Annotated in this window: 116 protein-coding genes and 6 tRNA genes (2 of these 122 cut by a window edge); 45 read left to right on the top strand and 77 right to left on the bottom strand. The window is 60.4% G+C overall.

Translation table 11 applies throughout. From position 1 onward, the window contains the following. Positions 1-1,130, bottom strand: the 5' portion of a protein-coding gene (locus OLZ32_RS13765; RefSeq protein WP_003539305.1) for a ComEC/Rec2 family competence protein. 1,303 nt of this gene lie to the left of the window's left edge; 1,130 of the gene's 2,433 nt are visible here — the first part of the coding sequence; it begins with the start codon at positions 1,128-1,130; its stop codon lies beyond the left edge, outside the window. 290 nt (positions 1,131-1,420) lie between these two features. On the opposite strand from OLZ32_RS13765, the gene gltA reads away from it, so the two are divergent. Beyond that, positions 1,421-2,710, top strand: a complete 1,290-nt coding sequence (gene gltA / locus OLZ32_RS13760) for a citrate synthase (RefSeq protein WP_003539304.1) — start codon at positions 1,421-1,423, stop codon at positions 2,708-2,710. Positions 2,711-2,741: 31 nt separating this feature from the next. Here the strand turns inward: gltA and lpxB are convergent, their stop codons facing one another. The 14 genes from lpxB to OLZ32_RS13690 all read right to left on the bottom strand — a co-directional run bounded on the left by lpxB (position 2,742) and on the right by OLZ32_RS13690 (position 17,139). Then, positions 2,742-3,920, bottom strand: a complete 1,179-nt coding sequence (gene lpxB / locus OLZ32_RS13755; protein WP_017988228.1) for a lipid-A-disaccharide synthase — start codon at positions 3,918-3,920, stop codon at positions 2,742-2,744. Further along, the gene (locus OLZ32_RS13750; RefSeq protein ID WP_017988227.1) at positions 3,917-4,798 is read right to left on the bottom strand and encodes an LpxI family protein; all 882 of its coding nucleotides are present in this window, start codon (positions 4,796-4,798) and stop codon (positions 3,917-3,919) included. The genes lpxB and OLZ32_RS13750 overlap by 4 nt, the downstream gene beginning before the upstream one ends. Positions 4,799-4,801: 3 nt before the next feature. Beyond that, a complete protein-coding gene (gene lpxA / locus OLZ32_RS13745; protein WP_003539297.1) occupies positions 4,802-5,620 on the bottom strand; it encodes an acyl-ACP--UDP-N-acetylglucosamine O-acyltransferase in 819 nt (272 codons plus the stop codon). Continuing rightward, the gene (fabZ, locus tag OLZ32_RS13740; RefSeq protein WP_003539296.1) at positions 5,617-6,084 is read right to left on the bottom strand and encodes a 3-hydroxyacyl-ACP dehydratase FabZ; all 468 of its coding nucleotides are present in this window, start codon (positions 6,082-6,084) and stop codon (positions 5,617-5,619) included. The genes lpxA and fabZ overlap by 4 nt, the downstream gene beginning before the upstream one ends. Continuing rightward, the gene (lpxD, locus tag OLZ32_RS13735) at positions 6,077-7,141 is read right to left on the bottom strand and encodes a UDP-3-O-(3-hydroxymyristoyl)glucosamine N-acyltransferase (RefSeq protein WP_003539295.1); all 1,065 of its coding nucleotides are present in this window, start codon (positions 7,139-7,141) and stop codon (positions 6,077-6,079) included. The genes fabZ and lpxD overlap by 8 nt, the downstream gene beginning before the upstream one ends. A 50-nt stretch (positions 7,142-7,191) precedes the next feature. Continuing rightward, the gene (bamA, locus tag OLZ32_RS13730) at positions 7,192-9,525 is read right to left on the bottom strand and encodes an outer membrane protein assembly factor BamA (protein WP_003539294.1); all 2,334 of its coding nucleotides are present in this window, start codon (positions 9,523-9,525) and stop codon (positions 7,192-7,194) included. Between the two features lie 199 nt (positions 9,526-9,724). After that, a complete protein-coding gene (gene rseP, locus OLZ32_RS13725; protein WP_003539293.1) occupies positions 9,725-10,858 on the bottom strand; it encodes an RIP metalloprotease RseP in 1,134 nt (377 codons plus the stop codon). Positions 10,859-10,886: 28 nt separating this feature from the next. After that, positions 10,887-11,717 (bottom strand): phosphatidate cytidylyltransferase, encoded by an 831-nt coding sequence (locus OLZ32_RS13720; protein ID WP_003539292.1) that lies wholly within the window; start codon positions 11,715-11,717, stop codon positions 10,887-10,889. Then, positions 11,717-12,460, bottom strand: a complete 744-nt coding sequence (locus tag OLZ32_RS13715) for an isoprenyl transferase (protein ID WP_264421327.1) — start codon at positions 12,458-12,460, stop codon at positions 11,717-11,719. Before OLZ32_RS13715 ends, OLZ32_RS13720 begins: the two co-directional genes overlap by 1 nt. Before the next feature lie 37 nt (positions 12,461-12,497). Continuing rightward, positions 12,498-13,058, bottom strand: a complete 561-nt coding sequence (gene frr, locus OLZ32_RS13710) for a ribosome recycling factor (protein ID WP_003539290.1) — start codon at positions 13,056-13,058, stop codon at positions 12,498-12,500. Positions 13,059-13,222: 164 nt separating this feature from the next. Then, positions 13,223-13,945 carry a UMP kinase gene (gene pyrH, locus OLZ32_RS13705; protein ID WP_003539289.1) on the bottom strand — a complete coding sequence of 241 codons (723 nt, stop codon included), beginning with the start codon at positions 13,943-13,945 and terminating at the stop codon, positions 13,223-13,225. A gap of 96 nt (positions 13,946-14,041) precedes the next feature. Next, positions 14,042-14,968: a translation elongation factor Ts gene (tsf, locus tag OLZ32_RS13700; protein ID WP_264421326.1), complete on the bottom strand. Its 927-nt coding sequence runs from the start codon at positions 14,966-14,968 to the stop codon at positions 14,042-14,044. 241 nt (positions 14,969-15,209) lie between these two features. Continuing rightward, complete coding sequence (gene rpsB, locus OLZ32_RS13695; protein ID WP_003539287.1) at positions 15,210-15,977, bottom strand: 30S ribosomal protein S2; 768 nt, start codon at positions 15,975-15,977, stop codon at positions 15,210-15,212. A 325-nt stretch (positions 15,978-16,302) separates the two neighbouring features. After that, entirely contained in the window at positions 16,303-17,139 is an 837-nt protein-coding gene (locus OLZ32_RS13690) for a cell envelope integrity EipB family protein (protein ID WP_164052114.1), read from the bottom strand. A 136-nt stretch (positions 17,140-17,275) separates the two neighbouring features. Here OLZ32_RS13690 and OLZ32_RS13685 point away from each other — a divergent pair, with 136 nt between their 5' ends. From OLZ32_RS13685 to OLZ32_RS13665, 5 genes are all read left to right on the top strand, one after another. Beyond that, positions 17,276-17,746, top strand: coding sequence for a RidA family protein (locus OLZ32_RS13685; protein WP_017988223.1), 471 nt, complete (start codon positions 17,276-17,278; stop codon positions 17,744-17,746). Next, a complete protein-coding gene (locus tag OLZ32_RS13680; RefSeq protein ID WP_264421322.1) occupies positions 17,743-18,462 on the top strand; it encodes a glycerophosphodiester phosphodiesterase in 720 nt (239 codons plus the stop codon). The genes OLZ32_RS13685 and OLZ32_RS13680 overlap by 4 nt, the downstream gene beginning before the upstream one ends. 180 nt (positions 18,463-18,642) lie before the next feature. Next, positions 18,643-19,833 carry a GNAT family N-acetyltransferase gene (locus OLZ32_RS13675; protein ID WP_264421320.1) on the top strand — a complete coding sequence of 397 codons (1,191 nt, stop codon included), beginning with the start codon at positions 18,643-18,645 and terminating at the stop codon, positions 19,831-19,833. Between the two features lie 55 nt (positions 19,834-19,888). Then, on the top strand, positions 19,889-20,320 hold the full coding sequence (locus OLZ32_RS13670; RefSeq protein ID WP_026159872.1) for an HIT family protein: 432 nt from the start codon (positions 19,889-19,891) through the stop codon (positions 20,318-20,320). Positions 20,321-20,377: 57 nt separating this feature from the next. Continuing rightward, positions 20,378-20,668 (top strand): Dabb family protein, encoded by a 291-nt coding sequence (locus tag OLZ32_RS13665; protein WP_264421318.1) that lies wholly within the window; start codon positions 20,378-20,380, stop codon positions 20,666-20,668. Positions 20,669-20,741: 73 nt separating this feature from the next. Here OLZ32_RS13665 and clpA read toward each other — a convergent pair whose 3' ends face one another. The 6 genes from clpA to OLZ32_RS13635 all read right to left on the bottom strand — a co-directional run bounded on the left by clpA (position 20,742) and on the right by OLZ32_RS13635 (position 26,606). Beyond that, entirely contained in the window at positions 20,742-23,234 is a 2,493-nt protein-coding gene (clpA, locus tag OLZ32_RS13660) for an ATP-dependent Clp protease ATP-binding subunit ClpA (RefSeq protein ID WP_003539280.1), read from the bottom strand. A gap of 10 nt (positions 23,235-23,244) precedes the next feature. Further along, complete coding sequence (gene clpS / locus OLZ32_RS13655) at positions 23,245-23,595, bottom strand: ATP-dependent Clp protease adapter ClpS (RefSeq protein ID WP_017988219.1); 351 nt, start codon at positions 23,593-23,595, stop codon at positions 23,245-23,247. A 276-nt stretch (positions 23,596-23,871) separates the two neighbouring features. Next, positions 23,872-24,243 (bottom strand): phasin family protein, encoded by a 372-nt coding sequence (locus OLZ32_RS13650; protein WP_264421316.1) that lies wholly within the window; start codon positions 24,241-24,243, stop codon positions 23,872-23,874. A 271-nt stretch (positions 24,244-24,514) separates the two neighbouring features. Beyond that, the gene (locus OLZ32_RS13645; RefSeq protein ID WP_003539277.1) at positions 24,515-24,718 is read right to left on the bottom strand and encodes a DUF3126 family protein; all 204 of its coding nucleotides are present in this window, start codon (positions 24,716-24,718) and stop codon (positions 24,515-24,517) included. 140 nt (positions 24,719-24,858) lie between these two features. Then, the gene (cysE, locus tag OLZ32_RS13640; RefSeq protein WP_003539276.1) at positions 24,859-25,692 is read right to left on the bottom strand and encodes a serine O-acetyltransferase; all 834 of its coding nucleotides are present in this window, start codon (positions 25,690-25,692) and stop codon (positions 24,859-24,861) included. A 128-nt stretch (positions 25,693-25,820) separates the two neighbouring features. Beyond that, on the bottom strand, positions 25,821-26,606 hold the full coding sequence (locus OLZ32_RS13635) for an alpha/beta fold hydrolase (RefSeq protein ID WP_264421314.1): 786 nt from the start codon (positions 26,604-26,606) through the stop codon (positions 25,821-25,823). Positions 26,607-26,764: 158 nt separating this feature from the next. Here OLZ32_RS13635 and OLZ32_RS13630 point away from each other — a divergent pair, with 158 nt between their 5' ends. Then, positions 26,765-27,010, top strand: coding sequence for a zinc-finger domain-containing protein (locus tag OLZ32_RS13630; RefSeq protein ID WP_003539274.1), 246 nt, complete (start codon positions 26,765-26,767; stop codon positions 27,008-27,010). Positions 27,011-27,037: 27 nt separating this feature from the next. Then, the gene (locus tag OLZ32_RS13625) at positions 27,038-28,192 is read left to right on the top strand and encodes an FAD-dependent monooxygenase (protein WP_264421312.1); all 1,155 of its coding nucleotides are present in this window, start codon (positions 27,038-27,040) and stop codon (positions 28,190-28,192) included. 24 nt (positions 28,193-28,216) lie between these two features. Here the strand turns inward: OLZ32_RS13625 and OLZ32_RS13620 are convergent, their stop codons facing one another. Beyond that, a complete protein-coding gene (locus OLZ32_RS13620; protein ID WP_264395644.1) occupies positions 28,217-29,407 on the bottom strand; it encodes a cystathionine beta-lyase in 1,191 nt (396 codons plus the stop codon). Positions 29,408-29,765: 358 nt separating this feature from the next. Between OLZ32_RS13620 and OLZ32_RS13615 the strand changes: the two genes are divergently transcribed. The 4 genes from OLZ32_RS13615 (at position 29,766) to OLZ32_RS13600 (ending at position 34,062) form a co-directional block, all read left to right on the top strand. Then, a complete protein-coding gene (locus OLZ32_RS13615) occupies positions 29,766-30,791 on the top strand; it encodes an amino acid ABC transporter substrate-binding protein (RefSeq protein WP_003559026.1) in 1,026 nt (341 codons plus the stop codon). A gap of 103 nt (positions 30,792-30,894) precedes the next feature. Further along, entirely contained in the window at positions 30,895-32,097 is a 1,203-nt protein-coding gene (locus OLZ32_RS13610) for an amino acid ABC transporter permease (RefSeq protein ID WP_003539256.1), read from the top strand. Between the two features lies 1 nt (position 32,098). Then, positions 32,099-33,253: an amino acid ABC transporter permease gene (locus OLZ32_RS13605; RefSeq protein ID WP_003539254.1), complete on the top strand. Its 1,155-nt coding sequence runs from the start codon at positions 32,099-32,101 to the stop codon at positions 33,251-33,253. A 35-nt stretch (positions 33,254-33,288) separates the two neighbouring features. Continuing rightward, a complete protein-coding gene (locus tag OLZ32_RS13600) occupies positions 33,289-34,062 on the top strand; it encodes an amino acid ABC transporter ATP-binding protein (RefSeq protein WP_264421307.1) in 774 nt (257 codons plus the stop codon). Positions 34,063-34,223: 161 nt separating this feature from the next. Here OLZ32_RS13600 and OLZ32_RS13595 read toward each other — a convergent pair whose 3' ends face one another. Continuing rightward, complete coding sequence (locus OLZ32_RS13595) at positions 34,224-34,823, bottom strand: hypothetical protein (protein WP_017988214.1); 600 nt, start codon at positions 34,821-34,823, stop codon at positions 34,224-34,226. 467 nt (positions 34,824-35,290) lie between these two features. Here OLZ32_RS13595 and OLZ32_RS13590 point away from each other — a divergent pair, with 467 nt between their 5' ends. Together OLZ32_RS13590 and OLZ32_RS13585 are read left to right on the top strand one after the other, a co-directional pair. Further along, positions 35,291-35,740: a DUF3597 domain-containing protein gene (locus OLZ32_RS13590; RefSeq protein ID WP_264421305.1), complete on the top strand. Its 450-nt coding sequence runs from the start codon at positions 35,291-35,293 to the stop codon at positions 35,738-35,740. Positions 35,741-35,886: 146 nt separating this feature from the next. Then, complete coding sequence (locus OLZ32_RS13585) at positions 35,887-36,198, top strand: hypothetical protein (RefSeq protein WP_264421303.1); 312 nt, start codon at positions 35,887-35,889, stop codon at positions 36,196-36,198. 188 nt (positions 36,199-36,386) lie between these two features. Here the strand turns inward: OLZ32_RS13585 and OLZ32_RS13580 are convergent, their stop codons facing one another. Both OLZ32_RS13580 and OLZ32_RS13575 read right to left on the bottom strand, forming a co-directional pair. Further along, positions 36,387-36,566 (bottom strand): hypothetical protein, encoded by a 180-nt coding sequence (locus OLZ32_RS13580; RefSeq protein ID WP_003539245.1) that lies wholly within the window; start codon positions 36,564-36,566, stop codon positions 36,387-36,389. Positions 36,567-36,732: 166 nt separating this feature from the next. Beyond that, a complete protein-coding gene (locus OLZ32_RS13575) occupies positions 36,733-36,933 on the bottom strand; it encodes a hypothetical protein (RefSeq protein WP_155248937.1) in 201 nt (66 codons plus the stop codon). Positions 36,934-36,974: 41 nt separating this feature from the next. Here OLZ32_RS13575 and OLZ32_RS13570 point away from each other — a divergent pair, with 41 nt between their 5' ends. The 3 genes from OLZ32_RS13570 (at position 36,975) to OLZ32_RS13560 (ending at position 39,304) form a co-directional block, all read left to right on the top strand. Then, positions 36,975-37,265, top strand: a complete 291-nt coding sequence (locus tag OLZ32_RS13570) for a DUF982 domain-containing protein (protein ID WP_011651794.1) — start codon at positions 36,975-36,977, stop codon at positions 37,263-37,265. A 291-nt stretch (positions 37,266-37,556) separates the two neighbouring features. Further along, the gene (locus OLZ32_RS13565) at positions 37,557-37,889 is read left to right on the top strand and encodes a hypothetical protein (RefSeq protein ID WP_029873137.1); all 333 of its coding nucleotides are present in this window, start codon (positions 37,557-37,559) and stop codon (positions 37,887-37,889) included. Between the two features lie 185 nt (positions 37,890-38,074). After that, positions 38,075-39,304, top strand: a complete 1,230-nt coding sequence (locus OLZ32_RS13560) for an RDD family protein (RefSeq protein WP_264421299.1) — start codon at positions 38,075-38,077, stop codon at positions 39,302-39,304. Between the two features lie 280 nt (positions 39,305-39,584). Here the strand turns inward: OLZ32_RS13560 and OLZ32_RS13555 are convergent. Further along, positions 39,585-39,661: transfer RNA gene (locus OLZ32_RS13555), tRNA-Arg, on the bottom strand. 57 nt (positions 39,662-39,718) lie between these two features. Further along, the gene (locus OLZ32_RS13550) at positions 39,719-40,024 is read right to left on the bottom strand and encodes an ETC complex I subunit (RefSeq protein WP_003539138.1); all 306 of its coding nucleotides are present in this window, start codon (positions 40,022-40,024) and stop codon (positions 39,719-39,721) included. Positions 40,025-40,666: 642 nt separating this feature from the next. Between OLZ32_RS13550 and OLZ32_RS13545 the strand changes: the two genes are divergently transcribed. Next, positions 40,667-40,743 (top strand) — tRNA-Pro (locus OLZ32_RS13545). Positions 40,744-40,856: 113 nt separating this feature from the next. On the opposite strand, the gene OLZ32_RS13540 is transcribed toward OLZ32_RS13545, so the two are convergent. The 3 genes from OLZ32_RS13540 to OLZ32_RS13530 form a co-directional block, all read right to left on the bottom strand. Next, positions 40,857-41,165 (bottom strand): hypothetical protein, encoded by a 309-nt coding sequence (locus OLZ32_RS13540; RefSeq protein ID WP_264421297.1) that lies wholly within the window; start codon positions 41,163-41,165, stop codon positions 40,857-40,859. A 294-nt stretch (positions 41,166-41,459) separates the two neighbouring features. Continuing rightward, on the bottom strand, positions 41,460-41,948 hold the full coding sequence (locus OLZ32_RS13535; protein ID WP_264395650.1) for a DUF192 domain-containing protein: 489 nt from the start codon (positions 41,946-41,948) through the stop codon (positions 41,460-41,462). Between the two features lie 2 nt (positions 41,949-41,950). Then, positions 41,951-42,529 (bottom strand): cold-shock protein, encoded by a 579-nt coding sequence (locus OLZ32_RS13530; protein ID WP_003539135.1) that lies wholly within the window; start codon positions 42,527-42,529, stop codon positions 41,951-41,953. 195 nt (positions 42,530-42,724) lie between these two features. On the opposite strand from OLZ32_RS13530, the gene gloA reads away from it, so the two are divergent. The 4 genes from gloA to OLZ32_RS13510 all read left to right on the top strand — a co-directional run bounded on the left by gloA (position 42,725) and on the right by OLZ32_RS13510 (position 44,820). Next, the gene (gloA, locus tag OLZ32_RS13525) at positions 42,725-43,165 is read left to right on the top strand and encodes a lactoylglutathione lyase (protein ID WP_017988206.1); all 441 of its coding nucleotides are present in this window, start codon (positions 42,725-42,727) and stop codon (positions 43,163-43,165) included. A gap of 175 nt (positions 43,166-43,340) precedes the next feature. Further along, the gene (locus OLZ32_RS13520; RefSeq protein WP_406648215.1) at positions 43,341-44,399 is read left to right on the top strand and encodes a YcbK family protein; all 1,059 of its coding nucleotides are present in this window, start codon (positions 43,341-43,343) and stop codon (positions 44,397-44,399) included. Between the two features lie 197 nt (positions 44,400-44,596). Continuing rightward, positions 44,597-44,671: transfer RNA gene (locus OLZ32_RS13515), tRNA-Glu, on the top strand. 74 nt (positions 44,672-44,745) lie between these two features. Continuing rightward, positions 44,746-44,820: transfer RNA gene (locus OLZ32_RS13510), tRNA-Glu, on the top strand. A gap of 69 nt (positions 44,821-44,889) precedes the next feature. Here the strand turns inward: OLZ32_RS13510 and OLZ32_RS13505 are convergent. From OLZ32_RS13505 to OLZ32_RS13480, 6 genes are all read right to left on the bottom strand, one after another. Next, positions 44,890-46,041 (bottom strand): major royal jelly family protein, encoded by a 1,152-nt coding sequence (locus OLZ32_RS13505; RefSeq protein ID WP_264421293.1) that lies wholly within the window; start codon positions 46,039-46,041, stop codon positions 44,890-44,892. A gap of 218 nt (positions 46,042-46,259) precedes the next feature. Further along, complete coding sequence (locus tag OLZ32_RS13500; RefSeq protein WP_264421291.1) at positions 46,260-47,948, bottom strand: carboxylesterase family protein; 1,689 nt, start codon at positions 47,946-47,948, stop codon at positions 46,260-46,262. A 58-nt stretch (positions 47,949-48,006) separates the two neighbouring features. Continuing rightward, on the bottom strand, positions 48,007-48,738 hold the full coding sequence (locus tag OLZ32_RS13495) for a transporter substrate-binding domain-containing protein (RefSeq protein ID WP_264421289.1): 732 nt from the start codon (positions 48,736-48,738) through the stop codon (positions 48,007-48,009). 22 nt (positions 48,739-48,760) lie between these two features. Beyond that, a complete protein-coding gene (locus OLZ32_RS13490; RefSeq protein ID WP_264395655.1) occupies positions 48,761-49,501 on the bottom strand; it encodes a hypothetical protein in 741 nt (246 codons plus the stop codon). 52 nt (positions 49,502-49,553) lie between these two features. Further along, positions 49,554-50,765: an NAD(P)/FAD-dependent oxidoreductase gene (locus tag OLZ32_RS13485; protein WP_264421287.1), complete on the bottom strand. Its 1,212-nt coding sequence runs from the start codon at positions 50,763-50,765 to the stop codon at positions 49,554-49,556. Between the two features lie 25 nt (positions 50,766-50,790). After that, positions 50,791-50,994, bottom strand: coding sequence for a rubredoxin (locus tag OLZ32_RS13480; protein WP_264421284.1), 204 nt, complete (start codon positions 50,992-50,994; stop codon positions 50,791-50,793). Positions 50,995-51,113: 119 nt separating this feature from the next. Between OLZ32_RS13480 and OLZ32_RS13475 the strand changes: the two genes are divergently transcribed. After that, entirely contained in the window at positions 51,114-52,025 is a 912-nt protein-coding gene (locus tag OLZ32_RS13475) for a LysR family transcriptional regulator (protein ID WP_003539110.1), read from the top strand. Between the two features lie 68 nt (positions 52,026-52,093). Here OLZ32_RS13475 and OLZ32_RS13470 read toward each other — a convergent pair whose 3' ends face one another. The 7 genes from OLZ32_RS13470 to OLZ32_RS13440 form a co-directional block, all read right to left on the bottom strand. Next, positions 52,094-53,077, bottom strand: coding sequence for a D-2-hydroxyacid dehydrogenase family protein (locus OLZ32_RS13470; protein WP_264421282.1), 984 nt, complete (start codon positions 53,075-53,077; stop codon positions 52,094-52,096). Positions 53,078-53,128: 51 nt separating this feature from the next. After that, positions 53,129-54,817 (bottom strand): peptide ABC transporter substrate-binding protein, encoded by a 1,689-nt coding sequence (locus OLZ32_RS13465; RefSeq protein ID WP_264421280.1) that lies wholly within the window; start codon positions 54,815-54,817, stop codon positions 53,129-53,131. 33 nt (positions 54,818-54,850) lie between these two features. Beyond that, on the bottom strand, positions 54,851-55,801 hold the full coding sequence (locus tag OLZ32_RS13460) for an ABC transporter permease (protein ID WP_264421278.1): 951 nt from the start codon (positions 55,799-55,801) through the stop codon (positions 54,851-54,853). Beyond that, positions 55,798-56,751, bottom strand: a complete 954-nt coding sequence (locus OLZ32_RS13455; RefSeq protein ID WP_003539103.1) for an ABC transporter permease — start codon at positions 56,749-56,751, stop codon at positions 55,798-55,800. Before OLZ32_RS13455 ends, OLZ32_RS13460 begins: the two co-directional genes overlap by 4 nt. Positions 56,752-56,755: 4 nt before the next feature. Further along, complete coding sequence (locus tag OLZ32_RS13450) at positions 56,756-57,700, bottom strand: ABC transporter ATP-binding protein (RefSeq protein ID WP_264421276.1); 945 nt, start codon at positions 57,698-57,700, stop codon at positions 56,756-56,758. Continuing rightward, positions 57,697-58,710, bottom strand: coding sequence for an ABC transporter ATP-binding protein (locus OLZ32_RS13445; RefSeq protein WP_264421274.1), 1,014 nt, complete (start codon positions 58,708-58,710; stop codon positions 57,697-57,699). Before OLZ32_RS13445 ends, OLZ32_RS13450 begins: the two co-directional genes overlap by 4 nt. Positions 58,711-58,809: 99 nt before the next feature. Further along, positions 58,810-60,171, bottom strand: a complete 1,362-nt coding sequence (locus OLZ32_RS13440) for a CapA family protein (RefSeq protein WP_264395663.1) — start codon at positions 60,169-60,171, stop codon at positions 58,810-58,812. 357 nt (positions 60,172-60,528) lie between these two features. Between OLZ32_RS13440 and OLZ32_RS13435 the strand changes: the two genes are divergently transcribed. Then, positions 60,529-60,603: transfer RNA gene (locus OLZ32_RS13435), tRNA-Glu, on the top strand. 49 nt (positions 60,604-60,652) lie between these two features. Here the strand turns inward: OLZ32_RS13435 and recJ are convergent. From recJ to OLZ32_RS13410, 5 genes are all read right to left on the bottom strand, one after another. Beyond that, positions 60,653-62,455: a single-stranded-DNA-specific exonuclease RecJ gene (gene recJ, locus OLZ32_RS13430; RefSeq protein ID WP_264395664.1), complete on the bottom strand. Its 1,803-nt coding sequence runs from the start codon at positions 62,453-62,455 to the stop codon at positions 60,653-60,655. A gap of 80 nt (positions 62,456-62,535) precedes the next feature. Then, positions 62,536-62,781, bottom strand: coding sequence for a hypothetical protein (locus tag OLZ32_RS13425; RefSeq protein WP_003539098.1), 246 nt, complete (start codon positions 62,779-62,781; stop codon positions 62,536-62,538). A gap of 159 nt (positions 62,782-62,940) precedes the next feature. Then, on the bottom strand, positions 62,941-64,266 hold the full coding sequence (locus tag OLZ32_RS13420) for a homoserine dehydrogenase (RefSeq protein WP_168253111.1): 1,326 nt from the start codon (positions 64,264-64,266) through the stop codon (positions 62,941-62,943). 66 nt (positions 64,267-64,332) lie between these two features. Next, on the bottom strand, positions 64,333-65,550 hold the full coding sequence (locus OLZ32_RS13415; RefSeq protein ID WP_026160221.1) for an LL-diaminopimelate aminotransferase: 1,218 nt from the start codon (positions 65,548-65,550) through the stop codon (positions 64,333-64,335). A 222-nt stretch (positions 65,551-65,772) separates the two neighbouring features. After that, entirely contained in the window at positions 65,773-66,186 is a 414-nt protein-coding gene (locus OLZ32_RS13410) for a hypothetical protein (protein WP_003539095.1), read from the bottom strand. A gap of 150 nt (positions 66,187-66,336) precedes the next feature. On the opposite strand from OLZ32_RS13410, the gene OLZ32_RS13405 reads away from it, so the two are divergent. Next, positions 66,337-68,190, top strand: a complete 1,854-nt coding sequence (locus OLZ32_RS13405) for a PHA/PHB synthase family protein (protein WP_264395803.1) — start codon at positions 66,337-66,339, stop codon at positions 68,188-68,190. 207 nt (positions 68,191-68,397) lie between these two features. Further along, entirely contained in the window at positions 68,398-69,738 is a 1,341-nt protein-coding gene (locus OLZ32_RS13400) for a DUF2778 domain-containing protein (protein WP_264395665.1), read from the top strand. Positions 69,739-69,777: 39 nt separating this feature from the next. On the opposite strand, the gene OLZ32_RS13395 is transcribed toward OLZ32_RS13400, so the two are convergent. Continuing rightward, positions 69,778-70,935 (bottom strand): pyridoxal phosphate-dependent aminotransferase, encoded by a 1,158-nt coding sequence (locus OLZ32_RS13395; RefSeq protein ID WP_264421272.1) that lies wholly within the window; start codon positions 70,933-70,935, stop codon positions 69,778-69,780. A gap of 211 nt (positions 70,936-71,146) precedes the next feature. On the opposite strand from OLZ32_RS13395, the gene OLZ32_RS13390 reads away from it, so the two are divergent. The 5 genes from OLZ32_RS13390 (at position 71,147) to aat (ending at position 74,977) form a co-directional block, all read left to right on the top strand. Next, positions 71,147-71,905, top strand: coding sequence for a DsbA family protein (locus OLZ32_RS13390; RefSeq protein WP_003539091.1), 759 nt, complete (start codon positions 71,147-71,149; stop codon positions 71,903-71,905). A gap of 161 nt (positions 71,906-72,066) precedes the next feature. Beyond that, on the top strand, positions 72,067-72,504 hold the full coding sequence (aroQ, locus tag OLZ32_RS13385) for a type II 3-dehydroquinate dehydratase (protein ID WP_017991231.1): 438 nt from the start codon (positions 72,067-72,069) through the stop codon (positions 72,502-72,504). A 20-nt stretch (positions 72,505-72,524) separates the two neighbouring features. Further along, positions 72,525-72,995, top strand: a complete 471-nt coding sequence (gene accB, locus OLZ32_RS13380) for an acetyl-CoA carboxylase biotin carboxyl carrier protein (protein WP_003539089.1) — start codon at positions 72,525-72,527, stop codon at positions 72,993-72,995. Positions 72,996-72,999: 4 nt separating this feature from the next. After that, positions 73,000-74,355, top strand: coding sequence for an acetyl-CoA carboxylase biotin carboxylase subunit (accC, locus tag OLZ32_RS13375; protein ID WP_017991230.1), 1,356 nt, complete (start codon positions 73,000-73,002; stop codon positions 74,353-74,355). A gap of 7 nt (positions 74,356-74,362) precedes the next feature. Then, a complete protein-coding gene (gene aat, locus OLZ32_RS13370) occupies positions 74,363-74,977 on the top strand; it encodes a leucyl/phenylalanyl-tRNA--protein transferase (protein WP_017991229.1) in 615 nt (204 codons plus the stop codon). 112 nt (positions 74,978-75,089) lie between these two features. On the opposite strand, the gene OLZ32_RS13365 is transcribed toward aat, so the two are convergent. From OLZ32_RS13365 to OLZ32_RS13355, 3 genes are all read right to left on the bottom strand, one after another. Further along, the gene (locus OLZ32_RS13365; RefSeq protein WP_003539072.1) at positions 75,090-75,524 is read right to left on the bottom strand and encodes a DUF2155 domain-containing protein; all 435 of its coding nucleotides are present in this window, start codon (positions 75,522-75,524) and stop codon (positions 75,090-75,092) included. Positions 75,525-75,639: 115 nt separating this feature from the next. After that, positions 75,640-76,038: an NADH:ubiquinone oxidoreductase subunit NDUFA12 gene (locus tag OLZ32_RS13360; RefSeq protein WP_003539071.1), complete on the bottom strand. Its 399-nt coding sequence runs from the start codon at positions 76,036-76,038 to the stop codon at positions 75,640-75,642. Between the two features lie 103 nt (positions 76,039-76,141). Next, positions 76,142-76,606: a GNAT family N-acetyltransferase gene (locus OLZ32_RS13355; protein ID WP_017991228.1), complete on the bottom strand. Its 465-nt coding sequence runs from the start codon at positions 76,604-76,606 to the stop codon at positions 76,142-76,144. Positions 76,607-76,664: 58 nt separating this feature from the next. On the opposite strand from OLZ32_RS13355, the gene OLZ32_RS13350 reads away from it, so the two are divergent. After that, on the top strand, positions 76,665-77,264 hold the full coding sequence (locus OLZ32_RS13350) for a hypothetical protein (protein WP_264395666.1): 600 nt from the start codon (positions 76,665-76,667) through the stop codon (positions 77,262-77,264). Here OLZ32_RS13350 and OLZ32_RS13345 read toward each other — a convergent pair. Then, entirely contained in the window at positions 77,261-77,761 is a 501-nt protein-coding gene (locus OLZ32_RS13345) for a GNAT family N-acetyltransferase (RefSeq protein ID WP_264395667.1), read from the bottom strand. The genes OLZ32_RS13350 and OLZ32_RS13345 overlap by 4 nt on opposite strands. A 3-nt stretch (positions 77,762-77,764) precedes the next feature. After that, positions 77,765-79,267, bottom strand: a complete 1,503-nt coding sequence (gene gatB, locus OLZ32_RS13340; RefSeq protein ID WP_168302890.1) for an Asp-tRNA(Asn)/Glu-tRNA(Gln) amidotransferase subunit GatB — start codon at positions 79,265-79,267, stop codon at positions 77,765-77,767. Between the two features lie 129 nt (positions 79,268-79,396). Here gatB and OLZ32_RS13335 point away from each other — a divergent pair, with 129 nt between their 5' ends. Beyond that, entirely contained in the window at positions 79,397-79,708 is a 312-nt protein-coding gene (locus OLZ32_RS13335; RefSeq protein ID WP_264395668.1) for a DUF1294 domain-containing protein, read from the top strand. Between the two features lie 4 nt (positions 79,709-79,712). Here the strand turns inward: OLZ32_RS13335 and OLZ32_RS13330 are convergent, their stop codons facing one another. Then, complete coding sequence (locus OLZ32_RS13330; RefSeq protein ID WP_003539063.1) at positions 79,713-80,222, bottom strand: GNAT family N-acetyltransferase; 510 nt, start codon at positions 80,220-80,222, stop codon at positions 79,713-79,715. 310 nt (positions 80,223-80,532) lie between these two features. On the opposite strand from OLZ32_RS13330, the gene OLZ32_RS13325 reads away from it, so the two are divergent. Further along, entirely contained in the window at positions 80,533-80,790 is a 258-nt protein-coding gene (locus OLZ32_RS13325) for a YjhX family toxin (protein WP_003539061.1), read from the top strand. A 50-nt stretch (positions 80,791-80,840) separates the two neighbouring features. Here OLZ32_RS13325 and OLZ32_RS13320 read toward each other — a convergent pair whose 3' ends face one another. The 5 genes from OLZ32_RS13320 to OLZ32_RS13300 form a co-directional block, all read right to left on the bottom strand. Beyond that, on the bottom strand, positions 80,841-81,116 hold the full coding sequence (locus OLZ32_RS13320; protein WP_003539059.1) for a hypothetical protein: 276 nt from the start codon (positions 81,114-81,116) through the stop codon (positions 80,841-80,843). Positions 81,117-81,137: 21 nt separating this feature from the next. Beyond that, complete coding sequence (locus OLZ32_RS13315) at positions 81,138-81,638, bottom strand: GNAT family N-acetyltransferase (protein ID WP_264395669.1); 501 nt, start codon at positions 81,636-81,638, stop codon at positions 81,138-81,140. Next, on the bottom strand, positions 81,629-83,110 hold the full coding sequence (gene gatA / locus OLZ32_RS13310) for an Asp-tRNA(Asn)/Glu-tRNA(Gln) amidotransferase subunit GatA (RefSeq protein ID WP_003539055.1): 1,482 nt from the start codon (positions 83,108-83,110) through the stop codon (positions 81,629-81,631). Before gatA ends, OLZ32_RS13315 begins: the two co-directional genes overlap by 10 nt. 57 nt (positions 83,111-83,167) lie before the next feature. Then, positions 83,168-83,455 (bottom strand): Asp-tRNA(Asn)/Glu-tRNA(Gln) amidotransferase subunit GatC, encoded by a 288-nt coding sequence (gatC, locus tag OLZ32_RS13305; RefSeq protein WP_003539052.1) that lies wholly within the window; start codon positions 83,453-83,455, stop codon positions 83,168-83,170. Between the two features lie 69 nt (positions 83,456-83,524). Further along, positions 83,525-84,229, bottom strand: a complete 705-nt coding sequence (locus tag OLZ32_RS13300) for a metal-dependent hydrolase (RefSeq protein WP_003539049.1) — start codon at positions 84,227-84,229, stop codon at positions 83,525-83,527. Positions 84,230-84,512: 283 nt separating this feature from the next. Between OLZ32_RS13300 and ruvX the strand changes: the two genes are divergently transcribed. After that, positions 84,513-85,007 carry a Holliday junction resolvase RuvX gene (gene ruvX / locus OLZ32_RS13295; RefSeq protein ID WP_003539043.1) on the top strand — a complete coding sequence of 165 codons (495 nt, stop codon included), beginning with the start codon at positions 84,513-84,515 and terminating at the stop codon, positions 85,005-85,007. On the opposite strand, the gene OLZ32_RS13290 is transcribed toward ruvX, so the two are convergent. The 3 genes from OLZ32_RS13290 to OLZ32_RS13280 all read right to left on the bottom strand — a co-directional run bounded on the left by OLZ32_RS13290 (position 84,944) and on the right by OLZ32_RS13280 (position 86,233). Then, positions 84,944-85,276: a DUF6105 family protein gene (locus OLZ32_RS13290; RefSeq protein WP_003539041.1), complete on the bottom strand. Its 333-nt coding sequence runs from the start codon at positions 85,274-85,276 to the stop codon at positions 84,944-84,946. The genes ruvX and OLZ32_RS13290 overlap by 64 nt on opposite strands. Then, entirely contained in the window at positions 85,273-85,446 is a 174-nt protein-coding gene (locus OLZ32_RS13285; RefSeq protein WP_003539039.1) for a hypothetical protein, read from the bottom strand. Before OLZ32_RS13285 ends, OLZ32_RS13290 begins: the two co-directional genes overlap by 4 nt. A gap of 127 nt (positions 85,447-85,573) precedes the next feature. Then, positions 85,574-86,233, bottom strand: a complete 660-nt coding sequence (locus OLZ32_RS13280) for a TetR/AcrR family transcriptional regulator (protein WP_003539037.1) — start codon at positions 86,231-86,233, stop codon at positions 85,574-85,576. Positions 86,234-86,481: 248 nt separating this feature from the next. Here OLZ32_RS13280 and map point away from each other — a divergent pair, with 248 nt between their 5' ends. The 6 genes from map to OLZ32_RS13250 all read left to right on the top strand — a co-directional run bounded on the left by map (position 86,482) and on the right by OLZ32_RS13250 (position 93,948). Next, complete coding sequence (map, locus tag OLZ32_RS13275) at positions 86,482-87,318, top strand: type I methionyl aminopeptidase (RefSeq protein ID WP_017991216.1); 837 nt, start codon at positions 86,482-86,484, stop codon at positions 87,316-87,318. A 7-nt stretch (positions 87,319-87,325) separates the two neighbouring features. Then, positions 87,326-88,153, top strand: a complete 828-nt coding sequence (gene radC / locus OLZ32_RS13270) for a RadC family protein (RefSeq protein ID WP_264421269.1) — start codon at positions 87,326-87,328, stop codon at positions 88,151-88,153. A gap of 185 nt (positions 88,154-88,338) precedes the next feature. Beyond that, on the top strand, positions 88,339-89,526 hold the full coding sequence (locus OLZ32_RS13265) for an alpha-hydroxy acid oxidase (protein ID WP_264421267.1): 1,188 nt from the start codon (positions 88,339-88,341) through the stop codon (positions 89,524-89,526). Between the two features lie 219 nt (positions 89,527-89,745). Next, entirely contained in the window at positions 89,746-91,152 is a 1,407-nt protein-coding gene (sthA, locus tag OLZ32_RS13260) for a Si-specific NAD(P)(+) transhydrogenase (RefSeq protein ID WP_264395671.1), read from the top strand. Between the two features lie 58 nt (positions 91,153-91,210). Beyond that, positions 91,211-92,020: an endonuclease/exonuclease/phosphatase family protein gene (locus OLZ32_RS13255; protein WP_264421265.1), complete on the top strand. Its 810-nt coding sequence runs from the start codon at positions 91,211-91,213 to the stop codon at positions 92,018-92,020. Between the two features lie 158 nt (positions 92,021-92,178). Further along, positions 92,179-93,948 carry a B12-binding domain-containing radical SAM protein gene (locus tag OLZ32_RS13250; RefSeq protein ID WP_264421264.1) on the top strand — a complete coding sequence of 590 codons (1,770 nt, stop codon included), beginning with the start codon at positions 92,179-92,181 and terminating at the stop codon, positions 93,946-93,948. 131 nt (positions 93,949-94,079) lie between these two features. On the opposite strand, the gene OLZ32_RS13245 is transcribed toward OLZ32_RS13250, so the two are convergent. The 5 genes from OLZ32_RS13245 to OLZ32_RS13225 form a co-directional block, all read right to left on the bottom strand. Continuing rightward, positions 94,080-94,502: a nuclear transport factor 2 family protein gene (locus tag OLZ32_RS13245; RefSeq protein WP_017991211.1), complete on the bottom strand. Its 423-nt coding sequence runs from the start codon at positions 94,500-94,502 to the stop codon at positions 94,080-94,082. A gap of 179 nt (positions 94,503-94,681) precedes the next feature. Next, the gene (gene tig, locus OLZ32_RS13240) at positions 94,682-96,166 is read right to left on the bottom strand and encodes a trigger factor (RefSeq protein WP_011651670.1); all 1,485 of its coding nucleotides are present in this window, start codon (positions 96,164-96,166) and stop codon (positions 94,682-94,684) included. A gap of 200 nt (positions 96,167-96,366) precedes the next feature. Beyond that, positions 96,367-96,451 (bottom strand) — tRNA-Leu (locus tag OLZ32_RS13235). 153 nt (positions 96,452-96,604) lie between these two features. Continuing rightward, the gene (locus OLZ32_RS13230) at positions 96,605-97,195 is read right to left on the bottom strand and encodes a GDYXXLXY domain-containing protein (RefSeq protein ID WP_264421261.1); all 591 of its coding nucleotides are present in this window, start codon (positions 97,193-97,195) and stop codon (positions 96,605-96,607) included. After that, the gene (locus tag OLZ32_RS13225) at positions 97,192-98,295 is read right to left on the bottom strand and encodes a DUF2157 domain-containing protein (protein WP_264421413.1); all 1,104 of its coding nucleotides are present in this window, start codon (positions 98,293-98,295) and stop codon (positions 97,192-97,194) included. The genes OLZ32_RS13230 and OLZ32_RS13225 overlap by 4 nt, the downstream gene beginning before the upstream one ends. Before the next feature lie 873 nt (positions 98,296-99,168). On the opposite strand from OLZ32_RS13225, the gene OLZ32_RS13220 reads away from it, so the two are divergent. The 3 genes from OLZ32_RS13220 to trmFO all read left to right on the top strand — a co-directional run bounded on the left by OLZ32_RS13220 (position 99,169) and on the right by trmFO (position 101,280). Then, on the top strand, positions 99,169-99,315 hold the full coding sequence (locus OLZ32_RS13220; RefSeq protein ID WP_003539019.1) for a DUF1127 domain-containing protein: 147 nt from the start codon (positions 99,169-99,171) through the stop codon (positions 99,313-99,315). A gap of 294 nt (positions 99,316-99,609) precedes the next feature. Continuing rightward, positions 99,610-99,753, top strand: a complete 144-nt coding sequence (locus tag OLZ32_RS39390) for a DUF1127 domain-containing protein (protein WP_003539017.1) — start codon at positions 99,610-99,612, stop codon at positions 99,751-99,753. Between the two features lie 93 nt (positions 99,754-99,846). Further along, on the top strand, positions 99,847-101,280 hold the full coding sequence (gene trmFO / locus OLZ32_RS13210) for a methylenetetrahydrofolate--tRNA-(uracil(54)-C(5))-methyltransferase (FADH(2)-oxidizing) TrmFO (protein ID WP_264421259.1): 1,434 nt from the start codon (positions 99,847-99,849) through the stop codon (positions 101,278-101,280). 85 nt (positions 101,281-101,365) lie between these two features. On the opposite strand, the gene OLZ32_RS13205 is transcribed toward trmFO, so the two are convergent. The 5 genes from OLZ32_RS13205 to yajC form a co-directional block, all read right to left on the bottom strand. Continuing rightward, on the bottom strand, positions 101,366-101,833 hold the full coding sequence (locus OLZ32_RS13205) for a hypothetical protein (protein WP_003539013.1): 468 nt from the start codon (positions 101,831-101,833) through the stop codon (positions 101,366-101,368). Positions 101,834-101,904: 71 nt separating this feature from the next. Beyond that, the gene (locus OLZ32_RS13200) at positions 101,905-102,762 is read right to left on the bottom strand and encodes a phytoene/squalene synthase family protein (RefSeq protein WP_264395675.1); all 858 of its coding nucleotides are present in this window, start codon (positions 102,760-102,762) and stop codon (positions 101,905-101,907) included. Positions 102,763-102,766: 4 nt separating this feature from the next. Beyond that, positions 102,767-103,153 carry an Mth938-like domain-containing protein gene (locus OLZ32_RS13195; RefSeq protein ID WP_264421257.1) on the bottom strand — a complete coding sequence of 129 codons (387 nt, stop codon included), beginning with the start codon at positions 103,151-103,153 and terminating at the stop codon, positions 102,767-102,769. 4 nt (positions 103,154-103,157) lie between these two features. After that, positions 103,158-105,698, bottom strand: coding sequence for a protein translocase subunit SecDF (gene secDF / locus OLZ32_RS13190; RefSeq protein WP_264395676.1), 2,541 nt, complete (start codon positions 105,696-105,698; stop codon positions 103,158-103,160). 45 nt (positions 105,699-105,743) lie between these two features. Further along, positions 105,744-106,091, bottom strand: a complete 348-nt coding sequence (yajC, locus tag OLZ32_RS13185; protein WP_003539006.1) for a preprotein translocase subunit YajC — start codon at positions 106,089-106,091, stop codon at positions 105,744-105,746. A 310-nt stretch (positions 106,092-106,401) separates the two neighbouring features. On the opposite strand from yajC, the gene OLZ32_RS13180 reads away from it, so the two are divergent. Beyond that, positions 106,402-107,274 (top strand): ATP-binding protein, encoded by an 873-nt coding sequence (locus OLZ32_RS13180; protein WP_264421255.1) that lies wholly within the window; start codon positions 106,402-106,404, stop codon positions 107,272-107,274. A gap of 164 nt (positions 107,275-107,438) precedes the next feature. Here OLZ32_RS13180 and OLZ32_RS13175 read toward each other — a convergent pair whose 3' ends face one another. The 4 genes from OLZ32_RS13175 to serS all read right to left on the bottom strand — a co-directional run. After that, positions 107,439-109,040 (bottom strand): M23 family metallopeptidase, encoded by a 1,602-nt coding sequence (locus OLZ32_RS13175; RefSeq protein WP_026160216.1) that lies wholly within the window; start codon positions 109,038-109,040, stop codon positions 107,439-107,441. Between the two features lie 242 nt (positions 109,041-109,282). Next, positions 109,283-109,936 (bottom strand): protein-L-isoaspartate(D-aspartate) O-methyltransferase, encoded by a 654-nt coding sequence (locus OLZ32_RS13170; RefSeq protein ID WP_003539001.1) that lies wholly within the window; start codon positions 109,934-109,936, stop codon positions 109,283-109,285. Beyond that, complete coding sequence (surE, locus tag OLZ32_RS13165; RefSeq protein ID WP_017991200.1) at positions 109,933-110,706, bottom strand: 5'/3'-nucleotidase SurE; 774 nt, start codon at positions 110,704-110,706, stop codon at positions 109,933-109,935. The genes OLZ32_RS13170 and surE overlap by 4 nt, the downstream gene beginning before the upstream one ends. 4 nt (positions 110,707-110,710) lie before the next feature. Beyond that, a protein-coding gene (serS, locus tag OLZ32_RS13160; protein WP_017991199.1) for a serine--tRNA ligase crosses the window boundary here: on the bottom strand, positions 110,711-111,797 show its 3' portion. It continues 197 nt past the right edge of the window; 1,087 of the gene's 1,284 nt are visible here — the last part of the coding sequence; its start codon lies off the right edge, out of view; its stop codon occupies positions 110,711-110,713.

Raw genomic sequence — 111,797 nt, 5'->3', positions numbered from 1 at the left:
ACCGCAAAGCCCGAGATCAGGAAATAGGCGGTGACAGCGATGAGCGCGCCGGCGGCAGCGATCTTCTTCGTCGGATAGGCCTCAGCGATGCCAGGAAAGAGGCTGAGCAGCATCCGGAAGCCGACGAAAAAGATGCCGGCCGACAGCGCCATGTTGAGACCGGAGATGGCAATGATATGAGCCAGGCCGGACTGGCGCAGCGCCTCCGTCGTTTCATTCGAGATGGCACGCCGCTCGTCCGTCACCAGAGCAGCGGCGAAAGCGCCGGTGTCGCCGGGCAGGATCGACCTTATGCGGTCACCAATACCGCTGCGCAGCCGGTAGAGCCCTTCGAGCAGCGTTTCCGCCGTCGATCTGGCAGCCTGGGGACCAGCTTGCGCATCGACCTTCGTCGGTGCACCGTAGAAGAAGCCGTTGGCGCCGATGCCATCGAAATAGGCACCGAAGGAAAAGTCGTTGAGTTCGGGAAGTGCCGGACCTGCCGGCGGCGTCAGGCGCGCCCTGCCGGTGATGATATCGCCGATCTCGAAGGCCGCGTCCGCGCCGCGGGCGATGGCGGTTATGCGTTCCGGCCGCCGCTTCAGTTCCGGTGCCTTAGTGCCGGTGACCGCAAGAATGTAGCGCCACCGCCCGCGACCATCGCCTTCGCGCCGCTCGACACGGCCGGTCACCGTTGTCGTCACTGATGAATCGAGGATCACGGTCGAAGCCCGCCGGCTCTCGAACTGCGCCGTGACCATGCCGCAGACCACGAGCGAGAGCGCCAGCAGCGTTGCCCGCACTGCCGCCCGGCTGCGGCTGGCGATGAGAACCGCCACGGTCAGCGCCAACAGGCAGAGCAGTGATGCAACGAGAGAAAAATCCGATGCCGCGAGAAACCAGACGGCTGACCCGGCGCCGAGGAAGACCGGCGAGAAGAGCAACAGGCGGCCATGGTCCGCCTCCTCGCCCAGCATGCGCATGCCGGCACGCAGCAATTGCGACGCTGCGGCCGGCACCCGGTGGCGCAATGGTGTAGCCGACTGCGTCCGTGTCGGTCGCGTCACCACGGCAGGTGGTGAAAAACTGGAGGTGTCGGCAAGGCCTTCGCCTGCTTCCGGCCGCAATTCGACTGTCGTCAACTCCTGCATGAACCGCCCAAGCCCGGCTGCGAATGCGGCCAGAATGCAACCTCCAATCAAATCCAGCAAGAATAATCGATTGAAATATGAGGGAAAATCGCGAGCGCCAAAAGACCAGTCGAATCATCGGCTTCCGATATGCGTGCGGCTCATCGCTGCAGTGCCTAAAAGGTGATACCGCAATGCACAAAATGCCATCACGGTAACTTGGCATTAGCTTCGCGATCATATAGCTATCGGTGAGGACGCTTAACCCCTATGGCGCTTTTATGGCGCCACCGCCATTTCGGAGGATCAGCATGACGGATCAAAGCGCTACAATAAAAATCGGTGACAAGTCTGTCGACCTTGCTGTCAAAAGCGGCACGATCGGCCCGAGCGTCATCGATATCGGTGCCCTCTACAAGAACACGGCTTCCTTCACTTACGATCCGGGTTTTACCTCGACCGCATCCTGTGAATCGAAAATCACCTACATCGACGGCGACGAAGGTGTCCTGCTGCATCGCGGCTATCCGATCGAGCAGCTCGCCGAGCACGGCGACTTCCTCGAGGTCTGCTACCTCCTGCTTTACGGCGAACTGCCGACCACCGTGCAGAAGAAGGATTTCGATTACCGCGTCACGCACCACACCATGGTGCACGAGCAGATGAGCCGCTTTTTCACCGGCTTCCGCCGCGATGCGCATCCGATGGCCGTCATGTGCGGCTGCGTCGGCGCGCTGTCGGCCTTCTATCACGACTCCACCGACATCACCGATCCGCACCAGCGCATGGTCGCCAGCCTGCGCATGATCGCCAAGATGCCGACGCTTGCCGCCATGGCCTACAAGTACCATATCGGCCAGCCCTTCGTTTATCCGAAGAACGATCTCGACTACGCCTCGAACTTCCTGCGCATGTGTTTTGCCGTGCCTTGCGAGGAATATGTGGTCAATCCGGTGCTTGCCCGCGCCATGGACCGCATCTTCATCCTGCATGCCGATCATGAGCAGAACGCCTCGACCTCGACCGTCCGTCTCGCCGGTTCGTCAGGCGCCAACCCGTTCGCCTGCATCGCCGCCGGCATTGCCTGCCTCTGGGGCCCCGCTCACGGCGGCGCCAATGAAGCAGCGCTCAACATGCTCAACGAAATCGGCACGGTCGACCGCATTCCGGAATATGTCGCCCGCGCCAAGGACAAGAACGATCCGTTCCGCCTGATGGGCTTCGGTCACCGCGTCTACAAGAACTACGATCCGCGCGCCAAGATCATGCAGAAGACGACGCATGAAGTGCTCGGCGAACTCGGGATCAAGGACGATCCGTTGCTCGAAGTGGCGATGGAGCTGGAGCGTATCGCGCTCACCGACGAATATTTCATCGAGAAGAAGCTCTATCCGAACATCGACTTCTATTCCGGCATCACGTTGAAGGCGCTGGGCTTCCCCACGACCATGTTCACCGTGCTCTTCGCGCTTGCCCGCACCGTCGGCTGGATCGCGCAGTGGAACGAGATGATCGAGGATCCGGAACAGCGCATCGGCCGTCCGCGCCAGCTTTATGTCGGCGAACCGAAGCGCGATTACATCCCGGTTTCGAAGCGCTGATCGCTTCCAAAGAACCCAAAAGAAAACCCGGTCAGAAACGACCGGGTTTTTTCTTTTTCAGCAGGTCGAGAAGGATCTCGGCGGCGTGCTCGCCGGGCGGCTTTTCGGTCTGCATGCGTTGCCAGACGAGATCGTAGCCCTCGTTCATCGCCTTCAGTTGGAACGTATCGGCCGACAGCCGCTCCATCCAGCGCGCCAGACTGGCGCCGCGGACGATCTCGTTCAGATATTCCGGCACGACGGCATAATCGGCGATGATATTGGGCAATGCGCCCGTCCACACCTTGATGCGCCGGGCGAGCAGGCGGATAATCCAATCCGTCTTGTAGACGGACACCGTCGGCACGCCGGCAAGGGCGAGTTCGAGGATCACCGTGCCGGAAGCCGCCATCGCCGCATCCGCCTCGGCAAAGGCCTTCCATTTCTGCGCCGGCCCGACCGCCACCTCCGGCGGCGTGGCCCAGCCGGCGACGAGCCCCTTCACCAGCGCTTCGTTGTGCGGCACGGTCGGCAGCAGGAAGCGCATCGGGCCGTTGCGGGCGACGAGTTCCTTGGCCGCATCCTCGAAGAACGGCAGCAGTTTGGCGATTTCAGATGATCTTGATCCAGGAAGCATCAGGATCGCCTTGCCCGCTCCCTCGACGGGTGCGTGCCCGGTGCGCAGCCGCCGCGCCTCTAGCAGCGCCGGATCGGCGGTCAGGCGATGGCCGACATAGGTGGTCTCAGGCCCGCCGAGCGCACGCATTGTTGCCGGCTCGAAGGGCAGGACGGCGAGCACATGATCGACATAGGCGAGCATGCGCGTGGCGCGATATTCCTTCCAGGCCCAGACGCTCGGACAGACATAATTGACGACCGGCAGATCGGGCAGCGCGGCGCGAACACGCTTGGCGACGCGATGGGTAAAATCCGGGCTGTCGATGATAAGAAGAATATCCGGCCTTGCGGCGATGATGGCAGCCGTCGTCTGGCGGATCAGGGTATAGAGCTTTGGCAGCCGGCTCAGCACCTGCGTGATGCCCATGATCGACAGCTCGGAGAAATCGAACAGGGATCGCAAGCCTTCGGCCTGCAGCCCTTCGCCGCCGACGCCGACGAGTTCCACCGGTCCACTATGAATCCGCTTCAGGGCGGCGATGAGATCGGCACCGAGCAGATCCCCCGACACCTCACCGGCAATGACGGCGATCTTCAACGGCGCCCCGTTCATTCGAGCCCCCATGCCGGCAGGCCGCGATCGATGCCGCAGACGAAAAGCCCGGCCTCATCGGCGGCTTTGATAACGGCAGCGCGATCGAGCACCAGCGAGCGGCCGGCCTCGACGGCGACGCCGGCAAGGCCGGCTTTCCTCGCGTTCAAGACCGTGGAAACGCCGATCGCCGGCAGGTCGGCACGGATATCCTGCTGCGGCTTGCAGAGCTTGACAAGCGCGCCGCGGCGGCGCGGCGAGATGCGCCCGGCGGCTCTGAGACCCGCGACACGCTCCAGCATCTCGTCCGTGCCCTCAAGACCCTCCAGCGCGACGATACGCCCGCCGATGCTGACAGCGCCCTGGCCGACATCGAGCCGGCCCAGCATCTCAGCGGCATCGGCTGCGCGCCTGATATCGCGCCGGTCTTCTTCGCCCGGTATCGCCGTGCCGATCGGGCCGACGGCGGCAAGAAGGTCGGGGGCGATCTCATGGGCACCGACGACACGCCGGCCGTTTCCCTCGATCAGCCGGATCACCATCTGCAGCACCGTATCGTCGCCGCCGGACAGCAAGGTGCGGATCGCGGCCGGCATCTTCATCAGAGTGCGCAGCGTCGGGCGCACCTCGCGCCATTCCGGCCGGCGCCGCACGCTGCCGGACATGACGACACGGCCGATGCCGTAGCGGTTCAAGAGGCCCTCGAGAGCTGCAAAATCGCCGATGCCGATGACGGCATGGTCATAGCCCTCCCAGCGCCGGTCGCTTTCGTCCTTCAGCGCGACGATGACGGGATTTTCGCCCGCCGCGCGCGCAGCTTCGGCGACATAGGAAGGCAGAAAGCCGCCGCCGGCGATGATCGCCAGCCGGCCCGCAGCGGTGTCGCCGGAAAAAGTCACGGACTAGCCCTTCTGCCCCCGGGTTGGCGAGGACAAGGCGCGGTCGCTGTCGGCGGCGATGAAATCGAGGATGTGGAGCGCCTGCTCGCAATCGGCATATTCTTCGCGGATGGCGGCGGCGTTTTCGCGGATGGAGCCTGTTCCTTCGAAGATCGATTTGTAGGCGCGGCGCACCCTGTGAATGACGGCCCGGTCGACGCCGGCGCGTGTCATGCCGACGACGTTGAGACCGCTCAGCAGCCCGGGATTGCCGTTCAGCATGCCGTAGGGAATGACGTCGTAGCTCACCGCCGAGAGCCCGCCGACGAAGGCCTGACGACCAACGCGGGTGAACTGGTGAACGGCCGAGCCGCCGCCTAGGATGACGCGATCCTCGATGACGACATGGCCGGCAAGCATGACGTTGTTCGACATGATCACGTGATTGCCGACCCTGCAGTCATGCGCGACATGGGAATTGGCAAGGAAGAGATTGTTGTCGCCGACGATCGTCTGGCCGCCGAAATCGGCCGTGCCGGTGTTCATGGTCACGCCTTCGCGGATCGTGCAGTTGGCGCCAACCGTCAGCGTCGTCTCCTCGCCGCCGTGATGCACGCTCTGCGGATCACCGCCGACGACCGCCATCGGGAAGATTCGCGTGCCCTTGCCGATCACGGTGCGTCCGGTGACGACCACATGCGACAAAAGCTCGACATTCGCATGCAGGACGACGTGCGGCCCGACATGGCAGAAGGGACCGATCTTGACGCCCTCACCGATGGTCGCGCCGTCTTCGACGACAGCCATCGGATGAATGCGGGCGCTTTCGGCGATAGTGCTCATGCCTGATCCTTACGAACGATCATCGCGCCGATATCGGCTTCGGCGACAAGCGCGCCGTCGACCTTGGCGTCACAATGGAATTTCCAGATATTGCCGCGCTGCTTGTGCTTCCTGACATGGAATTCAACACGATCGCCGGGTACGACGGGCTTGCGGAAGCGCGCATTCTCGATGGTCATGAAATAGACGAGGTTGCCTGGCTGGCCATCCTTCTTGGCACAGATCGCACCCGCGGTCTGAGCCATGCCCTCGATCAACAGAACGCCGGGCATAATCGGAGATTCCGGAAAATGACCGGTGAAATGCGGTTCGTTCACCGTGACGTTCTTGATGCCGATCGCCGTGTTGTCGCCGTCAATCTCGATGATCTTGTCGACCATGAGAAACGGGTAGCGATGCGGCAGCAGTTTCATGATCTCGATGATGTCAGCCGAAGAAAGCGTTGTCGTGGCTTCCTCAGTCATTTTGCTCGCCTCCAGGTTTCTTCCCGCGCAGCTTCGTCTTTGACATCTGTTGCGCGACATCTCTCAGATAGTCATTCAGCGGACGCCCAGGTGTACCACCATACTGTCCGCCGGCGGCAAGATCGGTCATGATACCGCTTTGGGCGGCGATCTGCACGCCGTCGCCGATCGTCACATGCCCCTTGATACCGACCTGGCCGCCGATCTGAACGCCATTGCCGATCTTCGCGCTGCCGGCGATGCCGACCTGCGCAACGATGGCGCAATGGCGGCCGATCTGAACGTTGTGGCCGATCTGTACCTGGTTGTCGATCTTGGTGCCTTCGCCGATTACCGTATCGTCCATGGTGCCACGGTCGATCGAGGTGTTGGCGCCGATCTCGACATTATCCTGGATAATCACTCGGCCGATCTGGACGATCTTGATCATGCCGCGCGGGCCTGGCGCATAACCGAAACCATCCTGGCCGATGCGGGCGCCGTTGTGGATGATGACGCCATTGCCGAGCAGCGCGCAGAGAATACTCGCGCCGGCCGCAATCGAACAATCCCGGCCAATCTTGACATTCGGACCGATGACGCTGTGGGCGCCGATGCGCGTCCCTTCGCCGATCTCGGCATGCGCTCCGATGACGGCCAGCGGCTCGACGATCACGCCCTTTTCAAGCTTGGCGCTCGGATCGATCACCGCGCTTGGCGCGATCTCGCTTTCACCGGAGAAGACGACGGGGCGCAATGCCGCGGGATAAAACAGGCCGCCCGCCATCGCGAAAGCCGCATGCGGATTGGACGACAGGATGACCGGGATATTGGGGGGTACGAGATCGGCGAGCGCCTTGTCGCAGATCACTGCCGAGGCTTCGCATGTCGCCAGTTCATCGCGGTTACGACGCGACAGGATATAACAGACATCGCCTGCCCGGGCCCGGCTGATGGGAGCAACGGACCTGACGATAACATCGGCATAGTCGGAATTGGCGAGTTCCGCCCCAAGAAACTCTGCCAGCTCAGCGAGCTTCAGACCTTCATGGGGCAGAAAAAAAACGTTTTGCTCCATCGGCAATGCTCCAGAACGGAATTGAGTCTTACAGTTCCGGACTGCCGATATCAGAATTGGTTGTTGATGCCAAACTTGAAGTTCTGCGTCTTGTCGAAGTCTTCCTTGAGGACCGGGATCGCGTAATCCAGACGCAATGCACCGAAGGGAGACTGCCAGACGACGCCGACACCGACGGAGGCGCGCAGCGAAGCGCTGGTACCGTCGGCCTGATCTGACCCAAGAAGCTCGACGTCATTGCCGAACAGCGTACCGGCATCGGCAAAGACTGCTCCGCGCAGGTTGAAGTCACGCGGGAAGCCCGGCATCGGGAAGGTCGCTTCCGCAGACGCCGTGAAATAGGTCGTGCCACCGAGCGGGTCATCGTTGTCCCCGCGGATGCGCGGGCCGATACCCTTGTTCTCGAAGCCGCGAATATCGCCGTTGGTCAGCGTGAACTGGTCGAAGACGTTCAGATGATCACCCAAGGGGACGACATAACCAGCCGAAGCGGAAACCGAGCCGATGATATCGGCATCGTCAGCGAGCAAGTGGTAATAACGGGCCTTGCCGTAGATCTTGTAGAACTGCGAGTCGCCGCCGAGGCCGGCAAGTTCATGCGTCGCCGTCGCATAGATGCCTTCACGCGGCAGGACAGTGTCGTCAAGCGTGTTGTAGGTCAGCGTCTGCGAGACGGACGAGCGTGTCCACGGGCTCTCGTCGACCAGATTGGCGTAGGTCGCCGAAAGATCAGAGGTATCGCCGTCATACTTCATCTGCTTGTAGTTATAGCGGAAGGTCGTCGCCAGATCTTCGGTGATCGGCGCAGTCACACGCAGAACGACGCTGGTTTCCTCGTAGTCGTAGTCGTCGTTGCTCGACGTTTCGCTGCGGTTGACGTCGAAGCCTGCCGCCAGACGGTAGCCGAGGAAATAGGGTTCGGTGAAGCTGACGCCGTAGGCGCGCGAGCCTTCCTGGCCGCCACCGGCCGAGATGCGGATGTACTGACCACGGCCGAGGAAGTTCTTTTCCTCGATCGACGCTTCGAGCAGCAGACCGTCGCCGCCGGCGGCATAACCCGCGCCGACACCGAACGAACCGGTCGACTGATCCTGCACGTCGACGACCACCACGACGCGGTCCGGCGAACTGCCCGGCTGGGTGGAGATGTTGACCGAGGAGAAGTAACCGAGCGCTTCGAGGCGACGCTTGGCCTTAGTGATCATCTGCTGGTTGAAGGCATCGCCTTCGCTCATGTCGAATTCGCGACGAATGACGTAGTCGCGCGTGCGGCTGTTGCCGCGGATCTCGATGCGCTCGACATAGGCGCGCTCGCCCTGGTCGACCAGATATTCGACACCGATCGTGTTGTTGTTGAGGTCGCGGTTACCGCGCGGCGTGACGCGCGCAAAGGGATAACCGGCAGACGCCACCTGATCGGAGATCGCCTCGATCGACTTCTGCACTTCCTTGGCGTTGTAGACTTGGCCTTCGCGGGTGCGCACCAGCGGCTGCAGCTGCTCTGAGCCGACGCCTTCGACGGTCGACTGGACGGTCACCGGTCCGAAGTCGTAACGCTGGCCTTCCTCGATGTTGAAGGTGAGCGTGTACTTGTTGGTCGCGTCGTCGAAGGTGGCATCGGAAGAGACGATGCGCATGTCGGCATAGCCGCGATTGTAATAGAACTGGCGTAGCGCTTCTTCGTCGGCGTGGAGCTTGTCTTCGTTGTAGACGTCCTTGCGGGTCAGGAACGACAGGAAGTTCGAACGCTTGGTGGCGATGACGGCAGCCAGGCGGCCGGCGCTGTAGGCATTATTGCCGACGAAGTTGATCGAATCGATCTTGGTGCGGTCACCCTCGTTGATGACGAAGGCGAGGTTGACACGGCCTTCGCCGAGCGGCACCACCTGCGTCGTGACTTCGACCTCGCTGCGGCCGGTGGCAGCGTAAGCTTCCTTGATCGACTGGATGTCAGCCTGAATCTGGGTGTCGCTGTAGGGACCGGCAGCGTGGGTCTGGACGATCGTCGCGAGCTTGTCGTCCTTGATCTTCCGGTTGCCGTTGAAGACGACCTGATTGACGAGCTGAGCTTCCTGAACGTTGACGACGAGCGTGCTTCCGGAAACCGAGATCTTGACGTCGGAGAAGTAACCGGTCCCGTAGAGCTGCTTGACCGAGGCATCGATATCGCTGTTCGAAAAACTCTTTCCGGGAGCGATGGTGAGGTTCGACCGAACGGCTTCCGCGCCGACACGGCTTGCGCCGCGCACATCGATGCGCTGGATAACCGCGGCCTCAGCGGCCGTAGCGGAAACGAACGTCAAAGCACCTGCGCCCGAAGCAACAACACTAGCAGACAGCGCAACCGCCGATACTGCGTTCAAAAACTTTGAACCAGCCTTCATTTCACCCATTACCTTTTGTTTCCCTCGTCCCCGGCTCCAGGAAAGCCCGATTCCGGTCACGTGTGTCGTTTTACCCGCTTTTGACATACAAGCAAGGCAGGTCGTTAATTTCTGTTTACTTCATTTGCAAGCGTGACCCATTCGCCACTACAGCCTTGAAACATCGTAAATAAATAGTAATTACCCTCGCCTTGCTCGTTTACCCTCTCAACGAGCCAATGTCGTTCCAGGTCGTGAAAACCATCAATGTCAGTATCATCGCCAGGCCGATGCGAAATGCAATTTCCTGGGCCGAAGAGCCCAGCGGCTTCCCCCTCACCGCTTCCACCGCATAGAACATCAGGTGGCCGCCATCAAGTACCGGGACCGGCATCAGGTTAAGCAATCCTATCGAAACAGAAAGCACCGCCGCAAGCTGCAACACTGCGCCTATTCCAAGCGACGCCATCTGGCCCGAAGCTTGTGCCACGCGGATCGGCCCGCCCAATTGATCGGCGCGCATCGTTCCGCTGAAGATGTTGCCGATATATTTGAAGGTGCCGGTGACAATGTCGCGGGTCTCGATCACAGCCTCGCGCAGCGACTGCAGCGGCGTATAGGTCTTCAGCCGGAAGTTGCCGGCCTCCCGGCTGGTGACGATGCCGATCTGGCCGAGTTCAACCTTGTTGCCGAACTGGTCGGTCTGGTCTACGCGCTGCGGCACCATCGGCACATCGAGTTTCTGGCCGGCGCGCTCGATCGTCACGACGATCTTCTGGCTCGGGCGGATGCCGACATAGCGGCGCACGTCGTCGAAGGTCTCGACCTTGCCGCCGTCAATGGCGACCAGCAGATCGCCGGGAAGGATGCCCGCGGCAGCGGCTGCGCCGTCTGGCTTGACCTCGGCAACGACGGGATCGGCGATCGTGCGGCCATAGACCGAGAAAAGAATGGTGAAGATGGCGATCGCCAGCAGAAAATTCGCGATCGGGCCAGCCGCGACGGTTGCAGCGCGTTTCCACAGCTTGGCGCCGGCAAAGGAGCGCGCTCTGTCCTCCTCGGACATGGCGGCGATCTTGTCGGTGTCGGGTTTGCTTGAGGCATCCTCGTCGCCGAAGAACCGGACGTAGCCGCCAAGCGGGATTACCGAAATCTTCCAGCGCGTTCCGTGGCGGTCGGTGAAGCCGAAGATCTCCGGACCGAAGCCGACGGAAAAGGCCAGGATGCGAATGCCGCTCCAGCGCCCGACGAGGTAATGGCCCATCTCATGCACGAAGACGAGCAGTGACAGCACGAGGATGAAGGTAACGATGTTCCCCATCAGAAATGCGTATATGCCGCTCATCGTTTCCATGAGTCCCTTCCGTCAGACTGCAGCGTTGTCAGAGTCCGAACAATGCCGCGCCGAGCGACGTCATTCCGGTCCCCTTTATCAGGGAAAAAAGCCCAGCAAGCAAGAACGCCGAAAAACAGGCGAAAATCAGTCCGTCGACACGGTCCATGACGCCGCCATGGCCCGGAATGAGACGGCTCGAATCCTTGACGCCGAATTTTCGCTTGATGAACGATTCGAAAAGATCGCCCGACTGGCTGCAAACCGAGAGAACGAACGCCACGCCGGCGGCGATAATTTCAGCGCCCGGAAGGAGAAAATGGACGAGAACGACGCCGGCTACGACCGCCGAAACGGCGCCGCCGATTGCACCCGACCAGGTCTTTCCGGGCGAGATCGAAGGGGCAAGCTTCGGCCCGCCAAGCGCCCTGCCGACGAAATAGGCAAGGATATCGGTTGCCCAGACGACCGCAAAGACGAAGAGCATGGCGTAAAGGCCAGCCCGGTCATCGCTTCTGATCGCGGCAAGCGCCAGGCCGGTGGCGCCGGCATAAAACAGGCCCACTGGCAACCAGCGGCTCGTGCCCTGCAGGATGATCAGGGCGATGCCGACGGCGGTGACGCCGGCCAGCATGCCGGCGGCGAATTCGAAATTGCCGACAAGCACGAGGAAGGCAATCGCCGCCTCGCCGATCCAGCCGACGGCATTGGCGACCCAATCCCGCGCGATACCTGTCATTTTCGACCATTCATAATAGATCAGCAGGCCGATCACGACCGCCAAGATACGGAAGGCAAGGCCGCCATACCAGGTGGCGGCAAGAACGATGGCCGCAAGAATCAGTCCTGAAACGATGCGGAGCTTCAATTCCCTTTGCATCAGGTGCCGACCGCGGCCGCCTGCGACGACAGGCCGCCGAAGCGCCGGTCACGAGAGGCGAATGTCTCGAGCGCCGAGCGGAAGATCTCGGGGCTGAAATCCGGCCAATATTCCGGAAGGAAGATGAATTCCGAATAGGCGGCCTGCCAGAGAAGGAAGTTGGAAAGCCGCTCTTCGCCGCTGGTGCGGATAATGAGATCCGGATCGGGAATGCCGGCTGTGTCGAGACGGGCGTTGATCAGCGCCGGTGTAATATCCTGTGCTCTCAGGCGGCCGGCCTCGACGTCGCAGGCGAGACTGACGACGGCGCGGGCGATCTCGTCGCGCGAACCGTAGTTGAAGGCGATGACCAGCGTCAGTGACGTGTTGTCCTTGGTCGTCTCCTCCGCCTCCAGCAACAGGCCCAGAATGTCGCTGCGCAGGCTGTGGCGGTCGCCGATCACCTTGATCCGCACGTTCTGGCGATGGAGCTCGGCGAGGTCGCGCCGGATGAAAGCCTTGAGCAGTCCGAGCAGATCGGAGACCTCGGCTTCGGGCCGGCGCCAGTTTTCCGAGGAGAAGGCAAAGAGGGTCAGATATTTTATACCGGCCGCACCGGCGGCGCGGACTGTCTCGCGCACCGCCTCGACGCCCTTGCGATGGCCCATCGTGCGCGGCAGGCCACGCTGCTTGGCCCAACGGCCATTGCCATCCATGATGATGGCAACATGCTCTGGCACAGTCACAAATACAGATTCCGACATTTCCCGTCCGGTCTTTCCAGGCAAAGGCACAGATCCACTAGACCTGCATGATTTCCTTTTCCTTCTCGCCAAGCAAGCGGTCGATTTCGGAAATCGTCTCGTCCGTCATCTTCTGTACACGTTCCGACTGCGCCCGGCTCTCGTCCTGGCCGATGACGCCGTCTTTTTCGGCTTTCTTAAGGCCGTCCATGCCGTCCCGGCGGACATGGCGAATCGCCACCTTGCTCTTTTCGGCATAGTCGTGGGCCACCTTGACGAGCGACTTGCGGCGCTCCTCGTTCAGCTCCGGCAGCGGAATGCGCAGGTTCTGGCCGTCGATGATCGGGTTGAGGCCGAGATTGGATTCGCGGATGCCGCGCTCGACGGCGCTGACCATCGACTTGTCCCAGACGGAAACTGACAGCATGCGCGGCTCGGGCACGGTGATGTTGGCGACCTGGTTCAGCGGCATGCGCGAACCATAGGCCTCGACCGTGACCGGGTCGAGAATGTTGGCCGAAGCACGGCCGGTGCGCAGCGATGCGATGTCGCCCTTGAATGCGGAAATCGCGCCGTCCATGCGGCGCTTCAGTTCCTTGATGTCGATACCTTCACTCATGTCGATGCTCCCGTCCAGAGCATGATGCCGAAAAGTGTCAGCGGTTTTCGGGCGACATCATGCTCTTACTATTTAATGTAGAACATGATTCAGCTTTCAGGCCAAACGGGCCTAAAATCATCATGTTCTAGCGAGGGCTGCGCCGAAACCGCGGCGCAGCTTTATCAGTTGTCGGAGACGATGGTCTTGAGGCCACCGCCCGTCAAGATTTCAGCAAAACCACCTTTCTCGTGGATCGAGAAGACGATGATCGGAATGGAATTTTCTCTGGCCAGCGCCACGGCGGCAACGTCCATCACCGCCAGCCCCCTGTCCAGCACTTCCTGGTGCGTCAGCCGGTCGAGGCGGGTCGCATCGGGATATTTCTTCGGGTCGGCGGTGTAGATGCCGTCGACCTGCGTGCCCTTGAAGATCGCTTCCGCACCCATTTCGGCGGCGCGAAGGGCTGCGGCGGAATCGGTGGTGAAGAAGGGGTTGCCGGTGCCGCCGGCAAAAATCACCACGCGTCCCATCGATAGATGATAAAGGGTTGCGCGCTGCGAAAAGCTCTCGCAGATCTCGGGCATGGAGATGGCCGAAAGCACCACCGTATCGATGTTCAGCTTGCGCAGCGAGGTCGCCAGCGCCAGTGCATTGATGATGGTGCCGAGCATGCCCATATGGTCTCCGGTCACCCGGTCGCCGCCCTTGGACGCTACCGCGACACCGCGGAAGATATTGCCGCCACCGACGACGACGCCGACTTCCACGCCCATATGCCGTGCCTCGGCGATGTCGGATGCAATGCGGTCCGCCACCGTCACATCGATCCCGAACCCCTGGCCACCCATGAGCGCTTCGCCGGAAGCCTTGAGTAGAACACGTTTATAGACAGGCTCTAAAGACATCTTGGCTCCTCGTAAATTGCCGTGAATGCCCGATACACGAAGGGCACCGCGTTGTCACGCGATGCCCTTCGTGTTTTCCCAATTATGGCTGGAAGATCAACCCTTGGCGGCAGCAGCAACTTCGGCCGCGAAGTCAGTTTCTTCCTTCTCGACGCCTTCGCCAAGCAGCAGACGGGCCATGCCGGCGACTTCGATCGGCGCGCCGACGGCCTTTTCAGCTTCCTTGATGGCGGCTGCGACCGTCAGATCCGGATTGATGACGAAAGCCTGCGAGAGAAGGGCAACTTCCTCGAAGAACTTGCGCATGCGGCCTTCGACCATCTTTTCGATGATGTTGTCCGGCTTGCCGGAAGCGCGCGACTGCTCGATGAAGACATTGCGCTCGCGCTCGGCGACGGCGGCATCGACTTCTTCCGGGCGGATCGCCAGCGGCGCGGTGGCGGCGATGTGCATGGCGACCTGGCGGCCGATAGCGTTCAGGGCTTCCTTGTCGCCGGTCGACTTCAGCGCAACGAGAACGCCGAGCTTGCCGAGGCCGTCGGAAACAGCATTGTGGATATAGGTGGCGACGACGCCGTCCTCGACCGAGAGAGCGACCGAGCGGCGCAGGTTCATGTTCTCGCCGATCGTTGCGATCGCATCCTTGATCGTGTCGGACACGGACTTGCCGGATGCCGGGTAGGTCGCTGCGGCAACGGCGTCGACAGTGCCGTCGGTGGATACGGCGACCTTGGCGATGCCGCGGACGAGCTCCTGGAAGGCATCGTTACGTGCGACGAAGTCGGTTTCGGAATTGACTTCGACGACGACGGCCTTGGTGCCTTGGCTCGAAACGCCGATGAGGCCTTCGGCAGCGGTGCGGCCGGACTTCTTGTCGGCCTTGGCGATGCCCTTGGCGCGCAGCCAGTCGATCGCCGCTTCCATATCGCCACCGGTTTCAGCAAGAGCCTTCTTGCAGTCCATCATGCCTGCGCCGGTCTTTTCGCGCAGTTCCTTCACCATTGCAGCCGTAATCTCGCTCATTAGCTTCCTCTTGTCGGTTCATACGGTGGGCCGTAAAGCGCGGCTCGGCACCGGATTGAGGCACGAAATGTACCTGTATGTATGACAGCGTGATGAAGACGCGTCATAACGAAACTTATCGGATGGAGAGCCTGACGCCCTCCCCTTGAAACAGGCAAGGCCGCCGAACTTCGATGAGTCGCGAGCGGCCTTTCCCAGTCTCTGCAAGCATTGGCGGACCTTTTCGATCCGCCCGCCTTCATCAGCCTTCGGCTGCTTCCTCGAGAGCCGGCTCGACCGGAACTTCGGAGGATGCGCCGAGATCGCGGCCGGAAGAGCCCTGCTGGCGTGCGATGCCGTCGATGGCGGCGCGGGAGATCAGCTCGCAGTAAAGAGCGATCGCACGCGATGCGTCGTCGTTACCCGGGATCGGATAGTCGATCAGGTCCGGATCGCAGTTCGAGTCGATGATGGCGACAACCGGGATGCCGAGGCGCTTGGCTTCGTCGATCGCGATCTTTTCCTTGTTGGTGTCGATGATGAACATCAGGTCGGGCGTGCCGCCCATATCGCGGATACCGCCAAGAGCCTTGTCCAGCTTTTCGCGTTCGCGCTCGAGGTTCAGGCGTTCCTTCTTGGTGAAGCCCTGGGCTTCGCCGTTCAGGATCTCGTCAAGCTTGCGCAGACGCTGGATCGAGTTGGAGATCGTCTTCCAGTTCGTCATCATGCCGCCGAGCCAGCGCGAGTTGACGTAGTACTGGGCCGAGCGCTTGGCGCTGTCGGCAATGATCTCAGACGCCTGGCGCTTGGTGCCGACGAAGAGAACGCGGCCGCCGCGGGCAACGGTGTCGCTGACGACCTGAAGGGCGCGCGACAGCATCGGAACGGTCTGGGCCAGGTCGATGATGTGAATGTTGTTGCGATCGCCGAAGATGTACGGCTTCATCTTCGGGTTCCAGCGATGCGTCTGGTGGCCGAAGTGGACGCCCGCTTCAAGAAGCTGACGCATAGAAAAATCAGGCAATGCCATGCCTTGTTACTCCTTTTCCGGTTGAACCTCCGCAAGGCGAACAGCATCCTCTTCGAGAATGCCACCGGGCGGAACAGCCCGGATTTCTCCCGGACGATCCCATGCCTTACGTGTGGAATGCCGGTGCCCATACATTCGATTTGGCGCAAAAGCAAGGCTTATGCCGAAAAAACCTGGCTCACGCACCGGCCACGGCGCATGGATCCGCGACAAAAGTGACGAAGGCGACTGCCTGCCCTTGGAATGCCGCACTCAGCCTGCCAGCGTCAGCAGCAACATCGACAGTATGAATATCAGTCTCAGGGGCTGCGGAAGGCAACGAGGCCTACTTGCAAACCTCGGCCTTGCGGTCGAGCAGCTCCAGCTTGGCGAGCTTGCCGGTCAGGACGAAATCGCCGTAATCCATCGTCAGGTCGCGGGTGATGCCGTTCTCATAGAGCTTGAAGGACATGCGGTAGACCGGCACAGCATCCGATTTCGCACTCTCGTTGAAATAGGCGATTGTCACCGGCCAGAAGGCAGTCTTGGAGAAGGCGCCGGCGTTGCCGGCATCGGCTTCCTCGGCGATCGGCGTCTCCTGCTTGCCGACGATCGTCGTCGTCGCCAGCGACTTGTCGCCGTCGTCCGAACCGTCGAAGACGCGCGCCTCGAAGAAGCGCTTGCCGTCCTTGGCGTGCTGGATCACATCGAGCATATGTTCCGTGGGAAAACGGCTTTCTAAAAGCTGCAGCTCGCGGCTCGCCGGCTGCTTCAGATCGACCTTCACGCCATCAGGCTGGTCCTGCGCCGCACCGTTGACCTCTTTATCGAGCTGCTCGTCGGTGAAGGATTTGGTGTCGAAGGTGAACTTGCCGTCCTTGAGGTTCTCGAAGGTCTTGGTCTGCTGGTCGCTGACACGCACGCTGTCGCCGGTGTCGATCTGTGTCACGAAGCGGAAATTGGTGGTGAAGCCCTGGCAATAGCTGCCGTCGAACTCATAGACCATGCGACCGTACATGCCGGCGATGCCGGAGCGGTCCGAGGCGTCCTTCAGTTCCAGATCGTAGACCGCGCGATGGGCGACGAGGCCGGTCGCGATCGCAGCGCTCACCGCGGGCGCAGCCGCCCATGCATTGGCGGAAACGCTGGCGAGAAGCAGAGCGACAAGACTCGATCGGAACATTCATTAACTCCTGTTGGACTCGGTCGCGATGTTATAAGAACGCTTTCGGCCAAATCGAGGCTCGAAACTGTCATATTAAAGATTCTAGTCTTGATGCATAATTTTTGAAGAATTGACAACAAAAGCGGAGACGAAAATGTCCGATGAAATTGCAGCGCGCCTGATTGAGATGGGGATAACCCTGCCCGAAGCCGCGGCACCTGCTGCAAATTACGTTCCCTATGTCATTAGCGGCAATCTTCTCTACATCTCCGGCCAGCTGCCGCTCGATGGCGGCAAGGTCACTGTTTCGGGCCATCTCGGCAAGACCGTCGACGTTGCAACGGGCCAGCGCGGCGCCGAACTGTGCGCCATCAACATCCTTGCCCAGGCGAAGGCGGCACTTGGCGGCGATCTTGGCCGCATCCGGCGCGTCATCAAGCTGAACGGCTTCGTCGCCTCGGCGCCCGACTTCGTCGAGCAGCATCTCGTCATCAACGGCGCTTCGAACCTGATTGCCGGCGTGCTTGGCGAAGCCGGCAAACATGCGCGTGCCGCCGTCGGCATGGCGGCCCTGCCGCTGAATGCCGCCGTCGAGATAGACGCTATCATGGAAATCGCAGAATGACCAATGTTGCCTGGATCAGGGACCTGCCGGTCGCCCATCGCGGCTATCACGACCTCAACACGCAGGTCTGGGAAAACACGCTTTCGGCTTTCTCGCGCGCCGTCGAAGCGGGCTTTGCGATCGAATGCGACCTGCATTACGCCTCCGACGGCGTGCCGGTCATCTTTCACGACGAGGACCTGCAGCGCCTGTGCAACCTCAACGGCGACATCCGCGAGCGCACCTCCCGGGAACTCGGACTGATCGCCGTTGGCGGCACGAGCGACAAGGTGCCGACGCTGCGCCAGCTTCTCGATCTCGTCAAGGGCAAGGTGCCGCTGGTGCTGGAGCTCAAGGGGCGCGAGGCCGATGACGAAGGTTTCGCCGAAGCTGTGCTCGAGGTCCTCGAAGGCTATGAGGGCAAGGTGGCGCTGATGAGCTTCGACCACTGGCTGCTGCGCGACCTGAAGGCGCTTGGCTCACCCTTCCCGCTGGGGCTGACCGCAAACGGCAACACGCCGGAGGAATTCAAGGCGCATGCGAAGGCGATGGAGATCGGTCTCGATTTCATCTCCTATTACTATGACGACCTACCGAATGCCTTCATCACCGGCGAACGCGAAAAGGGCATTCCCGTCATCACCTGGACGGTGCGTGACGAAGAGGCGCGCCGACGCACATTCGCCAATGCAGACCAGATGACCTTCGAAGGCTTCGATCCGCGTGTGACTGCTTGATGCTCGCTTTTTGGCCAAGATCATGCGCAGACTGCTGCATAACTCCTTAAATCGGATCGATTTGAGGATAAAATTATGCAGCAACTCAAAGTGTTACAGGGTCCTTTGCGCGTCTGAAAAGATGCGCGGCGCTGTAAGGCAGAGCCGAAACCATCCTCCCACAGGCTTCGCATTTGTCCCATGACTGATGAATTATCCATTCGCGTCGAACGCTCCTTCACCGCGATTTCCCCGGAGAGCTGGTCCAGGCTTTCCGGGGCATCGAAGACCTGCGCTGCGATTGCCTACAACCCTTTCGTTTCGCACGCCTTTTTATCGTCGCTGGAGGAATCCGGCTCGGCCGACGCAGAGACCGGATGGCTCGGCCACCATCTGCTGCTCGAGACCGAGCGCGGCGAGTTGATCGGCGCTGTGCCCGGCTATCTCAAGAACCACAGCCAGGGCGAATATGTCTTCGACCATGGCTGGGCCGACGCCTTCGAGCGGGCCGGCGGGCGTTATTATCCCAAACTTCAGTGCTCGATCCCGTTCACCCCGGCGACGGGCCCGCGTCTTCTTGTCGCCGAGGGGCTGCAGCGGCTGCCGATCCAGAGCGCGATCGCCGAAAGCCTGAAGGAGGTGGTGAGCCGGCTCGGCATCTCCTCGGCCCACATCACCTTCGTGCCGGACGAAGAGATCGGCGTCTTCGAGATGGACGGCTATCTGCACCGCACCGACCAACAGTTCCATTTCATCAATGACGGCTATGCCAATCACGAGGAATTCCTCGAAACGCTTGCCTCGCGCAAACGCAAGGCGTTGCGAAAGGAGCGTCGTGCCGCACTCGAAAACGGTATCAGCATCGACTGGCTGACCGGCAGCGACCTGACGGAACGGATCTGGGATCAATTCTTCAAGTTCTATATGGATACCGGCGGGCGCAAGTGGGGCCGGCCTTACCTCACCCGTAAGTTCTATTCGCTGATCGGCGAACGCATGGCCGACGATATCCTGCTCGTCATGGCCAAGCGCGACGGGCGCTATATCGCCGGCGCGATCAACTTCATCGGCGGCGATACACTCTACGGCCGTCACTGGGGCTGCATCGAGGATCATCCCTTCCTGCATTTCGAGGTCTGCTATCATCAGGCGATCGACTTCGCCCTTTCGAAAGGGCTGAAACGGGTCGAGGCCGGCGCCCAGGGCGAACACAAGCTCGCCCGCGGCTACCTGCCGGTGACGACGCATTCCGCCCATTATGTCGCGCATGCCGGCCTTCGCCGGGCGATCGGCGACTATCTCGCCCGCGAGCGTGCCGATGTCGAACAGATGAGCGAGTTGCTGACCGAGCACAGCCCTTTCCGCAAGGGCGAGCGTCAGCAGGAGGATTGACGCCGCCGCACCGGCCGCGTTACCCGATCAATCTGGAAACGAGGAGATTTTCGTGATGACCAACCGGGCCGCTTATGACGACAACAACATCTTCGCCAAGATCCTCCGCGGCGAAATCCCCTCGCACCGGGTTTACGAGGACGAGCATACCATCGCCATCATGGATGTGATGCCGCAGGCGCCGGGCCACGTTCTCGTCCTTCCGAAGGCGGCATCGCGCAATATTCTCGACGCCGATCCAGCCACCCTCACCCGCGCGATATCAGTCGTCCAGAAGATCGCCAATGCGGTGAAGGATGTCTTCGACGCCGATGGTGTATTCATCGCCCAGTTCAACGAACCAGCGGCCGGGCAAACGGTGTTCCATCTGCATTTCCACGTCATCCCCCGGCATGAAGGCTCGGCGCTGAAGCCGCATTCCGGCAAGATGGAGGACGGTGCCGTGCTCGCCGCTAATGCAGAAAAAATCAGGGCGGCGCTGGCGTAGGGTCAACACCCGTCGATTTCAGAGAATTCAATCCAGACAATCATTTGGAACACGATCATGATCCGCCATACTGTCGCATTCCGCCTGAAGCATGAAGCCGGCTCGGCTGAAGAAACGGCGTTCCTCGCCGACGCGCTGGTGCTTGCCAAGATCCCGAGCGTGCGGAATTTCGAGCAGCTTCGGCAGACGAGTCCAAAGAATGATTTTGCCTTCGGCTTTTCGATGGAATTCGACGATCAGGCTGGCTACGACACGTACAACCTCCATCCCCTGCATGTCGCCTTCGTGGGCGACCGCTGGGTGCCCGAGGTCGCCGACTTTCTCGAGATCGACTACACCAGGCTCTAGAAAGGGCGCATGCAGATCCGGAAACGAAAAAGGCCGCGGGTGACGCGGCCTTTTCCAATTCGGTGACGGTATCTTACTTCTTGCGTGGAACCTTCGGAACCGCGCTTCCCTTCTTCGGGGCGTCGCGCACCTCAGGCTCGGCCTGCGGCACCGCCTTGGCGCGGGTCTTGCGGGCCGCCTTCGTCTTCAGCTCCCCGTCATCCCCATCATCGCCTTCGGGATGCACGACCTCGGCTTCGGGCTTCGGCTTGATCGGCGCCGTTTCCGAAATGGCTTCGAGCACGATGCCGGGTTTGCCGTCTTCCTTCGGGCCGACGGTGACATTGACGACGCCGCCCTTCTTCAGCTTGCCGAAGAGGATCTCGTTGGCGAGCGGCTTCTTGATCGTATCCTGAATGACGCGAGCAAGCGGGCGGGCGCCCATCTTCTCGTCGTAACCCTTTTCCGCCAGCCAGGCGATCGCATCCTCGTGCAGGTCGAAGGTGACGTTCCTTTCGGAAAGCTGGGCCTCCAGCTGCATGATGAACTTCTGCACGACCTTGTGGATGACGGCCGTCGGCAACGCCGCAAAAGGAATGATCGCGTCGAGACGGTTGCGGAATTCCGGCGTGAACAGGCGGGTGAGCGCCTCCTCGTCTTCGCCGGTGCGCTTGGACGAGCCGAAGCCGATCGCCGCCTTGGCCATTTCCGACGCACCCGCATTGGTCGTCATGATCAGGATGACGTTGCGGAAGTCGATCTTCTTGCCGTTATGGTCGGTCAGCGTGCCGTGGTCCATGACCTGCAAGAGGATATTATAGATGTCGGGATGGGCCTTCTCGATTTCGTCGAGCAGGACCACGCAATGCGGGTGCTGGTCGACGCCATCAGTCAGAAGACCGCCCTGGTCGAAGCCAACATAGCCGGGAGGTGCGCCGAGCAGACGCGAAACCGTGTGCCGCTCCATATATTCCGACATGTCGAAGCGCAGGAGTTCGACGCCGAGCGACGACGCAAGCTGCTTTGCCACCTCGGTCTTGCCGACGCCGGTCGGACCGGAGAAGACATAGGCGCCGATCGGCTTGTTCGGCTCGCGAAGACCGGCACGCGCCAGCTTGATCGAGGTCGAAAGGGCTTCGATGGCGATATCCTGGCCGTAGACCACCGAACGCAGTTCCTGCTCGAGATTGGCGAGCACCGCTTCGTCGTCCTTGGAGACGGTCTTCGGCGGAATGCGCGCCATCGTGGCAACCGTTGCCTCGATCTCCTTTTCGGTGATCAGCTTGCGGCGCTTCGACGGCGGCAGCAGCATCTGGGCGGCACCGGTTTCATCGATCACGTCGATCGCCTTGTCGGGCAGCTTGCGGTCGGAGATATAGCGGGCCGACAATTCGACGGCCGACTTGATGGCATCGTTCGAATAACGCAGGTGGTGATACTCTTCGAAATAGGGCTTCAGGCCCTTCATGATCTCGATTGCATCATCGATCGACGGCTCGCTGACGTCGATCTTCTGGAAGCGACGGACCAGCGCCCGGTCCTTCTCGAAGAACTGGCGGTATTCCTTGTAGGTGGTCGAACCGATGCAGCGAATCGCGCCCGATGACAGGGCCGGCTTCAGCAGGTTCGATGCATCCATCGCGCCGCCCGAGGTGGCGCCGGCACCGATCACCGTGTGGATCTCGTCGATGAAGAGCACCGCGCCCGGATATTCTTCCAGTTCCTTGACGACCTGCTTCAGCCGCTCCTCGAAGTCGCCGCGGTAACGCGTGCCGGCCAAGAGCGTGCCCATGTCGAGCGAGAAGATCGTCGCATCGGCGAGGGCTTCGGGAACCTTGCCTTCGACGATGCGCTTGGCAAGGCCTTCGGCGATCGCCGTCTTGCCGACGCCGGGATCACCGACATAGAGCGGATTGTTCTTCGAACGGCGGCACAGGATCTGGATCGTGCGGCTGACCTCGGCGTGACGGCCGATCAGCGGATCGATCTTGCCGCCCTTGGCCTTCTCGTTGAGATTGACGCAATAGGCCTTGAGCGCATCCTGCTGCTTCTTCGGGCCGCCTTCTTCCTCGCCGCCGCGCGCCGTCGGCTTGCTGCTTTCGGCTTCGTCCTCGGCGCCGCGCGGGGGACGCACATCCGAAGCGCCCGGCCGCTTGCCGATGCCGTGGGAGATATAGTTGACGGCATCGTAGCGGGTCATCTCCTGCTCCTGCAGGAAATAGGCGGCGTGGCTTTCGCGCTCGGCGAAGATGGCGACGAGCACGTTGGCGCCGGTCACCTCTTCGCGGCCGGACGATTGCACGTGGATGACGGCACGCTGGATGACGCGCTGGAAGCCGGAGGTCGGCTTCGAATCCTCGTCATAACCGGTGATCAGGTTGGCAAGTTCGTTGTCGACATATTCGACGAGCGTCTTGCGCAACGCGTCGAGATCGACATTGCAGGCACCCATGACCGCGGCCGCATCGGCATCGTCGATAAGGGCGAGCAGCAGATGCTCAAGCGTCGCATATTCGTGGTGCCGCTCGTTGGCAAAGGTCAGTGCCTGATGGAGCGCCTTCTCTAAACTAGGCGAAAATGTTGGCACGTTCAGATCCTCACTTCTTTTCCATGACGCATTGCAGCGGATGCTGGTGTTGCCGGGCGAAGTCCATCACCTGGCTGACCTTCGTTTCCGCTACCTCGTATGTGAATATTCCGCATTCGCCGACGCCGTGGTTATGGACATGGAGCATGATGCGGGTGGCACTTTCACGATCCTTCTGAAAAAAACGCTCCAGAATATGGATGACGAATTCCATGGGAGTGTAGTCGTCATTCAAAAGCAGCACACGATAAAGATTGGGCTTCTTGGTCTTCGGCTTGGTGCGTGTGATGACCGAGGTTCGATTTGCGTTGTCCCCGTTCCTTTCGCTGTCGTTCTGCATCCGGATCGGCTTTGCGATCATTGTCATTCATTCCTCAAGCAATCCGGCGGAGCATGGGAGGGTGCTTTTCCCGCCGAATATCTGAAACACTAACTTAGTTCATAATAGGCTGATTTTAAGCCCCCTGTCAGACACTGCAATCAAGAAATGGCCGGCATGCACGGGAAAGACCAAAAAAGTCCCTGGTCGATCCCATGCGGGCGCTGCAGCGAAAGCGGAAACAAAAAGACCGGCCACAGATGCGTAGCCGGTCCTCGTTTTTCAATATGTAGCGCAGGTTGCGCCGTCAAAATCACGTCATGCGGCAGCAGGCGTCGCCGAAGCGACCGACTTGGGGGTCTTGCCGACGGCAGCGGCGATCGGCGCTTCATAGGGCTTGTAGGCTGATTTGGCGAGATCGGCATACATCTCACTGAGCTTCGTCGTCTCGGAGACAAAGCCTTCAAAATACGCCTTGACGTAGTTCGTCTGCAACTCGAAAGCGGCCTCGAAGCTCTTGACGCCGGCCAGCGTTTCGAAATGCGTCACCGCGTCCTGAAAGGATTTCTTCGAATATTCAGTGGCTTCAGAGGCGATCGCCTGAAAGCCCTTAGTCGTGTCCGAATAGGTTTTCAGGGCCGTGTCGACGGCTTCCTTGCTCTTCTTGTTAGCATCGTCAAAGTTGAACATGAGCCATCCTCCGTTGGGCTATTGGTGGCGGCAGGGTAGCTGCAATGCACAAATAGTCAAGTAGTCTTGTGCGCTGCAAAACATCCAAAGGTTGCATTACAACAATATAACAAAGCCCGCGCGCCGGGGCACGTACGTCTTTAACTGATTTTGCTAAAATATATCAGAATGCCGCAACCGGAAGTTTTGAATAAATTTTCGTTCCGAATCGAAAAAATAAAAGGACCGAACGGATCACGCCGTTCGGTCCGTCTGAAGCTTTCAAAAGCGATCAGAGATCGACGTCAAGGATCGCCATCGAGAAGTTGTAGGAGCGGTCGCCGTCCTCGTCATCGATATAGACGACACCCAGAAATTCTTCGCCGAGATAGACTTCCGCAGAATCATCCTTGCGCGGACGCGCCTTGACGATCATCTGCGGGTTGAACATGCGCTTGAAATAGGCGTCGAGCTTCTTGATTTCTTCTGGCTTCACTCTGTCATCTCCGTAAGCGGTCTTGATTGGCCGCTTCTTGCACAGGAAATGCAGCGGTGTAAAGGCAAGGTTGCCGTTTGCTCACGGCCCTCCCCGTTCGGATCCCGCCGACTTTTCCTATCCTTGTTTCCAATGGGCGCTCAGATATCGGCGCCGATCACCTGGTCCATGTTGCGCGACGGCTCGGAACAACCGGCCTCGCCGACGACCTTGGCCGGCACGCCCGCCACCGTCTTCTTGGGCGGCACCGCCTTCAATACGACGGAGCCTGCGGCGACGCGTGAGCAGTAGCCGATCTCGATATTGCCGAGGATCTTCGCGCCGGCGCCGATCATGACGCCGGAGCCGATCTTCGGATGGCGGTCGGCGCCCTCCTTGCCGGTGCCGCCGAGTGTGACGCCGTGCAGGATCGAGACGTTGTCGCCGATGACAGCCGTCTCGCCGACGACGAGGCCGGTGGCATGATCGAGGAAGATGCCCTTGCCGATACGGGCCGCCGGATTGATATCGGTCTGGAAGACGCTGGAGGAGCGGCTCTGCAGATAGAGCGCAAAATCACGCCGGCCGCGGTTCAGCAGCCAATGGGCGAGACGATGCGTCTGCAGCGCGTGGAAGCCCTTGAAATAAAGCACCGCCTCCATGAAGCGCAGGCAGGCGGGATCGCGGTCATAGATCGCCTGGATATCGACGCGCAGGATGGAGCTCCAGTCCGGCCAGTCGAGGAGCATTTCTTCGAAGGTCTGGCGAAGCAGGTTCGCCTGCATGTCGGGGTGATCGAGACGCTCGCAGATGCGGTGGATGACGCATTCCTCGAGCGAGTGGTAGTTGATCACGGTCGAATAGAGGAAGGCGGCAAGAACCGGGTCCCGTTCGGCGGCGAGCCGGGCTTCCTCGCGCAGGCTGTCCCAGATGGGATCCATCACCTTCAGCGGATGGCCTGTGTCAAAAGCACGGATGTCAGTCTTTGCGACCATCGCCGCTCTCCTCGTTGCCGGAAGGAATGCCGTTTTCGGAATGCCAATATATAGAGGAAAACGCCAATAACATATATGGGTGCCGTCGCCATGGTTTTTTAGCATGGTTTTTCAGCATCACGATGTTGTCAGCGATGGGCGACCCTTGCGTAGTAGGCCAGAACCGCCTGCTTGAAAACCCTGTCGCCGACGGCGAGCATATGATCGCGGCCCGGAATATCGAGCGCTTCGGCATTTGGCATCAGAGCCGCCAATTCCTGCGGCGAGCCAGCGATATCATCCTTGGTGCCAACGCCGATCAGCGTCGGCATATCGAGCTTGGCCATATCGGAACGGGCGACCAGATCGCGCGAGCCGCGGATGCAGTCGGCAAGAGCGACGCGGTCGCTCTTCGTCTGCTCGGCAAAGGCGCGGAACATGCGGCCGCGGGCATGCGTGACGTCGTCGAGCGAGGGAGCCAGCAGCGCATCGGCGATCGGGTCCCAGTCGCCCACGCCGTCCGTCATGCCGATGCCGAGGCCGCCGAGAACCAGCGAACGGACCCGATGGGGATTGGCAAGTGCGGCAAAAACGGAAATGCGCGCGCCCATCGAATAGCCCATGACGTTGGCTTCCGGGATGCCGAGATGGTCGAGCAGCGCGATCGCATCGCCGGCCATGACCCAGGGACGATAGGCTTCGGCATCATGCGGCTTGTCGCTTGCGCCGTGGCCGCGATTGTCCATGGCGATCACCCGGTAGCCGGCATCACCCAGCGTCTTCAGCCAGCCCGGATGCACCCAGTTGACGTTTGCGGTCGAGGCAAAGCCGTGGATCAACAACACGGGCACGCCGGCCGGATCGCCCTCATCGAAGAAGGCGAGTTGCAGTCCGTCATGGGTGAAGCTCGAAAATGTGGGCGTATTCAGGTTCATCGGGCCTTCCTTTTTGGCGCGACCATAATCGAGCGGCCTTTCATCGTGAAGCCAAAAACTGTGGCTAAAAACTGTGCCTGGCGCGGCGGTTTGGCTCTACACATTTGCGGCGAAGGCTTATAAGGTTCGCGCACATTTCAAAGCATTCGGAGAGCGACATGGCCGGCCACAACATTCCCCACTTCCAGAACGACGGCGGTCACCGCGTTATCGAAGTCGGCGTCAAGGAATTCATGTGCACCGGCGCTTCGGCTCCCTTCGATCATCCGCATATCTTCATCGACATGGGCGACGACAATGAGAAGGTCTGTTCCTACTGCTCGACGCTCTATCGTTTCAATTCCGCTCTCAAGCCGAGCCAGACCAATCCGGCCGGTTGCGTTTTCCATGTGAAGGCGGCGTAGTCAGTCCAGATCCGGACCGGACGGACAATGCCGATCGAACATGCCGCCATCATCGGCGCCGGGATATCAGGGCTGACCGCTGCCCTTGCGCTTTCGCGCCGGGGTATCAGTTCGGAGATCTTCGAGCAGTCGGGCGAACTCACCGACATCGGCGCCGGATTGCAGGTTTCGCCGAACGCTTCCCGCATCCTTGCCGAACTCGGTATCCTTGAAGGCCTGTCAAAGGTCTGGCTCGAGCCGGACGCGATCCGGCTGATATCGGGTGGGTCGCTCCGCCAGCTCGCGGCGGTGCCGGCCGGCAAATTCGCGCGGGAACGCTGGGGCGCTCCTTATGGCGTCCTGCACCGCACCACATTGCAGAAAGCCCTTTTGGCTGCGGTTATGGCCGATCCGCGCTGCCGGCTTCACCTTGGCGTGCGGATAGATTCGACCCTACCGCCTTTCGAGCGGGCGGCCGATGTTGTGATCGGCGCCGACGGCGTCTGGTCGAAGCTGCGGCAATTCGTTCCGGGCAGCCCCTCGCCGCGCTTTTCCGGCAATATTGCCTACCGCTTCACCATTGCCGAAACGGAGGCGCCCGGTTTCCTCGACCGGGCAAGCGTTTCGGCGTTTCTCGGCGGTTCGGCGCACCTCGTCTGCTATCCGCTGAGAGAAAGCGGCAGCTTCAACATGGTGGCGATCACCGCCGGTAATATCGCGCCGCAGGCCTGGCAAAGCGAGCCGACGGCCGAACAACGGGCGCAGCTGCGGGCACGCCTTTCCGGCTGGAATGCCGCGATCGTCTCGCTGCTCGACAAACAGAAGAAGCTGACGTTCTGGCCGCTGTTCGAAACCACATCAGGTGTATGGCAGGACGCGCGCAGGACAGTTCTGATCGGCGACGCAGCGCATGCGATGATGCCTTTTGCCGCCCAAGGAGCGGCGATGGCGATCGAAGACGCCTACGAACTGGCAGCGCTTCTGTCGAACCGTCCCGCGGCAGAAGCGCTGTCACTCTTCGAACAGCATCGGGCGCCGCGCATCGCGAAGCTTCGCCAGCGTGGCGCCTTCAACCGGTTCGCCTATCATGCGAAAGGACCGATCCGGATCGGCCGCGATCTCGTGCTCGGCCTCAAGCCGCCGCTGAGCCTGGCGGCCGATCTCGACTGGATCTATGGCTATCGGGCTGTCGATCTGCCGTGAGGCGCGACGACAAAGCGCGTCTGGTCAGACCGCGCTTGCTGCGGCAAAACCCCGTTCGATATCGGCCTTGAGGTCGGCCACGTCCTCGATGCCGATCTGCAGGCGGATGACCGGACCATCCGTCGGCGCCTTGGCGACCTTGCGATCGTTGAGATAGGCATGCAAAGCGAGGCTTTCAAAGCCGCCCCAGGAATAGCCGAGACCGAAAATCCTGAGCGCGTCGAGGAAGGCATGCGCCTTTGCTCTGGACTTCTCGGGACCATCAGCGGCAAGCACGAAGGAAAAGATGCCGCTGGCGCCTTTGAAATCGCGCTTCCAGAGATGGTGAGAGGGGAAACTCGGCAGGGCCGGATGCAGCACGCGGGCAACGTCCTCCCTGCCCTCCAGCCATTCCGCGATATCAAGCGCGCTTTCATAATGCCGCTCGAGGCGCAGGCCCATGGTGCGCAATCCGCGCAGGATCTGATAGGCATCATCGGGTGCACCGCAAATGCCGAGCACGCCGTTTGCTTCCTTCAGCCGCTCCCAGTGCTCGGCATTGGCCGAAACCGTTCCGAGCAGGATGTCGGAATGGCCGGACGGATATTTCGTCGATGCGTGGATCGAGATGTCGACGCCGTGATCGAGCGGCTTGAAATAGACCGGCGTCGCCCAGGTATTGTCCATCATGACGACGGCGCCGTGGCGGTGCGCAACCGCCGAGATCGCCGGGATATCCTGCATCTCGAAGGTGTTGGAGCCGGGAGCCTCGGTGTGGACGAGCTTCGTGTTCGGCCGGAACAGCGCCTCGATGCCGACGCCGATCTCCGGGTCGTAATATTCCACCTCGACACCGAGGCGCTTCAGCATCGTATCGCAGAAATGGCGCGTCGGGCCATAGACCGAATCGACCACCAGCGCATGATCGCCAGCAGCGACGAAACCCAGGAACGGAATGGTGACGGCTGCAAGGCCCGACGGCACAAGAATCGTGCCGGCCGAGCCTTCGAGCGCGTCGATCGCCTCGCAGAGCGCATCCGTCGTCGGGGTGCCGCGCGTCCCGTAAGTGTATTTCTGCGCGCGAGTCTCCATCGCCCGCGCATTCGGAAACAACACCGTCGAGGCATGCACAACCGGCGGATTGATGAAGCCGTGATAGTCGAAGGGGTCGTTGCCGATATGGGTCAGGCGAGTGTTGATGCCGGCATTCTGCAGCAAGCTGTCTTTGTCTTTCATGTGGGGAATAGCCTTTGGCAAGGGGACGCGAAACGAAACTTTTGGACGCCCTGCCGTTTCCGGTCAACCCCTTGAGGACAGGCCGCGGCGATGTCCGGGAGCGGCGAAACGCACGATTTTCGCGTTATTTTTCCGCAACAAGGCGCCCACTTCATAGTCAAATGCTCACCAATGCAGCGCAATCTACCAAAATGCTGAATTTTGCCGCAATTATTGAGCGCGACACTTGACCATAGTGACATTTACGACTGTGATAGACCCACTCGCGCCGGGAGGGTGTCGAGACAATGGGGAGGCGACGGATTGTCGGCACGCACTCCCCACAAGAAAAGATAAGACAACGGAAAAGGTTGGGAAAATGAAAAATAAGCTCCTGTCCGCCGCCATCGGCGCAGCAGTTTTGGCAGTTGGCGCCTCGGCCGCCTCCGCCACCACTCTCTCAGACGTCAAGGCAAAGGGTTTCGTTCAGTGCGGCGTCAATACCGGCCTTACTGGCTTTGCGGCACCTGACGCTTCCGGCAATTGGGCCGGCTTCGACGTCGACTTCTGCAAGGCGGTCGCTTCGGCCGTGTTCGGCGACCCCACCAAGGTCAAGTACACGCCGACGAATGCGAAGGAACGTTTCACCGCTCTGCAGTCCGGTGAAATCGACGTTCTCTCGCGCAACACGACCTGGACGATCAACCGTGACACCGCGCTCGGCTTCAATTTCCGTCCCGTCACCTATTATGACGGCCAGGGCTTCATGGTGCGCAAGGGCCTGAACGTGAAGTCGGCTCTCGAACTTTCCGGCGCCGCAATCTGCGTGCAGTCGGGCACGACCACCGAACTGAACCTCGCCGATTATTTCAAGACGAACAATCTGCAGTACAATCCGGTCGTCTTCGAAAATCTTCCTGAGGTCAACGCGGCCTACGACGCCGGTCGTTGCGACGTTTACACGACCGACCAGTCCGGTCTCTATTCGTTGCGTCTGACGCTGAAAAATCCCGACGAACACGTCATCCTTCCTGAGATCATCTCAAAGGAGCCGCTTGGCCCGGCCGTCCGTCAGGGTGATGATCAGTGGTTCGATATCGTTTCCTGGACGGCTTATGCGCTGATCAATGCCGAAGAGTTCGGCATCACCCAGGCAAATGTCGACGAGATGAAGAACTCGCCGAACCCTGATATCAAGCGCTTCCTCGGCAGCGAGACCGACACCAAGATTGGTACCGATCTCGGCCTGACCAATGATTGGGCCGCCAACGTCATCAAGGGCGTCGGCAATTATGGCGAAATCTTCGAGCGCAACATCGGCCAGGGCAGCCCGCTTAAGATCGCACGCGGCTTGAATGCTCTGTGGAACAAGGGCGGCATCCAGTACGCACCGCCGGTTCGTTAATCGAGCTTTGGCATGAAATCCCGGGAAGGCGGCGGAGCCGCCCTCCCATCTTCCAAAAAGTAAAAAGAAAGCCCGAAAACGGGCACAAGGGGATTGGCGCGGCATGACGCATGGGGCTGTGGATAGGACACCTTTGCATGACACCGGCTGGAGTTTCCGGTCGGCAATGTACGACCCGAAATACCGGAGCATATTTTACCAGCTTCTAACAATCGTTGTTCTCGTGGGCTTTGTATGGTGGGTGGCCCACAACACGGCCGTGAACCTTGCCCGCAGCAATACGGCATCGGGTTTCGGCTTTCTTCGCGGCCGCGCCGGTTTCGAAATCGGCCAGTCGCTGATCACCTTTTCGAGTGACTCGACTTATGCGCGCGCACTTCTCGTCGGTATTTTGAATACCTTGCTGGTGGCGGTGACTGGTATCTTCACGGCGACCATCATCGGCTTCCTGATCGGGATCGGCCGGCTGTCGCGCAATTGGCTGATTGCCAAGCTCTGCACGGTCTATGTCGAGGTTTTCCGCAACATTCCGCCGCTGCTCGTCATCTTTTTCTGGTATCTCGGCGTTCTCTCCGTTTTGCCGCAGCCGCGAGAGTCGGTGGGTCTGCCGTTCAGCATGTACCTCAACAACAGAGGACTGGCCTTCCCGAAGCCGATCTTCGACACGGGCATGATAGCAGTCGGCATCGCCCTGGTGATTGCGATTGTCGCCAGCATCATCATCGCGCGCTGGGCCCATAAACGCCAAGCCGCAACCGGCCAGCCGTTCCACACCGTATGGACGTCGATCGCGCTGATCGTCGGCTTGCCATTGCTGGCCTTCGTTGTCTCCGGCTTTCCGCTCACCTTCGACGTTCCGGTTGCCGGAAAATTCAACCTCACGGGCGGCTCCGTCGTCGGCCCAGAATTCATGTCGCTGTTTCTCGCTCTGTCCTTCTACACCGCCTCGTTCATCGCCGAGATCGTTCGCGGCGGCATTCGCGGCGTTCCAAAGGGACAATCCGAGGCAGCCGGCGCGCTGGGGCTGCATCCGTCGAGCGTGACGAGACTTGTCGTGGTGCCGCAGGCGCTGCGCATCATCATCCCGCCGCTGACGAGCCAGTACCTGAACCTGACCAAGAACTCCTCACTCGCCATCGCGATCGGTTTCTCGGATCTCGTTGCCGTCGGTGGCACGATCCTCAATCAGAGCGGTCAAGCGATCGAGATCGTCTGCATCTGGGGTATCGTCTATCTCAGCTTGAGTATTCTCACGTCGCTGTTCATGAATTGGTTCAATGCCAAGATGGCACTGGTGGAGAGATAAGATGTCGGTCGCCGATAAACCCTTTGTCAGAACGTCCATCCTTGCCGCCGAACCGCCGCCCCCCGGCGAGAGGGGAGCCGTCGCCTGGATACGTCGCAATCTCCTGGCAACCCCGAAGGACGTGATCCTGACGATCCTGGCTCTTGCGCTCATAGCATGGGCCGTGCCGCATCTCGTCAACTGGCTGTTCATACAGGCCGTATGGTCCGGGCCGGACCGCACGTTCTGCGCGACAACGATCCAGGGCGGCATCCAGCCTGACGGCTGGAGTGGCGCATGCTGGGCTTTCATCAGCGCCAAGTACGATCAGTTTATCTTCGGCCGTTATCCGCTGGGTGAGCGTTGGAGACCAGCGATCGTCGGGATCCTGTTCATTCTGCTGCTGGTTCCGATGTTGATCCCGTCGGCGCCGCGCAAGGGCCTGAACGCCATTCTTCTGTTCGCCGTCCTGCCGGTCATCGCCTTCTGGCTTCTTCACGGCGGCTTCGGCCTCGAAGTGGTGGAGACTCCGCTCTGGGGCGGGTTGATGGTGACGCTCGTCCTTTCCTTTGTCGGTATTGCCGTCTCCCTGCCCTGCGGCATTCTGCTTGCGCTGGGACGCCGCTCGAAGATGCCCGTCATCCGGATGCTTTGCGTTACCTTCATCGAGGTCATTCGAGGCGTTCCGCTGATCACCGTCCTGTTCATGGCAAGTGTCATGCTGCCGCTCTTCCTTCCCACAGGCTGGAACGTGGACAAACTGCTGCGGGCGCTGATCGGTGTGTCGATCTTCACCTCGGCCTATATGGCGGAAGTGATCCGCGGCGGCCTTCAGGCGATCCCGAAGGGACAGTTCGAAGGCGCCGATTCACTTGGGCTCGGCTATTGGCAAAAGACCCGGCTGATCATCATGCCGCAGGCCATCAAGCTGGTCATCCCGAGCATCGTGAACACCTTCATCGGAACGTTCAAGGACACGTCGCTGGTCACCATTATCGGCATGTTCGATCTGCTTGGCATCGTCAAGCTGAACTTCTCCGATGCCAATTGGGCAAGCGCCGTCACGCCGATCACGGGCCTGATCTTCGCGGGCTTCATCTTCTGGCTGTTCTGCTTCGGCATGTCGCGCTATTCAGGTTTCATGGAACGCCATCTCGATACCGGCCACAAACGATAAGAACGCTACAACGATAAGAATGAGGGAAAATAGTCATGGCTGAAGCTCCAGCGAAAAAGCTCACCGTTTCCGCAACGGAAGTGGCGGTCGAGATCGTCAACATGAACAAGTGGTACGGCGATTTCCACGTGCTGCGCGACATCAACCTGAAGGTCATGCGCGGCGAGCGCATCGTCATTGCCGGCCCGTCGGGTTCGGGCAAGTCGACGATGATCCGCTGCATCAACCGGCTGGAAGAGCATCAGAAGGGCCGCATCATCGTCGACGGCACCGAACTCACCAACGATCTGAAGAAGATCGACGAAGTACGGCGCGAAGTCGGCATGGTGTTCCAGCACTTCAACCTCTTCCCGCATCTGACGATCCTCGAAAACTGCACGCTGGCGCCGATCTGGGTCCGCAAAATGCCGAAGAAACAGGCCGAAGAAGTGGCCATGCACTTCCTGAAGCGGGTCAAGATCCCGGAGCAGGCCAACAAATATCCGGGCCAACTCTCCGGCGGCCAGCAACAGCGCGTGGCGATCGCGCGGTCGCTGTGCATGAACCCGAAGATCATGCTATTCGACGAGCCGACTTCGGCGCTCGATCCCGAAATGATCAAGGAAGTGCTCGACACCATGGTGGGTCTCGCCGAGGAAGGCATGACCATGCTCTGCGTCACGCATGAAATGGGCTTTGCCCGCCAGGTGGCCAACCGGGTCATCTTCATGGACCAGGGCCAAATCGTCGAACAGAACGAACCGGCCGAGTTCTTCGATAACCCGCAGCACGAACGCACCAAGCTGTTCCTCAGCCAGATCCTGCACTAAAGCGCGGTTGCGATCTTTCAGATTCGCGTGCCGCGCTTTAGGCCTTTGTTTTTCCGCATGTCTTTGTCGCAAAACCGCTGCACACTTTTGCGAGACATGCTTTAGGAAGTATCCTTTGAAAAGACCCGCCGAACCCTGTGGTTCGGCGGGTCTTTTCACGTTCAGCGGGAGGCTGTCGCCTGCAGCAGACTGCAGAGACCGGCAAGACCGGAATCACCGCCGGAGGCGGAGATATCGGCGCAACGGACGAGCATCTTGCGCTGCTCATTGACAGGCCTCGCCTGGAAGGCCGCCAGGGTGCGGATCTGGGACGCGCTGAGGCTGCGCTCGCCCGCGGGTCTGCCGCTGCTGCCTGCCCCATCTACCCTGCCGATGGCGAGATCGGCATCGACGCCATTACCGCCGCCAACCGAGGCCGTGGCGTTGGCATCGATTCCATCGGAACCGCCGGTGCCTTCATTGAGATCGGCATTGACGCCCCGCCCGATCCTGGCGTTGACGTCTGCGTCGAGACCGCGGCCGCCGCCGGCACTGGCGGTCGTATCGGCATTGACGCCATTCGAGCCGCCAACGGAAGCATTGGCATCGGCGCTGATGCCGCGCCCGCCGCCAATCGAAGCCCCGACATCGGCGCTGACGGCATTGCCTGCATTCACCGACACACCGACATCGATCGCACGCGCATCGCTTGCCGGCATGGCAAGGAGGGCGCAGGTGGATGCGAGCACTGCAAAGGAGAGTCTATTGTGGTTCTGGGTCATGTCTTCCTCCGTTTCCATTCCGGACGATCTGCCCGGCAGTCGAAAATCGAGGAACGCGCGCACCTTCGATCGATCGGACGCCTGCAACTACAGGACGTCCATGGCAAGGCAACGTGAAGGGATGACGAATGTTTCACGACAGGGCGCAGCAAGTCGGTTCGGCGGCGTATAATGATGTTTCGCGGTTATTGAATTGCGAATCGCCCGACCGACTGTGCCAAAAGCGGGCATGTCTGCTGACAGTCGGAGGGCTGCTGAAGTATTCGCTCCGATGGCGCCAGCAATCTTCAGCCGGCGGCGAATAATCCGATGACAGCTTTTCCTTGATATCGACCACAGCTGTCGCGGGCATTGGCTTTTCCACCAGCGATTGAACATGCTAAAAATAACTCCCTTTCCGCCTGGATATATCAAGCGGGAAGTCCATGTTTCAGAATGTTCTCATCTGATGGAACTGGAGGTTTAGAATGGGCATTTTCGACAAGATCAAACATGCAATCTTCGGAGAGGCGAAAGCAGCCGAACCCGTTGCCGCCGGGGCGCCGAAGACAGAGACGGCGCAAGCGCCTGCCTCACCGTCGGCAGCCCCCAGTCCGGCGCCTGCGGCCCCTGCCCCGCAGAGCAAACCGGTCCCCACGGCCACCGCGCCAAGCACAGCTACAGTCGATATCGTCCCGATCCTTGACGCGGCGGTAAAGAAGAGCGGTCAGAAACTCGATTGGCGCCGCTCGATCGTAGACCTGATGAAAGCCGTCGGGATGGATGCGAGCCTGGCCGAGCGCAAGGAACTTGCCGCTGAACTCGGCTATACCGGCGACACCAACGATTCCGCAAAAATGAACATGTGGCTGCACAAGGCATTGATGAAGCGGCTTTCGGAAAACGGCGGCAAGGTACCGGCCGACCTCCTGGATTGATCGACGACGGACAGCTGCCGCCATTTCTGTGGCGGCAGCGATGCGGGCAACGTCTCCGGCAGATGCGGATCCCCTTGCCCGCAGGCGCTGGAACCAATAACGTTTGGCTCGATACTTGGTAATCGATCAGGGGAGAATTAAATCCGATGAGATTGATGGCAGTCGTTGGTGTTGCACTTAGCCTGGGCTTTATATCGGCCGCAGAATCTCCGTCAAACTATCAATCCTACAGCGGCATTCGGGTCGATACCGACCCGGTCCTCCTGGCTCGATACGACAAGGCACTCCAACACTGCGTGCCGGAGGCAAGCTCATGGCGACGAGGCTCGCCGGACCCGCGAAGCCTGCACTACAACGCGGCTCTCAGAAATTGCCTCTACAGGCGCAGCTTTGTTGACAGAGGTGTCTACGCCTACCCCATCCCCAAGGTCTACTTCGATCATTTCCTGGACCGCTGAGAAGAGCCGAGCCCTTCAGAGGCCTATCTAACAAAAAACCCGCCAAACTTGGCGGGTCTGTCTTCAATCGCGATGCTGCCGCTACCGCATAACTCCTTAAAACCGAATCGATTTGCGGACAAAATTATGCAGCAGTTCAAAGTGCTGCAGCGTCCTTTGCGCGTCTCAAAAGACGCGCGACGCTGTCGTCAGCGTTTGCCGCCAGCTGGTGGCCGGCCCTTGCCCGCCGGGCGGTTGCCGCTTCCGGACGCTGTCTTGGCGTCATTGCCCTGACCGAAGTTGGTGCCGCCGAGATGGCCACCGCCGCTGGTATTGGCAACCTGGCGCTGCGCTTTGCGCAACAGTGCCTCTGCATTGGTCTTGCTCATGAAATTCTCCTCAATGGCTGGAAAACCCAGCCGGAATGCCGGCACTGACTTCCGCGGTCAAAGACCGAAGGCATATCAGGCAGCGACGATGTGCGTTTGCTGGAGGCTTGCGTCGATCAAAGACTTGCCTGCATTCATGACGATTCCCCCTCAACCGGCATGACAATCACCCTCCGGCGGCTGCCGGACGGCGCAGAAATCGATTTTGAAAGGAAAGATCAGCCGGGACGCCAGAGCGCAAACCAAGCTCGACAAGCAATTTCGATAGATGAATCAATATGACGGCAATGTGTTTAAAACAAGTTCCCGGCTTCCTGCCTGGAGAAGCGTTGCCGACTGCTTTTGCCGATTCATAGAAGATAATCATCCTGCGGCGTCAGTTGGAACGCTTCTTGCAGAGTTACTAATATGTTTATGATGCAAGGACCAAATGTCATGAATCGGTACACATCGCATCAGTTTCCCGCGCTGAGGATCCTCATGAGCGGCCAGGAAAAATACAGCGTCGTCAGGACCCTCGGAGATGCAGCGACCATGCTCATTTCCGAATGGCCGGGCGATGATGGCGAGGAGTACGTCGTGGCGGTGAGGACATGCCTCGACGCCATCCGCGGAACCACGCCCCCGGGCGCCGCGCGGGAAGCGTTGATGAGAGCGGCTGATGAAGCCGGCATCCGCTACCTCTCGGTCGTTCACTGAGATCGCTCGAGCGGATTCAAGGGAAGAATTTGCGTAAACGCTCGAGCAGTGCAAATCCGCCGCTCGAACAGATATGGGCACCGCGTTCCTGAGCTTTGGCGAATAACGGAACGACTGCCGAATTCGAACCGCGCGCATCTTCCTGGCTTCGCCATTTCAAGCGCGTTTGAAGCAAGGCATTTCTGCCTTCCGATCGACCTTCGCAATTTCGCACATGGTCTTTCCCGCGTCACACGAATCGAAATAAACATCGAACGCCGATCAATGGGTAATTAAGGGAATAATATAATAATGCGCGCTGGTATCGTAACAGTATTGATTGCCATGGGATTGCTTACTGCCTGCACGCCGACGCGTCAGGACTATGATGCTCTCGTCACATTGCTGCAGGGCAGCTCGAGAGCGAGAAATGAAGCCGTCAAAGAATGCGTGAGGGGCTTCGACGGAAAGACCACTCGCAACTTCGGCCTTTTGACAAACACCTCGGACAAAGACGCTGCCCGCGTTGGCTGCAATCGATTTGTCGCAGCGATCGCTTCCGGTCGCGCCACCTATGACGACGTCGTTGACATCAGACGCCACCGGCCCACTCCGAAGCTGATCAAAATTTTTCAAGGTCGCTAAACAGGATGCGCCGCCGGCTTGCGGTGTCAGGCTCGCAAGCCGTCCGCCCAAAGTCGTTTAAGTAGCAACGAGCCGATCTTGGTGTACCGGCATTGCGATCGGCGTTTACCTTATCGTCTTGCTGCAACTTTACGATGCTCTACGCTCTTGCTAATTGTTGCCGTCAAGGGCATGGGGGCTAGAGCATGGCAGATTGGTATTATGCGGTCGGACAGAATCAAAAGGGTCCTGTTGGCGAAGACGAACTTCGAGAACTCATCGAAAGCGGGCAGATCACAGGCGAAACCTACCTGTGGCATGAGGGAATGGACGCACGGCAACGAGCCACCGAACATCCAGAGTTTGCGTCAGCCTTCGTTGCGCCGCCACCTTTGCCTGTCGTCCAGCTTTCTAAGCGACCACCGCCCGCTTTCGAACCGCGTGTAGGCGGAGAAGGCGTGGTCATCACGTCTCGACCATGGCCTCGTTTCTGGGCGAGGTTCATCGACAATCTCATATTTGTGCCGCTCCTCGGGTTCTGTATCTTCCTCCTGGCGGTCTTGTATGCGCCGGACGTCTACTTACAGATTGTCACGATGAACACGGGCCTATTCGGTCTCCTTCTGCTACCGCTCGTCACCCTATTCCTCGCCCTGTGCATGATCACAACGGGTTATACGCCCGGCAAGGCTATCGTCGGCGTGCGCGTACCTGTTCCCGTTGACCGCAGCCGCATCGGCTTCTTCCTCGGTAGAGAGTTCAAGGTGTGGGTCGCCGGCCTGGGTCTCGGCATACCCTTCGTCGCCCTCTTCACGCAAATCCACCAATACCGCCGCCTCGCGGAAGGTAAGACCGCAAGCTACGACGAAGGCAATCCTCCGGTCGTCGCCAATCCGTCGAAGATGCGGCTTGGAACGGCGATCGTGGTCGTCATGGCCCTGTTCACGGGCCACATCGTCCTGCGGGTCGAGGATCAAGAGGCCTCCAGAAACCTCGCCGCCACCCAGACATGGGTCAACCCGGTGACGAAGAAACCAGCAATCATCGGAAAGACCTGGCAGGCGAAGGAAATGACCACCAATAGCGGCCGAGCTTTCTACTTCGCCTCCAACGACCTACTCGCCGAGGCTATACTCGGTTACGAGCAGTTTCCGTCCGAAGGAATCGAGCCCGCCGCCTATGCGGATGCGATCAAGAAGGCGGTCGCCTCAGACATCAGCATCACCACTGAATGGAAGCCAGTCACCGTTCAGGGGATACCCGCTCTGCGAGCCACAGGAAAGTCCGTAAACTTCAATGACGCCAACGTCGAGGTGACCATTGTCGTTGCCGGCCGTGACGCATGGAGGACACTGATGTTCGCAAGGGGTAATTCACCCGCGCAATCGGCCGAGAAGGACAAGTTCGTGCAAGCAATGTTCGGGACGGCAAACTGAGCATATCGAAATGCCGTGTTATTGCCCATAAAGCCTCGGCAAGATCTAACCTTTCCTGTGCTCATTGTGGATGTAAAATCGACAATGTTCAGCGGGTGCTCCCAGCGGACGGCGCGCGTGAACACAGGCGGCTGTAACGCAGGCCGTCGCGCGGATAAAGCTGTCGATCTGCCAGAAGCGACGCCGGATCTTCCGGCGGACCGAGAGGCCAGACGTATGTGGGCGTGGAGTCCGGTAATCTTGAAGGCTGTCCAGACGCATCTGGCGCTGCGTAAGATGGTGGCGACCCCTGCAGGAATCGAACCTGCGACAACCTGCTTAGAAGGCAGGTGCTCTATCCAGCTGAGCTAAGGGGCCGTCCGGCGGCCGCGTCTCACGAGCGCGACCGGATGCGGCATATCTGGACCAGAAATCTCAATGCGTCCAGGGCTGCGTGCGGGTATAGCGGAAATTGTCCGGATAGGCGACGACCTGGCGGACCGGATCCTTCGGTGCGATGACGCGGTATTCGATGCCATTGCGCTGGGCGTAGGCTTCGGCGAGTTCCTGCGTTTCGAAGGTGAGCTTCACCTGCTGGCGCATATCGCCCGAGGAAGTGTAGCCCATGATCGGATCGATCTTGCGCGCCGACTCCTGATCGTATTCAAGCACCCAGAGATGGGTCTTGGCCTTGCCGGACTGCATGGCGGTCTTGGCTGGACGATAGATCTTGGCAGACATGACTGCAGCGTCTCCGACTATGCGGGCAGCGCCCGCCTTTCATGGTCTCAATCCCGTTGCCGGCCCGTTCTCGGACCTTGGCATCATCGCTGAGGATAATGCCAAGAGATGAATTTTGCTTAGCCGCGAATCCCCGCTTTTTCAAGAAAAAAGGCGGTGTGCGACGCAGCCGTCGACTCCGTTCGCATGACCGCCGAAACCGCCTCCCCTTCAAATCCGGTGATTGCCGGCCGGATTTCGCAATATTTCCGCTTGTCTCACCTTGTGATCACAACCTGATTGCCGCTGCCTTCCCTCGGCACTAGTTTACGGCTCAATCGATTTCAGTGGATTTGCAGCTCATGATCAAACGTTCGGCGGAGTTCAATGCCATTGTGATAGGCGCTGGCATCACGGCGTTCTTCTACGTTGTCATCAGCTACGCCCAATATATCGGCCTGATCGCCCACGGCTGAGGTAGCCTTGTGCTGACGTACAATTGCGCCAGGCAAACCGAACTCGTGCGCCTGGCAAGCAGGCTGGCGGCCTATCAAGATTTTTCTGTCTTGCATCCACGGGTCTGGCGAGGAATCTTCGACCAGAGCTGGATTTATGGGTTGCGACGGCGAAGTGAACCGTGTATCTCCCCTGCCATTCACGGCACGGAGTGTAGCGCAGCCTGGTAGCGCATCTGGTTTGGGACCAGAGGGTCGGGAGTTCGAATCTCTCCACTCCGACCACCGTTTTTCCCACTGAATTTAATATTGAATTTGGTATCGCCGCGATCACGCCGGGAACGGGCTTTGTGAAAGCACCTGCCGCCGTGGGCGCAAATTCCTACAAGCCGCTTACACTAATGCTGCCCATCGTCTATCCCCTCGTCCCTGATTTCGCGCCAAATAAAAAATGTCAGCAAGGGGTTCTTGCGCACGAATTCTCTATTGGCTTTATCCTTGCGAAACTCCCGCCACGACCGCGAAAATAAATAACTCATCAGGCCCGGCAGAAATAGTATAGCAAGAAGCACCCAAAGAATATCGTATGTATATCTAACGAACCCCTGCATACGCTCCACGCCCCCACTTAAATTTCCCAGGGCAAGCACGCCAAGTAAACAGAGGATGAAACCTACTAGACAGATAATACTTACGCGCTTTGTCACCTTACCCTCCAAAGAAACCCGTGCTCAGCATACGGCCATACGCGAGAGCCAACATATCATCGAAGAAATAAGCATCTTCCCATTATGGTAGAGAAATGATGATTCGCTTCACTTGCATATTTCTGGTGGCGTCCCTCCTCGGCTCCTGCGCCTTTCCGTATCCGCGCGCTTAAGCCGACTGTCCGTTCGACCAGAGGGTCGGGAGTTCGAATCTCTCCACTCCGACCATTCAAATATCCCGATATTGTTGAATTCCTTGACAGGCAGCACCGCTGCTCGCGGTCGCGTGCGCCGCTACTTCGCCTTCTTCGTCGTCGTGGCGCTGACGATCCTGTCGCCCGGCTTGATTCCGAGTTTGGCAACGATGCCGGCGTTGAGTTCGACGACGTATTTCACCGCGCTCATCGAATCGATGATGTCGCGCGAATAGGGCACCGCCTTTTCCTTGATGTGGCGGATCGTGCCGGTGTCGTCGGCAAAAAGCATGTCGAGCGGCAGTATGGTGTTTTCCATCCACATGGTGACGCGCCGCGGCTGGTCGAAATCGAAGATCATGCCGGCATCATCGCCCATCGTCTTACGAAACATCAGTCCGCGAGCGCGCTGATCCGGGGTCGCGGCGATCTCGACGGTGAAATGCAGCACCTTGCCCGCAGCGGTCTGGATGAGCAGCGGCTCCTTGTCGAACCGCATCTCCTCGTCAGCGAACGCCGGCAGCGCAACCATGAAAAAAAGCGCCAATAAGGCGCTTCTGATGGCATCAAATAGGATTAGGCCGCGCATGTTCAGTGCGACCGGCTTGCCGGGCTCGGAACGTCAGGATGGATCTCTGCGGCCATCAGGCCCTTTTCGCCGTCGCCGAAGCGGACGAGGACCACCTGGCCGGGGCGCAGTTCCGTCAGGCCAAAGCGGCGCAGCGTTTCCATGTGCACGAAGATGTCTTCGGTGCCCTCGCCGCGCGTCAGGAAGCCGAAGCCCTTGGTGCGGTTGAACCACTTGACCAGCGCACGCTCGAGGCCGCTCGTCGCGGTGACCTGCACATGGGTGCGCACCGGCGGCAGCTGCGAGGGATGAACCGCGGTCGATTGGTCCATCGAGAGGATCTTGAAGGCCTGATAGCCGCGCTCGCGGCGCTGGATGAGGGCAACGATGCGCGTTCCCTCGAGGATCGTCTGGTAACCATCGCGGCGCAGGCAGGTCACGTGCAGGAGAACATCCTGCAAGCCGTTGTCGGGCACGATGAAGCCGAAACCCTTGGCGACATCGAACCACTTGACGACGCCGGTGATTTCAACAAGATCGACCGCCTCTCCTGATAGCTCGTCGAGGTCGGAGTATTCGTTCGATGAAATCCTGTCAGCCATTGTCGCCAGCCCCTCGAATACGCGTCACACTGTTACGGTTAACTGATTCTTGAAATCAAGATTAACATCTTGGTAACGGATAAGCGCAAGTCCTAGTTTTCGGTTATTCCCAGGTGCACATTTTATAAAGTTGACTTGCCCGAAGCTGACCTCGGTTCGCCGAAAAAAGCCAGCCCCAATAAAGGAGTAAATAGAATGCGTTATCTACATACAATGGTTCGTGTCAAAGACCTGGACGCCTCGCTTGCCTTTTACACCACGCTGTTCGGACTGGAGGAAATTCGCCGCCACGAAAACGAGAAGGGCCGCTTCACCCTGGTTTTCCTGGCTGCTCGCGACGATCTCGACCGTGCGCGCAGCGAAAAAGCCCCCTGCCTCGAGCTGACCTACAATTGGGACACGGAAGATTATAGCGGAGGTCGCAATTTCGGCCACCTCGCTTATGAGGTCGACGATATTTACGCCACCTGCCAAAATCTGATGGACAACGGCATCACCATCAACCGGCCGCCGCGCGACGGGAACATGGCCTTCGTGCGCTCGCCCGACGGCATCTCGATCGAAATCCTGCAGAAGGGCAGCCCGCTTCCGGCCACTGAGCCCTGGGCCTCGATGGGCAATACCGGCGCCTGGTAAGGGTTTTTGCCGCAAGGCTTTTGCGAGGCTTGCGGCTTTTTCGATTTCGGGTCCGGCCGGCGCCTCGGCGCTTGCCGCGATCCGACGCCGCAGGCAATCTCCTGACGACTCGAAGCGGAAGAGAAGCGTTTTTCGCCGATTTTCCGCATCAACTGGAGACTGTCGCTTGCGTAAGATGCTGATGCGGATGCCCGTGACGGGCGCTTTGCTGATCGCCACCTCGGTGCTGGCGCTGTCCGGCTGCGCGTCGGACAAGAAGGCGCTCGATTCGGCGGCGGTTGTTCCGGCCGTGCCGGCCGCAGCGCCGCAGCTGGCCACGGCAGCGCCTGCAAGCCCTGCCCCACGTTCGGTCTATACCGATCCCCGGCTCGTCAACGTCTCCGGCGTCCAGGGCGCGCCTCAGGTGGTGGCACAAGATCCGAATGCAGCCGTCCCGCCCGCCGGCTCGGCGACGGCGGCGCCCGCCAATATCGGCGGGCTCGTCCTGCAGTCGACTAGGATCAACGCGCAGGCGATGAGCATCTTTTCCGATCACCAGCCGGCGCCGCAGAACAACAGCACGTCCACCGTCATTCAGCCGCAGGCCTATGTGCCGGTGGAAGGTGCAGCACCTGCCCGAAGCAGCGTCTACAGCCAGCCGCCCGTGCCCACACAGCCGGCGGAGCCGGTGCTGCCGCAGCAATCCTCACAAAATAGCAGCATGCAGCTTGCGCCCGTGCAAACAGCGTCGCTGGCGACGGCCAGCATTCCGACCTCGACGATGAACGCGCTCTACAGCGCGCCGAAGCAAAACCTGCTCGGCAGCCTCTCGGGCCTGCTGCACAAGGCGGCCCTGCCCGGCATGACGCGTATCGCGCCGAACGGGCTGCATCTCCAGAACGAAAAGGTCGAGGTCGGCTGCTTCAAACCCGACCTGCTGAAAGTGATCAAGATGGTCGAAAGTCATTTCGGCCGGCCGGTCATCGTCACCTCCGGCTACCGTGACGAAGAGCATAACCGCCTCGTCGGCGGCGCCGACGAATCGATGCACAAGAGCTGCGAGGCCGCCGACATCCAGATCGACGGTGTTACGAAATGGGATATCGCCGCCTATATCCGCTCGTTGCCGGACCGCGGCGGCGTCGGCACCTACTGCCACACGGATTCGGTTCACCTCGATACCGGCAAAACCCGCGACTGGAACTGGGGCTGCGGCGGCAAGCGCGCACCGATAGCGACGGCAAGAGCGATCTGACGGCTGCGCGATTTTCGCATTACGTTACGGCAGCTGCGCCTCGTCTCGTTAAAGAAACAACCGGCAGCCTATTGATTCAGCTTCAATAATCGGCTTCTCGAACGCAGTCGGATTTCCTGTCATTTTTTTGAAAGAAAACCGCAATTCCGCTTGCGGGATTCAAAACGCCTGACTATAAGGGCGCCACCACGAAGGAAGCGCCCTTCGTCTATCGGTTAGGACACCAGATTTTCATTCTGGGAAGAGGGGTTCGACTCCCCTAGGGCGTACCACTTTCTCTCCAAATAGAAGCCATCACTTCCGCTTGCAGAAGCCGGCGCGCGCTCCTATTTTAACGAGGCTGCCTGCGCCCTTCGTCTATCGGTTAGGACGACAGATTCTCATTCTGTAAAGAGGGGTTCGACTCCCCTAGGGCGTACCACTCCTGGTCAAAGAAGCCATTCTCGGCGTTCTATTTAACCAGAACAGGGCTCGGCTGCTCCGATATGCATCAGGGGAGCGACGGTCCATTCAGAGAGGCGCCGAGCTTGATGCCTCCGAATGTTTCGGGCAGATCGACGACGTAGATCTTCCAAGGCCGTTTCACCATCTCCTGCTTGTTGCCGAACAGCCTCGTTCGGCGCGATTGCGTGACCGGAATATAGAGCTTGCGATCGACACTGATGAACGATCCGTCCGGACTGATGAACTCGTCATCCGACGTCAGCACCGCAGTCTCTCCGGTCGGTGACAAGACCGTCACCCGCTTGTTGTCCAGTTCGGAGAGATAGAGGTTGCCGTTCGCATCAAGGGCGCAGCCGCCGCTGCGTGCGATCGTCGCGTATTCCTCGACCTGTCCGGCGAGGTCGTCATCCGAAAGCGACGCGTCGCGCAACGCTGCTGTCTTGATCTTGATGAATGGGCCGGTCGGTGCTGCAGCATAGAGCCACTCCCCGTCGTCGCTGACCTCGATCATGTCGATTTTTGGGGTCTGGTGGCTCCCCTGCTGCATATTCGGTTCGACCTTTGCCTGCATCTCAGGAAAACCAGACATCCGGCGAAGCGTAACGCCGGTCTTGAGGTCATGATAGATCAAGGCGCCCAACCCGGAGTCCGTGACGTAGACATGGTCGCCGAACACGCGCAGGTCGTTCAATTTCGCGCCCTTCGGCAGAATGTCGTCGCCGAAGCGCAGAACCCGCAGCACCTCGCCGGAGTCCGCATCCAATTGAACAAGCTTCTGCGCGCCCTTGTGAGGCTCGGAAAGTGCAGGCGGATAGGAGTCTGCGCGCAGTGCTCCCTGGTCCACCGCCCAGACAGTCCCGTCCTTGAAGACATGGATCGAGTTGACATAGACGAAGCTATCAAAACCGTCGTCACCGGGCTTCCATTCGTTCCAGGCGTTTCCCGGAAAGGCGGCTGGCTTTCCGTCCGGACCCCGCTTTGCGAGACAGGGCGTCTGATCATAATCCGGATAGCGCGGCAGGCCGAAGAACATGTCTCCTTTGGCTGTCAGCGCCACCTGATTGCAGAACCATGGACTTTCTGCCGCCACGGCGTGAATGAGTTCTGCCCCTGCCGCCGATACACCTCTTACCGGCAGCAAGCCGGAAGCCGCAGTGCAGGCAGCAGCAGTCATAAATCTCCGACGCCCAATTTTCATGATATCCTCCTCTTGGTAAAGTCACACGACGGCAAGCAAACGACCGCCCATCGAATCGGCGTGCGTGCGCGTGGAACGCCGCGACAGCTGGAATGACACGGTGGAAAGCCTGGGAAAGACCCGCCAATTCTCAGGGCTGGACCCGTTTTATTGGCAGGATCGATGCCCTCTATCAGCTCTGCGAGTTTTGTAGATCGGCACTGCCGCTCAGCCGGCGATCAGGGTTTTTCAGCGATATCCCTCTCCGTCATGCCGATACCCTCCAGAATCTTTTTCCGCAGATAGGCGTCACGGCTTGGGTAGAGCGTCGAGGTCCGCATGGCAGCTTCCCCCTCATGGAACCGAATGAACTGGCCGTCTGACTGAGGGGTCACCTGCCCCCAGTGCGGAACGCTGTTGCCGTTCGGATCGCCGGTCTTGATGAAGTTTGCGAGATAGGTAATGGCCATGTCGCGCATCGCGAAATCCGGGTCCGTCCATGGAAGCTGGTCACTGTTGCCGGGGCGCAGCGAGCCGTTGAAGTACCAGTTGTCTCCCGCATGCCAAGCGCGACGAAAGCCCTGATCCTTGCCCGGCGGCCAGTGGTCCCAATAGTAGAGATAGACGTTGGCGTTGCTGTGGGCTTTGGTGAATTCCGCCCCGAGGCGCACATATTCGAACATGTAGTCGTTCAACATCCGTAGCGACAATCGATAGGCTTCCGCCGGGTCGTTGGTTTCGTAGAGCGGAAAGACGGCCTCGTCGACGTTTCCCGCCTGGTGCGGTCGGATCGCCGCCAGCATCGCCTCATGCTGCTCGTCCTCGGTCATTTTCAGGTCGTTCGGCCGCAGTCCGGTATATTCATCCGCCGTCTGACCGATGATGATATCCAGATCGTCGAAATCGCCCGGCTGAAGCAGGTTTACCGACTCCTTGGTGAACACATAGTCGTCGATGGTATAGAACTGGTTCGTCGCGACGGCGCCTGTCATTGCACCGTAGAGCGTTTCCTTTCCGCCCTGCCAATTCTCCAGCCAGGTCTTGCTGTCGATCGCCCGAAGGTCGGCAAGCGTCACCTGCTTGCCGAAGAGCTTGTTGACCGCATCCTGGTTTTGCTCAGACTTCTTGGCGAAGTCGACAACCTTCCCCGGCAGGAAGCCGGTGAAGCTCGATTGAATGAATGCGCGCTTATAGAGACCCTTTGCCAGCGGCGTCCGGAGCAGCGCAACCGTGTTTTCGCCACCCGCAGATTGCCCGCCGATCGTCACGGTCTTCGGATCCCCTCCAAACGCCTCCGCGTTCTTTTGGATCCAGTGAAGAGCATCGACGAGATCGAGGACCCCGAAATTGCCTTTCGGGCCCTTGCCACTGTCCTTGTCCATCTCCGGCAGCGACAGCCAGCCCATCGCTCCAAGGCGATATTGCACCGAGACGACGACCACGCCCTGCGCGGCCAGTTGCGCCGCGTAGAGGTCTTTCATCTCGCTTGAACCCAGGCGGTTGGCGCCGCCGTGTATAAGCATATAGACGGGGAGCCGATCGCCGGTGCTGTGGGCCGGGGTCCAGACAGCAAGGTTCAAGCCGTTGTCACTGATCGGCGCCCGGCCGAGACTGTTCGGGTTCTGGAGCATCTGGTCGCCCCACTTGTCAGCCGTCAGAACACCATCCCATGGCTTGACCGGCGGCGCCGGCTTCCAGCGGTTTTCCCCACCGACATTGCCGGCGAATGGAATGCCGAGGAATTGGGTAACGCCGGGTGTGTCGCTCGGCACGCCCTCGACCCGGCCTCCGGTGACAGTCGCCTGCAGGATTGGCGCTGCTCCGTCGGTCGCGTCCGCATTGTTTGCCGCGCTCAGCAACAGGCTTGCCATCAGGACGACAGCACCCGTTCTGCCTTTGCCGACGACAGCCTTGAACTTCCCACTCATTCGCATGCCTTCCTCCTAGGTTGATTGCTCTATCGCCGCGTGGAACAGCAGGTGCCAATCAGGGCGGCACGACGACATCGGTGTGTCCGCTCAGCACCAGAGACAGGCGAACGAAACCGCTCGCCTTCTGCTCCTGGACGAAAACGCGCGTGAACGCGGCTGCGGCAGGGCGATCCGCACTGATGCCAACGGCCTGAGGAATGGCCATGAACGGCTCCTGCATCACCGCGACGTCGGGCTTGTCGCGAGCAACGATCGACATGGCCTGCCGTACGCCCGCCAGACCATCGATATCCCCGGCCGTCAAAGCAGCGACCGCTTCCGGAAAACTGTCGAAACGGATCAGTTCGCCGGCTCCGCCATGCCTCGAAAGAAAGAGTTCGTAGGCACTTCCCTTGACGGCGCCGATTTTCAGTCGCAGCCGTTCCACGTCCTTCAGGCCCAATGGCCCCGCAGCGCGGCGTATCAGAAATGCCCCTTCGATCTGGACGTAAGGGTCGCTATAGGCAATGCGCTCGGCTCGCTGCGGATCGATTGCGAGGAAACACACGTCCCATTCCCCCGCGCCGACACTTGCGGACACATCGCCGGCTTTGTCATAATGGCGAAAGCGGATCGGGAGCGAGAGTTTCTCTGCAAGCGACCGTGCGAGGTCCACCGACACGCCCGTCGGCGTCTCGTCCGTCGGGCCGCGCCGAACCAGCACGACATTTCCGTGATTGAGGGCGCAGACCAGCGTTCCGGAAGGAGCGATCTCGCTGCGGATCGCCTCGAGGTCAAAATCGGTCACGGTTTTCTCCTCTCTTCCGGGACTAAATGGATTTCATCCACTCATCTTGGGTCGGGAACTGCGTGATCATCAGCTCCAGCCCATCCTCGCCAGCCGTGATGGCCGGCGCAGGATCGTCGAACCGCACGAAGATCAGCGAGAAGGGCTCATAGGTGCGGCCCTCATGAATGAGACTGCCGTTCAGCACGATCAGGTACTGGCCGCCGCTGCCGCTCGGATCGGGCGTCTGCACCGCCATTGTCGGTCCCAGCCGGAACACTTTGCAGTTCATGCCATCATCATCCGGCTGCTCGTCGATGACGGTGTCGACGGTCAACTCGGTGCGATTGCGCAGAACCGGCTCGATCGACAGCGCCACTGCACCCGACGTGCGATGACGTCGTTTGGTGGGTTTAAGCTTTTCGCGAACATTCGGCGTCGTCAGGTAGACGAGCCCGGCATCGGTCTTGCTGCGCAAAGTCAGGTATGACAGTCCCTGTTCGCTGGCGATCAGCGGGCCATAGCCGGTGTGATGGTCGGCATAATGCACGGTAACGAGACGCACTTCGTCACGGCCGATCGTGCCGCTTCCGGCGATGAAGACCTGGAACTGATCGACGATGTGGAAATGCGAGTCGAGCTTTTGATGAGCGTTCAAATCGAGCCGGAAGGCCTGTGGATCTGGGGCGGCAATGTCCGAGTTCTTGCCGAACATGTTGATCTTCCAGGATTGGCCGCGGCGAAAACGGGTCGGTTCTTTTTCGGTGTAGGACGCAGTTTGCATCGATTGATCCTCCTTGGGCCGTCGCGCCGATTTGCTTTAATGGTGATGCGCTTCAATGGTGATGGGGTGGCGGAAATTCGACATCGAGTGCCGCGGCAAGCGCGCCCTGGTCCATCCCGATCATCTCGTGCAACTTGCCGAACTGCTGCGGGGCGTTGATCGTCTGGACGGCAACGAGACGATCGCGCTTGAAGCCCAGAACCGAAAATGCTCCGCTGGCCGGCGCGTTCAGCACAGCTTCCATGTCGGCGCCGTTCACCTCGCCCGACATCTGGATCTGGATGGCGGCCTGATGCGACCAATAGCGCGGCAGACGTTTGGGCGGCGGTGCCGCCCCGGTGATTGCCGCAGCAACGATCTTCGCCTGATCCTGCCCGGGATTGACCGCTTCGTTTCGGACGTGGCGTCCAAGCACCGGATCGTACCAAGCGGAGCAATCGCCAACCGCATAGACGGCCGGGTGCGATGAACGCCCGATCTCCGAAACGAGAATGCCGTTGTTCACCTCAAGGCCCGCGTCGCGCGCCAATTTTTCGTGGGGCGCCGCCCCGATCGCCACGACGACAATATCAGCCTCGATCTGCTCGCCGTCGCCTAAGGTGACCAGATCGATACCCCGGCCACCGTCGCGGGCGATCGTCGTGACCGTGGCGCCGAAGCGAACATGAAGCCCCTGGTTCAGATGCCGGTCGAGCACGTAATTGGCGATCGACTTGCTGACCGTCCGCTCCATCAGCCTCGAACCGGCCTCGATGACCGTGACGTCGAGCCCCTTTGCCAAAGCCATTGCGGCGATTTCCATGCCGATCAATCCGCCGCCGATGATCGCGACCGACTTGGCGCCGGCAAGGCGTGCCTTCAATCCGATCAGATCGTCATGCGTGCGCAGGGTGTGGGCGACGCCGTCGGCATCCACAGACGTGGGCAGACGACGGGGTTCGGCCCCACAGGCGAGGATCAGGCGCCCGTAGGAAAAGCGCCTTCCATCCTCGGAGAGCGCATAGCTTTCCGCCACATTCAGCGCGACGATCTTCACAGCCCGAACGAGGTCGATCCGGTTCGAGGCGTAGAAGGTCTCCGGGCGGAGCGGCGTCAGAGCATAGTCGTCCTTCGACAGCGCTTCTTTCGAGAGCGGCGGACGATGGTAGGGAAGGACGTTCTCCTGCGTCACCAACATGATGGAGCCGTCATATTTGGCGCTACGCAATGCGGCCGCGACGGCGACCCCGGAATGGGACGCACCAATGATCAAGATATCAGACATCAGGGGTTCACCGATCCGATCGCCGTCATCCGACGACCGCCATGTCGAACTCGCTCTTTCGAGCGCCGCACTCCGGACACATCCAATCGTCGGGCACGTCTTCCCAGCGGGTGCCCGGCGGCACGCCGCCATCCGGATCTCCAAGCGCCTCGTCGTAGACATACGCGCACAGGACGCACTGCCACACCTTGAAGCCGCTCAGGTCGGCGACCTCCGCGGACGGAACCATTTGCTTTTCCTCCCACAAACTCGAATTTGAGCGAGGCTACCTCAAGGATCTTGGTATCTCCAGATGTTCTGCCATACTATCAGTCATAGCATTTCGGCATATCTCAGGGAGAAGATGACATGGACATCCGGCAACTTGCTTATTTCGTCCGCGTGGCGGAACTCGGAAGCTTCAGCCGCGCATCGGCTTTCCTGCACATCGCCCAGCCCGCACTGAGCCGACAGGTCCGAAACCTGGAGACGGAGTTGAAGGAACGGCTCCTGCTTCGCAATGGACGAGGCGTCGAGCTCACCGAGGCAGGCGAACGTCTGCTCGACAATGCGCGTGGCATTCTTCGGCAGATCGAGCGCACCTATGAGGACATCGAGAATTCTCGAACAGGGAAATCCGGGAAGGTCGGAATAGGTTTGCCCGCCACGATCTCGACAGCAATCGCGACCGCGCTCATCCGCAAGCTGAGAGAGGAATTGTCGGACGCTCAGGTAATGCTCGTCCACGGACGATCGAACCAGCTTCAGGAATGGATCCTGTCCGGCCGTCTCGACATGGCGATCATGTACGACGCTCCATCGTCGCCGATGTTGGAAATCCACGACCTCGTCGAGGAGAACCTCTATCTCATTGGCCGCCAGGGCGTGTTCAAAGATGACAAGCCGGTACATCTGGAATCAATTGCCGACGTGCCGATGGTGATCGCCTGCAGGCCCAACAGCACGAGGGTCCTGCTCGATTCCGAACTCGCACGGCTCGGCCAGAAGCTCAATATCGTCTTCGAATTGGACCCTCTCGATACGATGTTCGATCTTGTCAGGGACGGCTACGGCTTCACCGTGGCGTCGATCCGCACGCTGGCATCCAAGGGTCCGGACGCGCGGCATGGATTGGAACTGCGCAAAATCGTCGGACCCGAATTGATCCTCTCGGTTCAACTGGTGCAGCCGGCTCGCCGATTGTCAAACAGGCTGCACGAAGCGGCTTTTCGCATATTGCGCGACCTCAGCATGGATCTCCTGGGGAGCAAGCCGACCTGAAGGCCTGCCCTGGAATGCTCTCCGGGTAAAACCGCAGACGCGCTATTCTCGGCAAGACCGGCGGAACGTCAGCATCCGGTGTCCAGGCCCATATTGACGACGCGCTCAGGGCGCCCATCCAAAAATGCTTCGATGAGGCGGACCGCGTCTCCGTAGTAGGTGCCCAACATGTCCCTGGTGAAATATCCAAGGTGCGGGGTGATCACGACGTTCGACAGGCTGCGGAATGGATGATCGACTGGCAGCGGCTCTTTTTCGTAGACGTCCAGCCCCGCTCCCGCGATCGAACCCGAACGCAACGCGGCAATAAGCGCGGGCTCGTCAACAATGGCGCCGCGGGCGGTATTGATGAGGTAGGCGGTCTTCTTCATCGCCTGCAATTCGGTCGCGCCGACGATGCCCCGCGTTCGGTCGCTCAACGCCAGATGGATCGTGACGACGTCGCTGGTGGCAAAGAGCTCTTGCTTCGATACCAGACGGGCACCGGCTGCCGCCGCCTGCTCCGCCGTCATGTTCTGGCTCCAGGCCTGCAGCTCCATGCCGAACACCTTGCCGATCTCCGCGACCCTTCTGCCGAGGCCGCCGAGGCCAAGAATGCCAAGGACCTTGCCTCCCACCGTCATCCCGGCCCGGGTCTGCCAGCCGCCGCTGCGCATGATGCGATCCTCCGAAGCGATATGTCGCGTTGCCGACAAGATCAGCCCCCAGACGAGTTCGGCAACGCCGCCGGCGCCGGCCCCGCTGACGGGAGTATTCGAGACGAGGACGCCGCGGCTCGCGGCTGTCGCGATGTCCACCGTATCGTAGCGCTTGCCGGTGACGACGATGTACTTCAGGCGCGACAGCCGGCAAATCAACTCCCCTGAAATCGGCATCCTCTCACGGAGCGTGCAGATTATGTCGAATTCGGCGAGCTCGCGCGCGGCCTCGTCCGGCAGTGCCAACGGACGCTCGAAGACGACGACATTGGCGCGGGATTTCAATCCCTCCCAATCGGCGACCTCCTGAGAAATACCCAGATAATCGTCAAGAATGGCGATGTTCGGTTTCATAGAGACCCCCGCGCAAATGATCGTCGAACAGCTTGGCTTGAACTCCCCTGCTTATTGCCGCTGCCATTCCTCCGACCAGATCTGCAACGGGTCGAGCGTTCCCTGCCGGAAGTTCGTAAGGTCGGTGACGGTGACGTAGGCGCGCGGGTAGAAATAGAGCGGTAACATCGGCAGATCGTCGGCAAAGATTTTCTGGACCGCCGCCCATTTCTGCTTTGCCGTCTCCGGATCGAGCGCCGCCTCGAGCTCGGATATGGCCTTGTCCATCTCCGGATTTGCATAGGCCGAGAAATTGTTGCCGACGCCATTGTTTTTTGGACCCGGAATGGCATCGGATCCGAGCGCGATCCGCGGCGAAACGGATGGAGAAAAGTCGATCGAGGACATCATCAAAGCTTTGAACTTCCGCTTGCGCGCCATCTCACCGTTGAATTCCTGCAGGGGCACGAAGTTGTTGGTGATCTCGATGCAGACATCCTTCAACTGGCTCTGGATGACCTGGGCAATCTGCTCTCTGGTCTGATTGCCCGCAGTGGAGACAAGCTCCAGCGAAAGGCGCTCGCCTTTGTCATTGACACAGATGCCGTCATTGCCGGCTTTCCAGCCAGCGCTTTCGAGCAGCTCTTTAGACTTCTCAGCGTCATATGAGTAGAGCGTCATGTCCTTGTTATAATAGGCATTCTCGCTGCTCAGGATGCCGTTGGCGACGGGCTGCAGCCCTCCGAACAGTTCGTCGCTTATCGCCTGGCGGTCGATTGCGTAGAGGATGGCCTGGCGCACCGCCTTATCCTTGAGGATCGGATTGTCGAAATTGATAGCGATGCGCTCGACGTTCGTTCCGTAGGCAAGATGGTAGGTGAACTTGTCAGGCTGCTGGTTCTTGAGATCGAGCATCTGCGAGAAGCTGATTCCGCCTGGGCTGACGGGGACCGCATCGACCGATCCGGCGAGCAGATTCTGAAGCAACGAAGACGAGTTGTCGCGATAGCTCAGGATTATCCGCTGCAGATGGGGCTTGTCTCCCGGCCACTTCGGATTGGGCGTAAACACGATGCGTGTTCCGATCTGATAGTCGCTGAGCAGGAACGAGCCGTTCCAAAGGCCGGGATTGGTCGGCTGCAGATTGTAGAGCGATTGCTTGACATAGGCGTCGAGCGTTGGATTGGCCGCATAGACCGGACCTTCCAGATGCTCCGGAATGACCTGGTCCCAGGAATTATAGCTCGAAATGATCTGCGGGATCGTCAGCACGACGGTTCGCTCGTCGACGATCTCCAGCGCGGATGCCCGCGTCCAGGAATTGTAGTTGGAGAAGCCGATCTTGGGATCGCGCGCCATTTTCCAGGTGAACTCGATGTCCTTCGAGGTAACCGGGGCACCGTCTCCCCAGGCAAGCCCCTCCCTGAGCTTGAACGTGACCTTCATTCCCTTCTTGCCATCGGGAAGATCGACGATCTTGGCAAGACCGTTGTCGATCGTCGGCAGCGTTTCGCAAAGGATGCAGTGATTGACGACGTTCTCGTCGAATGCCGTTATCGGTCGGAGGGAATAGTTGATGACGAGGCGCTTGGTATTGTTGACTTGAACCAGCGGATGGAAATTCGTCAGGAACTGCAACTGTCCGACGACCAATTGATCCTTTGCCTGAGCCACAGCGCCGGCACTCGACAGCGAGGTCAGCGCAGCCGTGGCAAGTGCCACGGTGACGAACGATTTTAGTCTCTTCCCTGCAGATGTCATTTTATCCTCCATCAGACTCTGTTTTTGTTTTCTTCAGTGCGATCCCTTGCTCGTCTCCGAGCGAGGATCGAAGGCCAAGCGAACGCCATCGCCGACGAAATTGACCGCCATTACCGTGGTGAAGATCAGCAGGCCCGGATAGACGGCAAGCATCGGGGCCGAGATGATGAGCTGCTGCGCATTGGTCAGCATGTTCCCCCATGTCGGCGTCGGCGGAACGATGCCAAAGCCAAGGAAGCTCAGCGTGGATTCGAACAGGATGATGCGGCCGACCGACAAGGTCATGGCGACGATCAGAGGTGTGGCGATGTTCGGCAAAATGTGGACGAAAATGTTATATCGAGCCTTGGCGCCGCTGACACTTGCTGCCCTGATGTAATCGACATCGCGCAACGTGATGGTGCCGGCCCTGGCTATTCTGGCGATCGTCGTCCAGTCGACGAGAGCGATGATGATGACGATCCTCAAGAAGACGGCGGCAGGCGACGTCGCCGCAGCCTGGCTGAGGCCGAGTTTCGTCAGATCGACGGCGCCGAGCACGATCAGCACGGGGATGAGCGGCAAAGCGATGATGCAATCCGTCATCCGCATCAGCACGTTGTCGAACCTGCCGCCGATATAGCCCGCAGTGACGCCGATCCCGATGCCGATGATCCCGGTAATGAAGGTGGCGAGCAGACCGACGGCGATGGATACTTGGCCGCCATAGAGGAGCCGCAGCAGCACGTCGCGGCCGAGGTCGTCTGTCCCGAGCCAGTGCTGCGCTGACGGCGGCTTGAACCGGCGCAGGAGATTGGTGGCGTTGGCGTCTATTCCCGTCAGATAGGCGATAGGCCCGGCGATGGCACAGGAAAGCATGAGAAGGACCACGAAAACCAGCGAGATCATCGCGAGCTTGTTGTCCCGGAAGCGCTGCCAGCGCTTGCTCCAGACCGAATTCGAGTTGGCGCCCGCCGGCGCCGTATCTGCGGTGGCGATGCTCATTTCAGGGTAATCCTCGGGTCAAGCCATGCATAGGCGAGGTCGGCAAGAAGGCTTGAAAACAGGGTGACGATGGTCGCCAGCAGAAGGCCGACGAGCGCCAGATTGAAGTCGATGTTGCTGATCGCGTCGTAGATGACTTTGCCCATGCCAAGCATGCCGAAGATCGTCTCCACGACGAGCGCCCCTGAAAACAGCGAGCCGAAGCCGAGGGCAAGCACCGTCACCATCGGGATCAGAGCGTTGCGGAGCGCGTGACGCATGACGACAGCCGTTTCCGAAAGACCCTTGGCCCGCGCTGTCCGGACGAAGTCCGAATTGAGCGTCTCGATCATCGACGCTCTCACATATCGCACCAGCGGGCCGACATGGAAGAATGTCAGGACGACCACCGGCAGGATCATATGGACGATCTGTTCGCCGACCGGAGCGTCGCTCATCAAGGGCGTGCCGCTCGCCGGAAGCCAGCCGAGCTTGACCGAAAATACGATGATCAGAATGAGCGACGTCCAGAACCCCGGCAGCGAAATGCTGGCGAAGGCGATGAGACTGATGACGTTGTCCGTCCATCCGCCCGGTTTGCGGGCAGCCAGCGCACCGAGAAGCATCGCAAGCGGGATACTGATGATTTCGGTCGCGACGAGAAGCTTTGCCGTCTGAACGACGGCTGGCCAGAGGACGTCCAGGACCGGCTTGAAATAGACGCTGGAATAGCCGAGGTCGCCATGAAGTGCGGAGTAAAGCCAGTGACCATAGCGGGCAAAGAGCGGCTGATCCATTCCGTAGAGCGCCCGCATCTGCGCCATCGTCTCCGGCGTCAGCGACGGATTGCCCTCCAGCATGGTCTCGACAGGGTCGCCAGGCATGAGCCCGATCAGGACGAACAGCAGAAGCGACATCACAAGAGTGACGAGGACTGCCTGGAGGAGACGTGAAATCGTATATCTCAACATCGGCTCAATCCTTGAAATGACAGGCGGAAAGTTGCGTGGGCCGGCCAGGTGCGGGCAGAAGCGCAGGTCTTTCGCTCTTGCAGATATCCTGCGCCTTTGGGCAACGGGTATGAAACGCGCAGCCTGAGGGTGGGGCCAAGGGCGAAGGGATCTCGCCCCGAAGGATCTGCTCCTTCTTCCGTCGCCCCCGACCGATGCGTGGAACGGCCGCCAGCAGGGCTTGGGTATAGGGATGGCTGGGTGTCTGGAAGAGATCCTCCGAGTCGGCCACCTCCATCAACCGCCCGAGATAGAGAACGGCAACACGGTCCGCGAGGTGCCGCACGACGCCGAGATCGTGGCTGATGAACAGATAGCTGATGCCATGCTGCTTCTTGATATCATCGAGCAGGTTGAGCACCTGGCTCTGGATCGAGACATCAAGGGCGGAAAGCGGCTCGTCGGCGACGATCATTTCCGGTTCGGCGATCAGAGCGCGCGCGATCGCAATCCTTTGGCGCTGGCCGCCGGAGAACTGATGAGGATAGCGGCGCGCCGCTTCCGGCGGCAGGCCGACCTGTCCTAGGACTTCGACTGCCCTGGCTTGCCGCTTGTCGGCCGGGACGCCCTTCAGCCTCAGTGGCTCTGCAACGATCTCTCCGACCACCATTCGCGGATCGAGCGCGGAAAACGGGTCCTGAAAGATGACTTGCACCGGCGTGTGTCCTTCGCCGCCCGGCCTGGCGCTGTTGAACGTCACGGTCCCAGCGGTCTGCTTGCGCAATCCGGCGACGACATATCCAAGCGTCGACTTGCCGCTGCCGCTTTCGCCGACAAGCGCGAGTGTTTCACCCCTCAAGACGCTCAGCGATACGTCATTGACCGCCTGCAACCAGGCCGCTGGTTTTAGGAAACCGCCGCCGATCGGAATGTCGACATTGATATGATCGAGATTCAGGAGTTCGGTCATGGCTTAACCTTGTGGCAGGCGACCTTATGGCCGGGAGCGACTTCGAGAAGATCAGGCTCGATCTGTCGGCAGCCGTCGTCTGCAAAAGGACAGCGCCTGGCAAAACGGCAACCCGTCGTTATCTCAGACGTGACGCGCCCAGGAATGACGTAGAGACGCTCTACCCGCCTGTCGGGATCCGGAAGCGTCTGAATCAGTCCCTGGGTGTAGGGATGAAGCGGATTGGCGAAGAGCTCGTCGGCAGGCGCATATTCAACGGCCGTGCCGGCATACATCACCATGATGGAGTCCGCGATCTCCGATATGACAGCAAGGTTGTGGCTGATGAACTGGATCGACATCTGGGCGTCGTCCTGCAGCGTCAACATAAGATCGAGTATCTGCGCCTGGATCGTGACGTCGAGCGCGGTCGTCGGCTCGTCGGCGATCAACAACTGCGGGCGACAGGCTAGCGCCATCGCGATCATCGCACGCTGCCGCATGCCGCCGGAGAGCTGATGCGGATAGTCTTCCGCGCGCCGAGCCGGTGACGGGATGCCGACCTGCGCAAGCAGATCGACCGCGCGGCCATGCGCTGCACCCTTGCGGAGCTTCTCATGCTTGACGAGAACCTCGGCGATCTGCCGTCCGACCGGCATCACCGGATTCATGGCAGTCATCGGCTCCTGAAAGATCATCGCGATCTCACGGCCGCGGACCTGCTGCCATTGGCGCTGGGTAAACTTTGCCAGATCTCGGCCGTTGAAATCGATGATGCCCTCGACCCTGCCGCCGCCGGCAACAACTCCGAGAAGAGCAAGCGACGTCATTGTCTTACCGCAGCCACTTTCGCCGACGATTCCCAAGGTTTTGCCGCGCGCGATGCTGTAGCTCAGACCTCGCACGATCTCCACAGCGCCTTGCGGACCTGGAAAGGAGACTTTCAGATCCCGGACATCAAGCAAGGGCGTGGAGCTTACGGCGGTCGACGCAGCTCCGTCACCAACGACAGCGCCGTTGACATGCAGCATTCGTCACCTCCCTTTCGAATGTCTGGCCGCTTACAGGCACAGTTCTTCTATTCGCATGTGTTGCCTACCGCGGCCTCCACCGCAGCAGGCGTATTCTCGTTACAGCTCGATAACGCCGACGCCACTTCTGATTTCGATCTTCGTTCCGAACGGTTCAGACAAGCGACGATAGCGATCGATGATGCGCACGGCATCCTCTCCCTTGGCAACCATCGGCCGCCCTTCGGTATTGTGATGGTCGCCCTTGCCGGTGCGCCGGGTCTGTTTGACATCAGGCGAGGTGTCGCGCCCCATTTCGACCGGATGAAGCAGAATGCGTTTCAGCCTCTCCCCCTCCATATCGAGCTTGATCACCGCGGAACTCCACCAGGTGTCGGTGGGCGTATCGAGGCCGGGATGAAGGGGATGGGCGGCGGGCGTCAGCATTGAGAGGCGGTCGACGTCATGTCCCCAGGCGTCGTAGCTGTCATAGGGCACGCGCTGAATGAATTCGGATTGAGCAAAGAAGTTGCCAATGCCGTAGAATATCGGTCTGCCATTGTAGATCTCGATGCCCAATGTCCGATGCCAGCCGTGGCCGATGTAGATATCGGCGCCGCCGTCGATGACCGCGTGAGCGAACTCCTTGACGAAGCCAGGCGGCGTATCGCCTCGCGGACCATCCGAGACACTGAAATGATGCGCGACGATCACCAGGTCTGCCATGGAGCGCGCCTCGTGGACGGAACGAAGGTTGCGTTCGAGGTCGCGTTTGTGGCAGCGGCTGATGACTTCGCAGCGGTCGCCCACGAAGAAGGATTCGGGATCGCCCCATTGCTGGGCGCCGGGAATTTGAACGCCGAAAGACCCCTCGCGGCCATGCTTCGGCTTCTTCATGAAATTGAACTTCTCGCCAAAGTCCTTGAGATTCCTCGCGGTCTGCTCGTCCACCATGAATTCAAAGGTGAGGCGTTGGGGATTGACGCCAGGGCGACCGCGTAGCGCACCCTTCGGCATGCCCGCCCACATGAAATGCTGATTGCCGGAACTTGTCGAGACGAGTGCGACACGTCCGTTTTTCTTGTCGACGTAGCCCGGCTCGCTGGCGAGCTCGAGATCCGCGCCGGTGCCGGCTGTGACGATGCCCGCGGCCTTCATGTGCTTCTTGGTCGCGATCAGACCTTCGGCTCCGAAATCGAAACTATGGTTGTGTGCGGTAGACATGATATCGAAGCCGGCCCACCTGAGATCCTTGGCAATCTCAGGGTCTGCCATCATGAAACTTCCGATGCCTTGGCCTCGAGCCGGCCACTTCAGTTCGTCGTAATCGGCGAAATTCATTTCCAAATGACCGTAAGTGACGTCTGCGTCCTTAAGGACGTCCCAAACCTCGGTAAATTGAGGCTCGTCGTGCATGGCAAATGGGCGACACACCATGCACTCGCCCGCCAACGCCACTTTCCAGTTCCGTGTCGACACCATAAAACCTCCTGAGCCGACGAGACGCCGGCACAGAGAGCCTGCGTTCGTCCGACTGCCGTTCTCATATTCGTGAGCTTGAAAATCTCCCAAAGCGACATTTCTCACTCCCGTCGCATCTCGAACATAGCACTCCGGGCAGCTATCACTAGTTTCGTCGATTGCCTTTCAGAAATGCCGTTTCGGCATATCTCTCGGTGCATCGATACACGTCTTTGACCAGCCTGTGCTGCGCGTCGGCAGTAAGCGGTACCGTGATTTTCCACAGCCGAAATAAATCGGCGAAAACGATGATTTTTTCGCGCCTTGGCGCTTGCGGCCTTCGAAGGCGCTGACTATAAGGGCGCCACCACGAAGGAAGCGCCCTTCGTCTATCGGTTAGGACACCAGATTTTCATTCTGGGAAGAGGGGTTCGACTCCCCTAGGGCGTACCACTTTCTTTCCCTTGACACTTCCCATCGTCAGCATTCTTGCGCGACCGCTCTATTTCGCCGGCGCAGCATCGCAGACGCGCAGTTGGATGCGGCGTGCGCCCTGGTAGTGGTCGGCACCGAGCGAACCGGCGACATGCAGGCTGGCGCCGCGTGAATTGATGAGAAGATTGCCAAGCGGCGTGTCGGCGGCGCGGAAGGCGATGCCGTCGAGTCGCGATCCGTCCATGGCCTCCAGCGTCACCTTCACATGTTTCTCACCGACCAGGCGGGCGTCGCGCAAACGATGCGCCGGCACGGCAAAGAGCGGCTGTGCATGGCCCGAACCATAGGGGCCGGCCGCCTCCAGGCGGTCGATGAGTTCGAGGGTGGCGCCGCTTGCGCCGATCGCACCGTCGATCTTCAGCGTTTCGTTGGCGACGAGGCCGGCCACCGTCCTCTCGGCTTTCTCCGTGAAAAAGGTTCTCAGCCTGCCGAGATTGGCGCGCTCGACCGTCAGCCCCGCGGCCATGGCGTGACCGCCGCCCTTGACGAGCAGCCCCTCGTCGACCGCAGCCCGCACCATCCTGCCCATATCGAAGCCGTTGATCGAGCGGCCCGAGCCGGTGCCGCGGCCGGAGGGATCGAAGGCGATCGCGAAAGCGGGCCGTTTGAATTTTTCCTTCAGCCGCGCCGCGATCAGCCCGACGATGCCGGGATGCCATTTCTCATGGGCGGTGACGATGACGGAGGCGCCCTCGCCGTCGCCATATTCGGCAAGCGCCTCGGCTTCCGCCTCCTGCAGCATGATCGCCTCCATCGCCTGGCGTTCGCGGTTGAGCTCGTCCAGGCGCTGCGCGATCACGTCCGCCTCGCCGGCGTCGTCGAGCGTCAGCAGCCGGCTTCCGAGTGCCGCGTCGCCGATCCGCCCGCCGGCATTGATGCGCGGGCCGATCAGGAAGCCGAAATGATAGGGTGTCACCGGGCCGGCGAGCCCCGCCTTGCGGAACAGTGCTGCAAGCCCGGCATTGCTCTGGTGGCGGGCAGCGACCAGGCCCTTCACGACATAGGCGCGGTTGAGGCCCTTCAGCGGCACCACATCGCAGACCGTTGCCAGTGCCACGATATCCAGCCACTGCAGCAGGTCGATCGCCAGGATGCGCTTGTTGCCGGCCGCGCGCAGCAGCCGGAGCGTCGCGACCAGCACCATGAAGACGACGCCGGCGGCGCAAAGATGCCCCTGCCCCGAGAGATCGTCCTCGCGGTTCGGGTTGACGAGGGCATGGCAGGGCGGCAGCTCATGTGTCACCTGGTGGTGATCGATGACGACGACATCGATATTGCGCGCGGCAGCGGCGGCCAGCGCCTCGTGGCTGGTGGAGCCGCAATCAACGGTGACGATCAGCTGAGCGCCGTTATCGATCAACTGATTGATCGCCGCCGGATTGGGGCCGTAACCTTCGAAGACGCGGTCGGGAATATAGATGGTCGCCCTGACGCCGAAATGGCTGAGAAAACGGAACATCAGTGCCGAGGAGGCGGCGCCGTCGACGTCGTAGTCGCCGAAGATCGCGACGCTCTCGCCGCGCTCGATGGCACGCAGGAGGCGGATCGCGGCCTTTTCGCAATCGGTCAGCCTATGGGGATCGGGCATCAGGCTGCGGATCGTCGGATCGAGGAATTCGATCGCCTCGTCCACCGTCACGCCGCGCCCGGCAAGCACCCGGGCGATCAGATCCGGCAGTCCGTGGATCTGCGACATGGCCAGCGCGCGGTTCTGCCCTGCCTGGTCGAGCCGCGCGACCCAGCGATTGTCGAGCGCGGATTTCTCCACGCCGAGAAACGCGCGCTGTACCGGATCGACGAGATCTGCCATGCCACACTCCGCTGACTTCATCTGCTCTTTCTACAGGAGCAGCGGAGATAACATAGCGATGGATTTGCAGACACGGGTTTTTACCAAAACACCGCCCAGATGATCATAGCGATGCCGGCGAACTGCACCAGCAGGAACGAAAACAGCGTCAGCAGAATGGCCCAGTTGCGGCCTTCCGTGTTTTCCTCGTCATCAGCCTCACCAGAGACCTCTTCAGGAATTTCACGGTAGGCCGGCTTGAGGATTTCCTCAGGCAAATCAGGATGGTTCGGCGGGACGTCGCTCGGGTAGCCATACCCCTTCCCGGCGTGGCTGTCCTTGCTCATGAAATTCTCCACCCAGACGACTCACCATCTTAGGTTTAGTTATATCAATATTTCGGTATCTGTTAATATAGACTTCCGTAACGAAAGGTTGAATAGATAACAAAAAACCGCCCTGCAGGGACAGGGCGGCGCGACGGTCCTCCGGGACGAGAAAAAGGCTCAGCCTTCCTCTTTCGGCCGTTCGATGCGAATGACCTGCGGCTCACCGAAGAGATAACCTTCCGACTTGATCGAGACGACTGCCTTGCGCACCGACTCTTCTGTCGTCGCATGGGTGACGAGAATGATCGTCTGGTGGTGCGATGGCGCCAGGTGCTGCTTGGAGCGCTGGACGATCGATTCCAGCGAGATGTTGTTTTCGGCCATGCGGGTTGCGACGCTGGCAAAGACGCCGGTGCGGTCGAGCACGGTCAGGCGGATGAAATAGCCGCCCTCGTGGCTCTGCATCTGCGCCTTGCGGTAGGGCTCCAGTGTCGCTGCGGGATGGCCGAGCACCGGCACGCGCTGGGCGCCTGGCTGACTCTTGGCGATATCGGCGATATCGCCAAGCACCGACGAGGCCGTGGCGTTGCCGCCGGCACCCGGGCCGACCATCAGCAGTTCGCCGAGCACGTCGGATTCGATCGCCACCGCATTGGTGACGCCGTCGACCTGGGCGATAACCGAATCGACCGGCACCATGGTCGGGTGCACGCGCTGCTCGATGCCGGTATCGGTGCGCTGGGCAACGCCCAAGAGCTTGATGCGATAACCGAGCTCGGCGGCTGCGTGGATATCCTCGATCGAGATGTTGGTGATGCCTTCGAGATAGATGTCGTCGGCCGCGATCTGATTGCCGAAGGCGAGAGTCGTCAGGATAGAAAGCTTATGGGCGGTGTCGTTGCCCTCGATATCGAAGGCCGGATCAGCCTCGGCATAACCCAGCCGCTGCGCTTCCTTGAGGCATTCGGCGAAGGAAAGCCCCTCCTTCTCCATCTTGGTCAGGATGTAATTGCAGGTGCCGTTCATGATGCCATAGATGCGCGAGACGGAATTGCCCGTCAGCGATTCACGCAGCGCCTTGATGACCGGGATGCCGCCGGCGACTGCCGCCTCGAAGTTCAGCAGCGACCCCTTCTCCTCGGCGATCGTCGCAAGCTCGACGCCGTGATAGGCAAGCAGCGCCTTGTTGGCTGTCACCACATGGAGACCACGTTGGAGTGCTGCGCGCACCGAGATGTTGGCCGCCCCTTCGGCGCCGCCCATCAGCTCGACGAAGACGTCGATATCGCCCTTTTCGGCAAGCTCCTCCGGCCGGTCGAACCAGGTAACAGTGGAAAGATCGATGCCGCGGTCCCTCGCCTTGTCACGTGCCGAGACGGCCGTGATGGTGATCGGACGCCCGCAGGTGACGGCAAGCTCGTTGCTCTTCTGCTGAATGATGCGGACAAGCGAGGCGCCAACGGTGCCCAAGCCCGCAATGCCGATTTTGAGGGCATCTGCCATGGATCGATCCTGAAATGTCTCTGGTGAGAGACAGCCGCAGATTTGCGGCTGTCTTCAAGGTTGGAATTAACGGTGGGCGTTGAGCGAGATGACGTTGTGCATCGTCTCGTCTGCCGTCGACATGAACTTCTTGATGTTGCGCGCAGCCTGGCGGATGCGATGTTCGTTCTCGACAAGTGCCAGACGGACGTAGTCGTCGCCCATTTCGCCGAAGCCGATGCCCGGGGCAACGGCGACGTCGGCCTTCTCGACCAGCAGCTTGGAGAATTCCAGCGAACCGAGATGACGGAACTTTTCCGGGATCTTCGCCCAGGCGAACATCGTCGCAGCCGGCGGCGGCACATCGAAACCGGCCTTGCCGAAGCTTTCGACCATGACGTCGCGGCGACGTTTATAGACGTTGCGAACTTCCGCAATGTCGGAACCATCGCCGTTCAGCGCATGCGTCGCCGCCACCTGGATGGGCGTGAAGGCGCCGTAGTCGAGATAGGACTTGACGCGGGTGAGCGCCGCGATCAGTCGCTCGTTGCCGACGGCAAATCCCATGCGCCAGCCGGGCATGGAGAAGGTTTTCGACATCGAGGTGAACTCGACGGTCACGTCCATCGCGCCCGGCACTTCGAGAACCGACGGCGGCGGGGCGCCGTCGAAGTAGATTTCCGAATAGGCAAGGTCGGAGAGCACGATGATGTCGTGCTTCTTGGCAAAGGCGATGACGTCCTTGTAGAAATCGAGCGTCGCGACATAGGCCGTCGGGTTCGAAGGATAATTGAGAACCAGCGCCAAGGGCTTCGGGATCGAATGCCGGACGGCACGTTCAAGCGGTTCGAAGAAGCTCGCATCCGGCTCCACCGACATGGAACGGATTACGCCGCCCGCCATCAGGAAGCCGAAGGCGTGGATCGGATAGGTAGGGTTCGGGCAGAGGATCACGTCGCCAGGCGCGGTGATTGCCTGCGCCATGTTGGCGAAGCCTTCCTTGGAGCCCAAGGTGGCGACCACCTGGGTATCCGGGTTGAGCTTGACGCCGAAACGGCGGGCATAATAGGCGGCCTGGGCGCGGCGCAGGCCCGGAATGCCCTTTGAAGAGGAATAGCGGTGCGTGCGCGGATCCTGCACGACCTCGCACAGCTTGTCGACGATCGACTGGGGAGTGGGAAGGTCGGGGTTTCCCATGCCGAGATCGATGATATCGGCGCCGCCCGCTCGCGCGCTTGCCTTCAAACGGTTGACCTGTTCGAAAACATAAGGCGGCAAACGCCGGACTTTGTGAAACTCTTCCATCTCATTCCCCATGGAAAGGCGGCATTTCGGGCCGCAGTCGAAGTTCGTTCCGTCTCCCGGCGGCTGCGACACGAACTTCAGAATCGCAACGCCGTATTTCATCAGACCCAAGCGACGCGGCGAATCTTTGACGGAAAGGCCGCGTAACGCGCTTTATCGGGAAAATTGTATCTTCCGATCCTTGCCGAAGGCTTTGCGTCCAAATTGCCTGAAAGGCAAGGTCTATTTGGAGATTTCAGACAGGGTATCAGTGCCGTGCTCGGCGGCGAGACGCCGCATTTCGGCGACCTTGGCCTGATATTCGGCTTCCGAGATCGTGCCGGCCTTGCGCCGGGCGCCAAGTGCCGTCAGCTGATGCTGCAGGTCGGCGGCCTGTTCGTCGCTCATCTGGACATTGGCAGCCGTCAGCGGCGCGCCGAAATTCGGATAGCCGTCCGGGTATTTTGCCAGGCCGCCCTCGGCCGCCTCGCCCTTGGTGGCCGGCATGACGACGGCGGTCGGCGCTGCTCGCTTGGCGGCGGCGGCGGCTTTTTGTTCCGCCGTCAGATTGCATCCGGCAAGGGCCATCGCCGCCGCGGCGCAGATCAGTGCGGTGCGGTTGAAGGTTGCGATGCGCCGAATGCCGTTCTTCGTCATGCCTCAAAAATCCAGTTTTGACTGCTTCGACTGTTAAATTTGTCGCAGCCACAAAGCAATAGCATGAGCCGACGCGGGTGGAACTTGTTTTCTCGTTCGATCACGATGTACAACGAATGGATAAAAAGAGTGGTGCTGCCGCCGGAGGAAATGGTGACCGACAGCAAGCAGGAGAATGGCGGCAAGACCGGCTTCGACGCGACCGATCTCGATCCCTATCTGTTGAAGGATCCTGAGGCGATGGCGATGAATTTCGCCCGGGCGCTCGAAAATCTCGGACAAGCAGCGTCTGCCTGGCTTGCGCCGCGCGAACGCGGCGAGATCAGCGAAAGCGCCGCCGATCCGATGACCGACATGGTCAAGACGCTTTCCAAGGTCACCGAATACTGGATTTCCGATCCGCGCCGCACCTTTGAGGCACAGACGCAGCTGATGTCCTCGTTCTTCGGCATCTGGATGCGCTCGATGCAGCGCATGCAAGGCACGCGCGGCATGCAGGGTGATCCCACGCCACCCGAGCCGGACACCCGCAAGGACAAGCGCTTTTCGGACGAGGACTGGCAAAAGAATCCGTTCTTCGATTTTCTCCGCCAGGTCTATTTCGTCACGACCGACTGGGTGGAAAAGATGGTGTCGGAGACCGAAGGCCTCGACGAGCACACCAAACACAAGGCCGGCTTCTACGTGAAGCAGATTACGGCAGCGCTTTCGCCGACCAACTTCATCGCCACCAATCCGCAGCTCTACCGCGAGACGATCGCGACCAGCGGCGCCAATCTGGTGCGCGGGATGAAGATGCTGGCCGAGGATATCGCTGCCGGACATGGCGATCTTCGCCTTCGCCAGACCGACATGACGAAATTCGCCGTCGGCCGCGACATGGCGCTGACGCCCGGCAAGGTGATCGCCCAGAACGATATCTGCCAGATCATCCAGTACGAGGCTTCGACCGAAACCGTGCTGAAGCGGCCGCTTTTGATCTGCCCGCCCTGGATCAACAAGTTCTATATTCTCGACCTCAACCCGCAAAAATCCTTCATCAAATGGTGCGTCGACCAGGGTCAGACGGTCTTCGTCATTTCCTGGGTCAACCCGGATGCGCGCCACGCCGACAAGGACTGGGCGGCCTATGCCCGCGAGGGTATCGATTTCGCGCTTGATACGATCGAGAAGGCGACCGGCGAGAAGGACGTCAACACCGTCGGTTACTGCGTCGGCGGCACGCTGCTTGCCGCGACACTGGCGCTGCATGCCAAGGAGAAGAACAAGCGCATCAAGACCGCGACACTCTTCACCACCCAGGTCGACTTCACCCATGCCGGCGACCTCAAGGTCTTCGTCGACGAGGAGCAGCTTGAATCGCTCGAAGAGCATATGCAGGCGGCCGGCTATCTGGACGGCACGAAGATGTCGATGGCGTTCAACATGCTGCGCGCCTCCGAGCTGATCTGGCCTTATTTCGTCAATAACTACCTCAAGGGCCAGGATCCCCTGCCCTTCGACCTGTTGTTCTGGAACGCCGATTCGACCCGCATGGCAGCGGCAAACCATGCCTTCTACCTGCGCAATTGCTATCTCAAGAATGCGCTGACGCAGAACGAGATGATCCTCGACGGCAAGTCCGTGTCGCTGAAGGACGTGAAGATCCCGATCTATAATCTCGCCACCCGCGAGGATCACATCGCACCGGCCAAGTCCGTCTTCCTCGGCAGCCGGTTCTTCGGCGGCAAGGTGGAATTCGTCGTGACCGGCTCCGGACATATCGCCGGCGTCGTCAACCCGCCCGACAGGAAGAAATATCAATTCTGGACCGGCGGCCCCGCCAAGGGGGACTACGAGACCTGGCTCGAGCAGGCGACCGAGACCCCGGGATCATGGTGGCCACATTGGCAGGCCTGGATCGAGACGCATGACGGCAGACGCGTGCCGGCCCGCAAACCCGGCGGCGATGCGTTGAACGCGATCGAGGAAGCGCCGGGAAGTTATGTGATGGAGCGTGCCTGAGAAGGCCCAACACATCTCTTTTTGAGACGTCGAGAGACAGAGCGACGCCGCGTAAACAAATTAGAAACCATAATTCGTCATCCTTGCGAGACAGTCGGACGTCGTGGGTGGTCTAAATTCGGCCCATTTGCGCCTGTACCGGCCCCGGCGAAGTGTAGTCAGTCAGTGCCGCCGGCCTGCGTAGCGAGTTTGAAAGACGAGTGTAGTATGGCGTGTGCGGTCGGGACGTTCGATGACGTCACCCCTCTTGGCGGATCTGCTTTCCGTTGGCGCAGATCTCGCGGTTTCCTTTACGGTGTTGTCGGCGCCGGATTTCTGACCTCCACATGGCTGATCGCGACCTTCGCGACGATGCACTCGATAGCCGCTCCCTATTCTCCGCCGGATCGCCTGGCACAGGTGGCGGCTGCGCCGAAGGTGGCGCCTTCACCGCGCCATGAGAGACTGATCCATGTCGGCAAGGCCGACCGGCTAGCCGCCTTCGATGCGAAGCCGAAGGTCCCGTTGACGGCGAGCCTCATTCAATCCCATGCCGAAAAGACCGCTGCCGCTGCAACGGCGCTTGCGGTTCTCGCCAAAAACAACCGGCTCGTCATGGCTGCCGAACAGCCGGTCGTGGCGGCGATCTCCGACAGCGCCAAATTCCGCAAGGACGACGTGATCGCGGCGGCGCCCGTCGAGCTCGCCTCGGCCGAGACGGAAGAAGACGACGGCGACCGGATCATCGTTCCCTCGAAGGAGGCGGTCGCCGCAGCCGAACTCCCGACCCTGCTTGCTCTTGCCGATGCCGGATCCCGGCAAATCGCGCCGGCTCCGGTCGAGCCAACCGCATCTCCCCTCAAAACGGCCTCCGTTCCCGCATCGGAAGCAGCTCCGGTGGTCGTCGCCGCCGCGGAAGACGCGCCACCCTTCGATCTCGTGCTGGCGCCGGACGAAGGTTCGGTGCCGCTGCCGATGGCGCGTCCCGATGGACTCATCGGCAAACCGACACCGGCCTCCAAGGGTTCTGAGCGATCAGCCGAGCCTGTGCTTGCCTACGCCCAGCCGAACTCGCCGATTGAGGATGACGAGGACGATGCAGTGCCGCGCTACGACAAGCCGGTCTTCTCGCCGAAGCTGCGCGCGGGCGTGGCGATCTACGATATCGAAAACAGCATCGTCTATCTGCCGAACGGCGAGCGGCTCGAGGCCCATTCCGGGCTCGGCAAGATGCGCGACAAGCCGCGTTTCGCCAACAAGAAGATGCGCGGACCGACGCCGCCGCACACCTATGTTCTTACCATGCGCGAGAGCCTTTTCCACGGCGTCGAGGCGCTGCGCCTGACACCGATCGAGGGTTCGGACGCCATCTATGACCGTGTCGGCCTGCTCGCCCACACCTACATGCTCGGCAAGAACGGCGATTCCAACGGCTGCGTGTCGTTCAAGGATTACCGCCGCTTCCTCGCCGCCTACAAGCGCGGCGACATCAAGCAGCTTGTTGTGGTGCCGCGGCTGAACAACAAACCGTCTTCGACGCTCGCCTCGCTGTTTTCGTCGCGTAGCTGAGGATTGGAGAGCGCACCGCCGCTTGCCCGGCAGCGGACGCTACTTCAACCAGGCTGCGATTCGCTCTACCGCCTCGGCGATCTCGGCTTGCGAGCCCGCATAGGACAGACGCAGCGTTCGATTTCCCTCCAGCGGATCGAAATCGAGACCGGGCGTGGCGGCGACGTCGATTTCCGCGAGCATACGTTTGGCAAAGCCCATGCTGTCATTGGTGAAGCGTGTGACGTCGAGATAGGCGTAAAAGGCGCCGTCCATCGGCGAGGCGATCGAAAACCCGATCTGCGGCAGTCGTCGCATCAGCAAATCGCGGTTGGCGGCGTAACTGGCCTTGTAACGATCGAGCTCGGCGCCGGCGCTTAGAGCGGCCGTGGCGGCGATCTGGGAAAGTTCGGGCGGGGATATATAGAGGCTCTGCGCCACCCGCTCGATCGGCCGAACCAGGCGCTCGGGAAGCACCATCCAGCCGATTCGCCAGCCGGTCATGCAATAATATTTGGAGAAGGAGTTGATGACGATCGCCTCGTCGGTCAGCTCCAGCGCGCTCGCCTCTTCGCCGGCGAAGGTCAGCCCGTGGTAGATTTCATCGGAGATGAAGGCGATGGAATGGGCCGCGCAGTAATCCGAAAGCGCCTTCAGCCCCTCGCGGCCGGTCACCGTGCCAGTCGGGTTGGCGGGGCTTGCGAGCAGCACGCCTTTCAGCGTGATGCCGCTTTCCTTCTGCGCCGCTGCGAGGCTTTGCGGCGTCAGGGTGAAGTGGGTCTCGGCCGTTACCGGCACTTCGAGAACCTTCAGACCCAGCGCGCCGAGGATATTGCGATAGGCGGGATAACCGGGTCTTGCGATCGCCACCGCATCGCCAGCATCGAAGAGCGACAGGAAGGCGAGATTGAAGCCGGCCGAAGAACCTGTGGTGATGGCGATGCGCTTGGGATCGATCTCCAGACCGTGGCGATCCTTGTAGTGCCAGGCGAGCGCCGATTTCAGCCGCGCCGTCCCCAGCGCATCGGTATAACCGATCCGGCCTTCGGCAAGGCCTGCGCGCGCCGCTTCGAGGGCCGCTAGAGGCGCCGGATGCGAAGGCTGGCCAACCGCCATCGAGATCACCGGATGGCCGGCCGCACGCCGCTTCGTCGCCTCCGCCAGGACATCCATGGCGTGAAAAGGCTCGACTTCGCTGCGTTTCGATATGGAAAACAAGATCGTTTCTCGCTCAGCTTCTGCAATCACGGCCCGACAATTGCCGCATTAATCCGCTCATCACAATCCCGCGAGGGCCGCGCGGGGACGAAAAATTCTGGTTTGAGCAGAACCGAACGCACCGTACCTTGACGCGACGCATTCAAGTCCATTAACCCGGCGACGGTCTTTTCGATGAAGAGACGACCATATCGCCGATGACGAGGATATCATGGCATTCTTCCCGAAGACCCTCACCGCACTGGCACTTGCCGCAGCGATCGCCCTTCCGCTTCCGGCGGCAGCGCTCGACGACCAGCAGAAGAAGGAGTTCGGCGAATTCATCAAGCAATATCTGATCGAGAACCCCGAGATCATGCTGGAAGTCCAGGATGCGCTGCAGAAGAAGCAGGAGGCCCAGCGGTCGGTGAAGGCCAATATGGCGATCGAAGAGAACAGCACCGACATCTTCGAATCGGAGAACGACGTCACGCTCGGCAATCCCAAGGGCGATGTCACTGTCGTTGAATTCTTCGATTATAATTGCAGCTACTGCCGCCATGCGCTTCCCGACATGCAGGCGATGCTGAAGAAGGACAAGAACGTCCGTTTCGTCCTCAAAGAATTCCCGATCCTCGGGCCGGATTCGGTTGCCGCCCACAAGGTCGCCGACGCCTTCCGCAAGCTCGCACCGGAGAAATATGCCGATTTCCACGTCGCCCTTCTCGGCACCGAAGGCCGCGCCTCTGACGAAACAGCGGTCGCCGTCGCCGCTTCGCTCGGCGTCAGCGAGGACAAGATCCGCGCCGAGATGGCAAAGAGCCCGAATGACGGTATAGTCCAGGCGACCTACCAGCTCGCCTCCAGTCTCGGCATCAGCGGCACGCCCTCCTATGTGATCGGCAACGAACTGGTGCCCGGCGCCGTCGGGCTCGACGATCTCGAAGCCAAGGTCAAGAACATGCGCAGCTGCGGCAAGACCGCCTGCTGAGCAAACCAGTCGCCAGCCGGCAGCCCATCAAATCGCCAAAATCGAAGTGTTTCAACCATGTGGACAAATGTGGCACGATTGCCGCTGGCCAATCCGTAAGGGCTTTCATTCAGCCTTCGCGGAGTCTATAGGTTGCCGTCGTACATTTTACGGAACATTCGATGACGCAAACGATTTTTGTCCTGAACGGCCCCAACCTGAACATGCTGGGCAAACGAGAGCCCGGCATTTATGGCGGCAAGACGCTCAAGGACATCGAGACGGACTGCAAGGCCGCGGGCCGCGAACTCGGCCTCGATATCGACTTCCGTCAGAGCAACCACGAAGGCACGCTTGTCGACTGGTTCCATGAGGCCGACGAAAAGGCCGTCGGCGTTGCCATCAATGCAGGCGCCTATACGCATACATCGGTCGCGCTGCATGATGCGATCCGCGCTATTTCCATTCCCGTCGTCGAGCTCCACATATCCAACGTGCATGCACGGGAAGAATTCCGCCACAAGTCGATGATCGCGCCGGCATGCAAAGGCGTGATCTGCGGCTTCGGGCCTCACAGCTACATCCTGGCGCTCCACGCGCTGAAGAACATCACGGCATAAGAAGAAGACAGGGCAACACCATGGCTGAAAAGAAATCGGGTATCGACCAGGCACTGATCCGCGATCTCGCCAATATTCTGAACGAAACGGATCTGACGGAGATCGAGGTTGAGCAGGACGACCTGCGCATCCGCGTTTCGCGCGCCGGCACGCCGCAATATGTCCAGGCGCCGATCGCCGCACCGGGTTATGCCGCGCCCGCAGCAGTCGCAGCGGCGGCCGTTGCTGCGCCTGCCGCAGCGCCCAGCCGCAACCCGGCCAATGTCGTCAATGCACCGATGGTGGGCACCGTCTACATGGCGCCGGCTCCGGGCGCGCGGCCGTTCATCGAAGTCGGCGCAACCGTCAAGGAAGGCCAGACGTTGATCATCATCGAAGCGATGAAGACGATGAACCAGATCCCCTCACCGAAGTCAGGCAAGGTGACCGAGATCCTCGTCGATGACGGACATCCCGTCGAATACGGCCAAGCCCTCGTCGTCATCGAATAGGCCGATGCCCATGATTTCGAAAATCCTCATCGCCAATCGCGGGGAAATCGCCCTTCGCGTGCTCCGGGCCTGCAAGGAGCTCGGCATCGCCTGCGTCGTGGTTCATTCCACCGCCGACGCCGATGCCATGCATGTGCGCCTTGCCGACGAAAGTGTCTGCATCGGTCCGCCCTCCTCGCGCGAGAGCTATCTCAATATCCACCAGATCGTCGCCGCCTGCGAGATCACCGGCGCTGACGCCGTGCATCCGGGCTACGGCTTTCTGTCGGAGAATGCCAAGTTCGCCGATATCCTCGAAGCTCACGGCATTACCTTCATTGGGCCGACGGCGGATCATATCCGCATCATGGGCGACAAGATCACCGCCAAGACGACAGCGCTGGAGCTCGGCATTCCCGTCGTTCCGGGCTCGGACGGCGAAGTGAAAAACGAAGAGGATGCGCTGAAGACGGCCGCTGAAATCGGCTATCCCGTGCTGATCAAGGCCACGGCCGGCGGCGGCGGACGCGGCATGAAGGTCGCCAAGAGCGAGGCCGACCTGATCGAGGCCTGGTCGACGGCGCGCACGGAAGCGGCAGCCGCCTTCGGCAACGATGCCGTCTACATGGAAAAATATCTCGGCAAGCCGCGCCACATCGAAATCCAGGTGTTCGGCGATGGCGAAGGCAATGCCATCCATCTCGGCGAGCGCGACTGCTCGCTGCAGCGGCGCCATCAGAAGGTCTGGGAAGAGGCGAATTCGCCGGCACTCAACGTCGAGCAGCGCATGAAGATCGGCCAGGTCTGCGCCGACGCCATGAAAAAACTGAAATATCGCGGCGCCGGCACGATCGAATTCCTCTACGAAAACGGCGAGTTCTATTTCATCGAAATGAACACCCGCCTGCAGGTGGAGCATCCGATCACCGAAGCGATCACCGGCATCGACCTCGTGCACGAGCAGATCCGCGTCGCTTCCGGCGGCGGTCTCTCGGTAACGCAGGATGAAGTTCATTTTTCCGGTCACGCCATCGAGTGCCGTATCAATGCCGAGCACCCGCGTACCTTCGTGCCCTCACCCGGCACGATCACGCATTTCCACGCGCCGGGCGGCCTCGGCGTGCGCATCGATTCTGGTGCCTATCAGGGCTACAAGATCCCGCCCTATTACGACAGCCTCATCGGCAAGCTGATCGTGCACGGCCGTACCCGCGTCGAATGCATGATGCGCCTGCGCCGGGCGCTCGACGAATTCGTCGTCGACGGCATCAATACGACGCTGCCGCTGTTCCAGGATCTCGTCTCCAACCAGGATATCGCCAACGGCGACTACGACATCCACTGGCTGGAAGACTACCTCGCCAACACACCGGCGGCATAGGACAGGAATGGCAGGATCGCGCAGGAAGTCACCAGGCATAACCCCTGACATTCTCCTGCGCGCCTATTCCATCGGCCTCTTCCCGATGGCCGAATCCGCCGACGACCCGGAGATCTTCTGGGTCGAACCGGAACTGCGCGGCGTGCTGCCGTTCGACCATTTCCATGTGTCGAAAAGCCTTGCCAAGACGGTGCGCAAGAAACTCTTCGAGATCCGTTTCGATCACGCTTTCGATCAGGTCATCGCTGCCTGTGCGGAGGAGACATCCGGGCGCCCGAGCACCTGGATCAACAGGACGATCCGATCGCTCTACTCGACGCTCTTCGACATGGGCCATGCCCATACCGTCGAAGCCTGGGAGGGCGATGAGCTGGTCGGCGGCCTCTACGGCGTCTCGCTCGGCTCGGCCTTCTTCGGCGAAAGCATGTTTTCGCGCCGGACGGATGCCTCGAAGATCTGCCTCGTGCATCTGGTCGACCGGCTGCGGGAAAGGGGCTTCACCCTGCTCGACACCCAGTTCACCACCGAGCACCTGAAAACATTCGGAGCGATCGACGTTCCGAAGGCAGAATACGCCGCGATGCTTGCTGCGGCGATGGAATCGCCGCACCTGGCTTTCTGACGATCATTATCCGACGGAGGTTTGATCGAGCGGGACGATCCTCCGAGATGATCCTGCGGATAGCACATGAGGATCAGGCGCATAGGGAGATGCCAGCCTAACGAAGATGCAGCTATTTCGCCTTGGCACCGTCAGGAGCTGGGACATCCGAGTTTGCCTTGCAGTCCTTCAGCCAGACGTCGTAGATCGGGTGCTCGACGGCGTTGAGGCCGGGGCTGGCGGCGAACATCCAGCCGGTGAAGATGCGGCGGATCTTGCGGTCGAGGGTGATCTCGTCGACCTCGACGAAACCGTCGATCTTCTGTGCTTCCGACTGGTCGCGCGAATAACAGGCCTTCGGTGTCACCTGTAGCGCACCGAACTGTACCGTCTCATTGACATAAACGTCGAAGGTCGTGATGCGGCCGGTGATCTTGTCGAGGCCGGAAAAAACGGCAACCGGATTTTCGATGCGTGCGGCATTTGCCGCAACTGGCGGAAGCAGGGCCGAGAGCGCCAGCAGCGATCCGGCGGCACGCAGGACCATGTTCCGCGTGAAGAGCTTCATATGTACCCGTCTCCAGACATTTTCAGTTCACGGCCGCGGTCAAGCGCGGTCAACCTGCGGGTAAAGGTCAATTGTGGCCAAAAGCCGGGTCTTGGGATCGCCCGGTCGAGCCGTCTCAGTTGCCCGGCGTCCAGGCGTCGTAATCGCCGGTGACGCGCGGGCGTTCGCCCGGAACGGCGATGGAGCCCGGCGGACGATAGGCCTGCGGCGAACCGGTATGGTTGGGCCGGTGCGGCTTCTGCCAATCCTTGGCGACGTAGTTTTCCTTGGACGGGGGAACATCGGTGCGATGATGCATCCAGCCATGCCAACCCGGCGGAATGGCGGAGGCTTCGGCATAGCCCTTGTAGATCACCCAACGCTTCGGCAGACCGTAGGAGGACATGCCGCCTTCGTAGTAGACGTTGCCGAATTCATCCTCGCCGACGCGCTTGCCAAAACGCCAGGTCGCGAAACGCGTGCCCATCGTCTGACCGTTCCACCAGGTAAAGGTCTGAACCAGAAGATTCCACATGTCTTTTCCTTGTGCCCGCCAGATGCGAGCCAAACCAGAATTCGTTTCCTCGCTTATGCCGTCGCCAAGCCGAATTGTCCAGCGATTCCACCACAGCTACGGGTCATTTCAAAGCCATCTTGAAGCCGAGATGCGAGGGCTTGAAGCCCAGCCTTTCATAGAAACGATGGGCATCTTTGCGTACTGCATTCGAGGTCAACGCTACCCGCCCGATACCGCGGCCTTTTGCCTCGGCAATGGCGAATTCGATCATCAGTCCGCCGACCCCCTGCCCGCGCATATCGGCACGGGTCTGCACCGCCTCGATAATCATCGCCGAGGAGCCGCGGCCGGTGAGCGAGGTCGTCACCATCGTCTGGAACGTGCCGACGACCTCGCCGCCACGCTCTGCGACGTAAAGCGTCTGGTCGGGCGAAGCCTCGATGACGGCGAAGGCCCTGAGATAATCCGGGAAAGCTTCAGCTTCCGTGGTATCGCCGTGACCGCCGAGTGCATCGGCCGAAAACATAGCCACCAGCGCCGGCAGGTCGTCCTTGCGAGCTTCACGGATATTCAAATCTTGTGGCATCACACTTTTCTACCTATGTAATAATCGGACGATGATTGTTGCGGAAGGAAAAAGACGGATGTTCTTGAGCGATATCCGTGAGATCGGATACTCCGCCAGGGATATTCGGCTTAGAATTGCACTATCAACACTGGTGATAATTGTCTTCGGCTTCTGGGTTTTCGATAGGACTTTGAATTCGTTTTTCCTGTCTCTCCTCTTTGGGCCGCCAATTGCGTACTACCTATTTTGCAATCTTTATGTCCTGATCTTTTCATCCAATAAGACGATCATTGCGATAGGCCCAAATGGCTTCAAAGATCTTCGGCTAATGCAAGAATTAATTCCGTGGCCGGCAGTCGCACGCATCGAGGCCGCGGCACCCACGCTGGCGCAAAGGATTTTGCGAACAATTTTTCTGGTTCTGGGCAACCTGTTGTCCGCATCGCCGGGAACGGACGCAGAAGGCACCGGAGATACAATCGCTGTCTGGTGCCGACCAGACAGCATTCAGGGTCGCAAAGCGGTGTTCTCACGATTCCATACCGCACGTGCGACGAATGAACTTCGGCAACTGCGCATCGAAACGAGTGGTCTTACCGTCAGCAAAGAGCGACTGATGCAACTGCTCCAGACCTACCACACCCACCACAAGGCACTCAACGATACAGGCGTTTAACCCGCCAAGCGCTTCTCCAACACCAACGCCGGAATGCCGGATTGTCCGGCTCCGCTATTCTCGTTGCGGCCGACCTCGGTGAAGCCATGCGTGTGATAGAAGGCGATCGCGGCAGCGTTCTGCGGTTCGACTTCGAGGCGCATGATCTCCGCATCCGGAAAGCAGGTTTCGAGCTCGGCGAAGATATCGCGGCCGATACCCTGGCGCTGCAGCGCCGGCCTGACATAGAGGAGATGCAGCATGACCGTCTTCGTCAATTGCTGCGATATTGCCGCATACCCCACGCCGCCAATATTGCGGCCGTCATCGGCAACGAGGAATTCGGCATCCTTTCGTACCAGCCGCGTCTTCAGCGCCGCCGGCGAAAAGAGATGGGCGATCAGATCCGCCACCTTGGCTCTGCCATGCAGGCTGTCATAGGTGGCATGAAAGCTCTCGATCAGGAGGGCGCGCACCTTCTCCAGGTCGTGCTCGCCGGCGGTGCGGACGAAATACACCGCTTACTCCTCGATGCCGAGCTTCGCCTTGACGAGGGCCTGGACAGCCTGCGGATTGGCCTTGCCGCCGGTCGCCTTCATCACCTGGCCGACGAACCATGCCGCCATGGTCGGCTTCGCCTTGACCTTTTCGACCTGGTCCGGATTGGCGGCGATGATCTCGTCGACAGCCTTTTCGATCGCGCCGGTATCCGTCACCTGCTTCATGCCACGCGCTTCGACGATCTCGGCGGGATCGCCGCCCTCGTTGAGCACGATCTCGAAGAGATCCTTGGCGATCTTGCCGGAGATGGTTTCGGCCTTGATGAGATCGATGATGGCGCCGAGCTGGGCCGGCGAAACCGGCGTCTGCTCGATGTCCTTGCCGGTGCGGTTCAGTGCGCCGAGCAGATCGTTGATCACCCAGTTGGCGGCCGTCTTGCCGTCACGGCCTGCGGCGACGGCTTCGAAATAATCGGCGATCGCTTTTTCGGAAACGAGCACCGAGGCGTCGTAGATCGACAGGCCGAGCTCGCGCACGAAGCGCTCCTTCTTGTCGTCAGGCAATTCCGGCAGATCGGCTTCGAGTGCCTTGATGAAGGCGTCGTCGAATTCGAGCGGTAGCAGATCCGGATCGGGGAAATAACGATAGTCGTGCGCATCCTCCTTGGAGCGCATCGAGCGCGTTTCACCCTTGTTCGGGTCGAAGAGGCGGGTCTCCTGATCGATCTTGCCACCGTCCTCCAGAATGCCGATCTGGCGACGGGCTTCATATTCGATCGCCTGGCCGATGAAACGGATGGAGTTGACGTTCTTGATCTCGCAACGCGTGCCAAAATCCTCGCCCGGACGGCGGACGGAGACATTGACGTCGGCGCGCATCGAGCCCTCGTCCATGTTGCCGTCGCAGGTGCCGAGATAGCGCACGATCGAGCGCAGCTTGGTCATATAGGCCTTGGCCTCGTCGGACGAGCGCATGTCGGGCTTGGAGACGATCTCCATCAGGGCAACGCCGGAACGGTTGAGATCGACATAGGACATGGTCGCGTGCTGGTCATGCATCGACTTGCCGGCATCCTGTTCCAGATGCAGGCGCTCGATGCCGATCTCGATATCCTCGAACTGGCCCTGGCGGTCCGGCCCAAGTGAAATGACGATCTTGCCCTCGCCGACGATCGGATCCTTGAACTGCGAGATCTGATAGCCCTGCGGCAGGTCGGGATAGAAATAGTTCTTGCGATCAAACAGGGAGCGCTTGTTGATCTGGGCTTTCAGGCCGAGGCCGGTGCGAACGGCCTGCCTGACGCATTCCTCGTTGATGACGGGCAGCATGCCGGGCATGGCAGCGTCGACCATCGAGACATTCGAATTCTGCGGCTTGCCGAACTCCGTCGAAGCGCCGGAGAAGAGCTTCGAATTGGACAGCACCTGGGCATGGACTTCCATGCCGACGATGACTTCCCAGTCGCCGGTGGCGCCGGGGATGAAGCGTTTCGGATCAGGCGTGCGGACGTCGACAAGGGTCATCTGATGCTCTTTGCAGGCTGTTCTTTTCCACTGGTGAGGTAAAGGAAATGGCGTGCCGGTGCAAGGCTTTCGCCATGGCGCGCATCGCGGTTTTGCCGTCCATTAACGCAGCCGCGGTAGGGTTCCCCTATGACGATGATCGATATTATCAAATGGGCCTTACTGTTTCTGGCGCTGAACCTCTTGGTGTTCTCGATCTATTTCTTCGACAAGCAGGCGGCGCGCCACGGCAGGCGGCGCATCAGCGAGCGCAGGCTTCTCTTCCTTGCGCTGATCGGCGGCAGCCTTGGTGCGGTGGCGGCACAGCAGCTGTTGCGGCACAAGACGAGAAAGGAGCCGTTCCGGTCAATCCTGGCGGCGATCCTGATCCTTCATGGCGCACTGATTGCTGTGCTGGCCTTCGTGCCGCAATGGAGCCTTCTGCTCCCTCAGGATTTTTGAAGCGTCAGAATTCCTGCCCATATCCACCTTGGCCGTCCGAAACGAGCTGTTTCGTCAGCCCAACGGAGGGTACGTCGCGATCGAGCTTCGGATTGTAGGCGACCGAGAGCCAATGGATGCTGTAGCCGTGCTTCCGGAAGAAGCCGATCGCCTCGCTGTTGCCGGAATGGGTCTGCATCGCCGCCTTCTCGAAGCCCTGATCGGCGATCTCCTTTTCGATGCGGACGAGAAGGGCCGAACCGAGGCCCTGGCGGGTGAAGGCGGGATCGATCCAGAAATCCGAGATGGTTTCGTCCAATCCCTCGCGCGCTGCCCAGCCTGCGACCTGGCCGTTCTGCTCGACGACGGTGATGGTCAGCCAGTCGTTTTCCACGAAATTCCGGAAGGCGTTGCGCGCTGCGTCGATCATCGCGTCCGATTCGCCGATCGACGCCATCGCCTTTTGCCAGGCCCTGAGCCCGATCTCGCTCAATAGCTCCGCTTCACCGTCGCGGGCATTGCGAATGTGGATCAACGACACCTCCGCGTTACCCGTCAACTAGACCATTGAGTCGCGGATTTTACCAGTAGCTCCAACGGGATGATCGACCGAAACCGCGGTTTTCGACTGGTTTTGAGAGGCAAGTACGCTCTTGACCGAATTTTCCGGGCTGAATAATAGGTCTTATCGAGGTGTTTTATGTTGAGCCTGCCTGAGACCCGGTAAAGGCCCTGCCCGCAAGTTTTCTTGCGCGCATGGGCCCGAAAAAACGAAGCCCTGACGTTCGAATGAGCGCCAGATCGTTTTTGTGCGCCCTGCCGGGCGCGATACCGGATCTCAACACATGGACATTTCTCGCACGGAGCAGCGCATCCTGCATCTCATGGCCCAAGGCGGCCGCATTGAAATTACCCGCGACGACGACAGGAAGATCGAGGCGGTCAGTTGCTTCACTCGCGACGGCTGGCTCTATCCCGGCGTCGACCTCGATCTCTTCCGCAGGCTGAAGCGGCTGAAGGCAATTAAGTCCTCAGGCGGCCAGCCCTACCGGATCACCGAAAGAGGGCTGAGCTTGGTCAGGTCGCAGCTGAACAACAGGTAATCGTGGCACTCCTGATCGCGTCTCGAACGGGCGCGGTCAGGGGTATTGCCTCAAGCCTCTGCAGAGAGTTCCGTCCGCATCGCCGACCACTCGTCGGCCATCGTGCCCGTGCCGCGCGCCTTGCCGGCGCGGCGATACCAGTAGTCGGCGTTCCAGTCATCGCGCTCCATGCGATGACAAAGGGCGTGCCCCCAGTCGAACGGCTGTTGGCCTTCGTGGCGCTGGCAGATGTCGTGGACCGCCTGCCAATCCGCGCCCATGGTGAAACCGCTGGCAGCGAGGCGATCAACTGCCTCGATCAATTGCGCAAGATCACTGTTCGCCATAAGACCTCCTCTTGGTTCCTGCTATTGGCCAGCCAACCGTTTCTCCAGATGGACCTTTTCAAGTTCGACACCCATGCTCTTGGAAAATTCGCGGCCACGCCAGATGATGGTGAAGTCGCAACGTTCGTAGAGGCGGATTGCGCCCTTATTCCCGGCGTGCGTGTCGAGCCTGGCCGTCGCCAGCCCCTCTGCAGCCATCAACTCGCACAAGTGAAGCAAGAGAGCCCGGCCGACGCCGTGCCCCTGGTGATCGGGATGCACCCAGAGGTCGGACACATAGTTCGATTGATTTTCACGCGCGCCCCAGCCGACGATCGTCTCGTCCCATTCGGCAACGAAGATCTCACCTTTCGTTTCCTCGGGAAAGATGGCGAACTCGTGCCGCACCCTGGCGATCACATCGGGATCGAGATAGCTGTCCTCGAAGGCATCGCTTGCGGCCCAAGCCGCAAAACCGACGGCGCCGACCGCTTCGTGGTCGGCAGCCGCTATTTTTCGGATCGTTAGGTCCGTTACCACCACTTGGCCGGCGTAAACCGGCCGGCTGCCTGCTCGATGACGTGAGCAGTCTTGAAGAGGGTTTCCTCGTCGAAGGGCTTGCCGATCAGCTGCAGGCCGAGCGGCAGGCCCTTGTGGTCGAGACCGGCCGGCACGGCGATGCCGGGCAGGCCCGCCATGTTGACCGTCACCGTGAAGATGTCGTTCAGATACATCTTCACCGGATCGGCGGCGAGGTTCTCATCTGCAACGCCAAAGGCAGACGACGGCGTTGCCGGCGTCAGGATGGCATCGACGCCGGCGTCGAAGGCGAGTTCGAAATCGCGCTTGATCAGCGTGCGCACCTTCTGGGCGCGGATGTAATAGGCATCGTAATAACCGGCCGACAGCACATAGGTGCCGATCATGATGCGGCGCTTGACTTCCTTGCCGAAGCCCGCGGCACGCGTCTTCTCGTACATGTCGACGATATCCTTGCCGTCAACGCGCAGGCCGTAGCGCACGCCGTCGTAACGCGCGAGGTTCGAGGATGCCTCGGCCGGAGCGACGATGTAATAGGCCGGAAGGGCGTATTTGGTGTGCGGCAGCGAGATGTCGACGATCTCGGCGCCGGCGTCCTTCAGCCAGGCGATGCCCTGGCGCCAGAGGGTCTCGATCTCATCCGGCATGCCGTCGACACGATATTCGTTCGGAATGCCGATCTTCATGCCCTTCAGCGATTGGCCGAGAGCTGCTTCGTAGTCCGGCACCGGCAGATCGACCGATGTGGTGTCCTTTGCGTCGACGCTTGCCATCGACTTCAAAAGGATCGCAGCATCGCGTACGTCGCGGGCGATCGGGCCTGCCTGGTCAAGCGAGGAGGCAAAGGCGACGGTGCCCCAGCGCGAGCAGCGGCCATAGGTCGGCTTGATGCCGACGGTGCCGGTGAAGGCAGCCGGCTGGCGGATCGAGCCGCCGGTATCGGTCGCGGTCGCGCCGGCGCAAAGATGCGCAGCGACGGCTGCGGCCGAACCGCCCGACGAGCCGCCGGGCACGAGCTGCTGGTTGGAGCCTGCGGCACGCCAGGGATTGATCACCGGACCGTAATGCGAGGTCTCGTTGGAGGAGCCCATGGCGAACTCGTCCATATTCAGCTTGCCGAGCATGACGGCGCCGTCATCCCAGAGGTTCTGCGTCACGGTCGATTCATAACGCGGCTCGAAACCATCGAGAATGTGGCTGCAGGCCTGGGTGTGAACACCGACGGTGGCAAAGAGATCCTTGATGCCGAGCGGAATGCCTTCGAGTTCGCCCGCCTTGCCTGCGGCGATGCGCTCGTCGGAGTTCTTCGCCATGACGCGGGCGAGATCCGGCGTGATCTTGATATAGGCGTTAAGCCGGCCATTGGCCGCATCGATCGCCGAGATATAGGCTTCGGTCAGTTCGATCGCGGTGATTTCCTTGGCGCGCAGCTTCTGGCGGGCTTCGGCAATGGTCAGGCTGGTGAGTTCGCTCATCGTGTTTTCGCTTCAGATCTGGAAATGGCAACAGGGTCGGAAAGAGGCTTCGAAGCCTTATTCGACGACTTTCGGCACCAGGAAAAAATTGTGGTCGGTGACGGGCGCATTGGCGACGATATCGGCTGCCTTGCTGCCGTCGGTCACCTCATCGGTCCGCTTCTTCATCGCCGTCGGGGTCACCGAGGTCATCGCCTCGACGCCGTCGACATTCACTTCGGAGAGTTGCTCGACGAAGCCAAGGATGCCGTTCAGCTCGCCGACCATGCGATTTGCCTCGTCCTCGGAGACGGCAATACGGGCAAGGCGGGCGACGCGCTTCACGGTGGCAAGATCGACGGACATGGCATTCTCCGGATAGGATTTTTCCTACCCGCTATAAAGGCCATGTCCGCCTGACGCAACGGGGTTTCGTCAGATCGACAGGCTCTCGGAAGGCCTGATCGCCTTCACATCCGTCTTCGATCCATCCATCCCGGCAACGAATTTTTCCGCCGTCTGGTCGATGATCGGGAAGGTGCCGTAATGGCAGGGGATCGCGGTCTTGAAGTTGAAATAGCGTCGGCAGGCAAGTGCGGCCACCGCGCCGCCCATGGTGAAGCGGTCGCCGACCGGCACGAAACCAATATCAGGCTGGTGCAATTCATTGATCAGCGCCATGTCGGAGAAGATGTCGGTATCGCCCATGGCAAGGATCGAGGCTTCGTCGTCGAAATGCAGCATCAGGCCGTTGGCGTTGCCGAGCGCGTGCGAGACACCGTCCTCGGTGATCTGGGCGGAGGAGTGCAGCGCATTGGTGAAGGTCGCCGAGAAGCTACCGAGCCCGATCGTGCCGCCGGTATTGCCCATCTCGATCTTGTCGACGCCCTTGGAGCCGAGCCAAGCGGCGAGATCGGCATTGGCGAGAACGACAGCGCCGGTTTCCTTGGCGAGTGCCACGGTATCGCCGACATGATCGCCGTGGCCATGCGTCAGCAGGATATGGGTGATGCCGGCGGACACATCCTTGATATCCTGGCCGGAAAAGGAGGCGTTATAGCTGAGGAATGGATCAAGCAGGATCTTCGCCTTTGATGTCTCGATGCGGAAGGCGGAATGGCCGAGCCAGGTGATCTTCATGAAATGTCTCCTTTATTACGTGATGCAAAGCCGGTTTCGATGCCACATCAAAGAATGAGAGCATAATGTCGTCCGAAAACCGCTCACACTTTTCGGCGTCATGCCCTAAAACGCGTCGCGATCTTTCAGATTCGCTCCTAGCATTTTAGGTCTTTGTTTTTACGCATGTCGTTATCGCAAAACCGCGGCACACTTTTGCACGACATGCTTTAAGGACATATCTTACGTGGCCGCAAAGAAAAGCGGCGGCGACTTCAATTTGTTTTGACGGGATGAAACGGCGATGACGGTGCTGACAATCGAGGAAATGGCAGAGACACTTGCCCCGCGACAGGCAATTGCCGGCCTCGATCTCGGCACCAAGACGATCGGGCTTTCGATGTCCGATCTCGGACGGCGCTTCGCCACGCCGCGCACGGTGATCCGCCGCGTCAAATTCACCATCGATGCGCAGGCGCTGCTCGACTTCGCACAATCGGAAAAGGTCGCAGGCTTTGTTATCGGCCTACCCATGAACATGGATGGATCAGCAGGTCCGCGCGTGCAGGCGACGCGCGCCTTTGTGCGCAACATGGAGCAGAAGACGGCGCTGCCCTTTGTCTATTGGGACGAGCGGCTTTCGACGGTTGCCGCCGAACGGACGCTGCTCGAAATGGACGTCTCCCGCGCCAAGCGGGCCGAACGGATCGATTCGGCCGCGGCAAGCTTCATCCTTCAGGGCGCGCTTGACAGGCTTTCCTTGCTGGCAAGGTCTGATGGAGATGAATTCAGCGCCTGACGCGCCTTCCACCAGGCGATGATCGACTTGCGCTTCCGGAAGGCCAGAATGGCAAAGACGACGAGGCTGTCGACTGCGATCGCACGGGCAACGAGCGGCGGAATAGTCTCCGGCGGAATGCCGAGCGCCTCGCCGTAAAGTTCGAACGTCAGGTCATGGACCTGCCGGCTCAGCATGAAGATGCCGAAACTCATGTCGTAATAGGAAAGCCAGTACCATCCGCCCAGAAAGACGATGGGACCGGCCCAGAAGATCAGAAACCACTTCATGCGGCCTCTCCTCCATGCTTGCGCGCCACGGGCAGATCGAGGGAGACCAACCAGGTCGACAATGCCATGATGCAAAGCACTAGCGTCGGAATTGCGATATCCAGCGCCAGGACTGCGAAAAACATCATCGCCGTCACCAGAAACGCGGCTTTAGCGATCTTGGTTCCCATGGGCGTCAACTCGGGCTCTACTCATACATCTCTGCTCACCGCCACACTGTCGGGTTAACCAGCCCCACGCAATGTAAACCATTTGTTAAGGTTAACGCAGGCCCGCCCCCTGTGGATAGGGCAGGTATCAGCCGTAGACGCCGCGCACGATGCGCTTCAGCGCCGTCGCCGCCTTCTCCCAGTCCTTGGGCGTTTTCAGCGACAGGCCGGCGCACTGCCCGCCGGCTGCGGCGGCGAGCACAAGGTGCTGGATCGCGGCGATGACGATGGCGTTGACGGCTGCGGCATCCACCCCCTTCGGCGGCGCCAGCGAGCCGCGCATGCGCTCGAGCCAGAGCGCGAGCGCCTTCGAACGCGCCTCGGACAACCGCCTCACCTGCTCGGTGTTTTCCGATATCTCCCAGGCGACGATGCGGCGCATCAGCGGATCGTTTCTCAAGGCGTCAAGGAGGAGAAGCGACAGCCGCTCCATCAGGTCGCCATAGGTGAGCAGGAACATGCCGCCGGCGTCTTCCGGAATGCGGTCCTTCACCCATGTGCCGAGATCGGCGCCGATCGCCTCGACCAGGCCGTCGAGACCGCCATAGTAACGATAGATCAGCTGCTTGTCGCAACCGGCGCGGCGGGCGACCGCATTGATGCCGAAATTCTGGAAGCCTTCCTCGGCGAGCAGCCCCTTGGCGGCGGCAAGGATGGCGCGCTCGGTGGCGCCGCGATCACGCACCCGCCGTTCCGGCCCCTCGCCGGTCCCGGGTGAATTTTCAAGATTTACAGCTTCATTCAGCATGATCGACCCTTCCCCGCTGTCACCAATCGGTGAGTAACGGGGAGACTTCACGCAATCAATCCTATCCCTTTGGGAAGATTGTGGATATTCCAGCCGGACCGAGGATTGTCCGTCGAACGGAATTGGAAGACTGCACGTTGGGCGGATCGGATCGGCTCAGAAATCTCGTCCTGGCGGTTGATCGTGATGGACGAACCCGGCATAGCTGCATTATGAACAAATCTAACAATCTCCGCTAAGGCACTGCAATGGTGAACTATATCGAAGCCTCTACTGCGCCCCCGAAGAATACCGGCGCCATCCGGCTTTATGACGAGCAAGCATTCGAGGGCATGCGCAGGGCATGCCAGCTGACCGCGCGCTGCCTCGATGCGCTTGCCGACATCGTCAAGCCCGGCCTGCTGACCGATGAGATCGACAGGTTCGTCTTCGATTTCGGCATGGATCACGGCGCCTACCCGGCGACGCTGAACTATCGCGGCTACACCAAATCGACCTGCACCTCGATCAACCATGTCGTCTGCCATGGCATTCCGAACGACAAGCCGCTGCGTGACGGCGATATCGTCAATATCGACGTCACCTTCGTGCTCGACGGCTGGCATGGCGATTCCAGCCGGATGTATCCCGTCGGCGTCGTCAAGCGTGCTGCCGAGCGGCTGCTCGAGGTCACCTATGAATCGCTGATGCGCGGCATTTCCGCCGTTAGGCCCGGCGCCCGCACCGGCGCGATCGGCGAGGCGATCCAGACCTATGCAGAGGCCGAGCGCTGTTCGGTGGTGCGCGATTTCTGTGGCCACGGTGTCGGCCGGCTGTTCCACGATTCGCCGAATATCCTGCATTACGGCCGCGCCAATGAGGGGCCGGAACTGCGCGAAGGCATGATCTTCACCATCGAGCCGATGATCAACCTCGGCCGGCCGCATGTGAAGGTGTTGGCCGACGGTTGGACGGCAGTCACCCGCGACCGCTCGCTGTCGGCGCAGTACGAACATACCGTCGGCGTCACCTCCGATGGCTGCGAGATCTTCACACTGTCGCCGGGTGGGCTCGACCGCCCCGGTCTGCCGTCGCACAACGGGTGACGATCCGATGGCGAGGGGCCCCGTTTCGACATCTTCCGACGACGAGCTGCCTTTCGAGACGCAAGAACCGATTGCCGCCGATGAACGTTCGTTTTTTGGCGGACAGCCGCAGAAGCCGTCCGCACCAAATGCCAAGGCCGCCCTACCCGCCTCGCTTGCCGGCCAAGAGCATTATCACGGCCATCGCGAGCGGTTGCGTGACCGCTTCCGGGAGCAAGGCGATGCGGCGCTGGCCGACTACGAAATCCTCGAGCTCTTGCTTTTCCGTCTGATCCCGCGGCGCGACACCAAGCCGATCGCCAAGGCGCTGATCGAACGGTTCGGCTCGCTCGCCGGCGTTTTCGGTGCGCCTCAGGCGCTGCTGATGGAAGTCAAGGGCGTCGGCGAGGCCGTGGCGCTCGACCTGAAGCTGATCTCGACTGTCGCCCATCGGACCCTGAAGAGCGAGCTCAGGTCCAAACAGGTCCTGTCCTCGTGGTCTTCTGTCATCCAGTATTGCCATGCCGCCATGGCGCATGAGACTCGCGAACAGTTCCGCATCCTCTTCCTCGACAAGCGCAATGTGCTGATCGCCGATGAGGTGCAGGGCCGCGGCACGGTCGACCATACGCCGGTCTATCCGCGCGAGGTGGTCAAACGCGCGCTCGAGCTTTCGGCAACGGCGATGGTCCTGGTGCACAACCACCCCTCGGGCGATCCGACGCCATCGCGCGCCGACATCGACATGACGAAGGTGATCATCGATGCGGCCAAGGCGCTCGATATCACCGTCCATGACCACATCATCATCGGCAAGGATGGCCATGTCAGTCTGAAGGGGCTGAAGCTGATCTGAACAACACTGCGGCTGATCGCCGACGAGACGCAGAGCCCCGGCGCGTCGACCATGCCCTGGTCCATCCCGCGAGAAGACTGAGGGATGCCGGAGTTGACAGCAGTCGGTGGTGCGCGATTGTATGCAGTCCGGCACCACCACAGCCTGGACAATGCCCGCCCGAAATACCGAGAAGATGAAGCTCCATGACGATCCGCAGCGGCAACACCGATCGATCGACCCGGCTCTGCCGCGACGTGCTCTGCCTCGATGACTTTGAAATAAAGGCGCGGCGACATCTGCCAAAGCCGCTGTTCGGTTACATCGCAGGCGCAACAGAGACCAATGCGTCGCTGCGGCATAATGCAGAGGCTTTCCAGGCCTATGCCTTCCAGCCTCGTGTCCTTCGGGACGTCTCGAAACGCAGCACCGAGACGAGCCTCTTCGGCAAGACCCATGCCGCGCCATTCGGCATCGCGCCGATGGGTATCAGCGCGCTGATGGCCTATCGAGGTGACATCGTGCTTGCGCAAGGAGCGGATCAATCGGGAATCCCGATGATCATAAGCGGTTCATCACTTATCCCCTTGGAAGAGATCGCTGCGGTTTCGCCGCAAGCATGGTTTCAGGCCTACCTCCCCGGCGAACCCGACCGTATCGACGCTCTCATCGATCGCGTCGGCGCGGCCGGCTTGCGCACGCTTCTGCTGACCGTGGACACGGCCACGCTGCCAAATCGTGAAAACAATGTAAGGGCTGGATTTTCGACGCCCCTGCGTCCCGGTCTGCGCCTGGCATGGCAGGGCATCTCGCACCCGCGCTGGACCACCGGCACATTCCTGCGCACGATCGTCCGGCACGGCATTCCGCATTTTGAGAATTCCTATGCCACAAGGGGAGCGCCGATTATTTCCTCGAATGTGACACGCGATTTCGGCAGGCGCGACCATCTCAACTGGAACCATCTGGAGCGGATACGCAACAGATGGTCCGGCAAGCTTGTGGTGAAGGGGATCATGCATCCTGACGACGCGGCGCGGGCTGTCGACACCGGGGCGGATGGCGTGATCGTCTCCAACCATGGCGGCCGCCAGCTCGACGGTACCGCATCTCCCCTTCAGGTCCTTCCGGAGATTGCATCCCGTGTTGGAGACAGCGTTGCCGTCATGGTCGATGGCGGTTTCAGGCGTGGAACGGACATGATGAAGGCCCTCGCGCTCGGGGCCTGTTTCGTGTTCGTGGGCAGGCCGTTCCTTTATGCCGCTGCCGTCGCGGGCCTGCCGGGCGTGCTTAAGGCGGCCGATATCCTGAAGACGGAACTGCATAGCAATATGGCGTTGCTCGGCGTCACCAAGGTCGGCGATATTTCCGCGGACTACATCACCCGTGCATGAAAAGCCGTCGAGCCGCCGAGCGTGGCAAGCGCCCCTGCCGGTCTTCGTCGGCTACGACCCCTGGCGTAAAGCTGTTTCTCGCAGGGCTCACTTGCCCGAAAAAACACCCGTCAGGACCAATCAGGTGGCCGTAAAACAATCTGTAACATTGACCGGCTAACGATGGACGGGCGACATTTTGCGTCGCAATATGATTCCTTTCCAATCCGGGGCTTGATGATGCTTCAGTACGATCTCGTTGTGGTGGGCAGCGGTCCCGCAGGGCGCCGCGGCGCGATCCAGGCGGCAAAACTCGGCAAGAAAGTGCTTGTCATCGAGCAAGGCAAACGCGTCGGCGGCGTGTCCGTGCATACAGGCACCATCCCTTCCAAAACGCTGCGCGAGACTGCGCTTAATCTTTCCGGCTGGCGCGAACGCGGCTTCTACGGCCGGTCTTACCGCGTCAAGGAAGAGATCAGTGCAGATGACCTGCGCCGCCGCCTGCTGATTACGCTCAACCACGAGGTCGAGGTGCTGGAACACCAGTTCGCCCGCAACCGCGTGCAGCATATTCGCGGCAAGGCGAGCTTCATCGATGCCTCGACGCTGCAGGTGATCAAGGATGACGGCGAGACCACGCAGGTCACCGCTGCCAGCGTGCTGCTCGCCGTCGGCACAAAACCGTTCCGCCCCGATTACATGCCCTTCGACGGCAAGTCCGTTCTCGACAGCGACGAACTGCTCGACATCCAGGACCTGCCGCGATCGATGGTGGTCATCGGCGCCGGCGTCATCGGCATCGAATATGCGACGATCTTCAGCGCGCTCGACACCGCCGTCACCGTCATCGACCCGAAGGCGACAATGCTCGACTTCATCGACAAGGAAATCATCGAGGATTTTACCTACCAGCTGCGCGACCGCAACATGAAGCTGCTGCTCGGCCAGAAGGCCGACAAGGTGGAGAGGCTCGAAAACGGCAAGGTCGAGCTGACGCTCGACAGCGGCCGGCGCCTGACGACCGACATGGTGCTTTTCGCCGCCGGCCGCATGGGGGCGACTGATGCGCTGAACCTTCAGGCCATCGGCCTCGAAGCCGACAGCCGCGGCCGTCTCAAGGTCAATCCGGAAACCTTCCAGACATCGGTTGCCAACATCTATGCCGCCGGCGACGTCGTCGGCTTTCCGAGCCTTGCCTCGACCTCGATGGAACAGGGCCGCATCGCCGCCCGCGTCGCGGTCGGCGCGGTCGCCAAGGAGCCGCCGAAATATTTCCCCTACGGCATCTATGCCGTGCCGGAGATTTCGACCTGCGGCCTGACCGAAGAAGAGATGAAGGAGCGCGGTATTCCCTATGAATGCGGCATCGCCCGCTTCCGCGAGACGTCGCGCGGTCATATCATGGGCCTCGACACCGGGCTTTTGAAGCTGATCTTCTCGCTGAAGACCCGCCGCCTGCTCGGTGTGCATATCGTCGGCGAAGGCGCCACCGAGCTGGTGCATATCGGCCAGGCGGTGCTCAATCTCAAAGGGACCGTCGAATATTTCGTCGAGAACACCTTCAACTATCCGACGCTCGCCGAAGCTTACAAGATCGCCGGCCTCGATGCCTGGAACCGAATGGGCGACATCAAGTCGGAACTTTAAAACGCATCTTGTAGACGGCGGAGCTGTCGTCTAAATCCGGCCGCCAAAACGGAGCCGAATGACATTGCGCATCATTTCGCTGAACGCATGGGGCGGTAGGCTGCATGAGGCCTTGATCGGCTATGTCAGGCAAGCCGATCCGGACGTGCTGTGCCTGCAGGAAGTGCTGAGGGCGCCAGGAGCGGGCGGCGGATGGTCGATCTATCGGGACGCGGGGCTGGAGCTGCCGCAACGCGCCAATCTGTTTACCGAGATCAGCACCGCCGTGCCCGGCCACGACGGCTTCTTCTGCCCGACATCGAGAGGCGAACTCTTCGACGGCGATAGCGCCATTGTCGCCGAATTCGGGCTGGCGACCTTCGTGCGCAAAACGCATTCCGTCATCGCCCAAGGGCTGGACTTCGTGCATGGCCGTTTTTCGGCTGATGGCTGGGGCGAACATCCTCGGCCGCGAAACGCCCATTGCATCCGTCTCTTCAGCCATGAGCACGCTTCTACCGTGACCATCGCCCACATGCATGGCCTGCGCGATCCCGCAGGCAAGGGCGATACCCCGGCGCGCGACGAACAGGCTGCAGCGCTGGTCAAGCTCATCGAGTGCGTCTGGCCCGGCGACGAAAATCTCGTCGTCTGCGGCGATTTCAACGTGCTGCCTGATAGCGCAACCTTTGCGATTCTCGGCAGACTCGGGCTTTCCGACCTGGTCACCGGAAGCGGCCTTGTAGACACGCGAACCTCCTACTATCTGAAGCAGGGCCGCTTTGCCGACTACATGCTGGTGACGCCAGGGGTGAAGGTTGCCAAATTCGAGGTGGTCGAGGCGCCCGAAGTCTCCGACCATCGCGCATTGCTGCTCGATATCGGGTAGTATATTGAGGAATGATACACTTTGCGAAGCGTTTGCGCGCCGTGCCGTTTTTTTACGCCTTAGTTTGACCGCCTAAATCGCATTGATACGTCGTGCTTGTATGTGTCTTCAACGCCATTTTGCCTTCGGGCAAAGCTTCTAAAGAAAGATAGATACTCTTGTCCCATGTCTTGGAAGCTGCGCGCAGACGTTTTCAGCTGATCCTGATCAAGCCGTCGCATTATGACGACGACGGCTACGTCATCCGCTGGTGGCGGGCGATGATCCCCTCCAATTCGCTGGCGGCGCTCTACGGCATTGCCGCCGAATGCGCCGAGCGCAAGGTGCTCGGAGACGATACGGCGATCGATATCACCGTGATCGACGAGACCAATACACGGATCGATATCGCCGGACTGCTGGCGCAGTTCAAGAGTCACGACAATTTCGGCATGATCGCGCTCGTCGGCGTCCAGACCAACCAATATCCGCGCGCCCTCGATATCGCCCGTCCCTTCCGCGATGCCGGCCTGCCGGTTTCGATCGGCGGCTTCCATGTTTCCGGCTGCTTGTCGATGCTGGATGGCAAGGCGGTCGGGCTCGACGCCTGCCGCGACATGGGCATCTCGATGTTTGCCGGCGAGGCCGAGGGCCGGCTCGACATGGTGCTGCGCGATGCCGCCGCCGGCGAGCTGAAGCCGCTCTATAATTTCATGAACGACCTTCCCGGCATCGGCGGCACACCGGTTCCCTTCCTGCCGAAGGACAATATCCAGCGCACGCTCGGGCTCAGCACCAGCTTCGATGCCGGACGTGGCTGTCCCTATCAGTGCTCGTTCTGCACCATCATCAACGTGCAGGGACGCAAGTCACGCTTCCGTTCGGCCGACGACGTCGAAAAGCTGGTGCGGATGAACTGGGCGCAGGGCATCCACAAATTCTTCATCACCGACGACAATTTCGCCCGCAACAAGGATTGGGAAGCGATCTTCGACCGGTTGATCGAACTCAAGGAACGGGACGGCATTCCGCTCGGCCTGATGATCCAGGTCGACACGCTGTGCCACAAGATCCCCAATTTCATCGAGAAATCCAGGCGCGCCGGCGTCACCCGCGTCTTCATCGGCCTTGAAAACGTCAATCCGGACAATCTGACCGCCGCCAAGAAGAACCAGAACAAGATCACCGAATACCGCAAGATGCTGCTCGCCTGGAAGGCGCAGGGGATCATGACGCTTGCCGGTTATATCCTGGGCTTCCCCGCCGATACGCCGGAATCGATCCGCCGCGACATCACGATCATCCAGGAAGAGTTGCCGCTCGACGTCATCGAATTCTTCATCCTGACGCCGCTGCCCGGCTCCGAGGACCATCAGGTCCTGTGGAAGAAGGGCGTCGAGATGGATGCCGATCTCAACATCTACGATGTCGAGCACGTCTGCACCGCGCATCCCAAAATGAGCAAGCAGGAATGGGAAGACATCTACCACGAGGCCTGGTCACTCTATTATTCGCCTGATCATATGAAGACGCTGCTGCGCCGCGCCGTGGCGACCGGCGTACCGCTCGCAAGGCTCGTCAAGGTTCTGGTCTCCTTCGCGACCACCGTGCCGCTGGAAAACGTGCATCCGCTGCAAAGCGGCCTGCTGCGCCTGAAGACGCCGTCGGAGCGGCGCCCGGACCTGCCGCGCGAGAATCCGCTGGTCTTCTGGCCGCGCTTTGCCTGGGAAACCTTCCGCAAACATGCTTCGCTCGCCGGCACGATCATTAGCCTGACGATTTCGGCGTTCTTGATTTCAAGGGACGCGAAGTCGAAGACCTATATGGATCAGGCCCTGACGCCGGTCGCCGACGACGAAGAGGAAACGCTCCACCTCTTCACACAGACCGCCGGCGGCGCCGCAGCCGTGAGCCATGTCAGGAAAGTCGCGCAACTGACAGCGCATTGAGCGGTAATTCTTGAACGGCGGCTGAGCCCGAAAACATGGGCATCAAGCTCTAAGCCAATGCCTGTCGCTAAAGCGCGTCGCATAAATCAAGTTTGACAACGCGCTTTGAAGGCTCCGACCTTGGTGGCCGTTTAAGCGACTTGGATCATCTTGGTCGTCTCAGCCACTTGCAGCGTGTCGACGAATTCGACGATCTTGACCGGTTTCCCATCTCGGAAATGGATCTTGTCGACGAATTCTGTATGGAAGCTCACGCCCGATGGGATGTGCCTGACCTCGCCTTCGCGGTGGGCAAAGACCATATGCTCATCCTCGTCCACATAGATGCCGGCTGTCCTGATATTCGATAGATCCCACACTGTGATAAGCTGGGTTATCGCTTGGCGAAAAGCATCCCCGCTGGATTCAGTCGAAAACGGCGCCAGCCGTGTATTGCCGACCATGCGAAAGGTGCAATTCTCGCCGATCAGCGCAAGCGTAGCTTCGACATCGCCACGGTCACGCACAGCATAGATTTCCTCTACTAGCTTCTTCATGTCGTGCTTTGCGGTCATTTTCAGGTCCCTCCACCATCAGCGAAATTTGCATCTAATTATACTTCGATGCAACTCTTTGTTGTTCAGAGTGAATAAACACAATGGAGTAGGCGTTCGAGAATGAACTGACCTGGACAATAGAAAAAGGCCCCGCACGATGGCGAGGCCCTTCAAAAAACTTCAGAATTGAAAAACGATTATTCGGCGCTTTCGTCAGCCGCCTTCTTCTTCGGAGCAGCCTTCTTCTTCGGCGCGGCTTCTTCGCCTTCACCGGCGTCAGCTGCTTCGGCCTTGGCGGCAGCCTTCTTCTTCGGTGCTGCCTTCTTGGTTTCGGCCTTCGCTTCGCCTTCTTCCTCGGCGAGCAGCTCTTCCTTTGTCACCTTCTTGTCGGTGACGTCGATTTCGGTCAGCAAGTGATCGATGACCTTCTCTTCGAAGATCGGTGCGCGGATCGAAGCGGCGGCACCCGGCTGGCTGCGGAAGAATTCGAGGATCTGCTTTTCCTGGCCCGGATACTGGCGCAGCTGATCGTAGATGGCGCGCTGCATCTCGTCTTCGCTGACTTCGACGCCGGCCTTTTCGCCGATTTCGGAGAGAACGAGGCCGAGGCGAACGCGACGCTCGGCGAGCGTCTTGTATTCCTCGCGAGCCTTCTCCTCGGTCGTGTCTTCGTCCTCGAAGGTCTTGCCGGACTGGGCGAGGTCGTTGTTCACCTGGCTCCAGATGCCGTTATATTCGGCGTCGACGAGCGAGTTCGGGGTCTCGAACTTGTACATCTCGTCGAGCTGGTCGAGAATCTGACGCTTCAGCTTCTGGCGGGTCAGCGAACCGTACTGCGATTCGATCTGGCCACGAACGATTTCCTTCAGGCGGTCGGCGGATTCGATGCCGAGCTTGGAGGCGAGTTCGTCGTTGATCTCGACATCAGCAGGTGCGGCGACTTCCTTGACAGTGACGTCAAAGGTCGCTTCCTTGCCAGCGAGGTTCTTGGCCGGGTAGTCGGCCGGGAAGGTCACGGTGATAGTCTTCTCGGCGCCGGCCTTGACGCCGACGAGCTGGTCTTCGAAGCCCGGAATGAAGCGGCCGGAGCCGAGCACCAGTTCGGCGCCCTGGTCGGTGCCGCCTTCGAAGGCTTCGCCATCGACCTTGCCGACATAGTCCATGGTGATGCGATCGCCATTTGCGGCCTTGCCGGTCTTGGTCTCGTAAGCGCGGGCGCTTTCGGCGACCTTCAGGACCTGCTCGTTGACTTCGTCGTCCGAGATGTCGATGACTTCGCGCGTGACCTTGATGCCCTTGACCGACTTCAGTTCGATCGGCGGCAGAACTTCATAGGAGAGCGTGAATTCGAAATCCTGCTCGGCGGCGAGGATCTTGTCGGCTTCGTCCTTGTCTTCCGTCATGGCGATTTCCGGCTGCGTGGCCGACTTCTCGCCGCGGCTGGACAGGATGGCGGCCGGCTGCTCGCGGACGATCTCGTTGACGAGATCAGCCATGATCGACTTGCCGTAGACCTTCTTCAGGTGAGCGGCAGGGACCTTGCCCGGACGGAAGCCGTTGATGCGAACCTTGTCCTTCACATCGGCAAGACGCTCATTCATCTTGTCCTGCATGTCCTTGGCCGGGATAACGACCTTGATTTCGCGCTTCAGCCCTTCAGCGAGCGTTTCGATAACCTGCATGTCTTCCTACCTTCATTTCGTGGCGGCCGTGCCCAGACGCCGTTCGTTTCGATGAGCACGACGCCGGCGATCCTGCCGCGCGTGGCTTTTCCCAATTCCATATCATTCCGCCCAAAGCGGAATGGCACTCGCGGGCTATTCGGGACAACTCTCAATTGTTCTGGAACAACCGATTCTTAGTCTCCCGCCTGCAAACAGCTTGGTGCGGGTAGAGAGACTTGAACTCCCACGCCTTGCGGCACCAGAACCTAAATCTGGCGTGTCTACCAATTTCACCATACCCGCGTTCACAAAACCGCATGCCTATGCCTGCGCATGAGGCCTTCCGGAGCGCGGCGTCTCTATATCACCCGATTTGGTCGAGGCAAAGGAAAAATGAACGGTCAATGACAGGGGATTTGCGGCCCTGGAGCCGCCCTGCCCCGAAGTGTGACGCGATCAGTAAAGCGGCTCGTCGTAAACCGGCTTGTCGTCAACGAGCAGGCTGCGGATCTGTGCGCTTCCATCAGGCGAGACACGCACTGCGATGGCGACGTTGCCGTCATTGCGGGCCTCCTCTATCGGCTTGCCCTCGCCTTCGGGAACATAGTAGCGCTCGATGCCGTATTCGACACGCATGCTGTCGCCGGCGGCAAGTCCGCCACTATAAAATGGCTGGCTGCGCAGGATCACGGTCTCCGGCTGCGGAGGCAGTTCGTGAAAGGACGATTCGATCACCGTCCAGAAACCGTCCTCCTGCTTCTTCAACCGGACCCATAACACCCGTTCGCCTGCCTCGGCCGGAATACCGCCGGAAACCGTCTGCACCGGCACCGAGGAAATGTCGTAGTTCAAGACGACATAGTCGCCGCGCAGGAAATCGCGCGGATCAACGGGCGCCGTCTTCAGCAGCACCTCGGCGCCATCGCTGAGGATCGACGCCCGGCTCTGGATGATCGTGCCGAGGATAAGGGTCTGCAGACCGGCGACGATGATGGCCGAAAGCAGATAGCCCTTGCCGGATTGCAGCTTTGCAATGAACGAGTTCATGCCCGCTCCCCCTGTGCATTCGCCGAAAACCGCCGTTCAAGACGGATGACCATCCAGGCGACCAGCGCGACCACGAGACCGGAGAAGAGGAAGAGGCTCGACGTGCCGAGGATCGAGCCGACGGTGACAGAGGCGAGATAGAGCATCTCCGCGGCAAAGGTCGCGTAGGCGAGATATCGCACCGCGCCATTATCCCTGCCACGCAGGACGATCGCCAACACGGAAGCGGCAAGCGTCGCCACTCCGAGCACCACCAGCCCCCAGCCATCCTCGATCTCGATATGCAGCAGCAAGAAGCCGATTACGGCGACGAGGAAGCTGTAGAAGGCAGGAGCCGCACCGGCGGTTCTGACCAAGGAGGCAATAGGCCGGAGCGGCAACGCCGTCAGGACGAAGGCCGCCATGCCGCCGATTGCAAAGGCAAGCGCCACGGCGATATCCTCATAAAGAGTATAGAGCCAGGCGAGCCAGCCGATCAGCAGCAGATAGGCCAGATGGCGGGCCCGCTCGGCGCCGGTATACCGCACCAGCCCGATGACGATCACTGCCATGACAGGCGCCATCCAGGGATCGAACCCTATCCAATGCGTGTCGTTATTCTCAAGATAGACGGCGAAGGATGCCCAGGAGAGGAAGCCGGCGACGACGGTCACGGCGCCCGAACGGAACAGGATCGCCGAGATCGTCGCGATCGCGAACCACAGATACATCACCGTCTGCTCATCTCCGGAGAGGTGATACATCTGCCCGACCAGCGAGATGGCGCCGCCGAAACTCATTGCGCCGATGACCAGCAAGCCGCCTGCGGCCGCTGTCGCACCGCGGGCAAGCATCCGGGCGGCGGCGATATGCACCACCCAGATCAGGGCAAGGATGCCCCCCACGCGCACCAGGCGCGGGATGGCCTCCCAGTTGGAGGCGACGACCAGCAGGATGGCAGCTGCAAGCAGCACCGCTGCCAGCGCCATCAGCACCCTGCCGAGGCTGAAGCTTGCCGGGCGGCTGTCATATTCGGCGAGAAGCGCACCTGCCGTTTCCTGCCCGAGCAGGCCCTTGCCCACCCAGAGCGAGAGATCCCGCTCCAATCTGCCGCGATACATGCTCAACCCCTCGATTTCCGCAACGTCGACTGCGGCGCTGCAGCTCACGCCGTTATAGCCGCAGCACGGGTGTTCGCAAACGCTCTTGCGACAAATATACAAGTTCCTCATTGGTCTAAATAGTATCGAGTGTTAACCGGCCGCTAACGTCAGAAGCACTAATATAAGCCTATGGACGGAGAGGTATGCGATCTCTGCATATCCCCCATGAAATTATTGCACTGCACAATACTCATTAGTCATACTATTGATCAACACATCGAAGCACGGGGATGGCGCCCCGGCCCGGCATTAGCCGGACGCCCGCGGATGCCTTGTCCGTGACGAGATTCGCAGCTGCGCACTCCTCCTCCCAGCGCGCTGCGATAGACTGACAACACTCCTCCTCCCAGTTGTCAGTCACCATAACACGCCCGCCGGATCCTCCCCCGGCGGGCGTTTTTGTTTAGCCAAGGCTTCATTAAAGCCTTGGCAGTGAGAGGATTTTCGGCGCATGGCGCCGTCATGCCACATTGTCGTCACGCCGCCCCACCAACCCCGCGAAGGGGTGGGCGACTTCCAATGCGAAACGGAACGCCTCTTTGCAGCGGAAGCACGGGCGGAATCACCGGAGGAAGCAGCGTTTTCTGTTATGGCACCCCATTCGCCTCTCCCAATCGAACTGCTTTCTCAAAAGTCATTCTGCCTATTCGTTGACCAAAAAAATGGTAAGTCTGCGTCAAATACCCTTTGAGCATTGCATAGCTCGCATAGGTGATCTGAAAACTTGTCTGTTTTAGTCTTTCGCGCCGCAACATATATTCCAGTCATCAAATAGAGGTCAGCGCCGATTGGTGGCTGCTGGCAGATCAAACCCTCGGAAAGGGGCTTAACATGAACTTCTCTCGCTCTTTCAATAACTGGCGCAAGTATCGTCAGACCGTCACGGAACTCGGCCGCATGACCAACCGCGAATTGCACGATCTCGGCATCGACCGTTCGGACATCCATCGCGTTGCCCGTGAGGCTTCTCACCGCTAATTCCAGGCGATCGCTGCTCCTCCCAAGCACGATTGTTCTCGATCGAAACGCCCGCTGTACCCACAGCGGGCGTTTTCTTTTGTCTGCACGTGGTGGCCGCTGCGGTTGCAGGTTTTTCCCACTCGTTAGCCCGCTCAAAAAATATCCTCTGCTTAATTGAAGAGCATCATAGTGCACAATTGCATGGCAGACGCCTTTTATTTGCACTGCACAATCGGACGGTTCTCGCCTATATAAACATCAACCGCAGAGAGACAGGCGATCCCGCCGTCCCGCGGACATAGGAAGAAGACAATGAACCCGATCCGCATTGCAAGAAGCTGGCTCAGCTACCGTCGTACGCTCAACGAACTCGGCGGCCTTTCGAACCAGACCCTGTCCGATATCGGCGTTAGCCGCTACGACATCCGGAATATCGCATCCCGCTCGTTCCGCTAATAGCGAGTACGATGCTTCCAAGACGGCGCCCAAGGGCGCCGTTTTTGATTCCAGGGTGTTGGATCGCACCTGCCGACATGATATCAGCCCGGAATGAACACGATCTCCTCCTATTCCCCTATCCACGTCGTCGGCGGCGGGCTTGCCGGTTCGGAAGCCGCCTGGCAGATCGCCAGGTCCGGCGTTCCGGTCATCCTGCATGAAATGCGCGGGGTGCGCGGCACGGATGCGCACAAGACCGACGGTCTTGCCGAACTCGTCTGCTCCAATTCCTTCCGGTCCGATGATGCGACCAGCAATGCCGTCGGCGTCATCCATGCCGAGATGCGCATGGCGGGCTCGCTGATCATGGCCGCTGCCGACCGGTGCCAGGTACCGGCCGGTGGTGCGCTCGCCGTCGATCGCGATGGCTTCTCCGAGGCGGTGACCAAAGCGGTCCATGACCACCCGCTCATCACCGTCGTGCGTGAAGAGGTCACCGGCCTGCCGCCAAAGGATTGGGATCTTGCCATCGTCGCCACCGGACCGTTGACGGCGCCGTCGCTCGCGAGCGCCATCCAGACGGAGACCGGCGAGGATTCGCTTGCCTTCTTCGACGCCATCGCGCCGATCGTCTATCGCGACAGCATCAACATGGATATCTGCTGGTATCAGTCGCGCTACGACAAGGTCGGCCCCGGCGGCACCGGCAAGGATTACATCAACTGCCCGATGGACGAGGCGCAGTACAATGCCTTCGTCGACGCGCTGATATCCGGCGACACGGTCGGTTTCAAGGAATGGGAAGGCACGCCTTATTTCGACGGTTGCCTGCCGATCGAGGTGATGGCCGAACGCGGCCGCGAGACGCTGCGCCACGGACCGATGAAGCCGATGGGACTGACGAACGCGCATAATCCGACGGTCAAGGCCTATGCCGTCGTGCAGCTGCGTCAGGACAATGCGCTCGGCACGCTCTACAATATGGTCGGCTTCCAGACGAAGCTGAAATACGGCGCGCAGGCGGACATCTTCCGGATGATCCCGGGTCTGGAAAATGCGGAGTTTGCCCGTCTCGGCGGTCTGCACCGCAACACCTATATCAACTCCCCCACCCTGCTCGACCCGTCGCTGACGCTGAAATCGCGGCCCGGCCTGCGTTTTGCCGGCCAGATCACCGGCTGTGAGGGTTATGTGGAAAGCGCCAGCGTCGGGCTGATGGCCGGGCGTTTCGCCGCCGCCGAACGCAAGGGCGAGGCGATTTCGCTACCGCCGGCGACAACGGCGCTCGGCTCGCTGCTCGGCCATATCACCGGTGGGCACCTCGTCACCGACGAGGAGCCGGGCAAACGATCGTTCCAGCCGATGAACATCAATTTCGGGCTGTTTCCGGAGCTCCAGCCGGGTTCGATCGTCAAGCCCGAAGGCGTCAAGCGCTTTCGTGGCAAGGACAAGACGATCATGAAGCGGCAGCTGATCGCACGCCGCGCGCTTGCCGACTGCGCGGCCTGGCTCGGTCAAGAATCGACGCTTGCCGAAAGCGCCTGATCGGCGCTTTCACGTCGCGCTTGAAGACTTTGCTTTTATGCATGTCACCATCCCAAAACCCATGCACACTTTTGGGCGACGTGTATTATTGCTTGTTCGCCGCCGAAATATTGCCGGCCGGCAGGTCCTTATCCGGCTCGGCGATATAATTGCCGAGCAGCCAGAGCGAAACCTCCGAAGCCTCCTTGGCGGAAGCGAATTCGAAATCGCCGTTGTGATGGGGTGCATCGAGGAAGTCGATCACCAGTCCCCTGCCCGTTTCCGAGCCCACGACGCGCACCCGGCCCGGCTCGATCAGGTGGCAGGAGAAATGGCGCGACATGTTGCGCATGAAGCCGGCCTTGTTGTCGTGCAGGCGCACAAAGACGGCCTGGCCGCTTTCTGTCGCCTGCAGCTGACGGATCGCCTCGTTCGGAAAGGCACGGCCGAACTCGATGATGGCGAGGCCTGTGTCATGCAGGCCGTCTTCCTTGTTCTGCGCGGCCATGCGCGTTGCCACGAAAGCAAAGAAAATGACGATGGCGAAAAGGACGCACCAGACGATAATGCCCACGCCGAGTCTCCGTTCAAAGGGTAGCGGTGGAAGCCTTGTAACGCGCGAGACTTGCGCGAATTTGACCGATATCAGATTTTTCGGCGTGCTGCAGCCAGCCCCATCCGCAGCTGGCGGCGCCACTGCGGCGGCTGCAGCGGCCGGTCGAACAGCAAGGCGCCGCGTTTCTGCGCCTTGACGAGCACCGGTTCGGCAAGCGTCGCCGGCAGGAAGGCTGGAAAGACGGCCGGCGCAATCGGCCCCGCCGCCCTCGCCTTTGCCAGATGTTCGCGACCGAGGCCGGCGAAGGCCTCGATGGCGGCAGAGATGCGCGGCCTGTCTTCGCCGGCGAGGAAGGCATCGCGGTCGAGACCGGTGGCCGAAAGGATCTGCAGCGGAATATAGATCTGGCCGCGGCGGCGATGCAGCGGCATCAGCAACAACAGCCCGGCGACCGCCTGGGCGACGCCGGCATGGCCGGCAGCGTCGGCCGAGCGTGCAGCCTCCTCCGGCGAAAGCACCAGGCTTGCGAGCTGAATCAGCGCCGATGCCGTTTCGCCGGCATAGCCTTCAAGCGAAAGACGTGTCTCCATCGGATCGTCATAGAGATCGAAGGTACGGGCCTCGATCATGTCGATCAGCGTCTTGCGCGGCAGGCGGTGCGTTTCGATGGCGATCAGAAGGGCTGCGGCGACGGGATTGGCCGCCGTCGAGCCGTGTGCGCTGCCTTCCAGAAGATCGTGCCAATATTGCAGCCGCACCTCACCGGGCAATGGCTCGTGGACGAGATCGCGGATGCGGGCAAGCTCGGCATTGAAGGCGTAAAGAGCTGCGAGCGCGCCGCGCTTTTCCTCCGGCGACAGCAGACAGGCGAGATAGCGGTCGCGATCGCTGTCACGTAGCATCGCCAGGCAGATGCCCTGGTTGGTCGCAATATGCGCTTCATTCATCGTCTCAGACCGCAATCAACGCCGCGGCGACGGCACGTTGCTCGGCGAGCATGATGTTGAAGGTGCGCACTGCAGCCCCGGTGCTCATCGGATCGGAGGAGATGCCGCGCGACTTCAGCGCCAGCCTCAATTCCTCGGGCAGACGGCGAAGCTCGGTTCCGGTGCCGACGAGCAGAACCTCGATATCGGCGGCCTCATCCAGCACCCGGCGAAAATCTTCAGGCGACAGCGGTTTCGACATGTCCATGTCCCAGCCATGAATGCCGGAGGGCAGGCAAAGGATCGAGCCGCGATGCGACATGTCGGCAAAACGAAAGCCGCCATTGCCGTATGCATCGATCGGAGCGCGCCCGGGGAAATGCGCGGCGCGGATTTCTATGCCTTTTGCCATGTTTTCAAACCACCGTGCCGGATTTTACACCAGCATCCGTCTTGTTGCTCTCTTCCCCGTCGGGAGCCTCCGGCCGCAGCCGGAAGACGATCAAGACAGGAGCGGCGATATAGATCGAAGAGAAGGTGCCGAGAGCGACGCCGAAGAGCATCGCAAAGGTGAAGGAACGGATGACTTCACCGCCGAAGAGAAAGAGCGCCAGCAAGGCGATCAGCGTCGTCGCCGCGGTCAGAACGGTGCGCGACAGCGTCTGATTGATCGAAGCATCGATCAGGATCGGCAGCGGCATCTTCTTGTATCGCTTCAGATTCTCGCGCATTCGGTCGTAGACCACGACCGTATCGTTCAGGGAATAACCGACGATGGTCAGCACGGCGGCGACGCTCGTCAGGTTGAACTCGATGCCGGTGAGGACGAAGAGACCGAGCATGATGATGACGTCGTGCAGCGTTGCGACGATGGCGCCGACCGCGAATTGCCATTCGAAGCGGATCCAGATGTAGATCAGGATCGCCGCAAGTGCTGCAAGCACGCCGAGCGTCGCCATCATCGTCAATTCGCCCGAGATGGCGGGGCCGACGACCTCGACGCGGCGAAAATCATAATCTTCCTGGAGTTCGCCGCGCACCAGCGTCGCCGCCGACTGCTCGGCATTTTCGCCGCCGCCCTGGGAAGCGATGCGGATCCGCGCGTTCGCCGGCCCGCCCGTGCGCTCGACACTGATCTCACCGAGATTGAGATCATTGAGGCGCGCGTTGAGATCGGCGATGTCGGCATTGCCCTGCTTCGCCGTCACCTCGACGAGCGAGCCGCCGGTGAAATCAATGCCGAGATGCAGGCCGACGGTAGCAAAGGCGGCCATGGCGATCAGCGAGATGACCGCCGACGCCGTAAAGACATAACGGCGGATCCCCATGAAACGGATATTGGCGTGTTCGAAAAGATGCGTCAGCACGCTCTTCGGCAGATGCCGGGGATGGCGCCTTCTCAACCAGATGGCAACGATCGAGCGCGTCAGCGTGAAGGCCGTGAAAACGGTCGTCAGGATGCCGACCGCCAGCGTCACCGCGAAACCGCGGATGGATTCGCTGCCGAGGAAGAAGAGGATGATGGCCGCGATCAAGATCGTCACATTGGCGTCGACGATCGTGGCGAATGCGCGCGAGAAACCGCGGCCGACCGCCTCCGCAAAGGAATGGGTGGTTTTTTCCTCTTCGCGGATTCGCTCATAGATCAGAACGTTCGAGTCGACCGCCATGCCGACGATCAGCACGATGCCGGCAATCCCCGGCAGGGTGAGGGTCGCGCCGGCAAGGCTGAGCACTGCGACGATGAGGATCAGGTTGAGGAAGAGCGATGCGACGGCGATGAGGCCGAGGATGCGATAGAGCGCGATCATCAGCGCCGCGACCAATACGACGGCGACGAGGCCGGCAACAAGACCGTTGAAGATGGAATCGGCGCCGAATCTCGGGCTGACGCTGCGTTCCTCAACGCTGGTCAGCGTCGCCGGCAAGGCGCCGGCGCGCAGCATGATCGCAAGGTCGCGGACGCCATCCTCGGAAAAGTTTGCCGAAATCCGGCCCTCGCCGCCGGTGATCGCCGCATCGATGACCGGTGATGACATCACCTGGTCGTCGAAGACGATGGCAAGGTGCTTGCCGATATTCTGCCCCGTCGCCTGCGCCAGCCGCTGCGTGCCTTCCGCATCGAGACGATAGGCAATCGAGGTATCCTGCGTCTGTTGATCGACGACAGGCTCGATATCGACCATGTTGCTGCCGGTGATGAAAGCCGTGCGGTCGACGAGATAAGGCACCGGCGGATCGTCAAGCGAATAGAGCACCTGCGATGTCGCCGGCCAGCGGCCGTTCAGCGCCTCCTGCCCCGACATGCTTTCGTCGATCAGATGAAAGGAAAGCTTGGCCGGCTGGTTGAGGATGTTCTTCAGCCGCTCCGCATCGACCGATCCCAGCACCTGCACGACGATGCGGTCGGCGCCATCGGGGCGAACGAGGAAATTATCATTGCCCAATCCGGCGATGCGGCGGCCAACGATATCGAGCGAGCGGTTCCGGGCGGAAGCGACGTCAGCAGTAATGCCGGCGTCGGAAATCTGCAGCGAGAGCTGCCCCTGGTCACCCTGCTGCAGGGCGACCTCAGGTCCCGAATGTCCACCAGCCGTCGTCAAAGGCTTCAGGAGATCGACCGCCGCCTGTGTCTGGGCCGCATCGGTGATGCGGACGGTGACGGTCTGGTCATTGCCGGTCAGCCCGGTATAGCGGATGCCGGCGCCGCGCAGCGCGTTGCGTACATTGGCGACCACCTCTTCCAGGCGGTCCCTGACGATATCGGAGCGCTCGACCTTCAGAACGATATGCGAGCCGCCCTGCAGGTCGAGACCAAGCACTACGCGGTCGTGCCGCAACCAGTCCGGCAGGGAGGATCGCTGCGCCTCTGTCAGCAGATTGGGCGCAGCGATGACGATGGCCGCAAACGCGGCCAGCCAAATCAGAAGTGTTTTCCAGCGGGAAAAATGCAACATTCTCTCGACGATCTTCCGATCCGGCAGTCCTGCCGTTATCGCTTGTTACGCTGCGTCGGCCTTGACCGGTTCACCCTTGACGCGAATTTCGGAGATGCCGCTGCGGACGATGCGCACGCGCACGCCGTCGGCGATCTCGACTTCGACTTCCTTTTCGTCGATCACCTTGGTGACCTTGCCGACGAGGCCGCCACCGGTGACGACCTGGTCGCCGCGACGGATCGCCTTCAGGGTTTCCTCACGCTTTTTCGCCTGTGCGCGCTGCGGACGGATCAGCAGGAAGTACCAGACGACCATCAGCGGCACGAACAGGATGATCATTTCGAAACCGGAGCCGCCGAATCCCGTTGCGGTATCGGTCGCGCTCTGGGCGAATGCCGGGGTGATGAACATGCTAAACTCCTCAGGCTTGGGCGGCGGAACTCCGCCTCTCTTTTCAGGTTGCCGGACTATAGTTACGGCTTCGATGAATGCAACAGAAACAGCCGGAAACAGTACCGATTCCGCTGCCTCATAACCTTTTCGCCGTCAAAACGCCATGCTAAAGCGCGTCGCATCGAACTTGATCGATGCGACACGCCTTAGCTCTTTTGTTTTCAAGCATGTCGTTATCCCGGAACCGCTCCACACTTCCGGGCGACATGCATTAGCGGCATCGAAAGATCAAAGCGGATTGCCGCAGTGAGACATCAGGAGGCCACCGATGACCGAGGAAATCAACACAGCCCTGCTTGCCGAGCTGAAGCGGCTCGCAGACGCCGTCGAGCGTCTTGCCGGACCGGCACCCGCCCTCAACGACTGGGATGCTGCCGACTGTTTCGTCTGGGCGCCATTGCGCCAGCATCTGCAGCCGGTCAGGAGGCCGAACCGGGTGGCGTTGACGCTCATCCGCGGCGTCGATCACGTGCGCGACATCCTGCACGAGAATACGGTGCGTTTCGCCGAGGGTTATGCCGCCAACAATGTGCTGCTCTGGGGCGCGCGCGGCATGGGCAAATCCTCTCTGGTCAAGGCCGTGCACGAGGATGTCAGGCGCGAAAGCAGCGCCTCGCTGAAACTGGTCGAAGTCCATCGTGAGGATATCGCCAGCCTTCCCAATCTGCTCGACCTCCTGAAGGACACGCCGTACCGCGTGATCGTCTTCTGCGACGATCTCTCCTTCGATCACGACGATACCGCCTACAAGTCGCTAAAGGCGGCACTCGACGGCGGCATCGAAGGGCGGCCGGACAATGTGCTCTTCTACGCCACCTCCAACCGGCGCCATCTCCTGCCGCGCCACATGATGGAAAACGAGCAGTCGACGGCGATCAATCCGTCGGAAGCGGTCGAGGAGAAGGTTTCGCTTTCCGACCGCTTCGGCCTCTGGCTCGGCTTCCACAAATGCAGCCAGGAGGATTATCTCGGCATGATCGACGGCTATGCCGATCACTTCAAGCTCGGGCTCGAACGCGACAAGATGCATGCCGAAGCGCTGGAATGGGCAACGACGCGCGGCGCACGCTCCGGCCGCGTCGCCTGGCAGTATATTCAAGACCTGGCCGGACGAATGCGGGTTCACATCGACCGGGACTAAACATCTAAAGCACGTCGCATCGAACTTGATACATGCAACGCATTTTCGGTCTTTGCTCTGTGCACGTCGTCCTCCCAAAAGCGCTGCACATTTTTGGGCGGCATCCATTAAATGACAAAAGCCCGGCTGGCGGCCGGGCTTTTGCGTTTCCTGGTACGCTGTACCTATTCCAGGAAAGTCATCGGGTTGACCGGGGACGCATCCTTGCGCACCTCGAAATGGACCTGTGGCTGCTTGACGTCGCCGCTCATGCCGGAGACGGCGACAGTCTGGCCGCGCTGGATCTTCTGGCCGCGGGCGACGCTCAGCGTATCGGCGTTGCCGTAGACGGTGACGGTACCGTCGTCGTGACGGACGAGAACTGTGTTGCCGAGTTCCTTCAGGCCGTTGCCGGCATAGATGACGACGCCGTTTTCGGCAGCCTTGATCGGCGTGCCCTGCGGTACCGAAATGTCGATGCCGTCATTGCGGTTGCCGTTGACGTTGGCGCCGTACGAAGCAATGACCTGGCCGCGCACCGGCCAGCGATATTTGCCGATACCGGTCGATTCCGGCGCGGCGGAGCTGACGTCCGACTTTTTCTCGACATCGTCGACGGTCTGAGTGGCGGCCGGCGCCTTATAGGGTGCGGGCTGAACGGAAGCCGTCTGCTGGGCAGCCGCCGGCTGAGTCGGCTTCGGATCGACCTTCTCAGCCGGGATCGAGGCGGTCTTGATATTGTCGGAGGTGCCGTTCGGGATTTTCAGAGCCTGACCGATGCGGAGCGAGCTGGCCGAAAGATTGTTGGCGGCCTTGAGGTCGTCGACATTGCTACCAGTCGCCTTGGCAATCTTTGCCAGGGAATCGCCTTGCTTGACGACATAGGTGCCGGCAGGCGCCTTCGGATCCTTGCCGGCGCCGGCGGGAAGTTTGCCGGTGACATCGCCACTCGCCAGCGTCTTGTCGCGGGCGGAATTGGCGCCCGGAACGACGGCGACGTTCTGCTCAGGCGCCTTCGGCGCCGGCATCTTGCCGGGCTTGGAAAGGTCAGCCGCCTGCGATGCCGCCTTGGCGGCATTGCCGCCGTTGAAGGTCGGGATCAGGATCGCCTGGCCGGGCTGAGCAGCAGATGCCGTCTTCAGAGCATTGACGCGCAGAATTTCCTTTTCCGGTACGCCGAAACGCCTTGAGAGCGTGGCAATGCTTTCACCCGGACGCAGCGTCACCGAAGGAGCGTTGGTCGCGGACCAGCCGGAAACCTTCGGCGTCGTGCCTGTTGTCAGCGTATCGGGCGTCACCTTGGGTGCCGCCGGCGCTACCAATCTGGGCTTTTCGGCCTGCGGCGCAGATGGGAAAGGCTGGGCGAGCGCGACGTCCTTATCTCGCTGCCGGGACGGAGCAACGGCCGTCGGCGCGGCCAACTCTGAACGCTGCACTGAGACCGGCGCGGAAGCGAGACGTGCGCTCGAGCTCGACGTGCGGGTCGGATCGTAACCCTGGCGTGAGGGATAAGGCTGGTTCACCGCATCATTGCCGCCGCCGTAGCCCGACTGGCTGGCAACGGCCGAACTGCTAAGATCGGCGCGCGGCACCGGATCGCCCTGAGAACCGTTCATATTCCTGCGCGGAATGGAACTTGTGGTGATCTGATCCTGCCCGGAGGAGGAAAACAAGCCGCCAAACCGTGTCACATCGGAACTGCAGCCCGTTGCGGCACTTGCCAGCAGGCTAACAACCAGAAGATTACCGGCCGACTTCCCGAACTTTGGCGAAAGACTGAAACGCATGACTCGACCCACTGAGAACGCAACCATTTGTGAGTCTATTAAAACGCGTTAGTATTACCACGCAGTTAAGATGCTGGAATCAGTGCGATTTTTTTGAGAAGTTGATAACCATAGCTTACGGGTGAAAAATCGCAGTGTGCTGAGCGTGATGCCGAAAAGTCTTAGCGGCTCTCGGACGAGATCATGCGCGCTCTTTTCTGATGGTCAAATCGCAGGCCATTCCGGCCTGAAATCATCCGCGTCTACAGCAGCGAGGCAAGACGCGGAACGATCGGCAAATAGGGCGCTTCGAACAGTTCCTCGCGTTCGAAACGGCTGCCGGTTTTCGTCAGCCGCACCATGCGACACTCGTTCTCGGAAATCATCAGCGGCGCGATCATCGAGCCGCCGGAAACGAGCTGGTCGGTATAAAAGCGCGGCATCGCGTTGAAGGCGGCCGTCACCAGGATGCGGTCGAAGGTGCCCTCACCCTGCATGCCGGCACTGCCGTCGGCCTGGCGGATGACGACACTGCGCAGACCAAGCGATTCCATGCGCCGCTGTGCGGCTGATGTCAGCGTCTTGTAGCGGTCGATGGACAGAACACGCTCGGCCAGGCGGCCTATCACGGCGGCGGTAAAGCCGCTTCCAGTGCCGATCTCCAGGACGCGCTGGCCGGGCTTGAGCTTCAGGTGATGCAGGATGCGGACGGCAAAATCGATGCCTTCGAGGAAGGAACCGCATTCGATCGGGATCGTCCGGCTCGAATAGGCGTCGTCGGCGAATTGCGGCGGCACGAACAACGAACGCTGCGTCTGCTCGACCGCCGTCAGCAGATCAAGGTCCGAGATGCCTTCGGCACGCAATCTGAGGACGAGCGCCGCAAAGCCCTCCTTCTCCGCCAGTCTTGCCGTCAAACTTGTGCTCCGTATCCCAAGGCCCGCGCCACGCGGTCCGTCACGGAATAATCGGTCAGATCCAGTTTCAAAGGCGTTACCGAAATCTTGTTATGCTTCAGGGCGTGAATATCGGTGCCTTCGACGAAGGCGCCGGCGCGTTCACCGAACTTCAGCCAGTAGTAGGGAAAGCCCCGGCCGTCGGAGCGGGCATCGACCTGCAGATTGAAGGCGAGTTTGCCCTGCATGGTCACCTCGGCGCCGTCGACTTCGTCGGGACGGCAGTTCGGAAAATTGAGATTGAGGAACGTGCCCTCCGGCAGGTCCAGGACCATCAGCTTTTCCAGAAGAGCCGGCGCATGCGTCTCGCAGACCTCCCAGGGGACGATGCGTGCACCGTCCTCATAGAGATAGGCCTGGCTCAGTGCGAAGGAGCGCACGCCCTGCATCGTGCCCTCGATGGCGCCGGCGATCGTGCCGGAATAGGTCACGTCGTCGGCGACGTTCGAGCCTGAATTGACGCCTGACAGGACGAGATCCGGCTTGATGTCCATCACCTGCCTGATGCCCATGATGACGCAATCGGTCGGCGTGCCGCGCAGGGCGAAATGCTTGTCGGAAATCTTGCGCAGCCGCAAAGGTTCGGAGAGGCTCAGCGAATGGGCCAAGCCGCTCTGGTCGGTCTCGGGCGCCACGATCCAGACATCGTCGGACAGCGTGCGCGCGATCCGCTCCAGCGCGGCAAGACCTTCGGCGTGAATGCCGTCGTCATTCGTAAGCAGGATGCGCATCGCCTCAAGCCGCCCGTTCGATTTTGGTCAATCCGCCCATATAAGGCAGCAAAACGTCCGGAATCGTGACCGAACCGTCCTCGTTCAGATAATTTTCAAGGACGGCGATCAGGCAGCGGCCGACGGCCGTGCCGGAACCGTTCAGCGTGTGGACGAACCTGTTGCTCTTGTCGTCCTTGCCGCGGTAGCGCGCATTCATCCGCCGGCCCTGAAAATCGCCGCAGACCGAGCAGGAAGAGATTTCACGGAAGGCATTCTGTCCCGGCAGCCAGACTTCGAGATCGTAAGTCTTGCGCGAGCCGAAGCCCATGTCGCCGGTGCAAAGCGTCATGGTGCGGAAATGCAGGCCGAGACGCTTCAGCACTTCCTCGGCGCAGGCGGTCATGCGCTCATGCTCGGCAACGGCGCTCTCGGCATCGGTGATCGAGACGAGCTCGCATTTCCAGAACTGATGCTGGCGCAGCATGCCGCGCGTATCGCGGCCGGCGGATCCCGCTTCAGAACGGAAGGACGGCGTCAGCGCGGTGAAGCGGAGCGGCAGCTTTTCCTGATCGAGGATTTCCTCACGCACCAGATTGGTCAGCGTCACTTCGGCCGTCGGAATCAACCAGCGTCCATCAGTCGTCCTGAAGAGATCCTCAGCGAATTTCGGCAGCTGGGCGGTGCCATAAACGGCCTCGTCGCGCACCATCAGCGGCGAGCTGACTTCGGTATAGCCGTGCTCGCTGGTGTGGAGATCGATCATGAACTGGCCGAGCGCGCGCTCGAGCCTGGCGAGCGGACCGGTCAGAACCGTGAAGCGCGAGCCGGAGAGCTTGGCGGCGCGCTCGAAATCCATATAGCCGAGCGCTTCGCCGATTTCGAAGTGCTCCTTCGGTGCGTGGTTCCAGCGCGGCTTTTCGCCGACCGTGCGGGTGACGACATTGTCATGTTCGTCCTTGCCGACCGGGACGTCGTCGAAAGGAATGTTCGGGATGCGCGAGAGCGCGTCGTTGAGTTCGGCCGTCAGTTGCCGGTCCTCTTCCTCAATCGCCGGCAGCAGGGTCTTGAGTTCAGACACCTCCGCCTTCAGCTTCTCGGCCAGTTCGCTA

The organism is Rhizobium acaciae, from assembly GCF_025941625.1.
In the GTDB taxonomy this organism is placed as follows: Bacteria; Pseudomonadota; Alphaproteobacteria; order Rhizobiales; family Rhizobiaceae; genus Rhizobium; species Rhizobium acaciae.
Note: the sequence above shows the minus strand (reverse complement) of the source record. Positions and strands in the feature narration are given on the sequence as shown.

Bases quoted from the DNA above. Each gene is read 5' to 3' on its own strand.
- fabZ (WP_003539296.1), bottom strand. From the start codon at position 6,084: ATGACTGAGGAAGCCACGACAACGCTTTCTTCGGCTGACATCATCGAG.
- OLZ32_RS13195 (WP_264421257.1), bottom strand. From the start codon at position 103,153: ATGGCAAAAGGCATAGAAATCCGCGCCGCGCATTTCCCCGGGCGCGCT.
- tig (WP_011651670.1), bottom strand. From the start codon at position 96,166: ATGCAGGTTATCGAAACGCTCGCTGAAGGGCTGAAGCGCGAAATCAAG.
- recJ (WP_264395664.1), bottom strand. From the start codon at position 62,455: ATGGCAGATCTCGTCGATCCGGTACAGCGCGCGTTTCTCGGCGTGGAG.
- OLZ32_RS13355 (WP_017991228.1), bottom strand. From the start codon at position 76,606: ATGCCACAAGATTTGAATATCCGTGAAGCTCGCAAGGACGACCTGCCG.
- clpS (WP_017988219.1), bottom strand. From the start codon at position 23,595: ATGATCGCAAAGCCGATCCGGATGCAGAACGACAGCGAAAGGAACGGG.
- OLZ32_RS13365 (WP_003539072.1), bottom strand. From the start codon at position 75,524: ATGAAGCTCTTCACGCGGAACATGGTCCTGCGTGCCGCCGGATCGCTG.
- OLZ32_RS13675 (WP_264421320.1), top strand. From the start codon at position 18,643: ATGACTGATGAATTATCCATTCGCGTCGAACGCTCCTTCACCGCGATT.
- OLZ32_RS13300 (WP_003539049.1), bottom strand. From the start codon at position 84,229: ATGAAGATCACCTGGCTCGGCCATTCCGCCTTCCGCATCGAGACATCA.
- OLZ32_RS13325 (WP_003539061.1), top strand. From the start codon at position 80,533: ATGGACATTTCTCGCACGGAGCAGCGCATCCTGCATCTCATGGCCCAA.
- radC (WP_264421269.1), top strand. From the start codon at position 87,326: ATGGCGAGGGGCCCCGTTTCGACATCTTCCGACGACGAGCTGCCTTTC.
- OLZ32_RS13535 (WP_264395650.1), bottom strand. From the start codon at position 41,948: ATGCGCGGCCTAATCCTATTTGATGCCATCAGAAGCGCCTTATTGGCG.
- aroQ (WP_017991231.1), top strand. From the start codon at position 72,067: ATGACGCAAACGATTTTTGTCCTGAACGGCCCCAACCTGAACATGCTG.
- OLZ32_RS13225 (WP_264421413.1), bottom strand. From the start codon at position 98,295: ATGTATCGCGGCAGATTGGAGCGGGATCTCTCGCTCTGGGTGGGCAAG.
- OLZ32_RS13255 (WP_264421265.1), top strand. From the start codon at position 91,211: ATGACATTGCGCATCATTTCGCTGAACGCATGGGGCGGTAGGCTGCAT.
- rpsB (WP_003539287.1), bottom strand. From the start codon at position 15,977: ATGGCATTGCCTGATTTTTCTATGCGTCAGCTTCTTGAAGCGGGCGTC.
- OLZ32_RS13680 (WP_264421322.1), top strand. From the start codon at position 17,743: ATGACCAATGTTGCCTGGATCAGGGACCTGCCGGTCGCCCATCGCGGC.
- OLZ32_RS13595 (WP_017988214.1), bottom strand. From the start codon at position 34,823: ATGACCCAGAACCACAATAGACTCTCCTTTGCAGTGCTCGCATCCACC.
- rseP (WP_003539293.1), bottom strand. From the start codon at position 10,858: ATGGAAACGATGAGCGGCATATACGCATTTCTGATGGGGAACATCGTT.
- OLZ32_RS13460 (WP_264421278.1), bottom strand. From the start codon at position 55,801: ATGAGCATCGCCACCGCAGATACGGCGCCGGCGGGCGCCAACTCGAAT.
- yajC (WP_003539006.1), bottom strand. From the start codon at position 106,091: ATGTTCATCACCCCGGCATTCGCCCAGAGCGCGACCGATACCGCAACG.
- OLZ32_RS13625 (WP_264421312.1), top strand. From the start codon at position 27,038: ATGCCGATCGAACATGCCGCCATCATCGGCGCCGGGATATCAGGGCTG.
- map (WP_017991216.1), top strand. From the start codon at position 86,482: ATGGTGAACTATATCGAAGCCTCTACTGCGCCCCCGAAGAATACCGGC.
- ruvX (WP_003539043.1), top strand. From the start codon at position 84,513: ATGACGGTGCTGACAATCGAGGAAATGGCAGAGACACTTGCCCCGCGA.
- lpxB (WP_017988228.1), bottom strand. From the start codon at position 3,920: ATGAACGGGGCGCCGTTGAAGATCGCCGTCATTGCCGGTGAGGTGTCG.
- OLZ32_RS13520 (WP_406648215.1), top strand. From the start codon at position 43,341: ATGCTGATGCGGATGCCCGTGACGGGCGCTTTGCTGATCGCCACCTCG.
- OLZ32_RS13230 (WP_264421261.1), bottom strand. From the start codon at position 97,195: ATGAACTCGTTCATTGCAAAGCTGCAATCCGGCAAGGGCTATCTGCTT.
- OLZ32_RS13615 (WP_003559026.1), top strand. From the start codon at position 29,766: ATGAAAAATAAGCTCCTGTCCGCCGCCATCGGCGCAGCAGTTTTGGCA.
- OLZ32_RS13610 (WP_003539256.1), top strand. From the start codon at position 30,895: ATGACGCATGGGGCTGTGGATAGGACACCTTTGCATGACACCGGCTGG.
- OLZ32_RS13550 (WP_003539138.1), bottom strand. From the start codon at position 40,024: ATGTCTGCCAAGATCTATCGTCCAGCCAAGACCGCCATGCAGTCCGGC.
- OLZ32_RS13180 (WP_264421255.1), top strand. From the start codon at position 106,402: ATGACCGAGGAAATCAACACAGCCCTGCTTGCCGAGCTGAAGCGGCTC.
- OLZ32_RS13445 (WP_264421274.1), bottom strand. From the start codon at position 58,710: ATGCTGCATGTCAACGGCGCTGTCGTTGGTGACGGAGCTGCGTCGACC.
- OLZ32_RS13200 (WP_264395675.1), bottom strand. From the start codon at position 102,762: ATGAATGAAGCGCATATTGCGACCAACCAGGGCATCTGCCTGGCGATG.
- gltA (WP_003539304.1), top strand. From the start codon at position 1,421: ATGACGGATCAAAGCGCTACAATAAAAATCGGTGACAAGTCTGTCGAC.
- frr (WP_003539290.1), bottom strand. From the start codon at position 13,058: ATGAGTGAAGGTATCGACATCAAGGAACTGAAGCGCCGCATGGACGGC.
- OLZ32_RS13220 (WP_003539019.1), top strand. From the start codon at position 99,169: ATGAACTTCTCTCGCTCTTTCAATAACTGGCGCAAGTATCGTCAGACC.
- OLZ32_RS13415 (WP_026160221.1), bottom strand. From the start codon at position 65,550: ATGGAAGAGTTTCACAAAGTCCGGCGTTTGCCGCCTTATGTTTTCGAA.
- surE (WP_017991200.1), bottom strand. From the start codon at position 110,706: ATGCGCATCCTGCTTACGAATGACGACGGCATTCACGCCGAAGGTCTT.
- OLZ32_RS13475 (WP_003539110.1), top strand. From the start codon at position 51,114: ATGGACATCCGGCAACTTGCTTATTTCGTCCGCGTGGCGGAACTCGGA.
- OLZ32_RS13690 (WP_164052114.1), bottom strand. From the start codon at position 17,139: ATGTTCCGATCGAGTCTTGTCGCTCTGCTTCTCGCCAGCGTTTCCGCC.
- bamA (WP_003539294.1), bottom strand. From the start codon at position 9,525: ATGAAGGCTGGTTCAAAGTTTTTGAACGCAGTATCGGCGGTTGCGCTG.
- OLZ32_RS13320 (WP_003539059.1), bottom strand. From the start codon at position 81,116: ATGGCGAACAGTGATCTTGCGCAATTGATCGAGGCAGTTGATCGCCTC.
- OLZ32_RS13480 (WP_264421284.1), bottom strand. From the start codon at position 50,994: ATGGTTCCGTCCGCGGAGGTCGCCGACCTGAGCGGCTTCAAGGTGTGG.
- OLZ32_RS13570 (WP_011651794.1), top strand. From the start codon at position 36,975: ATGTTTATGATGCAAGGACCAAATGTCATGAATCGGTACACATCGCAT.
- OLZ32_RS13280 (WP_003539037.1), bottom strand. From the start codon at position 86,233: ATGCTGAATGAAGCTGTAAATCTTGAAAATTCACCCGGGACCGGCGAG.
- OLZ32_RS13285 (WP_003539039.1), bottom strand. From the start codon at position 85,446: ATGGGAACCAAGATCGCTAAAGCCGCGTTTCTGGTGACGGCGATGATG.
- OLZ32_RS13720 (WP_003539292.1), bottom strand. From the start codon at position 11,717: ATGCAAAGGGAATTGAAGCTCCGCATCGTTTCAGGACTGATTCTTGCG.
- OLZ32_RS13575 (WP_155248937.1), bottom strand. From the start codon at position 36,933: ATGATTATCTTCTATGAATCGGCAAAAGCAGTCGGCAACGCTTCTCCA.
- OLZ32_RS13290 (WP_003539041.1), bottom strand. From the start codon at position 85,276: ATGAAGTGGTTTCTGATCTTCTGGGCCGGTCCCATCGTCTTTCTGGGC.
- OLZ32_RS13685 (WP_017988223.1), top strand. From the start codon at position 17,276: ATGTCCGATGAAATTGCAGCGCGCCTGATTGAGATGGGGATAACCCTG.
- OLZ32_RS13590 (WP_264421305.1), top strand. From the start codon at position 35,291: ATGGGCATTTTCGACAAGATCAAACATGCAATCTTCGGAGAGGCGAAA.
- gloA (WP_017988206.1), top strand. From the start codon at position 42,725: ATGCGTTATCTACATACAATGGTTCGTGTCAAAGACCTGGACGCCTCG.
- gatB (WP_168302890.1), bottom strand. From the start codon at position 79,267: ATGACCCTTGTCGACGTCCGCACGCCTGATCCGAAACGCTTCATCCCC.
- OLZ32_RS13490 (WP_264395655.1), bottom strand. From the start codon at position 49,501: ATGCAAACTGCGTCCTACACCGAAAAAGAACCGACCCGTTTTCGCCGC.
- OLZ32_RS13465 (WP_264421280.1), bottom strand. From the start codon at position 54,817: ATGACATCTGCAGGGAAGAGACTAAAATCGTTCGTCACCGTGGCACTT.
- lpxD (WP_003539295.1), bottom strand. From the start codon at position 7,141: ATGGAGCAAAACGTTTTTTTTCTGCCCCATGAAGGTCTGAAGCTCGCT.
- OLZ32_RS13350 (WP_264395666.1), top strand. From the start codon at position 76,665: ATGTTCTTGAGCGATATCCGTGAGATCGGATACTCCGCCAGGGATATT.
- OLZ32_RS13600 (WP_264421307.1), top strand. From the start codon at position 33,289: ATGGCTGAAGCTCCAGCGAAAAAGCTCACCGTTTCCGCAACGGAAGTG.
- sthA (WP_264395671.1), top strand. From the start codon at position 89,746: ATGCTTCAGTACGATCTCGTTGTGGTGGGCAGCGGTCCCGCAGGGCGC.
- gatA (WP_003539055.1), bottom strand. From the start codon at position 83,110: ATGAGCGAACTCACCAGCCTGACCATTGCCGAAGCCCGCCAGAAGCTG.
- trmFO (WP_264421259.1), top strand. From the start codon at position 99,847: ATGAACACGATCTCCTCCTATTCCCCTATCCACGTCGTCGGCGGCGGG.
- tsf (WP_264421326.1), bottom strand. From the start codon at position 14,968: ATGAGCGAGATTACGGCTGCAATGGTGAAGGAACTGCGCGAAAAGACC.
- OLZ32_RS13650 (WP_264421316.1), bottom strand. From the start codon at position 24,243: ATGTTCAACTTTGACGATGCTAACAAGAAGAGCAAGGAAGCCGTCGAC.
- OLZ32_RS13580 (WP_003539245.1), bottom strand. From the start codon at position 36,566: ATGAGCAAGACCAATGCAGAGGCACTGTTGCGCAAAGCGCAGCGCCAG.
- OLZ32_RS13335 (WP_264395668.1), top strand. From the start codon at position 79,397: ATGACGATGATCGATATTATCAAATGGGCCTTACTGTTTCTGGCGCTG.
- OLZ32_RS13565 (WP_029873137.1), top strand. From the start codon at position 37,557: ATGCGCGCTGGTATCGTAACAGTATTGATTGCCATGGGATTGCTTACT.
- OLZ32_RS13670 (WP_026159872.1), top strand. From the start codon at position 19,889: ATGACCAACCGGGCCGCTTATGACGACAACAACATCTTCGCCAAGATC.
- accC (WP_017991230.1), top strand. From the start codon at position 73,000: ATGCCCATGATTTCGAAAATCCTCATCGCCAATCGCGGGGAAATCGCC.
- OLZ32_RS13630 (WP_003539274.1), top strand. From the start codon at position 26,765: ATGGCCGGCCACAACATTCCCCACTTCCAGAACGACGGCGGTCACCGC.
- cysE (WP_003539276.1), bottom strand. From the start codon at position 25,692: ATGGTCGCAAAGACTGACATCCGTGCTTTTGACACAGGCCATCCGCTG.
- OLZ32_RS13390 (WP_003539091.1), top strand. From the start codon at position 71,147: ATGGCATTCTTCCCGAAGACCCTCACCGCACTGGCACTTGCCGCAGCG.
- OLZ32_RS13585 (WP_264421303.1), top strand. From the start codon at position 35,887: ATGAGATTGATGGCAGTCGTTGGTGTTGCACTTAGCCTGGGCTTTATA.
- OLZ32_RS13450 (WP_264421276.1), bottom strand. From the start codon at position 57,700: ATGACCGAACTCCTGAATCTCGATCATATCAATGTCGACATTCCGATC.
- OLZ32_RS13245 (WP_017991211.1), bottom strand. From the start codon at position 94,502: ATGACCGCAAAGCACGACATGAAGAAGCTAGTAGAGGAAATCTATGCT.
- secDF (WP_264395676.1), bottom strand. From the start codon at position 105,698: ATGTTGCATTTTTCCCGCTGGAAAACACTTCTGATTTGGCTGGCCGCG.
- OLZ32_RS13410 (WP_003539095.1), bottom strand. From the start codon at position 66,186: ATGACGAAGAACGGCATTCGGCGCATCGCAACCTTCAACCGCACCGCA.
- OLZ32_RS13420 (WP_168253111.1), bottom strand. From the start codon at position 64,266: ATGGCAGATGCCCTCAAAATCGGCATTGCGGGCTTGGGCACCGTTGGC.
- OLZ32_RS13635 (WP_264421314.1), bottom strand. From the start codon at position 26,606: ATGAACCTGAATACGCCCACATTTTCGAGCTTCACCCATGACGGACTG.
- OLZ32_RS13265 (WP_264421267.1), top strand. From the start codon at position 88,339: ATGACGATCCGCAGCGGCAACACCGATCGATCGACCCGGCTCTGCCGC.
- OLZ32_RS13455 (WP_003539103.1), bottom strand. From the start codon at position 56,751: ATGTTGAGATATACGATTTCACGTCTCCTCCAGGCAGTCCTCGTCACT.
- OLZ32_RS13175 (WP_026160216.1), bottom strand. From the start codon at position 109,040: ATGCGTTTCAGTCTTTCGCCAAAGTTCGGGAAGTCGGCCGGTAATCTT.
- OLZ32_RS13715 (WP_264421327.1), bottom strand. From the start codon at position 12,460: ATGTCGGAATCTGTATTTGTGACTGTGCCAGAGCATGTTGCCATCATC.
- lpxA (WP_003539297.1), bottom strand. From the start codon at position 5,620: ATGAGCACTATCGCCGAAAGCGCCCGCATTCATCCGATGGCTGTCGTC.
- OLZ32_RS13620 (WP_264395644.1), bottom strand. From the start codon at position 29,407: ATGAAAGACAAAGACAGCTTGCTGCAGAATGCCGGCATCAACACTCGC.
- OLZ32_RS13665 (WP_264421318.1), top strand. From the start codon at position 20,378: ATGATCCGCCATACTGTCGCATTCCGCCTGAAGCATGAAGCCGGCTCG.
- pyrH (WP_003539289.1), bottom strand. From the start codon at position 13,945: ATGTCTTTAGAGCCTGTCTATAAACGTGTTCTACTCAAGGCTTCCGGC.
- OLZ32_RS13400 (WP_264395665.1), top strand. From the start codon at position 68,398: ATGGCGTGTGCGGTCGGGACGTTCGATGACGTCACCCCTCTTGGCGGA.
- OLZ32_RS13425 (WP_003539098.1), bottom strand. From the start codon at position 62,781: ATGAGCAAGGACAGCCACGCCGGGAAGGGGTATGGCTACCCGAGCGAC.
- OLZ32_RS13500 (WP_264421291.1), bottom strand. From the start codon at position 47,948: ATGAGTGGGAAGTTCAAGGCTGTCGTCGGCAAAGGCAGAACGGGTGCT.
- gatC (WP_003539052.1), bottom strand. From the start codon at position 83,455: ATGTCCGTCGATCTTGCCACCGTGAAGCGCGTCGCCCGCCTTGCCCGT.
- OLZ32_RS13470 (WP_264421282.1), bottom strand. From the start codon at position 53,077: ATGAAACCGAACATCGCCATTCTTGACGATTATCTGGGTATTTCTCAG.
- OLZ32_RS39390 (WP_003539017.1), top strand. From the start codon at position 99,610: ATGAACCCGATCCGCATTGCAAGAAGCTGGCTCAGCTACCGTCGTACG.
- OLZ32_RS13485 (WP_264421287.1), bottom strand. From the start codon at position 50,765: ATGTCTGATATCTTGATCATTGGTGCGTCCCATTCCGGGGTCGCCGTC.
- aat (WP_017991229.1), top strand. From the start codon at position 74,363: ATGGCAGGATCGCGCAGGAAGTCACCAGGCATAACCCCTGACATTCTC.
- OLZ32_RS13605 (WP_003539254.1), top strand. From the start codon at position 32,099: ATGTCGGTCGCCGATAAACCCTTTGTCAGAACGTCCATCCTTGCCGCC.
- OLZ32_RS13505 (WP_264421293.1), bottom strand. From the start codon at position 46,041: ATGAAAATTGGGCGTCGGAGATTTATGACTGCTGCTGCCTGCACTGCG.
- OLZ32_RS13560 (WP_264421299.1), top strand. From the start codon at position 38,075: ATGGCAGATTGGTATTATGCGGTCGGACAGAATCAAAAGGGTCCTGTT.
- OLZ32_RS13530 (WP_003539135.1), bottom strand. From the start codon at position 42,529: ATGGCTGACAGGATTTCATCGAACGAATACTCCGACCTCGACGAGCTA.
- OLZ32_RS13360 (WP_003539071.1), bottom strand. From the start codon at position 76,038: ATGTGGAATCTTCTGGTTCAGACCTTTACCTGGTGGAACGGTCAGACG.
- OLZ32_RS13440 (WP_264395663.1), bottom strand. From the start codon at position 60,171: ATGGTGTCGACACGGAACTGGAAAGTGGCGTTGGCGGGCGAGTGCATG.
- accB (WP_003539089.1), top strand. From the start codon at position 72,525: ATGGCTGAAAAGAAATCGGGTATCGACCAGGCACTGATCCGCGATCTC.
- OLZ32_RS13405 (WP_264395803.1), top strand. From the start codon at position 66,337: ATGGTGACCGACAGCAAGCAGGAGAATGGCGGCAAGACCGGCTTCGAC.